This window comes from Pseudoxanthomonas mexicana, from assembly GCF_014397415.1.
Taxonomy (GTDB): Bacteria; Pseudomonadota; Gammaproteobacteria; order Xanthomonadales; family Xanthomonadaceae; genus Pseudoxanthomonas_A; species Pseudoxanthomonas_A mexicana.
In genome coordinates, this window is record NZ_CP060731.1 from 2,458,525 (window position 1) to 2,570,535 (window position 112,011).

General features: G+C 67.6%; 110 protein-coding genes (2 of these 110 cut by a window edge). 45 read left to right on the plus strand and 65 right to left on the minus strand.

The window, feature by feature from the left end; translation table 11 throughout:
• A protein-coding gene (locus tag IAE60_RS11555; RefSeq protein ID WP_187574742.1) for an alpha/beta hydrolase crosses the window boundary here: on the plus strand, nt 1–916 show its 3' portion. The gene continues 404 nt to the left of window position 1, outside the view; the window shows 916 of its 1,320 coding nt (coding positions 405–1,320); its start codon lies off the left edge, out of view; its stop codon occupies nt 914–916.
• 81 nt (nt 917–997) lie between these two features.
• Here the strand turns inward: IAE60_RS11555 and IAE60_RS11560 are convergent, their stop codons facing one another.
• Together IAE60_RS11560 and IAE60_RS11565 are read right to left on the minus strand one after the other, a co-directional pair.
• The gene (locus IAE60_RS11560) at nt 998–1,864 is read right to left on the minus strand and encodes an alpha/beta fold hydrolase (protein WP_187572357.1); all 867 of its coding nucleotides are present in this window, start codon (nt 1,862–1,864) and stop codon (nt 998–1,000) included.
• 185 nt (nt 1,865–2,049) lie between these two features.
• Nucleotides 2,050–2,892: a class I SAM-dependent methyltransferase gene (locus IAE60_RS11565; protein ID WP_187572358.1), complete on the minus strand. Its 843-nt coding sequence runs from the start codon at nt 2,890–2,892 to the stop codon at nt 2,050–2,052.
• 122 nt (nt 2,893–3,014) lie between these two features.
• Here IAE60_RS11565 and IAE60_RS11570 point away from each other — a divergent pair, with 122 nt between their 5' ends.
• Entirely contained in the window at nt 3,015–3,941 is a 927-nt protein-coding gene (locus IAE60_RS11570; protein WP_187572359.1) for a M14 family metallopeptidase, read from the plus strand.
• 95 nt (nt 3,942–4,036) lie between these two features.
• Nucleotides 4,037–4,303 (plus strand): DksA/TraR family C4-type zinc finger protein, encoded by a 267-nt coding sequence (locus IAE60_RS11575; RefSeq protein WP_187572360.1) that lies wholly within the window; start codon nt 4,037–4,039, stop codon nt 4,301–4,303.
• 76 nt (nt 4,304–4,379) lie between these two features.
• Here the strand turns inward: IAE60_RS11575 and IAE60_RS11580 are convergent, their stop codons facing one another.
• The gene (locus tag IAE60_RS11580; RefSeq protein ID WP_185895949.1) at nt 4,380–4,835 is read right to left on the minus strand and encodes a PA2169 family four-helix-bundle protein; all 456 of its coding nucleotides are present in this window, start codon (nt 4,833–4,835) and stop codon (nt 4,380–4,382) included.
• Between the two features lie 237 nt (nt 4,836–5,072).
• Between IAE60_RS11580 and IAE60_RS11585 the strand changes: the two genes are divergently transcribed.
• The 4 genes from IAE60_RS11585 to IAE60_RS11600 all read left to right on the plus strand — a co-directional run bounded on the left by IAE60_RS11585 (nt 5,073) and on the right by IAE60_RS11600 (nt 9,639).
• Complete coding sequence (locus tag IAE60_RS11585; protein ID WP_244966557.1) at nt 5,073–6,011, plus strand: HDOD domain-containing protein; 939 nt, start codon at nt 5,073–5,075, stop codon at nt 6,009–6,011.
• Between the two features lie 178 nt (nt 6,012–6,189).
• A complete protein-coding gene (locus tag IAE60_RS11590; RefSeq protein WP_244966558.1) occupies nt 6,190–8,313 on the plus strand; it encodes a M13 family metallopeptidase in 2,124 nt (707 codons plus the stop codon).
• Nucleotides 8,314–8,426: 113 nt separating this feature from the next.
• Entirely contained in the window at nt 8,427–9,020 is a 594-nt protein-coding gene (gene thpR / locus IAE60_RS11595) for an RNA 2',3'-cyclic phosphodiesterase (protein WP_187572362.1), read from the plus strand.
• Nucleotides 9,021–9,201: 181 nt separating this feature from the next.
• Nucleotides 9,202–9,639 (plus strand): hypothetical protein, encoded by a 438-nt coding sequence (locus tag IAE60_RS11600; RefSeq protein ID WP_187572363.1) that lies wholly within the window; start codon nt 9,202–9,204, stop codon nt 9,637–9,639.
• A 46-nt stretch (nt 9,640–9,685) separates the two neighbouring features.
• Here the strand turns inward: IAE60_RS11600 and IAE60_RS11605 are convergent, their stop codons facing one another.
• Complete coding sequence (locus tag IAE60_RS11605) at nt 9,686–9,841, minus strand: hypothetical protein (protein WP_187572364.1); 156 nt, start codon at nt 9,839–9,841, stop codon at nt 9,686–9,688.
• Here IAE60_RS11605 and trxC point away from each other — a divergent pair.
• The 5 genes from trxC (at nt 9,840) to IAE60_RS11630 (ending at nt 13,947) form a co-directional block, all read left to right on the plus strand.
• A complete protein-coding gene (gene trxC, locus IAE60_RS11610) occupies nt 9,840–10,280 on the plus strand; it encodes a thioredoxin TrxC (protein ID WP_187572365.1) in 441 nt (146 codons plus the stop codon). The two genes, IAE60_RS11605 and trxC, sit on opposite strands and share 2 nt — an antisense overlap.
• On the plus strand, nt 10,277–10,864 hold the full coding sequence (locus tag IAE60_RS11615) for a GNAT family N-acetyltransferase (protein ID WP_187572366.1): 588 nt from the start codon (nt 10,277–10,279) through the stop codon (nt 10,862–10,864). Before trxC ends, IAE60_RS11615 begins: the two co-directional genes overlap by 4 nt.
• A gap of 18 nt (nt 10,865–10,882) precedes the next feature.
• The gene (locus tag IAE60_RS11620; RefSeq protein ID WP_187572367.1) at nt 10,883–11,677 is read left to right on the plus strand and encodes an SAM-dependent methyltransferase; all 795 of its coding nucleotides are present in this window, start codon (nt 10,883–10,885) and stop codon (nt 11,675–11,677) included.
• Between the two features lie 122 nt (nt 11,678–11,799).
• Complete coding sequence (locus tag IAE60_RS11625) at nt 11,800–12,096, plus strand: hypothetical protein (protein WP_187572368.1); 297 nt, start codon at nt 11,800–11,802, stop codon at nt 12,094–12,096.
• A 45-nt stretch (nt 12,097–12,141) separates the two neighbouring features.
• Entirely contained in the window at nt 12,142–13,947 is a 1,806-nt protein-coding gene (locus IAE60_RS11630; RefSeq protein ID WP_187572369.1) for a sensor domain-containing diguanylate cyclase, read from the plus strand.
• A gap of 9 nt (nt 13,948–13,956) precedes the next feature.
• Here IAE60_RS11630 and IAE60_RS11635 read toward each other — a convergent pair whose 3' ends face one another.
• A complete protein-coding gene (locus IAE60_RS11635; RefSeq protein ID WP_187572370.1) occupies nt 13,957–15,045 on the minus strand; it encodes a diguanylate cyclase in 1,089 nt (362 codons plus the stop codon).
• 173 nt (nt 15,046–15,218) lie between these two features.
• Between IAE60_RS11635 and IAE60_RS11640 the strand changes: the two genes are divergently transcribed.
• On the plus strand, nt 15,219–15,881 hold the full coding sequence (locus IAE60_RS11640; RefSeq protein ID WP_187572371.1) for a DUF998 domain-containing protein: 663 nt from the start codon (nt 15,219–15,221) through the stop codon (nt 15,879–15,881).
• Between the two features lie 29 nt (nt 15,882–15,910).
• A complete protein-coding gene (locus tag IAE60_RS11645; protein ID WP_187572372.1) occupies nt 15,911–16,255 on the plus strand; it encodes a RidA family protein in 345 nt (114 codons plus the stop codon).
• 391 nt (nt 16,256–16,646) lie between these two features.
• On the opposite strand, the gene IAE60_RS11650 is transcribed toward IAE60_RS11645, so the two are convergent.
• Nucleotides 16,647–17,909, minus strand: a complete 1,263-nt coding sequence (locus IAE60_RS11650) for a TIGR03862 family flavoprotein (RefSeq protein WP_187572373.1) — start codon at nt 17,907–17,909, stop codon at nt 16,647–16,649.
• 97 nt (nt 17,910–18,006) lie between these two features.
• On the opposite strand from IAE60_RS11650, the gene IAE60_RS11655 reads away from it, so the two are divergent.
• Nucleotides 18,007–19,605, plus strand: coding sequence for a serine hydrolase (locus IAE60_RS11655; RefSeq protein WP_425504423.1), 1,599 nt, complete (start codon nt 18,007–18,009; stop codon nt 19,603–19,605).
• A gap of 145 nt (nt 19,606–19,750) precedes the next feature.
• On the opposite strand, the gene IAE60_RS11660 is transcribed toward IAE60_RS11655, so the two are convergent.
• The gene (locus IAE60_RS11660) at nt 19,751–20,185 is read right to left on the minus strand and encodes an FKBP-type peptidyl-prolyl cis-trans isomerase (protein ID WP_187572374.1); all 435 of its coding nucleotides are present in this window, start codon (nt 20,183–20,185) and stop codon (nt 19,751–19,753) included.
• 75 nt (nt 20,186–20,260) lie between these two features.
• On the opposite strand from IAE60_RS11660, the gene IAE60_RS11665 reads away from it, so the two are divergent.
• Complete coding sequence (locus IAE60_RS11665) at nt 20,261–20,623, plus strand: DUF6164 family protein (protein ID WP_187572375.1); 363 nt, start codon at nt 20,261–20,263, stop codon at nt 20,621–20,623.
• 43 nt (nt 20,624–20,666) lie between these two features.
• Here IAE60_RS11665 and IAE60_RS11670 read toward each other — a convergent pair whose 3' ends face one another.
• The gene (locus IAE60_RS11670; protein ID WP_187572376.1) at nt 20,667–21,119 is read right to left on the minus strand and encodes an SRPBCC family protein; all 453 of its coding nucleotides are present in this window, start codon (nt 21,117–21,119) and stop codon (nt 20,667–20,669) included.
• Complete coding sequence (locus IAE60_RS11675; protein WP_187572377.1) at nt 21,116–21,478, minus strand: ArsR/SmtB family transcription factor; 363 nt, start codon at nt 21,476–21,478, stop codon at nt 21,116–21,118. The genes IAE60_RS11670 and IAE60_RS11675 overlap by 4 nt, the downstream gene beginning before the upstream one ends.
• An 87-nt stretch (nt 21,479–21,565) precedes the next feature.
• Here IAE60_RS11675 and IAE60_RS11680 point away from each other — a divergent pair, with 87 nt between their 5' ends.
• The 4 genes from IAE60_RS11680 (at nt 21,566) to IAE60_RS11695 (ending at nt 25,809) form a co-directional block, all read left to right on the plus strand.
• Nucleotides 21,566–22,315, plus strand: coding sequence for a sulfurtransferase (locus IAE60_RS11680; protein ID WP_187572378.1), 750 nt, complete (start codon nt 21,566–21,568; stop codon nt 22,313–22,315).
• Nucleotides 22,316–22,320: 5 nt separating this feature from the next.
• Entirely contained in the window at nt 22,321–23,880 is a 1,560-nt protein-coding gene (locus tag IAE60_RS11685) for a protein adenylyltransferase SelO (protein WP_425504474.1), read from the plus strand.
• A gap of 192 nt (nt 23,881–24,072) precedes the next feature.
• Nucleotides 24,073–24,744 (plus strand): glutathione S-transferase family protein, encoded by a 672-nt coding sequence (locus tag IAE60_RS11690; protein ID WP_187572380.1) that lies wholly within the window; start codon nt 24,073–24,075, stop codon nt 24,742–24,744.
• An 84-nt stretch (nt 24,745–24,828) separates the two neighbouring features.
• Nucleotides 24,829–25,809 (plus strand): LLM class flavin-dependent oxidoreductase, encoded by a 981-nt coding sequence (locus IAE60_RS11695; protein ID WP_187572381.1) that lies wholly within the window; start codon nt 24,829–24,831, stop codon nt 25,807–25,809.
• Nucleotides 25,810–25,869: 60 nt separating this feature from the next.
• Here the strand turns inward: IAE60_RS11695 and IAE60_RS11700 are convergent, their stop codons facing one another.
• From IAE60_RS11700 to IAE60_RS11710, 3 genes are all read right to left on the minus strand, one after another.
• A complete protein-coding gene (locus tag IAE60_RS11700; protein WP_425504424.1) occupies nt 25,870–27,489 on the minus strand; it encodes a carboxylesterase/lipase family protein in 1,620 nt (539 codons plus the stop codon).
• Nucleotides 27,490–27,558: 69 nt separating this feature from the next.
• A complete protein-coding gene (locus IAE60_RS11705) occupies nt 27,559–28,740 on the minus strand; it encodes a BaiN/RdsA family NAD(P)/FAD-dependent oxidoreductase (RefSeq protein WP_187572382.1) in 1,182 nt (393 codons plus the stop codon).
• Between the two features lie 4 nt (nt 28,741–28,744).
• Nucleotides 28,745–29,302: a YaeQ family protein gene (locus IAE60_RS11710; RefSeq protein WP_187572383.1), complete on the minus strand. Its 558-nt coding sequence runs from the start codon at nt 29,300–29,302 to the stop codon at nt 28,745–28,747.
• Nucleotides 29,303–29,606: 304 nt separating this feature from the next.
• Here IAE60_RS11710 and IAE60_RS11715 point away from each other — a divergent pair, with 304 nt between their 5' ends.
• Nucleotides 29,607–29,816 carry a cold-shock protein gene (locus IAE60_RS11715; RefSeq protein ID WP_162110978.1) on the plus strand — a complete coding sequence of 70 codons (210 nt, stop codon included), beginning with the start codon at nt 29,607–29,609 and terminating at the stop codon, nt 29,814–29,816.
• Nucleotides 29,817–29,992: 176 nt separating this feature from the next.
• Here the strand turns inward: IAE60_RS11715 and dbpA are convergent, their stop codons facing one another.
• Genes dbpA through IAE60_RS11735 form a run of 4 tightly spaced genes read right to left on the minus strand, consistent with a single transcriptional unit; the run spans nt 29,993 to nt 33,410 of the window.
• Nucleotides 29,993–31,369 carry an ATP-dependent RNA helicase DbpA gene (dbpA, locus tag IAE60_RS11720; RefSeq protein WP_187572384.1) on the minus strand — a complete coding sequence of 459 codons (1,377 nt, stop codon included), beginning with the start codon at nt 31,367–31,369 and terminating at the stop codon, nt 29,993–29,995.
• A 40-nt stretch (nt 31,370–31,409) separates the two neighbouring features.
• On the minus strand, nt 31,410–31,844 hold the full coding sequence (locus tag IAE60_RS11725) for a barstar family protein (protein ID WP_187572385.1): 435 nt from the start codon (nt 31,842–31,844) through the stop codon (nt 31,410–31,412).
• Nucleotides 31,841–32,362 (minus strand): guanyl-specific ribonuclease, encoded by a 522-nt coding sequence (locus IAE60_RS19045; RefSeq protein WP_374501462.1) that lies wholly within the window; start codon nt 32,360–32,362, stop codon nt 31,841–31,843. The genes IAE60_RS11725 and IAE60_RS19045 overlap by 4 nt, the downstream gene beginning before the upstream one ends.
• Nucleotides 32,363–32,405: 43 nt before the next feature.
• Nucleotides 32,406–33,410, minus strand: a complete 1,005-nt coding sequence (locus tag IAE60_RS11735; RefSeq protein ID WP_187572387.1) for a YbaY family lipoprotein — start codon at nt 33,408–33,410, stop codon at nt 32,406–32,408.
• Between the two features lie 157 nt (nt 33,411–33,567).
• Between IAE60_RS11735 and IAE60_RS11740 the strand changes: the two genes are divergently transcribed.
• Complete coding sequence (locus IAE60_RS11740) at nt 33,568–34,320, plus strand: glutathione S-transferase family protein (protein WP_187572388.1); 753 nt, start codon at nt 33,568–33,570, stop codon at nt 34,318–34,320.
• Between the two features lie 37 nt (nt 34,321–34,357).
• On the opposite strand, the gene IAE60_RS11745 is transcribed toward IAE60_RS11740, so the two are convergent.
• Entirely contained in the window at nt 34,358–36,112 is a 1,755-nt protein-coding gene (locus tag IAE60_RS11745; RefSeq protein WP_187572389.1) for a M14 family metallopeptidase, read from the minus strand.
• A gap of 148 nt (nt 36,113–36,260) precedes the next feature.
• Between IAE60_RS11745 and IAE60_RS11750 the strand changes: the two genes are divergently transcribed.
• The 3 genes from IAE60_RS11750 (at nt 36,261) to IAE60_RS11760 (ending at nt 39,277) form a co-directional block, all read left to right on the plus strand.
• On the plus strand, nt 36,261–37,877 hold the full coding sequence (locus IAE60_RS11750) for a POT-type proton-dependent oligopeptide transporter (RefSeq protein WP_187572390.1): 1,617 nt from the start codon (nt 36,261–36,263) through the stop codon (nt 37,875–37,877).
• 9 nt (nt 37,878–37,886) lie between these two features.
• Nucleotides 37,887–38,501: a rhomboid family intramembrane serine protease gene (locus IAE60_RS11755; protein ID WP_187572391.1), complete on the plus strand. Its 615-nt coding sequence runs from the start codon at nt 37,887–37,889 to the stop codon at nt 38,499–38,501.
• 140 nt (nt 38,502–38,641) lie between these two features.
• Nucleotides 38,642–39,277 (plus strand): hypothetical protein, encoded by a 636-nt coding sequence (locus IAE60_RS11760; RefSeq protein WP_187572392.1) that lies wholly within the window; start codon nt 38,642–38,644, stop codon nt 39,275–39,277.
• Nucleotides 39,278–39,410: 133 nt separating this feature from the next.
• Here the strand turns inward: IAE60_RS11760 and IAE60_RS11765 are convergent, their stop codons facing one another.
• Nucleotides 39,411–39,614 carry a hypothetical protein gene (locus IAE60_RS11765; protein ID WP_162108790.1) on the minus strand — a complete coding sequence of 68 codons (204 nt, stop codon included), beginning with the start codon at nt 39,612–39,614 and terminating at the stop codon, nt 39,411–39,413.
• 196 nt (nt 39,615–39,810) lie between these two features.
• Between IAE60_RS11765 and IAE60_RS11770 the strand changes: the two genes are divergently transcribed.
• The 3 genes from IAE60_RS11770 to cfa all read left to right on the plus strand — a co-directional run bounded on the left by IAE60_RS11770 (nt 39,811) and on the right by cfa (nt 42,138).
• The gene (locus tag IAE60_RS11770; protein ID WP_187572393.1) at nt 39,811–40,104 is read left to right on the plus strand and encodes a GNAT family N-acetyltransferase; all 294 of its coding nucleotides are present in this window, start codon (nt 39,811–39,813) and stop codon (nt 40,102–40,104) included.
• 65 nt (nt 40,105–40,169) lie between these two features.
• The gene (locus tag IAE60_RS11775; protein WP_244966560.1) at nt 40,170–41,012 is read left to right on the plus strand and encodes a DUF3298 and DUF4163 domain-containing protein; all 843 of its coding nucleotides are present in this window, start codon (nt 40,170–40,172) and stop codon (nt 41,010–41,012) included.
• Nucleotides 41,013–41,046: 34 nt separating this feature from the next.
• On the plus strand, nt 41,047–42,138 hold the full coding sequence (gene cfa / locus IAE60_RS11780) for a cyclopropane fatty acyl phospholipid synthase (protein ID WP_425504425.1): 1,092 nt from the start codon (nt 41,047–41,049) through the stop codon (nt 42,136–42,138).
• 63 nt (nt 42,139–42,201) lie between these two features.
• Here the strand turns inward: cfa and pilH are convergent, their stop codons facing one another.
• The 12 genes from pilH to purB all read right to left on the minus strand — a co-directional run bounded on the left by pilH (nt 42,202) and on the right by purB (nt 55,783).
• On the minus strand, nt 42,202–42,594 hold the full coding sequence (gene pilH, locus IAE60_RS11785; protein ID WP_162108793.1) for a twitching motility response regulator PilH: 393 nt from the start codon (nt 42,592–42,594) through the stop codon (nt 42,202–42,204).
• A gap of 103 nt (nt 42,595–42,697) precedes the next feature.
• Nucleotides 42,698–43,693 carry a YhdH/YhfP family quinone oxidoreductase gene (locus IAE60_RS11790; protein WP_187572395.1) on the minus strand — a complete coding sequence of 332 codons (996 nt, stop codon included), beginning with the start codon at nt 43,691–43,693 and terminating at the stop codon, nt 42,698–42,700.
• Nucleotides 43,694–43,803: 110 nt separating this feature from the next.
• Entirely contained in the window at nt 43,804–44,097 is a 294-nt protein-coding gene (locus IAE60_RS11795) for a GIY-YIG nuclease family protein (RefSeq protein ID WP_187572396.1), read from the minus strand.
• Nucleotides 44,098–44,345: 248 nt separating this feature from the next.
• Entirely contained in the window at nt 44,346–44,939 is a 594-nt protein-coding gene (locus IAE60_RS11800) for an LOG family protein (protein ID WP_162108796.1), read from the minus strand.
• Nucleotides 44,940–45,036: 97 nt separating this feature from the next.
• Entirely contained in the window at nt 45,037–46,473 is a 1,437-nt protein-coding gene (gene lpdA, locus IAE60_RS11805; RefSeq protein WP_187572397.1) for a dihydrolipoyl dehydrogenase, read from the minus strand.
• A gap of 111 nt (nt 46,474–46,584) precedes the next feature.
• Nucleotides 46,585–47,808 carry a dihydrolipoyllysine-residue succinyltransferase gene (gene sucB, locus IAE60_RS11810; RefSeq protein ID WP_185895982.1) on the minus strand — a complete coding sequence of 408 codons (1,224 nt, stop codon included), beginning with the start codon at nt 47,806–47,808 and terminating at the stop codon, nt 46,585–46,587.
• A 48-nt stretch (nt 47,809–47,856) separates the two neighbouring features.
• Entirely contained in the window at nt 47,857–50,685 is a 2,829-nt protein-coding gene (locus IAE60_RS11815) for a 2-oxoglutarate dehydrogenase E1 component (RefSeq protein WP_338052646.1), read from the minus strand.
• 165 nt (nt 50,686–50,850) lie between these two features.
• The gene (locus IAE60_RS11820; protein ID WP_187572399.1) at nt 50,851–51,759 is read right to left on the minus strand and encodes a GNAT family N-acetyltransferase; all 909 of its coding nucleotides are present in this window, start codon (nt 51,757–51,759) and stop codon (nt 50,851–50,853) included.
• Nucleotides 51,756–53,003 carry a ribosomal protein uL16 3-hydroxylase gene (locus tag IAE60_RS11825; protein ID WP_187572400.1) on the minus strand — a complete coding sequence of 416 codons (1,248 nt, stop codon included), beginning with the start codon at nt 53,001–53,003 and terminating at the stop codon, nt 51,756–51,758. The genes IAE60_RS11820 and IAE60_RS11825 overlap by 4 nt, the downstream gene beginning before the upstream one ends.
• 85 nt (nt 53,004–53,088) lie before the next feature.
• Nucleotides 53,089–54,000, minus strand: coding sequence for an AIM family subclass B3 metallo-beta-lactamase (gene blaAIM / locus IAE60_RS11830; RefSeq protein WP_187572401.1), 912 nt, complete (start codon nt 53,998–54,000; stop codon nt 53,089–53,091).
• Nucleotides 53,997–54,395: a VOC family protein gene (locus IAE60_RS11835; protein WP_187572402.1), complete on the minus strand. Its 399-nt coding sequence runs from the start codon at nt 54,393–54,395 to the stop codon at nt 53,997–53,999. The genes blaAIM and IAE60_RS11835 overlap by 4 nt, the downstream gene beginning before the upstream one ends.
• Nucleotides 54,396–54,415: 20 nt before the next feature.
• On the minus strand, nt 54,416–55,783 hold the full coding sequence (purB, locus tag IAE60_RS11840) for an adenylosuccinate lyase (RefSeq protein WP_187572403.1): 1,368 nt from the start codon (nt 55,781–55,783) through the stop codon (nt 54,416–54,418).
• A 137-nt stretch (nt 55,784–55,920) separates the two neighbouring features.
• On the opposite strand from purB, the gene IAE60_RS11845 reads away from it, so the two are divergent.
• Nucleotides 55,921–57,342: a class II fumarate hydratase gene (locus tag IAE60_RS11845; RefSeq protein ID WP_187572404.1), complete on the plus strand. Its 1,422-nt coding sequence runs from the start codon at nt 55,921–55,923 to the stop codon at nt 57,340–57,342.
• Between the two features lie 42 nt (nt 57,343–57,384).
• Here the strand turns inward: IAE60_RS11845 and IAE60_RS11850 are convergent, their stop codons facing one another.
• From IAE60_RS11850 to IAE60_RS11885, 8 genes are all read right to left on the minus strand, one after another.
• Nucleotides 57,385–58,056 carry a YggN family protein gene (locus tag IAE60_RS11850; RefSeq protein WP_187572405.1) on the minus strand — a complete coding sequence of 224 codons (672 nt, stop codon included), beginning with the start codon at nt 58,054–58,056 and terminating at the stop codon, nt 57,385–57,387.
• Nucleotides 58,057–58,072: 16 nt separating this feature from the next.
• A complete protein-coding gene (locus tag IAE60_RS11855; protein WP_187572406.1) occupies nt 58,073–58,909 on the minus strand; it encodes a hypothetical protein in 837 nt (278 codons plus the stop codon).
• A 57-nt stretch (nt 58,910–58,966) separates the two neighbouring features.
• On the minus strand, nt 58,967–59,641 hold the full coding sequence (locus tag IAE60_RS11860; RefSeq protein ID WP_187572407.1) for a hypothetical protein: 675 nt from the start codon (nt 59,639–59,641) through the stop codon (nt 58,967–58,969).
• A 78-nt stretch (nt 59,642–59,719) separates the two neighbouring features.
• Nucleotides 59,720–60,382: a YggN family protein gene (locus IAE60_RS11865; RefSeq protein WP_187572408.1), complete on the minus strand. Its 663-nt coding sequence runs from the start codon at nt 60,380–60,382 to the stop codon at nt 59,720–59,722.
• Between the two features lie 58 nt (nt 60,383–60,440).
• Nucleotides 60,441–61,439: an ABC transporter permease gene (locus tag IAE60_RS11870; RefSeq protein WP_162108808.1), complete on the minus strand. Its 999-nt coding sequence runs from the start codon at nt 61,437–61,439 to the stop codon at nt 60,441–60,443.
• The gene (locus tag IAE60_RS11875) at nt 61,436–62,311 is read right to left on the minus strand and encodes an ABC transporter ATP-binding protein (RefSeq protein WP_162108809.1); all 876 of its coding nucleotides are present in this window, start codon (nt 62,309–62,311) and stop codon (nt 61,436–61,438) included. The genes IAE60_RS11870 and IAE60_RS11875 overlap by 4 nt, the downstream gene beginning before the upstream one ends.
• Nucleotides 62,311–62,673: a GntR family transcriptional regulator gene (locus IAE60_RS11880; protein WP_162108810.1), complete on the minus strand. Its 363-nt coding sequence runs from the start codon at nt 62,671–62,673 to the stop codon at nt 62,311–62,313. Before IAE60_RS11880 ends, IAE60_RS11875 begins: the two co-directional genes overlap by 1 nt.
• Before the next feature lie 3 nt (nt 62,674–62,676).
• On the minus strand, nt 62,677–62,937 hold the full coding sequence (locus IAE60_RS11885; protein ID WP_185895993.1) for a hypothetical protein: 261 nt from the start codon (nt 62,935–62,937) through the stop codon (nt 62,677–62,679).
• A gap of 134 nt (nt 62,938–63,071) precedes the next feature.
• Here IAE60_RS11885 and IAE60_RS11890 point away from each other — a divergent pair, with 134 nt between their 5' ends.
• From IAE60_RS11890 to IAE60_RS11915, 6 genes are all read left to right on the plus strand, one after another.
• Entirely contained in the window at nt 63,072–63,635 is a 564-nt protein-coding gene (locus tag IAE60_RS11890) for a glutathione peroxidase (protein ID WP_187572409.1), read from the plus strand.
• Between the two features lie 79 nt (nt 63,636–63,714).
• Nucleotides 63,715–64,650, plus strand: coding sequence for an FKBP-type peptidyl-prolyl cis-trans isomerase (locus IAE60_RS11895; protein ID WP_187572410.1), 936 nt, complete (start codon nt 63,715–63,717; stop codon nt 64,648–64,650).
• A 43-nt stretch (nt 64,651–64,693) separates the two neighbouring features.
• Nucleotides 64,694–66,046, plus strand: coding sequence for a UDP-glucose dehydrogenase family protein (locus IAE60_RS11900; protein ID WP_187572411.1), 1,353 nt, complete (start codon nt 64,694–64,696; stop codon nt 66,044–66,046).
• Nucleotides 66,036–66,272 carry a SlyX family protein gene (locus IAE60_RS11905; protein ID WP_162108815.1) on the plus strand — a complete coding sequence of 79 codons (237 nt, stop codon included), beginning with the start codon at nt 66,036–66,038 and terminating at the stop codon, nt 66,270–66,272. The genes IAE60_RS11900 and IAE60_RS11905 overlap by 11 nt, the downstream gene beginning before the upstream one ends.
• A 36-nt stretch (nt 66,273–66,308) precedes the next feature.
• On the plus strand, nt 66,309–66,938 hold the full coding sequence (locus IAE60_RS11910) for a DUF2058 domain-containing protein (protein WP_187572412.1): 630 nt from the start codon (nt 66,309–66,311) through the stop codon (nt 66,936–66,938).
• A gap of 17 nt (nt 66,939–66,955) precedes the next feature.
• A complete protein-coding gene (locus IAE60_RS11915) occupies nt 66,956–67,642 on the plus strand; it encodes an alpha/beta fold hydrolase (RefSeq protein WP_187572413.1) in 687 nt (228 codons plus the stop codon).
• A gap of 18 nt (nt 67,643–67,660) precedes the next feature.
• On the opposite strand, the gene IAE60_RS11920 is transcribed toward IAE60_RS11915, so the two are convergent.
• The 4 genes from IAE60_RS11920 to IAE60_RS11935 all read right to left on the minus strand — a co-directional run bounded on the left by IAE60_RS11920 (nt 67,661) and on the right by IAE60_RS11935 (nt 73,660).
• Nucleotides 67,661–68,845 (minus strand): MFS transporter, encoded by a 1,185-nt coding sequence (locus IAE60_RS11920; RefSeq protein ID WP_244966561.1) that lies wholly within the window; start codon nt 68,843–68,845, stop codon nt 67,661–67,663.
• A 119-nt stretch (nt 68,846–68,964) separates the two neighbouring features.
• The gene (gene metH / locus IAE60_RS11925; RefSeq protein WP_187572414.1) at nt 68,965–71,652 is read right to left on the minus strand and encodes a methionine synthase; all 2,688 of its coding nucleotides are present in this window, start codon (nt 71,650–71,652) and stop codon (nt 68,965–68,967) included.
• The gene (locus IAE60_RS11930) at nt 71,649–72,734 is read right to left on the minus strand and encodes a homocysteine S-methyltransferase family protein (RefSeq protein WP_187572415.1); all 1,086 of its coding nucleotides are present in this window, start codon (nt 72,732–72,734) and stop codon (nt 71,649–71,651) included. The genes metH and IAE60_RS11930 overlap by 4 nt, the downstream gene beginning before the upstream one ends.
• Complete coding sequence (locus IAE60_RS11935; protein ID WP_185896000.1) at nt 72,731–73,660, minus strand: ArsR/SmtB family transcription factor; 930 nt, start codon at nt 73,658–73,660, stop codon at nt 72,731–72,733. Before IAE60_RS11935 ends, IAE60_RS11930 begins: the two co-directional genes overlap by 4 nt.
• Nucleotides 73,661–73,789: 129 nt before the next feature.
• Between IAE60_RS11935 and IAE60_RS11940 the strand changes: the two genes are divergently transcribed.
• Both IAE60_RS11940 and IAE60_RS11945 read left to right on the plus strand, forming a co-directional pair.
• A complete protein-coding gene (locus tag IAE60_RS11940; protein ID WP_187572416.1) occupies nt 73,790–74,938 on the plus strand; it encodes an acyl-CoA dehydrogenase family protein in 1,149 nt (382 codons plus the stop codon).
• 170 nt (nt 74,939–75,108) lie between these two features.
• On the plus strand, nt 75,109–76,983 hold the full coding sequence (locus tag IAE60_RS11945) for a DUF885 domain-containing protein (protein ID WP_187572417.1): 1,875 nt from the start codon (nt 75,109–75,111) through the stop codon (nt 76,981–76,983).
• 60 nt (nt 76,984–77,043) lie between these two features.
• Here the strand turns inward: IAE60_RS11945 and IAE60_RS11950 are convergent, their stop codons facing one another.
• On the minus strand, nt 77,044–77,940 hold the full coding sequence (locus IAE60_RS11950; protein ID WP_187572418.1) for an SDR family oxidoreductase: 897 nt from the start codon (nt 77,938–77,940) through the stop codon (nt 77,044–77,046).
• A gap of 126 nt (nt 77,941–78,066) precedes the next feature.
• On the opposite strand from IAE60_RS11950, the gene IAE60_RS11955 reads away from it, so the two are divergent.
• Nucleotides 78,067–78,450, plus strand: coding sequence for a winged helix-turn-helix transcriptional regulator (locus IAE60_RS11955; protein WP_187572419.1), 384 nt, complete (start codon nt 78,067–78,069; stop codon nt 78,448–78,450).
• Nucleotides 78,451–78,507: 57 nt separating this feature from the next.
• Here IAE60_RS11955 and IAE60_RS11960 read toward each other — a convergent pair whose 3' ends face one another.
• From IAE60_RS11960 to IAE60_RS11980, 5 genes are all read right to left on the minus strand, one after another.
• The gene (locus tag IAE60_RS11960) at nt 78,508–81,681 is read right to left on the minus strand and encodes an efflux RND transporter permease subunit (protein ID WP_187572420.1); all 3,174 of its coding nucleotides are present in this window, start codon (nt 81,679–81,681) and stop codon (nt 78,508–78,510) included.
• A gap of 12 nt (nt 81,682–81,693) precedes the next feature.
• On the minus strand, nt 81,694–82,839 hold the full coding sequence (locus IAE60_RS11965; protein WP_222937119.1) for an efflux RND transporter periplasmic adaptor subunit: 1,146 nt from the start codon (nt 82,837–82,839) through the stop codon (nt 81,694–81,696).
• A gap of 326 nt (nt 82,840–83,165) precedes the next feature.
• The gene (locus tag IAE60_RS11970) at nt 83,166–86,330 is read right to left on the minus strand and encodes an efflux RND transporter permease subunit (protein ID WP_187572422.1); all 3,165 of its coding nucleotides are present in this window, start codon (nt 86,328–86,330) and stop codon (nt 83,166–83,168) included.
• 15 nt (nt 86,331–86,345) lie between these two features.
• The gene (locus tag IAE60_RS11975) at nt 86,346–87,527 is read right to left on the minus strand and encodes an efflux RND transporter periplasmic adaptor subunit (RefSeq protein ID WP_187572423.1); all 1,182 of its coding nucleotides are present in this window, start codon (nt 87,525–87,527) and stop codon (nt 86,346–86,348) included.
• Nucleotides 87,524–88,234 (minus strand): TetR/AcrR family transcriptional regulator, encoded by a 711-nt coding sequence (locus IAE60_RS11980; RefSeq protein WP_187572424.1) that lies wholly within the window; start codon nt 88,232–88,234, stop codon nt 87,524–87,526. Before IAE60_RS11980 ends, IAE60_RS11975 begins: the two co-directional genes overlap by 4 nt.
• 286 nt (nt 88,235–88,520) lie before the next feature.
• On the opposite strand from IAE60_RS11980, the gene IAE60_RS11985 reads away from it, so the two are divergent.
• The 5 genes from IAE60_RS11985 (at nt 88,521) to IAE60_RS12005 (ending at nt 97,044) form a co-directional block, all read left to right on the plus strand.
• On the plus strand, nt 88,521–93,590 hold the full coding sequence (locus IAE60_RS11985; protein ID WP_187572425.1) for an NAD-glutamate dehydrogenase: 5,070 nt from the start codon (nt 88,521–88,523) through the stop codon (nt 93,588–93,590).
• Nucleotides 93,591–93,748: 158 nt separating this feature from the next.
• On the plus strand, nt 93,749–94,516 hold the full coding sequence (locus IAE60_RS11990) for an NAD kinase (protein WP_162108832.1): 768 nt from the start codon (nt 93,749–93,751) through the stop codon (nt 94,514–94,516).
• Between the two features lie 119 nt (nt 94,517–94,635).
• Entirely contained in the window at nt 94,636–95,139 is a 504-nt protein-coding gene (locus IAE60_RS11995) for a hypothetical protein (protein ID WP_187572426.1), read from the plus strand.
• Nucleotides 95,140–95,178: 39 nt separating this feature from the next.
• Complete coding sequence (locus IAE60_RS12000) at nt 95,179–96,090, plus strand: 5'-nucleotidase (protein ID WP_185896013.1); 912 nt, start codon at nt 95,179–95,181, stop codon at nt 96,088–96,090.
• Between the two features lie 99 nt (nt 96,091–96,189).
• Nucleotides 96,190–97,044 carry a hypothetical protein gene (locus IAE60_RS12005; RefSeq protein ID WP_187572427.1) on the plus strand — a complete coding sequence of 285 codons (855 nt, stop codon included), beginning with the start codon at nt 96,190–96,192 and terminating at the stop codon, nt 97,042–97,044.
• Here IAE60_RS12005 and IAE60_RS12010 read toward each other — a convergent pair.
• The 17 genes from IAE60_RS12010 to asnS all read right to left on the minus strand — a co-directional run bounded on the left by IAE60_RS12010 (nt 96,937) and on the right by asnS (nt 111,362).
• The gene (locus IAE60_RS12010) at nt 96,937–97,479 is read right to left on the minus strand and encodes a DUF2939 domain-containing protein (protein ID WP_187572428.1); all 543 of its coding nucleotides are present in this window, start codon (nt 97,477–97,479) and stop codon (nt 96,937–96,939) included. The genes IAE60_RS12005 and IAE60_RS12010 overlap by 108 nt on opposite strands.
• 16 nt (nt 97,480–97,495) lie before the next feature.
• Complete coding sequence (locus IAE60_RS12015) at nt 97,496–98,182, minus strand: DUF2461 domain-containing protein (protein WP_187572429.1); 687 nt, start codon at nt 98,180–98,182, stop codon at nt 97,496–97,498.
• A gap of 57 nt (nt 98,183–98,239) precedes the next feature.
• Nucleotides 98,240–99,679, minus strand: coding sequence for an exodeoxyribonuclease I (sbcB, locus tag IAE60_RS12020; RefSeq protein WP_187572430.1), 1,440 nt, complete (start codon nt 99,677–99,679; stop codon nt 98,240–98,242).
• 99 nt (nt 99,680–99,778) lie between these two features.
• A complete protein-coding gene (locus IAE60_RS12025) occupies nt 99,779–101,149 on the minus strand; it encodes an FAD-dependent oxidoreductase (protein WP_187572431.1) in 1,371 nt (456 codons plus the stop codon).
• Between the two features lie 15 nt (nt 101,150–101,164).
• Nucleotides 101,165–102,439, minus strand: a complete 1,275-nt coding sequence (gene kynU, locus IAE60_RS12030) for a kynureninase (protein WP_187572432.1) — start codon at nt 102,437–102,439, stop codon at nt 101,165–101,167.
• Nucleotides 102,440–102,545: 106 nt separating this feature from the next.
• A complete protein-coding gene (locus tag IAE60_RS12035; protein ID WP_187572433.1) occupies nt 102,546–103,556 on the minus strand; it encodes an amidohydrolase family protein in 1,011 nt (336 codons plus the stop codon).
• A 79-nt stretch (nt 103,557–103,635) separates the two neighbouring features.
• Complete coding sequence (locus IAE60_RS12040) at nt 103,636–104,043, minus strand: hypothetical protein (RefSeq protein WP_185896021.1); 408 nt, start codon at nt 104,041–104,043, stop codon at nt 103,636–103,638.
• Nucleotides 104,027–104,668, minus strand: a complete 642-nt coding sequence (locus tag IAE60_RS12045) for a nucleotidyltransferase domain-containing protein (RefSeq protein ID WP_185896022.1) — start codon at nt 104,666–104,668, stop codon at nt 104,027–104,029. The genes IAE60_RS12040 and IAE60_RS12045 overlap by 17 nt, the downstream gene beginning before the upstream one ends.
• Before the next feature lie 44 nt (nt 104,669–104,712).
• Nucleotides 104,713–105,261, minus strand: coding sequence for a 3-hydroxyanthranilate 3,4-dioxygenase (locus IAE60_RS12050; protein WP_185896023.1), 549 nt, complete (start codon nt 105,259–105,261; stop codon nt 104,713–104,715).
• Nucleotide 105,262: 1 nt separating this feature from the next.
• The gene (locus tag IAE60_RS12055; RefSeq protein ID WP_187572434.1) at nt 105,263–105,658 is read right to left on the minus strand and encodes a RidA family protein; all 396 of its coding nucleotides are present in this window, start codon (nt 105,656–105,658) and stop codon (nt 105,263–105,265) included.
• Nucleotides 105,651–106,325, minus strand: coding sequence for a carbonate dehydratase (can, locus tag IAE60_RS12060; protein ID WP_162108846.1), 675 nt, complete (start codon nt 106,323–106,325; stop codon nt 105,651–105,653). The genes IAE60_RS12055 and can overlap by 8 nt, the downstream gene beginning before the upstream one ends.
• Before the next feature lie 15 nt (nt 106,326–106,340).
• On the minus strand, nt 106,341–107,762 hold the full coding sequence (locus IAE60_RS12065) for an aldehyde dehydrogenase (protein ID WP_187572435.1): 1,422 nt from the start codon (nt 107,760–107,762) through the stop codon (nt 106,341–106,343).
• Between the two features lie 42 nt (nt 107,763–107,804).
• Complete coding sequence (locus tag IAE60_RS12070; protein ID WP_187572436.1) at nt 107,805–108,593, minus strand: SDR family oxidoreductase; 789 nt, start codon at nt 108,591–108,593, stop codon at nt 107,805–107,807.
• Between the two features lie 106 nt (nt 108,594–108,699).
• The gene (locus tag IAE60_RS12075; protein ID WP_187572437.1) at nt 108,700–109,344 is read right to left on the minus strand and encodes an FMN-binding negative transcriptional regulator; all 645 of its coding nucleotides are present in this window, start codon (nt 109,342–109,344) and stop codon (nt 108,700–108,702) included.
• 7 nt (nt 109,345–109,351) lie between these two features.
• Entirely contained in the window at nt 109,352–109,660 is a 309-nt protein-coding gene (locus tag IAE60_RS12080; RefSeq protein WP_244966562.1) for a hypothetical protein, read from the minus strand.
• Entirely contained in the window at nt 109,657–109,962 is a 306-nt protein-coding gene (locus tag IAE60_RS12085; protein WP_162108851.1) for a hypothetical protein, read from the minus strand. Before IAE60_RS12085 ends, IAE60_RS12080 begins: the two co-directional genes overlap by 4 nt.
• Nucleotides 109,962–111,362 (minus strand): asparagine--tRNA ligase, encoded by a 1,401-nt coding sequence (gene asnS / locus IAE60_RS12090; RefSeq protein ID WP_187572439.1) that lies wholly within the window; start codon nt 111,360–111,362, stop codon nt 109,962–109,964. Before asnS ends, IAE60_RS12085 begins: the two co-directional genes overlap by 1 nt.
• A gap of 112 nt (nt 111,363–111,474) precedes the next feature.
• On the opposite strand from asnS, the gene IAE60_RS12095 reads away from it, so the two are divergent.
• Nucleotides 111,475–111,813, plus strand: coding sequence for a HesB/IscA family protein (locus IAE60_RS12095; RefSeq protein ID WP_162108853.1), 339 nt, complete (start codon nt 111,475–111,477; stop codon nt 111,811–111,813).
• Nucleotides 111,814–111,984: 171 nt separating this feature from the next.
• On the plus strand, nt 111,985–112,011 hold the 5' end (the start) of the coding sequence (gene rpsF / locus IAE60_RS12100; RefSeq protein WP_185896030.1) for a 30S ribosomal protein S6. The gene runs 402 nt beyond the window's last position; the window shows 27 of its 429 coding nt (coding positions 1–27); its start codon is at nt 111,985–111,987; the stop codon falls past the right edge of the window.

A 112,011-nucleotide genomic window follows, 5' to 3' on the forward strand; every position in this document is an offset into this window, starting at 1 on the left:
GGCCACGCCGGCGCGCCAGCTGGCCTACGGCACGGCACGCATCAGCATTCCGAAGTCGCACGTGGCCGGCGAGCTGGAATCCCCGCGCTGGTACCTGCTGGAATTCAAGGAAGATCCCAAGCAGCACGTCATCCTGCAGGACGTGGCACGGCTGGAGAAGTCGCCATTCTTCGCCCGCCTGTACGACCGCGTGGGCGCATCCCGTGGCCGCAACGCCTTCGTCTTCGTGCACGGCTACAACGTCAGCTTCCGCGATGCCGCCCGGCGCACGGCGCAGCTGGCGTACGACCTGCGCTTCGATGGCGCGCCGGTGTTCTACAGCTGGCCGTCGCAGGCGGCACTGGCGGGCTACTTCACCGATGAGCAGACGATCGCGCGCTCGGTGCCGATGATCGAAGGCTTCCTGGCCGACATGGCCGACCGTTCGGGCGCGCAGAACCTCTACATCATCGGCCACAGCATGGGCACGCGTGGGCTGACCCAGGCGTTGCGCAACCTGGTGGCGAAGCGGCCCGACCTGCGCGGCCGCTTCCGCGGCATCATCCTGGCCGCGCCGGACATCGACGCGAAGGTCTTCCGCACCGAGCTGGCCCCCGTCCTGCGCCAGGCCAGCGGACGCGTCACCCTCTACGCCTCCTCCGAGGACCTGGCGCTGAAGGCCTCCAGGCAGGTCAACCGCGGCCCGCGCGCCGGCGACACCAGCGAAGGCGTGGTGCTGGTGCCCGGTGTGGACACCATCGATGTCTCCGGCGTGGACCAGAGCGTGCTGGCGCATTCCTACTTCATGGAATCGGACAAGGTGATGGGCGACATCCGCGAGATGTTCCGCGCCAACCAGCCCGCCGCGCAGCGCAAACCGCTGCAGTCGGTGAAGCTGGGCGCGGGCATCTTCTGGAAGATCCTGCCGCCGCCGTGATGCGACGGCAGGATCCGGTGGCGGGCGGCGACGGATCCCGGCAGCGCGGGGCCGTCGGCATGCGATCGCAGGAGGTCGCACTCAAGGCGGCGCGTGTTCCCTGTAACGGGCTATGAGTCGCGCGATCTCGGCAGGCGCATCCTCCTGCAGGAAGTGTTTGCCCCGTACCTGGTGCCACGCTTCCAGTCCTAGCGCATCGCACAGATCGGGCGCGAATCGTGCCATGTCCAGGGCGGGATCCTGCGCGCCCCAGATCACCTGCGCGGGGAACGTCCTGCCGCGGAGAGCGGCGATGATTCTTCCCTCAAACTCGGGCGTTCGCTCGAATCCCCGCATGATCTTCCGGAAGGCAGCTCCGCCGTCCTGCCTGGTCAGCAGGTCGCCGTAAGCCCGCAGTTCCTGATTGCGCGGGCCGTCATGCACCCCCATCCTGCGCATGAAGGGAATGATCAGCGGTGTCCGGGTCGATGCGGTCCAGAGGGCGCCGACGACGGGATACACGAACAGCTGCATGACCCACGGCCGGCGGAACCGCGCCACCTTCACCAGCGAGTTCAGCACGGTGAGCGAACGGATTCTTTCCGGGATCTGCCGGATGACGTCGAACCCGATGGGGCCGCCGATGTCATGGACCACCAGATGGACTGAGTCCAGGCCGGCAGCGTCGACGGCCTTCAGGGTCCAGCGTGCCAGGCCGCTCCACGTGTAATCGAAATGCGCCGGCCGATCGGCGAGCCCCATGCCGGGGAAGTCGAATGCGATGCCTTCCATGCCACGTGTCGCCAGCTCGGGCAGCAGCTTGCGGTACACGAAGCTCGACGCGGGAACGCCGTGCAGGCAGACCACGGGTTCCCCTTTGCCTTCCCGCCAGATGCGACTGTTCGCGCCGTCGACCTCGAGGCGGGTGCCGAGCGCTTCCCACGCAGGAACGATGTCGTCGTGACGCATGATGACCCTTGCGGTGGACAGGCCCGGGCGCGTCGGCATCCGGTTGCCGTTTTTGCGCCAGGCGTCGCTCCGACTCTATCCGTCCCGCGCGGCCAGCGGAACCACGCGGGCGACCGACGCCATCCGCCCCAGGCCTACGGGCGCCACGCCGCGGTCAGCCGGCTTGAAGCCCGGTACGGAGGCCGTCAGCGCCGCAGGCCGACCACGCCATCCAGTGCCCGTTGCGCCTTGAATCCGGCCTTCTCGAGCCGCTTCGCCACTTCGCCCGGCACGTCACGCCCGCTGGTGAGTCTGTTGGGACTGCCGGTGTAATGGAACAGCCTGCCGCCACGGCGCAGCACGCGCGCCAGCTGGTCGTAGAACGCCTGCGAATACAGTTCCCCGGCGATGCCGAAGCGCGGCGGGTCGTGCAGCACGGCATCGATGGATGCATCCGGGACGTCCCTGATGGCATGCGACACATCGGCATGCGCCAGTTCAAGGCGACCACCGTGTTCGGGCGCATCCGGGTCCGGCGACCAAGGATTGAGGGTGCGTAGCCAGAGCACGTCCCCGTTCTTCTCGAACGAACGGATGCGCGTGGCGCCGGCCGCCAGACAGCAGGCGGCGAAGTAGCCGAGGCCACCGCAGGTATCGAGCACCACCTTGCCCCGCGGCTCCACCAGCGCGACCTTGCGCTGCGCATCGTCCAGCGGCGACTCCCTCGACGTCGGAAGCATCTTGATGCCGTCGATCTCGAACGTGGGCACGCCCCATTCGGTGGGCACCAGCTTGATCAGCGAGCCCGCATAGCGCGACACCGGCGCGAAGTCCTCACCATCCCACCAATACAGCGTCCGGTCCTTGAGCTTGCCCGGATACGGGTAGGCGATGCCGTGCCAGCGCCAGCCGTCGTCCTCCAGCAACGCCTCGCCCTGGGTGCGTCCGAGGTCGAGCGAGCCCGCCCAGCGCGCCTCGCCACGCTCGCGGGCGGCAAGCAGGACGAGGGCGGTGTCACGGGTGAGCAGGGGGCCGGCGTAGCGGGGCATAGACGTCGTGCGCAGGTAGCAGGTCCGCATTTTCGCCGCGATGGCCTGCGGATGACAGGGCAGCGGGCATCGCGGACCCCGCTGGTATAGTGCCGACCCCTTGTCCACACCTTGCCGTCGCCATGAACCTGCCAGCGCGCTTCCATCCCATCGGTACCCCGGGCCAGCCCTGGGGCGCGGCAGAAAAAGCCCAGTGGCGCGCGCAGCAGCGCGTGCGGCGCCGCTACGTGGACGATGTCGGCGTGGCGATCGATGCGTTGCGCGGGCGTTTCGACGTGCAGCAGTACGGCACGATCGACTACGGTCCCGGCGAAACCTACCCGCTGTACGCCGTCCGCAGCCGCGACTGGGACGACGGCCTGCCCACGATGCTGGTCACCGGCGGCGTGCATGGCTACGAGACCAGTGGCGTGCACGGTGCGCTGCAGTTCCTCGAGCAGCGCGCCGGAGCTTACGCGGGCAAGGCCAACCTGCTGGTGGTGCCGTGCGTCAGTCCGTGGGGCTACGAGCGCATCCATCGCTGGAATGCCGATGCGCTGGATCCCAACCGTTCGTTCCGCGCCGACAGTCCTGCGCAGGAATCGGCGGCGCTGATCGCCCTGGTCGCGCCCCTAAGGGAGCGGGTACTGATGCACATCGACCTGCATGAAACCACCGACAGCGACGAATCCGAGTTCCGGCCCGCGCTGGCCGCGCGCGACGGCAAGCCGTTCGAGCCGGGCGGGATCCCGGACGGGTTCTATCTGGTGGACGACAGCGAGCGCCGGCAGCCGGAGTTCCAGCGCGCGGTGATCGCCGCGGTCGCCGCCGTCACCCACATCGCGCCGGCCGATGCGCAGGGCGAGATCATCGGTTCGCCGGTGGTGGCCGAAGGCGTCATCGAGTATCCGGTGAGATCGCTCGGCCTGTGCACCGGCATCACCGACGCGCGCTACACCACCGTCACCGAGGTCTATCCCGACAGCCCGAAGGCCACGCCGCAACAGTGCAACGATGCCCAGGTGGCGGCGGTGGTGGCGGCGATCGACTACGCGCTGGCGAACGGTTGAAGCGGGGCGGTTGCGACCCCATCCTGCTTCATGAAAATCGGGGGTCGACGGCGGCGTAAGCTGGGCCGGCGACCAGGATCCATGAGGAGACGACCATGGCAACCGGATGGGCCGGCGATGGCGCCGTGCAGGACCAGATCGACGCGACCGTCAAGGACGGCATCGAACGTGCGCGCCGTGCATTGCCCAAGGGCCCCAGCCTGACCCGCTGCGAGGAATGCGAGAAGCCGATTCCCCCTGCGCGGCAGAAGGCGGTGCCAGGCGTGCGGCTGTGCGTGGCCTGTCAGGAGGCGGCGGACGCAGAGGGCCAGGGTGCCGCGACCTACAACCGCCGCGGCAGCAAGGACAGCCAGTTGCGCTGATGCGTGAGCGGCCGCCATGCGCAAAGCAGAAGCCCCGCCGATGCGGGGCTTCTGCGTTCTGCGGCCGTTGCAGGGATCAGCTGGCGCGCTTGAGCACCTGCTTGCGGTCGCGCATGACATTGTGGCATTCGCGCACGCTGGGCAGCAGCGCCTGAGCTTCGGCGCGCGCGGCGGCGGGGGTGTCCTCGTCGCCGATGGTCTCGTTGAAGGCCTTCAGCAGGCGGTCCTCGGACTCCTCCAGTTCGGCCACGTAGCCATAGGTGGTGTCGCCCAGTGCGGCGCGGACCTTGCCGTAGAACTGCTGCATGCTGCCCACCATCGTGCCGTGCTCGGCGGGCTTGCCGCCCGCGGATGCCACCACGGCGCTCAGGCGGGTGACGATGTCCTGCTTGACGCCGGCGATCCGCATGAACAGCGCCGACAGTTCGGCATCCTTCACCTTGCCTGCGGCTTCAGTATAGAAGTCGTGGCCGTCGCGTGCGATCTCGATCAGGTCGTTGAGGCTATGCTGGATCTTCTTCTGCGTGTTCATCAGAACTCCTTTGGGGGGATGTGTGGGACACGTCGCGGTGCCCGTGCAGGACACCGTGGCGCACGCGGCATCAACATCGCGTGACCGCGCGATGGAACCGTTCACCAACGTGCGCGCTTTGCGAAGCGGACGTAAGGGGGACGTGAGCACATTCCGTCGACGACCGTTCAAGGCGTTCAAGTCCGGCACCGGACGGCCGATAGAATGGCGTCGGACCGGAGAAGAATGGCGGCTGCCGTGCCACTGCTGAAGAAGATGACGGGCTGGTGGAGGCAGGTGCGGTCGACCGCGCCGTCTTCCGCCTCGCCGGCAAATGCGTATGAAGAGGGCCGGCTGCCGGAGAGTGGCGAGCGGAGCGAGATCCCGAAGGAATGGGCGGGCACCCTGCTCAGACTCGCCGGGGTGGAGAGCGTGCCCACGCTGGCGCCCCAGGAGGGTCTCCCCATCATCGGCGTGGCCAGGGCCGCGCTCGCGCGTTTCGCAGACGACCCGCAACGCCTGCCGCGACGACCGCAGATGTTGCCCCAGTTGCTGGGTGCCCTGAACGATCCGGACGCATCGGGCCGCGACATCGCCGGCATCATCGCGCGCGATCCGGCGCTGGCGGCGAACCTGCTGAAGCTGGCCAACAGCGCACTGTACCGTCGGCATGCCGCGGCGATCGAAAGCCTGGACCGTGCCGTGGCGGTGGTGGGTGTGGAAGGACTGCGCCATCTCGTGGCCGTGGCGCTGATGCAGCCCGTGATGCGGACGGAGAGCGGTGTGTTCGGACGCCTGCCGCACCTGATCTGGGACCACACGCAGCATACGGCGGTAATCGCGGCCGGCCTGGCGCGCGCCAGCGGCAGGGAGCAGGTGTTCGTCGCCCAGCTGGCGGCGTTGCAGCAGGGGTTGGGCGCCATCGTCGTGGTGCAGGCACTGCGCGATGCCTGCGCGGACGCCGGTGGTGCGCTGCCCGATGCGCCCTCGCTGCAGCGGCTGCTCCAGCGCTGGTCGCCCCGCATGGGCGGTGCCATCGCCCGTGCCTGGGGTCTGTCGGCGCCCGTGATCGAGGCGCTGGCGGGGCAACGCGACCAGGGTGCCGCGGCCATGGGGCCGCTGGCCCGGGTTCTGGCAACCGCGGCAGCGCAGGCCAGTGCCGAACTGGAGGGCGTGCCGCAGGCGGATGCCGCCTGAGCGGCGCCGTCGCCAGCGCGCATCGAGCGAAGGCGGGGGCGGGCGGATCACCCTGGCCGGGCGGGGCGAATGCTCCCGCCTGCCATTTCTTCCGGCACAGGGCCGATCCCGGTGGCGCGGATATCCTGTCGGGCACGCGCGCGCGCTGCGCGCGCGCGCCCGTCCACGGAGATCCGCCTTGAAGAAGACCCTGCTGTCCGTCGCCACCCTGCTGGCCCTGGCCGCCGCCGCCCCGCTGGCGGCCCACGAAGACCGCGCGTGCCTGGATGACGCCTGCACGCTGCAGTCGCTGTTCGCCGAAGCCGATGCCGGGGGCGCGGCGGCCGCCGGCACGACGATCGCCGCCAGGCGCTTCGGCAGCTGGGGCATCGATACGGCGGGCATGGACCGCCAGGCCAGGCCGGGCACGGACTTCTTCCGCTATGTCAGCGGCACCTGGGCGGATACCACCCAGATCCCGGCCGACCGTTCCAGCTACGGCGGCTTCGCCATCCTGCGCGACCTGTCCGAAGCGCGCCTGCGCGTGCTGGTGGAAGGCTATGCGCTGGGCGATCCGGCCACCGGTGGAGACGCGGCCAAGATCGCAGCGCTGTACCGGGGCTTCATGGACGAGGCGACGATCGATGCGCTGGGCGCCAAGCCGCTGCAACCCGTACTGGCCGACATCCGTGCGGCGACGGACAGGAACGCGCTGGCCAGGCTGATGGGACGACGCGGCAGCTTCTACGACACGTTCTTCAACCTGGGCGTCAGCGACGACCAGAAGGATCCGGACCGCTACACGCTGTACCTGAGCCAGGGTGGCCTGGGCCTGGGCGACCGCGAGATGTACCTGCGCGAGAACTTCGCGCCGCAGCGCGAGCGTTACCAGGCCTACATCGCGCAGATGCTGCAGCTCGCCGGCTGGGACAAGCCGCAGGAGAACGCGAAGGCGATCCTGGCGCTGGAAACCCACATCGCCGAGGCGCACTGGACGCGCGCCGAGAGCCGCAACCGCGACAAGACCTACAACCCGCTGGCGATGGCCGAGTTCGCGACGAAGTCCCCGAGGTTCCCGTGGGCGGACTTCTTCACGGCCGCCGGCGTCGAGGGCGCCGGCCGCGCCGTGGTCCGTCAGGACAGCGCCATCCCGAAGATCGCGGCGATCTTCGCCGACACCGACATCGCCACGCTGCAGGCCTGGCAGGCCTTCCACGCGACCGACAATGCGGCACCGCTGCTGTCGAAGGACTTCTCGGTGGCGCAGTACGAATTCCGCGACAAGTTCCTGTCCGGCCAGCCGCAGCAGCGCGAGCGCTGGAAGCGCGGCGTGGCCTTCGCCGAATCCGCGATGGGCGAGGCGATCGGCCGCGACTACGTGAAGCTGTACTTCCCGCCCGAGGCCAAGGCGAAGATGGATGCGCTGGTCGCCAACGTGAAGGCGGCCATGGGCGCGCGCCTGGACACGCTGGCCTGGATGAGCCCGGCCACCAAGGCCGAGGCGCACGCCAAGCTGGCCGGCTTCGGCCTGAAGATCGGCCACCCCGACACATACCGCGATTACAGCGCGCTGGTGGTGAAGAACGGCGACCTGTTCGGCAATGCGCAGCGTGCGGGCCAGTTCGAATGGGATTTCCGCCGCGCCCGCATCGGCCAGCCCGTGGACAAGGGCGAGTGGGGCATGACCCCGCAGACGGTCAACGCGTACTACAACTCGGTGAAGAACGAGATCGTATTCCCGGCCGCGATCCTGCAGCCGCCGTTCTTCGACCCGGATGCGGACCCGGCCGTCAATTACGGCGCCATCGGCGGCGTGATCGGCCACGAGATCATCCACGGTTTCGACGACCAGGGCCGCAAGTCCGACGGCCAGGGCGTGCTGCGCGACTGGTGGACGGCCGAGGACGCGGCCAAGTTCGAAGTACAGGCGGCCAAGCTGGGCGCGCAGTACGAGGCGTACGAGTTCCCGCAGCTGCCGGGCATGCGCATCAACGGCCGTGTGGCGATGGGCGAGAACATCGGCGACCTGGGTGGCCTGACCATCGCGCTGGAGGCCTACCACCGCTCGCTGGGCGGCAAGCCGGCGCCGGTGATCGACGGTTTTACCGGCGACCAGCGCTTCTTCATGGGCTGGGGCCAGGTATGGCGCACCCTGTGGCGCGACGATGCGCTGCGCCAGCAGCTGGTCAACGGCACGCATTCGCCGGGCCACATCCGCGCCTTCGCCCCGCTGCGCAACATCGATGCGTGGTACGACGCCTTCGATGTGAAGCCCGGCGACGCGCTGTACATCGCCCCGCAGGACCGCGTGCGGATCTGGTGATGCGGTGAGGGCAGAGAGACGGGACGCGCACGTCCCGCCCACCGCGGGTTGCACGGCATGGACATCGCGCCGATGATGCAGGCCATCGTCGTCGTCCCCACGCCGTTTGCGTCATGCCCGCCACACCCGCGTCATCCCAGCAAGGCGATCTGTTCGGCGGCCCGCAGCCGGGCCGGTTGCATCGCCTGTTCTTCGCGCTCGTGCCATCGCCCGGCGAATGCGAGGCGCTGCGGCACCGGGCCGAAGACCTCAAGGCGGACTATCCGCAGGCGCGCTGGGTGCGTCCGGAGCGCTACCACCTGACCCTGCATTTCCTCGGCGAAAGCGAGGGGCCGCGCGAGGACCTTGTGGCCTCGGCGCGTGAGGCCATGCGCGACTGGCAACCCGAGCCGCTGGGCATCACGCTTGACCACCTGCTGTGCCTGGGCAATCCGAAGAACCCGGCCCTGACGCTGGCGGCGCTGCATCCGTCGCCGGCAGTGGTGGCCTTCTGGCGCGGGTTGCAGCAACGGCTGCTGCGGGCGGGCTTCCGGCAACCGCTGGGCCGCAGCTTCGTGCCACACCTGACCCTGGCCTATGTCCCCCCGCGCACCGCGCCGGTGGACGTGACGCCGGTGGTGCTGCATCCGCAGGCCGTGCACCTGCTGCAGGGGATCGAGGGCGAGCCGGACTACCAGTGCCTGGGCGAGTGGTCGCTGGCGGATTAGCCCGGCGCGCAGGGCGGCGCGACGCGATGCGGGGTGCAACGGCGTAATACAGGGTCGCCCCCGGGATGCGTTCGTCGGCCGGGCGCCGGATTCCTCTGGTTGCATGGCCGGCGCAGGATGCCGCGCCGCGTTCAGCTGGGCACCCGGAATCATCCGGTGAGCACCCAACGAGGAATCCGACATGAAACGCTTGCCATTGCTGTGGGCGCTGCTGCTGTGCGCGCTGTGCCTCCCCCTGTCCGCGCAGGACCGCAGTTATACCGAAGGGCCGGTGATGGAGGTCACCGCGGTCAAGGTCATGGACGGCCAGTTCGACCACTACATGACGCACCTGCAGGGGCCGTACAAGCGTGTCATGGAGGCGCAGAAGGAGGCCGGCATCATCCTGGACTACGCGGTGTACTCCACGCAGGCGCGCCGGCCGGACGAGCCGGATCTCTACCTGACCGTCGTGTACCCGAACATGGCCGCCTTCGACGGCCTTCGCGACCGGTCCGAAGCGGTGTCCAGCAAGGTCACCGGACAGAGCACGACGCAGGCGAACGCGGCCTACGCCGATCGCGGCAAGATGCGGCAGATCCTGGGCAGCAACCTGATCCGGCAGTTGAAGCTGAAATAGTTCCGCGCGGGGCCGCGTCCAAGAGCGCGGCCCCGCGTCGGGCCGATCAGCGTTCGCCCGTGCGCAGCACGTCCAGCTTCGCCTGGTAGAGCTGCCGGGCTTCGCCCTGGCTCAGTTGCGCGCCCGCCGTGCGACGCGGTGGGGGGCGGCTGACGCGTCGCGCGGTGACGCGGCCGACGCGCGGGCGGTAGGATGCCGGCATGAGCGCCGAAGACCCCCTGATCGCCTGTCCGCACTGCGCCGCGATGAACCGGGTGCCGCGAGCGCGCCTGGCGGAAGCGCCGGCCTGCGGACGCTGTCACCACCCGTTGTTCACCGGCGTGCCGCTGGCCCTGGGCGAAGCGGATTTCGATCGCCACGCACTGCGCAGCACCTTGCCGCTGCTGGTGGATTTCTGGGCGCCCTGGTGCGGGCCCTGCCTGCAGATGGCGCCGCACTTCCAGCGCGCCGCAGGGTTGCTGGAACCGGCGATGCGGCTGGCCAAGGTGGATACCGAGGCCAGCCCTGGACTGGGCAACCGGTTCGGCATCCGCAGCATTCCGACCATGGTGCTGCTGCAGGGCGGCCGCGAGATCGCGCGCCAGAGCGGCGCGATGCCGGCGGAGGCGATCGTGCGCTGGGCGAGGGGGCAGGTGGGGTGAGTGGATGCATCGTCGCTGCCTCGCCACTGGGAGCGCCCCCGCTTGAAACCGCTCGATTCCGGCTTCGCCCCCTGGAGGCGCACGACGACGGGCTCTATATCGCGCTTTACACGGACGAGGAGGTCATGCGGCACGTCGGCGAGCCCATGGCAGCCGTAGCAGCGCGTAGCGCCTTTGACAAAGTGGTGGCGTTCAGTCAGCGCACGGACGGCCGGTATCAGGCCTGGGTGGTCGTGGATCGTTCGACGGGCGAGGAATGGGGTCTGCTTGCACTGGTCGCGCGGGAGGGAGGCTCCGAGATCGGTGCGTTGATCTGGCCGCAGTACCACAATGTGGGTGTCGCGACCGAGATCATCCGTCGGCTGATGGACTTCGCGTTCGCCGAGGGTGGGGTGGACACGGTGTTCACCCGCCATCGGGCGGTGAACGGGGGCGCGGAAGGTCTGATGCGGAAGTTGGATTTCCGGCGCATTCCTGCCGAGGGGAGCAAGGAGGGGGAAGTGCGCTGGGAGAGGACCCGCCAGCGCTGGCAATGCGCCCGGGGTCTGGAAACGAGGGCGCCCATGACTGCGCCATCCAAATAATCTGAAACAGGGGATGAGATGAAGAAGGGGAGTCTGGCCTGCGTGGGCACCGGCATGATGCTGGGCGCGCATATCGGGCCGCGCGCGCGCAGTCATATCGAAGAAGCCGACGTGGTGTTTGTGGCGGTATCCGATCCGCTGGTCGAGCTTTGGGTACAGGGCATGAACCAGGATGTGCGCAGCCTCCAGCCGTTCTATGCCGAGGGCAAGCCGCGGACCGAGACCTACCGCGAGATGGTGGCGGCCATGATGGAGGAGGTTCGGGCGGGACGCCGCGTCTGCGGCGCGTTCTATGGTCATCCTGGCGTGTTCGCCGTCGTGCCGCACCGGTCGGTGGCTCAGGCACGGGAAGAAGGATACGAGGCGGTCATGGAGGCCGCGGTATCCGCCGAGGATTGCCTGTATGCCGACCTTGGGATCGATCCTGGCACCTATGGCTGCCAACACTACGAGGCCAGCCAGTTCATGTTCTACAAGCGGCGGATCGATCCCTCGGCCTACCTCATTTTGTGGCAGATCGGGGTGGCGGGGGACAGGACCCTGGCCCGCTTCTCCGCCACGGGTGCCGAGCTCCGCGCCGTGCTGCTGGACCTGCTCCAGGAGCAGGGGTATGTATTATCCGACGAAGCCATCGCTTATGAGGCTGCCACCCTGCCGATCGCGGCTCCCCGGATGGAGCGGTTGGCGCTGGGGGACCTGCTGCAGGCCGAACTCCGTCTTGAAACGACCTTGGTCATACCGCCCGCGCGCCGGATGGAACCGAATCTGGCGGTTTCACGGCGACTATCCGGTCTGGGGCAATCCGGATGGTAGGTGCTTCAAACAGGTAGAGAACCCCCTCGAAAGCAGGTATTGTCTGGTCGCAGCCCGTTCCAGGGCGGCGCTGGCGCAAGGGGCCGCCCGTCGGAGGGCGGAAAAGCGCCGGGTCATCCATCTTGATCCAGGGGAATGAGTTCGTGTCGAATCTAATCCGTTTCATGGAGTCCCTTGGGGGCTCGCCGCATCTCGCGGGCGCGTCGGCCGACGACTTCGTCGCCGCGATGGACAAGTACCATGTCCCGGTAGCGGCCCGTCAGGCGCTGCTGGACCGTGACATCCGGGCCATCTGCGAGTTCGAGAAGGCCAGGGACGTGATGTTCTGCATGATCGCGACGCCGGATGGTGCAGAAGAACAGGATCTGCCGGAGCAGGACGATGTTCCCGAGCCCGGTGAGGAGCAACGCGAGGAGTAGTCGATCCTCGCTCGGTCGGGAGCGCGATGAGGTGGAGCTGACAGGATGAGTTCTAGCAAGCATCGGTACGGATTACTGGCCCTGGTCGCGTTCTTCTTGGCGGCGCCCGCGTACGCGGGCGCGTCATTCGACGCCTTGTTTGAAAAGGCGGATGCGATACGTACGTCGCAACCGAAAGAGTTCTTCAGAGTACTAAACGAACTTCAGGCCCTCGAGGAGAGGTCTTCGCCCGAGGAGCGGATGAAGATTCGCCTCATGCGAGCGCACGGCTATCTGCTTGAGGGAAAGCCAGACTCTGCGATACGCGATCTGGAAGAGGTGCGGGTAAGCGCCAAAGACGTGGAAATCAAGTATCGGGCCGCAGCGATGCTGGCCAACACGTATGCGGGCAATCGCAAGTTCGAGCAAGGCCTGAGTACGCTGAACGAGATGCTTCCTCTGGCACCGGAAGTGAAGGATCGCGCCGCCAGGCATCATGGCTTGCTGGCTGCCGGAATCCTCTACAACCGAGTGGGCGAGTTCAAGCTCGCGGGCGAGTACGCGAGCCAGGTCGCTGGAGACGGTCCCTCGGGCCGGAATCGTTGCATTGCTGAAAACCTGATCATCGAGTCGATGCAGGGTCAAGGTAAGGAGTTGGCGGAAGACCAGATATTTCGGGCCATCGAGCACTGCGAGAGAGAGAATGAATCTTTGCTCGCAGGATTCTCCCGCACGTTCCTGGCCCGGAAATGGCATGGCGAAGGCAAGACGGCCAGCGCCATCGCCTTGCTTGAGAAGCACCTCCCGGGTGTGGAGAAGACCGGTTATCCGGTGCTGGTGGCCGAGTATCTTTCCATGCTCGCCGAGTATCGCCTGAAGATGAGCGATATCCAGGGGGCGGAGAAACACGCGCGAGCTGCAGTCGCTCAGGGCGATTCGATCGCTGGTTCACTCCCGCTGGTCATGGCACATCGCGTGCTTTACGAAATCGCGAGCATCCAAGGTAATCCCGTTCGCGCATTGGAGCAGTACAAGAAATACGCCGAGGCCGACAAGGCGTATCTCAACGAGATCAAGACGCGCGAACTGGCCTACCAGTTGGTGCGTCAGCAGATCGTTCAGAAGAACCAGCAGATCAACCTGCTGGACCAGCAGAACCAGGTGCTGCAGCTCCAGCGCAAGGTGGATCAGCAGGCGGCGCAGAACAACCGGCTGATCGTCATGCTGCTGATCGTGCTGGTGGCCTCCATCGGCTACTGGGCATTCAAGATCAAGCGTGTGCAGCTGTCGCTGAAGAAGATGGCCGAGACCGACGCGCTGACCGGCATCTGCAACCGCCACCACTTCACCATCCGCGCCGAGCGCGCGCTGGCCGAATGCGCCCGCAACGGCGAACAGGCCGCGCTGATCATGTACGACCTGGACCACTTCAAGAACATCAACGACCGCTTCGGCCATGGCACCGGCGACTGGGCGTTGAAGGAAGTGGCCGAGGCCAGCAAGGGCTTCTGCCGCCGCATCGACGTGCTGGGCCGCTTGGGGGGCGAGGAGTTCGCCATCCTGATGTACGGCTGCGACCTGCGCGCCGCCGCCCGCGTGGCCGAGGATTGCCGCGTGAGGCTGGCCCAGATCGACACCCGCGAAACCGGCCACGTGTTCGCCATCACCGGCAGCTTCGGCGTGACTTCCAGCGTGCAGTCCGGCTACAGCCTGGCACGGCTGCTCTCCCATGCCGACCGGCAGCTCTACCGTGCCAAGCACTTGGGGCGGAACCGCGTGTGCGTGCACGAGAACGAGAGCGAAGCGGTGCGTGCCGCCAGCAACGTGCTGGAACTGCCCCAGCGGGAACGCAGCGAGCACCTCGGCGCGTAACGTTCGGCCTCAGGGCGTGTCGATGGCGGCCTCCAGGCCGTCGTGTACTGCCAGCCGGTTGCGACCCGCGCTCTTGGCCCGGTAAAGCGCGCGGTCGGCCGCTTCCATCCAGGCGCGCAACCCCTCCTGCGGCGCCATGGCCTGCGCCAGTCCAAGGCTTACCGTGGGTCGCAGTCCCGGCGCGCTCTGCACGCGCAGGGCCTCTACGCCCTCGCGTATGCGCCGCGCGACCGTGGCGGCCGCCTCCACGTCCGTGTGGCGCAGCACCACCGCGAACTCGTCGCCGCCCAGCCGGCCCGCATCGTCCTGCCCGCGGATGCTGTGGCGTATCACGTCCGCCGTGGCGCGCAGCACGTCGTCGCCGGCCGCATGGCCGTGGTGGTCGTTGATCGCCTTGAAATGGTCGATGTCGATCATCAGCAACGTAGCCGGATCGCCCGTCGCCGCGCACTGTTCCAGCAGCGCGGACGCGCGCTCCTGCCAGTGCCGCCGGCTGTCCAGGCCGGTCAGCGTGTCGCGCCGGCTCAGCTCGTCCAACTGGCGGTTCTGGCGCTTCACCTTGCGGACCAGCCGGTAGCTGGCCTGGCTGACCGCAATGGAGTGGATCAGCAGCATGGGCAGGCAGGCGATCATCACCGCCATGCTGGTGACCGGCTGCAGTTCGAAACCGGTGGCCAGCCCGGCCGCGATGCCGCCGGCCAGCATCAGCGGCAGCGACCAGTACCAGAGCCTGTCGATGCCTGTGCTGATCTTGTCCACCGTGGCCAGCGTCACCAGCATGACGCTGGGCAGAAGATTGAACGCCATCAGCGGCACCCACATCCCCGCGAGGATCGAATCCAGCAGCAGGTTGCGGATCTCGCCGCGGAAGGGCTCGCGGTGGCGCAGCGCAAGCCACAGCGCCAGTTGGGGCCACAGGATGGTGGTGAATAGCAGGAAGCCCCAGTGGCCGGCGCCGGCCTGGTTCTCCATCAGCACCATGCCGATGGGCAACGCCGCCAGGCCCATGCCCAGCATGCGCAACCGGTGGATCCGGCGCGGCAGGCGTTGGGCGTGGCGTGCCGGATCGGTCCCGGGCGGCGGTGTATCGGAAGGCATTGGCGCGAAGAGTCCCCTTGCTCATGGCGGCCATCCCCGGTACGCCGAGGGAAGCCGGAGTGTAGGTCAAAGCGTGACGGCAGGCACGTCGCGCAGGTCTGCCACCCCAGCGGCCGGTGCCCGTGATTCTTGAGTTCCGGGATAATCCGGACCCTCCCGCCACCGGCCCGCCCATGTCCGATACCGCTCCCCTGCACCCGGAACCCCTGCATGGCGGCGCTGCCGGGCTGGCGGCGCGCCTGGCGATCCTCGGGGCGCTGCTGTTCCTGGGCGTGGCGGGTGGCCTGCAACTCGTGCGCGATGACCTGGCCTGGCAGCAGGCGACCCTCAGCCAGTACCTGCGGGGTCCGTACGGGCTGCTGCTGCGCACGATGTACTGCCTGCTGGCCGTGGCCATCGTGGCGCTGGCGATGGGCCTGTACGTGCAACTGGCGCCGCGGGCCCGCAGTGCAGCGCCGGTTCTCCTGTTGTGCGCCGGTTCGCTCGCACTGGCGGGCGTGGCCATCGGGGACTCATGGCTGCCGCAGGTGGCGCCGGACTTCCACCTGATGTTCCATCATGTCTGCGCGATCACGGCTTTCCTGTGCGTGGTGAGCGGCATGGTAGTGCAGGCGTGGCGCTTCCGTCTGGATGCGGCGTGGCGCCGCCACTTTCCGTTGGCCGCCGCCTGGTCGGGCGCGTGCTTCGTGCTGCTGTGGGTGCATGCACTGTGGCCGCCGGCCGGGCGGGGATGGGTGCAGAAACTGCTGATCGCGCTGATCGTCGCGGCCATGCTGCTGGCGGGCGCCTGGCTGCACCAGGCCGCCCGTCGTGCGGACGGCGGGGCGGGGCGCTAAGCTTCGATGACACACCGGAGAACGACTTCATGATCCAGCGCTTCGACGTAGGCCCGCGGCTATCGGAAATGGCCGTCCACAATGGCGTGGTCTACCTGGCCGGCCAGGTGGCCGAGGACGCCACCCAGGGCATCGCCGGCCAGACCCAGCAGGTGCTGGCCGAGATCGACGCGCTGCTGGCGCGCGCCGGCAGTGACAAGGCGAAGATCCTGCGCGCGGAGATATTCCTGAAGGACCTGCAGGATTTCGAAGCGATGAACCGGGTGTGGGATGCGTGGGTGCCGGCAGGCCATGCGCCTCCGCGCGCGACCATGCAGGCGCATCTGGCGCGCCCGGGCTGGCTGATCGAGATCGTGGTGACGGCGGCTGTCTGATCCGTGGCCAGCCGCACGCCGGGTCCTTGGCGACGTCCCACGCCGAAGCGGGGAGATGGTGGTCTCAAACTTTCCCCAGCCCAAGTGGAAGAGGCCCGCGCACGTGCGCGGGCGGCGGGGCGACGCTATCCCAATCTGGTCGACAACATGCATGTCGCTGCCAAGGCGCGGCGCGAAGATCGGGTGGGAGACGTCGCGCTGGACGAGGCTGAATGACGATTCAGCGGCCTGAGATGCAGCATGCATATCAGGCCGTAAATGTCTGTAATAAAACTGCTTTAAAACGCTAACCTGACTTCAACAACGGCTCGCGTATCGTGCGCGCCACGTTCCGCAGCCGCTGCGGCACGCACTTCCCGGGGTGCGCGCCGCAGCCCCTGCGGACGACCAGTCAGGCGTTGCGTTGCGCCAGCCAGTCGACCACGCCCTGTGCGGCCTGGCGGCCGCTGGCGAAGCACGCTGTCAGCAGGTAGCCGCCGGTGGGGGCTTCCCAGTCGAGCATCTCGCCGGCGGCGAACACGCCGGGCAATCCGCGCAGCATCAGTCCCTGGTCCAGCGCTTCCAAGGGTATGCCACCCGCGCTGCTGATGGCTTCCTCGATGGGACGCGTGCGCTGCAGCCGGAACGGAAACCGCTTCAGGGTCGCGGCGATCTTCGCGGGATCGGCCAACGCTGCCTTGTCGAGCACTTCGTACAGGAGTGCCGCACGCACGCCGCTGACGCCGGCTTCCCGACGCAGGTGTTCGCTCAGGCTGCGGGAACCGCGTGGCTTGGCCAGCCGGCGCAGCAGATCGCTTTCCTCGCGACCCGGCAGCAGGTCCAACACCAGCGTGGCATGGCCGTCGCGTGCGATGGCATCGCGAAGCATAGGCGACAGTGCGTAGACCAGACTGCCTTCGATGCCGGTGGCGGTGATCACGCACTCGCCCTGGCGTTGATGCGGGTTGCCGTCGTCGTCGCGCCAGTGCGCGGTGACCGGCTTCAGAGGCTCGCCCGCGAAACGGCTGGCCAGGTGTTCGCTCCAGCCGATATCGAAACCGCAATTGGAGGGCTGGAGTGGTGCGATGTCGATGTCGCGCGCCCGCAGGACACCTACCCATGCGCCGTCCGAGCCCAGCTCCGGCCAGCTGCCGCCGCCCAGGGCCAGCACCACCGCGTCGGCCCGCACCGAGGCATCCCCCTGCGGCGTCGAAAAGCGCAACGCGCCGCCCTCGTCCCAGCCCAGCCAACGGTGCAGCACGTGGAAGCGCACGCCCTGTTCGCGCAGGCGTCGTACCCAGCCGCGCAGCAGGGGTGCAGCCTTGAGATCGATGGGAAACACGCGGCCGGACGTTCCGACGAAGGTCTCCACGCCGAGCCCCCGCGCCCAGGCGCGCAGCACATCGGCATTGAAGTGCCTAAGCCACGCGGCGATCTCGTGCGCGCGCTCGCCATAGCGCGTGACGAAGACATCGAACGGGTCCGAGTGGGTCAGGTTCATGCCGCCCTTGCCGGCGATCAGGAACTTCCGCCCCACCGAGCCCTTGGCGTCGTAGAGGTCGACCTGCAGGCCCGCCGCACGCAGGGTTTCAGCCGCCATCAGGCCCGCGGGTCCGCCGCCGATGACGGCGACGGTGGCTGCGGGAGCGGTGGTGTCGGGCTGCGGTTGAGGCATCCGCATAGTATGCCGTGCACCGATACGGACTTTCGTCGGGCGCACCGGCGAGGCCAGGTGCGGTATCGTCGCGCGCAGATTCGAACGGGGACTCCTGATGCATCCACTGTCGCCCGCGGCCATGCGCCGCGCCCTGCTGTTGTTGTGCCTGGTCGCGCCCGCGGCCCTTGCGAAGGAAGCCGCGCCACCGCCGGCACTGCAGGATCTCGACGCCTATGTCGAATCCGTGCGCGAGGCCTTCGATGTGCCCGGCATCGCGGTCGCCGTTGTGAAGGATGGCGAGGTGGTACTGGCGAAGGGATGGGGCGAGCGCGAGATGGGCAAGCCGGCGAAGGTGGATGCGCACACCCTGTTCGCCATCGCCTCCAACACCAAGGCATTCACGTCGGCCTCGCTGTCGATGCTGGCCGACGAGGGCAAGCTCGAACTGGAGGATCGCGTCATCGACCATCTGCCGTGGTTCCGCATGGCCGATCCCTACGTCACCCGCGAGATGCGCATCCGCGACCTGCTGGTCCACCGCAGCGGGCTGGGGCTGGGGGCGGGCGACCTGCTGTACTGGCCCACGACCACCTACAGCAACCGCGAAGTGGCCGAGCGCCTGCGCGATGTGCCGCTCAGCGGGGGCTTTCGTGAGAGCTACGCCTACGACAACATCCTGTACGGCGTGGCGCAGCTGGTGATCGAACAGGCCAGCGGGCAGACGTACGATCAGTTCCTGCGCACCCGCATCTTCCAGCCGCTGGGCATGCGCGAGACGCGCTACAACAGCGATGCGTTGAAGCCGGGCGACAATGTCGCAACCGGGCACGCCATGGCCGACTTCACCACCCTGCAGCCGGCGCCGCGGATGACATGGCGCAACGTCGCGGGCGCGGGCGGGATCTATTCCAGCGTCGGCGACATGGCGAAGTGGATGAACGCCCAGCTCGCCGGCGGCACCTACCGCGACGCGAGGGGGCGGGAGCAGGCCCTGTTCACGCCGGCCCGGCAGAAGGCGATGTGGTCGCTGGTCACGCCGATTCCGATTTCCGAACCGAAGGTGGAAGCGCTGAAGGCCGCCAAGCCCCATTTCCTCGGTTACGGCGAAGGCTGGATGGTCTCCGACTTCCAGGGCCGCAAGCTGGTGTGGCATACCGGCGGCTGGCCGGGCATGGTCTCACGGGTGACGCTGGTGCCGGAACAGAAGCTCGGCGTGGTGGTGCTGACCAACCAGGAAGTCGGCGCCGCCTTCCACGCGATCACCCTGAAAGTGCTGGATGCCTATCTGGCCAACAGCGGCACCGACTGGCTGGCGGCTTACAGGGCGCAGGTCGCCCAGGCCAAGGGTGATGCCGATGCGCACTGGCAGAAGCTGCAGGCCGCGCGCGATGCCACGTCGAAGCCGTCGCTGCCTTTGGCGAAGTACGCCGGCACGCTGCGCGACCCGTGGTATGGCGATGTCGTGGTGGCGCAGGAAGGCGATGGTCTGGTGCTGCGCTTCAGCCGTACGCCGGAACTGGTGGGCGACCTGCAACCCTGGCAGCACGACACCTTCGTGGTGCGCTGGCGCGAGCGCTGGCTCAACGCCGACGCGTTCCTGACCTTCTCCCTGAAGCCGGACGGCGGCATCCGCGAGGCGCGCATGGAAGCAATATCGCCGCTGACGGATTTCAGCTTCGACTTCCACGACCTGCGGCTGGCGCCGGTGGAGTAGTCCGTGCTTTGCGTAGGAGCGACGTGAGTCGCGACCGCGAGAAATAAAGGTAAGCAGACCTGCCACGTCGCGCACGAATTCCCGCCCCAGGTGGTCAAGCCGTGCGGTCGCGACTTACGTCGCTCCTACAGGGGAGTAGTGGCACTCACTCGTGCGGCTTAACGTCCAGCAGCTCCACGTCGAACACCAGCGAGGCGCCGGGCGGGATCACGCCGCCCGCGCCGTTGCTGCCATAGCCGAGGTCGGCCGGGATCAGCAGCGTGCGCTTGCCACCCACCTTCATGCCCGCCACGCCTTCGTCCCAGCCGCGGATCACCTGGCCGGCTCCCAGCAGGAAGGTGAAGGGCTGGCCGCGGTCGACCGAACTGTCGAACTTCATGCCGTGCTTGTCGGGCGCCTTCTCGTCGTACAGCCAGCCGGTGTAGTGCACGGTGACATCGCTGCCGCTGGTGGCGACGGTGCCCATGCCTGCGCGGGTATCGAGGCGCTGCAGTTCGGCGACGCTGCCACCGGGCGGCGGGCCGGGGGGCGTACAGGCGGCGAGCAGGGTCAGCGAGAGGGCGAGCAGCAGGGCGCGCATCGGTCGTCCGGATGGGAGGGGCGTGCAGGGTACCGCACGAGCGTGTGTGCGGCGCTGACCGGCTAGACTGTCGCGATGGCGAAACTCTTCCTCAACCTGCGCAACGTGCCAGCCGACGAGGCCGATGACGTGCGCGACCTGCTGCGGACGAACGCGATCGACTTCTATGAGACGCAGCCCAGCCCGTGGGGAATTTCCGCGGGTGGACTGTGGATCGAGGACGTCGACCAGCTGACGCGGGCCAAGACCCTGATGGCCGACTACCAGACGCGGCGCCGCGACCACGCACGGTCCGAGCGCGCCATCGCCGAGCGAGAGGGACGCGCCGAGACCTTCGCCGGCCTGCTGCGTGACCGGCCACTGTACGTCGTCGGCGTGCTGGCAGCGGTGCTCTTCATTCTCGCAGTGACGCTGGCATTGCCCTGGCTGCTGCTCTGAGCGCCAAGGCGTCGATCGTCCCACTGGGCGACCGGCGACAGTGTCAGAAGATCGCGTGGAGGGCGTCCAGCATGCGCGACCAGCCCTGTTGCGTGCGGTCGGCGTAGTCTGCCCAGGCGCTCGGCAGCGTGTGGGTGAGGCGGAGTTCGCAGCCGGCGTCGGTCGGGGAAATCACGATGTCCACGCGACTGCCATCCTGGTCGGCCTCGCCGGCGATGGTCCACGTGAAGGACAGCCGATGCGGCCGCTCGATGACCAGATACTCGCCGACATGGTCGATGCGCTCGCCATCGCGCTCGACCAGCATCGAGAAGTGGCCGCCGACCCGCGGGTCCACGTCCAGGCGCAGCAGCTTTTCCTCGCGCACGTCCGGTCCCATCATCCATTGGCCCAGCAGACGGGGCGTCAGCCAGGCGTCGAACACACGTTCGGCGGGTACGGCGAAGCGGCGGTGCACGGTGACATCGATCGTACAGGCGACGGGAGGGGGCGTCATGATGGGTCCTCGGTCGGGAAGGAAGGTGAGGGCGCGGCCGCCTGCAGGACCGCATCGAGCACGTCCAGGCGGGCGGTCCAGAACTGCGCGTAATGCCGCAGCCAGGCCTCGCCTTCGGCCAGCGCCTGCGGCTGCAGGTGGCACAGGTGGGTGCGGCCGCGGATCTGTCGCGTGACCAGGCCGGCGCGCTCAAGCACCTTGATGTGTTTCGAGGCCGCGGCCAGCGAGATGCAGAAGGGCGCGGCCAGTTCACCCACGCTGCGCGGCTGGCCTCCCAGGCTGCGGAGCATGCGGCGCCGCGTGCCGTCCGCCAGTGCGTGGAAGAGGGCGTCGAGCCGGTCAGTATCTTGTTCAACCATACGGTTGAATATCTCCGCCGGCTCAGTGATTGTCAACCAATTGGTTGAATGAAGTGGGTATCGAGCGACGAACGGTAAAATCCCTGCATGGTCACCAACATCGCCGCCTACCACTTCACGCCCATCGAAGCGCCCGCCGATTTCGCGGCCACTCTGCATGCACGTGCTGAAGCGCTGTCGCTGCGCGGCTCGGTGCTGGTGGCGGGCGAGGGGCTGAACCTGTTCCTGGCCGGCGATGCCGGCGCGATCGCATCCTTCCTCGCCCCGCTGCGTGAAGACGCGCGCTTCGCCGGCCTGCGGGTGAAATACAGCACCAGTCGCGAGGTCCCGTTCGCGCGCCTCAAGGTCAAGGTGAAGCCGGAAATCATCAGCTTCCGTCGTCCCGGCACCACGCCGGAACACGCGCGGGCTCCCGCCGTCGAACCCACCACGCTGGCCCGCTGGCTGGAACAGGGGCACGACGATGCCGGCCGTCGTGTGGTGATGCTGGATACCCGCAACCAGCAGGAGGTTGCCTACGGCACCTTCGCCGGTGCGCTGACGCTGCCGATCGACAAGTTCACCGACCTGCCGGCGGCACTGGAACCGCACCGCCAGGCGCTCAAGGACGCCACGGTGGTCAGCTTCTGCACCGGCGGCATCCGCTGCGAGAAGGCCGCGTTGTGGATGCAGGCCGACGGCATGGACAACGTGCTGCAGTTGGACGACGGCATCCTCGGCTATTTCGAGCAGGTCGGCGGCTTCGGCTACGAAGGCGCCTGCTTCGTGTTCGACGAACGTGTGGCGCTGCGTTCGGACCTGACGCCACTGGTGGACCAGGCCGCGGACGCCGCATGAGCGGCCTGGACGCCCTGCGTTTCGACAACCGCTTCGTCCGCGAACTGCCGGGAGATCCGGAGCAGGACCATCGGCGTCGGGAGGTTCGTGGCGCCTTGTGGTCGCCGACCGCGCCCACGCCCGTCGCTGCGCCGACGCTGCTGGCGCATTCGCGTGAAGTCGCGGCGCTGCTCGGCCTCGACGACGCCGATGTCGCGTCTCCCGCCTTCGCACAGGTGTTCGGCGGCAACGCACTGCTGGCCGGCATGCAGCCGTACGCGGGCAACTACGGTGGCCACCAGTTCGGCAACTGGGCCGGACAACTCGGCGACGGCCGCGCCATCACGCTGGGCGAGGCGATCAATGCGCAGGGCGAACGCTGGGAGCTGCAGCTGAAGGGGGCCGGCCCGACGCCGTACTCGCGCACCGCAGATGGGCGCGCGGTGCTGCGCTCCTCGATCCGCGAGTTCCTGTGCAGCGAGGCGATGCACCATCTGGGCGTACCGACCACGCGGGCCCTGAGTCTGGTGGGTACCGGCGAGCCGGTCGTGCGCGACATGTTCTACGACGGCCATCCGAAACCCGAACCGGGCGCGATCGTGTGCCGCGTGGCACCGTCGTTCCTGCGCTTCGGCCACTACCAGTTGCCGGCCTCGCGCGGCGACACGGACCTTCTGCGCACGCTGGTGGACTTCACGATCCGGCGCGATTTTCCGCACCTGTCGGGGGAGGGCGAGGCGCTGTATGCCGCGTGGTTCGCCGAGGTCTGCGAACGCACGGCGATGATGGTGGCGCACTGGATGCGCGTGGGTTTCGTGCATGGCGTGATGAACACCGACAACATGTCGGTGCTCGGCCTGACCATCGACTACGGCCCCTACGGATGGATCGACGACTACGACCCGGACTGGACGCCTAACACCACCGACGCCCAGGGTCGTCGCTATCGCTTCGGCTGGCAACCGCGGGTGGCGGGATGGAACCTGAGCCGCTTCGCGCAGGCCCTGTCGCCGCTGTTCGACGGAGTGGAGGCGCTGCAGGAAGGATTGCAGCGCTTCGCTGACGCTTACGCGCGGGCCGATCGCGACAATATCGCACGCAAGCTGGGGCTGTCCGACTGCCGGGATGAGGACATGGAACGGATGGACACGTTGCAGCAGCTGCTGGCACAGGGTGAGATCGACATGACGCTGTTCTTCCGTGCGCTGATCGACGCGGATCCGATGGACGCGTCGCTGTCGGCCTTCGACGACGCCTTCTACGACCCGGCCAAGCGCGAGGCCGTTGCGCCTGCGCTGCGCGACTGGCTGGCCGCGTACGCCCGCCGTCGCGACGAGGACGCGCTCGATGCCGCTGTGCGCCGCGAACGCATGCGCCTGGCCAATCCCCGCTACGTGCTGCGCAACTATCTGGCCCAGCAGGCCATCGATGCCGCCGAGGCCGGCGACCTGTCCGGCGTCCATGAACTGCTGGACGTCATGCGCTGGCCGTACGACGACCAGCCGGGTCGCGCGCGTTTCGCGCAACGGCGTCCCGACTGGGCGCGGCAACGGGCAGGGTGCTCGATGCTGTCGTGCAGTTCGTGAGTCGCATCGTTTCCCTGTAGGAGCGACGTCAGTCGCGACCGCACGGCCCACACTCGCGGGAGCGGACACTTGGCAGCGAGCCCTCGCGTCTGCAGCGGAGTCACGCACGGCTGCTGCATCCGGTCGCGACTGACGTCGCTCCTACAGGGATGAGAGCCGCGGTAGCATGGCCCATCCCCGCGGAGTAACGGCATGATCACCGTCCACCATCTCAACAACTCCCGTTCCCAGCGCGTGCTCTGGCTGCTCGAGGAACTGGGCCTGGACTACACCGTGGTGCGCTACCAGCGCGACGCCAAGACCATGCTCGCGCCGCCGGAGCTGAAGAAGATCCACCCGCTGGGCAAGTCCCCGGTGGTGGTGGATGGCGAACACGTCCTGGCCGAATCCGGTGCGATCCTCGAATATCTGGTCGAGCGTTATGACACCGCGCGCCGGTTCGCGCCTTCGCCCGGCACGGCCGAACACCTGCGTTACCGCTACTGGCTGCATTACGCCGAAGGCTCGGCGATGCCGCCGATGCTGCTCAGCCTGGTGTTCTCCCGCCTGAAGAAGGCGCCGATGCCGTTCTTCGCCCACCCCATCGCGCGTGGCATCGCCGACAAGGCGATGCGGACCTTCGTCGGTCCGCAGGTACAGCTGCACCTGGGCTACATGGAAAGCGAACTAGGCAAGGCGCCGTGGTTCGCCGGCGAGCAGTTCAGCGCCGCCGACATCCAGATGAGCTTCCCGGTCGAAGCCGCGGCGGTACGCGCCGGACTGGACACCTATCCCAACCTGGCCGGATTCCTGCAGCGCATCCATGCACGGCCGGCCTATCAGCGTGCGCTGGAGCAGGGCGGGCCGTTCGACCTGCTGGGCTAGGCGGGATGCAGCATCCCATGCCACCGGGTGGAACCGGATCGCCTGCGTCCCCATGACGATGGCATCGTCATTGCCGGTGTCCCCATGATCCCTTACTCGCTCCTCGACCTCGCGCCTGTCTGCGAGGGCAGCGATACCACCCAGGCGTTCGTGCACATGCGCGATCTGGCGCAGCATGCCGAGCGCTGGGGGTATACCCGCTACTGGCTGGCCGAACACCACAACATGCCGGGCATCGCCAGCGCCGCGACGGCGGTGCTGATCGGGCACGTCGCTGGTGCGACGTCCACGATCCGCGTGGGTGCCGGCGGCATCATGTTGCCGAACCACTCACCGCTGCAGGTAGCCGAGCAGTTCGGCACGCTGGCGTCGCTGTATCCGGGCCGCATCGATCTGGGCTTGGGCCGTGCGCCAGGCACCGACCAGGCGACGGCGCGTGCGTTGCGGCGCTATTTCGACAGCGCCGAGCAGTTTCCGCAGGACGTGCAGGAGGTGCTGCGCTATTTCGAGCCGGTGCAGGAGGGCCAGGCGGTGCGTGCTGTGCCCGGTGCAGGTCTCGACGTGCCCGTGTGGCTGTTGGGCTCGAGCCTGTTCGGCGCGCAGCTGGCCGCCGCCCTGGGGCTGCCGTACGCGTTCGCTTCCCATTTCGCGCCCGATGCGATGGACCAGGCGCTGCTGCTGTACCACCGCGATTTCCGCCCGTCGAAGCGGCTGGCCAGGCCGCATGCGATGCTGGCCCTGAATGTCGTGGCGGCCGAGACCGACGAGGAGGCACGCTACCTGTTCACCACCCAGCAGCAGGCGTTCGTCAACCTGAGGCGCGGCCGGGCCGGCCTGGTGCCGCCGCCGATCGATGACATCGAAGCGTTCTGGGAGCCGCACGAGAAGGCCGGCGTGGCCCAGGCACTGGCCTGCGCCGTCGTCGGCAGCCGCGATACGGTACGCAAGGGCATCGCCGACTTCATCCAGCGCCACCGTCCGGACGAACTGATGCTGACGGCCAACATCTTCGATCACGACAAGCGCCTGCGCTCGTTCCAGATCGCTGCGGAGGTCATGGCGTAGCGTGCGCCGCGCGCGCGACCGGCGGCCGGGCCATCCTTGCGGTCGCGCGCTCGGCGCACGCTACATCGTGCCGCGCTGGACGAAGGGCACGCGCTGATAGAGCTTGCGTTCGCCGCCACGCGGGTCGTCCTGCATCCTGGGCGTGTCGTCGAGCACCATCGTCTGCCGCCGAGGCAACGTGTACGGCGCCCAGTCGGGAAGGCCTGCGTGGTTGGGGTCGCCATGGCGGGCGAGGGCGATCAAGGCTTCGCTCATGCGCGCGGCCATCGCACGTGCCCGTGCGTCATCGCCGGTCTTCGACCCCTTGGCCGCCACGTTGTCGAACACCAGCGGGATGTCGAGCGTGTGGAACGCGCGCAGGCGTCCGCCTTCGGCCGGCGAACGCCAGTCCAACTGGTAGACCCAGGCGGGCGCTCCCTGCTTCGCACGTTCCTCGGCCTCGATGATGGCGCCGCGCCAGGAGCGGCCCGCGGTGGTGGCGGCGAAGAACACCTCGGACGGCGTGTAGTCGGGATACAGCCGTCGGTACTCGGCGATCACCACCTCCGGCGACAGGTCGACGTACTGCTGCTCGCGCAGCTTTTGCGGCAGCTGGTCCCAGGTCAGTGCGAAGTTCGCTTCGTCGTTGCCCAGGAATGCGCGCGTCTCGTCGCGCGTGTTGCCGATGACCATCGGGATGCGTGCCGACTGTGCGGGTGCATCCGGATAGAACGGATGCCGCGGCAGGTTGTGCGTGTCCAGAACGGGCCCGAAGTATAGTGAGGTGTCCTCCACGCGCGACGGATCGCGCACACGCGTCGCCTCCAGCAGGCGCGCCATCGGCATTGCCAGCAGCGCGGCGGTGTCGCGCGGGCCCAGCCCCAGTTCGGCGAGAAACAGCGCAGTGCGCTGCGCGGCGGCGCGCGGGCCGGCCGCGGTGACCTGCTGGCCGCTCATCGTCATCGCCCTGTGGAACAGGCCATTGGCCTCCGGCATGGCCATGAGCGTGGCGATCTTGGCACCCCCGCCGGACTGGCCGAACACGGTGACGTTGCCCGCGTCGCCGCCGAACTCGTGCGCATGCTCGCGCACCCAGCGCAGGGCGTCGATCAGGTCCAGCTGGCCGATGTTTCCGGCGTCGCGCAGGCGTTCGTCGCCGCTCTCGCCGAGATACAGGTAGCCGAACGCGTTGAGCCGGTGGTTGACGGTGACCACGACGACATCGCCGCGGCGGCACAGGTTCACGCCGTCGTAGAGGGCATGCGAACCGGAGCCGTTGTTGTAGCCGCCGCCGTGGATGTAGAACAGGACCGGACGCTTGCCGCCGTCGCGCAGGGCAGGCGTATAGACGTTGAGGAACAGGCAGTCCTCGCTGACGGACTGTCCGTCGGCATCGCCGCGCTGGGGGGCCGAGGCGCCGAAACGGGTGGCATCGCGCGTGCCGGTCCAGGCGGCTTCACGCACCGCTCGCTGGAAGCGCCGGCGGGCGGTGTCGCCGCCGTAGGGGACACCACGGAACACGTGGATGCCGCGTTCCACGAGCCCGGCGATGCGCCCGCTGCGCGTGGTCGCGAGCGGCGGTCCGGAAGCCGCTCGGGCAGCGTACAGGCCGGGGCCGACCATGCCCGCCATCGTGACGGTGCCGGCAAGCAGGCGCAGGAAATCGCGGCGCGGGGAGGGAGAAGGCGGTTGCAGCGGCACGGAACACCTGTGATGACACCGGTTTCCAAAGGCTAGCAAAGGCGGCCCTGCCAGGAACGCCGCACTGCGTCAGACCGCTGTGCCCGCCGCGTGACCCGAAGCCCAGGCCCACTGGAAGTTGTAGCCGCCCAGCCAGCCGGTGACGTCGAGGACTTCGCCGACGAAGAACAGGCCGGGCACGTGCCTGGACATCATCGTGCTGCTGGATACGCCGTCGGTGTCCACGCCTCCGAGCGTCACCTCCGCCGTCCGGTAGCCTTCGGTGCCGCTGGCGACCAGGGGCCAGTCGGCGAGCAACGCGGCGGCCTCCTTCAGCTGGGGCGCATTGAACTGCTTCATCGGCCGGTTGGGCAGCCAGACCTCGCACAGGCGCTGGGCGAAACGGCGCGGCAGCGCGTCGGACAGGACCGTCTTCAGTTCGGCGTCGGGTCGCTGCCTCTGCTGGGCTTCCAGCCAGTCCAGCGCATCGCGGTCGGGCAGCAGGTCCAGTCGCAGGTCGTCGCCCGGCTGCCAGTACGACGAGATCTGCAGGATCGACGGCCCGCTCACGCCGCGATGGGTCAGCAGCATGAAGTTGCGGAAGCGCACCTTGCCGCAGCGCGCTTCCACCGGGAACGACACGCCGCTCAGGTCGGCCAGCCGCTCCTGGTGCTTGCCGCTCAAGGTCAGGGGCACCAGACCGGCGCGGGTCGGCAGCACGTCGTGGCCGAACTGGCGCGCCAGTTCGTAGCCGAAGCCGGTGGCGCCCATGCTGGGGATCGACAGGCCGCCGGTGGCGACCACCAGCGAGGGCGCCGCGAAGCGGCCCAGGCTGGTGTCCAGCCGGAACACGCCGTCGGCCTGTTCGGCCTGGTGCACGCTGCAGCCGGTCTCGATGCGCACGCCGGCGGCCAGGCACTCGTCGACCAGCATCTTCACGATCAGCTTGGACGAGACATCGCAGAACAGCTGGCCGAGTTCCTTCTCGTGGTAGGCGATGCGGTGGCGCTCGACCATGTCGATGAAGTCGCCGGGCGTGTAGCGCGCCAGCGCCGATTTGCAGAAATGCGGATTGGCCGACAGGAAGTTGGCCGGCGTGGTGCCGGTGTTGGTGAAGTTGCAGCGTCCGCCGCCCGACATCAGGATCTTCTTGCCGACCTTGTTGGCGTGCTCGACGACCAGCACGCGCAGGCCACGCTGGCCGGCCGTGAGTGCAGCCATGAGACCCGCCGCGCCGCCGCCGATCACCAGGACGTCGTGGGTGGGGGCCATGCGCTCAGGCGGCCCGTGCGAGTCCTGTCTGGCGGATCGCGGGAATGACGCTGACGACGCGGTCGTCGGTCATCCACTGCATCTCGCCGTCCTGGACCATCACGTTGAAGCGCATGCTGCGGACCATCAGCGCCGTCAGGGCGTCGACCGCCTCGGGTGCGATGTCGAGCACGGTCAGGTTGCGATGGCGCGCCAGCAGCGCCGCGTTCCTGTCCCACCAGAGATCGGCCGCGCGGCCGCCGTAGTTGACCACCACGACCTCGCGGGCGCGCCCGCAGGCCTTGCGGACCCGCGATTCGTCCGGCTGGCCCAGGTCGATCCACTGTTCGATCAGGCCGGTGTAGTCCTTGCGCCAGAGGTCGGGTTCTTCCTCATTGCTCAGGCCCTTGCCGAACTCCAGCCGGTCCTCGGCCATCAGCGCAAAGGCGAGCAGGCGCACCATCAGCCGCTCATCGGTCTCGGAGGGATGCTGGGCCAGCGTCAGGCCGTGGCTGCCGTAGTAGTGGCGGTCCATGTCGCTGATCTGCAGTTCGGCTTTGACGACAGTGGACTTGAGGGCCATGGCGGGGGTTCTGCGAAAGGGGCGCCATCATACGCCGGGAGCACCGGCCGGCCGGTCGAAGGCGTTTTTGCCGCAGGCCGGGGAGACCCCTGTTCAGCTCCCAGGAGGCCGGGATTCGCTTTTACGCGAAAACCCCGGTAGAGTGCGCCCCACTGTGCTTGCCAGGGTCACCGTGAATCGTGAGCCTGATGCGGTAGATACATCTGCTACATCTTCCCGCTTTACCAACGCCTGCAAACCCAGTCCCGATCCGGTCCATGCCGGAATCGTGGTCCTTTCATCCATGTTTCAGGAGTTAGTAAAGATGTCTGATCGTCAGACCGGTACCGTCAAGTGGTTCAACGACGCCAAGGGCTTCGGCTTCATCACCCCGCAGAGCGGCCCCGACCTGTTCGTGCACTTCCGCTCGATCCAGGGCAATGGCTTCAAGTCGCTGAAGGAAGGCCAGGCGGTCTCCTTCGTCGCCGTGCAGGGCCAGAAGGGCATGCAGGCCGACCAGGTGCAGGCGCTGTAATCCAGCCCTGAACCCTTGGTTCAAGAAAACGCCGGTGCGCAAGCGCCGGCGTTTTTGTTTGTGGGCTTCTTTCTGCCTGTCGTGGGAGCGACGTAAGTCGCGATCACCGGCGCCGGAAGCCTGATTGGCGCTTCATCGCGACTCACGTCGCTCCCACGCACACGAGGGCGTGGATGTCACAGCTTCCGCACCCGGAAGCTGCGCCCCTTGATCCTGCCGGCGTTGAGCCGCGCCAGTGCCGCGCCGGCCTTGTCCCGCGCGACGGCCACGTAGGTCCGCGTGGCGAAGACGTTGATCTTGCCGATCGCGGACGCGGACAGGCCGGCCTCGCCGGTCAGGGCGCCGAGCACGTCGCCGGGGCGCAGCTTGTCGGTCTTGCCCGCGTCGATGCGCAGCGTGGTCATGGTGGCCGGTGGCGCGGTGTGGGCCTTGGGCGCTGACGGGACGTTGCGGTCCCAGAGCAGCGGCGCGCCCAGGCGTTCCTCGATCACCGCGGCCCGCGGCAGCTCGCGCGGTGTGCACAGGCTGATCGCCACGCCTTCGCGACCGGCACGGCCGGTGCGGCCGATCCGGTGCACGTAGGTGTCGGCGTCGCTGGGCATGTCGTAGTTGACGACCAGCGCCAGATCCTCGATGTCCAGTCCGCGCGCCGCCACATCGCTGGCCACCAGCACGTTGCAGCTGCGGTTGGCGAAACGCACCAGCACCTCGTCGCGGTCCCGCTGCTCCATGTCGCCGTGCAGGGCAAGCGCGGAGAAGCCGAAGTGCTGCAACGAGCCGGCCACTTCGTCCACGTCCTTGCGCATGTTGCAGAACACCACGCACGACTCCACGCCGCGCTGGGCCAGCAGGCCCGCCAGCGCCGTCTGCTTGCGCTCCGGCTCGACGCGTACGAAGCGCTGCTCGATGACAGCCTGTTCCTGCGGCGCGTCCACCGTGACTTCAAGCGGCTCGCGCAGGGTATTGCGGGCGATGTCGCGGATGGCGTCGGTGAAGGTGGCCGAGAACAGCAGGCTCTGGCGGTCCTTCGGCGTCTTGCCGGTGATCTCGCGGATGGGCTCCTCGAAGCCCATGTCCAGCATGCGGTCGGCCTCGTCGAGCACCAGCGTGCGCACGCTGCCCAGGTGCAGCACCTTCTTGCGCAGCAGTTCCTGAATGCGGCCCGGCGTGCCGACCACCACGTGAGGATCGTGCGCTTCCAGCGAACGGATCTGCGGCTCCAGCGGCAGGCCGCCGCACAGCGTCAGGACTTTGAGGTTGGGCAGGCCCACCGCCAGCCTGCGCAGCTGCTGCGCCACCTGGTCGGCCAGTTCGCGCGTGGGGCACAGCACCAGCGCCTGGGTACGTACGGAGGCCACGTCCAGCCGGTGCAACAGGCCCAGGCCGAACGCGGCGGTCTTGCCGCTGCCGGTCGGTGCCTGCGCAATGACGTCGCGGCCGTCGAGGATGGCGGGCAGGCTCTGCGCCTGGATGGGGGTCGGTTGCGTGTAGCCGAGCGCGTCGACGCCCTGCTGCAGGCCGGGCGCCAGCGGGAGATGTTTGAAATCGAGCATGCGGCATTTTCGCAGATCGGCGCGACCGCCGCCCGTCGCCCTACTGCAGGTCGGGGAACTCCTCGTCCGGCAGGGCGATGAAGGCCCAGAACGGCACCTCGTCCGCCGCCCACGCCTGCGAGGCTTCGTCCAGGATGTCGAGCAGGGTGTCGAAGTCGGTCTCGTTGCGCTCGCGCAGAGCGTGGGCTTCCTCGAACAGCAGCACGTAGCCCGACGCGGGCAGCCAGGACAGATCGCGCAGGCTGTCCGACAAGGCGTCCCAGTTGCGCCCGGAGGTGTCCGGGAAGTCCAGCACCGTGGCGATGCGCAGCAGCAAGGCCGCCTTGCCGTCGCAGCCGGACAGGTCGATGCGCCGTGCCAGCAGACCGGCATCGCGGCCAACGGCGGCCAGCGGGCCCAGATCGTCCTCGGTGACGAAGAACACGCCCGCGCGTGCGGGGTCGGCCAGGCCGGGGTCGAAGCCGGAATCGCTCATGGCGTGGTGTCCTGGCTCATTTCGAACCGGCGGAAGCTCTCGTAGTGGTCGTCGGTGTAGTAGTACTCGCGCGGCGGATCGCCGCCGGTGACGATGCGGCGCGCGCCGCGATGCGCCAGTCCGGGCGTGTCCACCGTGTACTCGCGGTAGTAGCCGCGACCCTGACGAGGCAGGCGACCCTCGCGGTTCTGGAAGACGGCGCCGTCCTGCCGGTGCGGGAAGGGGCCGCCGCGCGCGATCAGCGCCAGCGTCGCACGCGCTTCGGGCGGGAGGAAGGCGGGCAGGGCGCGGGTGGCGGGTGCGCTTGTAGGCGGCGTGGGCACGTCCCCGGCAAGGCCACCGGGACGTGTGTTCTCGACCGGCGGCAGCGAGAGTGTTTCCTTGATGCGCTGCGGATCACCGCCTTCGTGCGTGGCGACGGCTGCCGTCGTATCGGGCGCATCATCGCGCTGCGACCACCACCAGGCGCCGGCACCGACCAACAGCAGCGCCACGAAGGCGATCAGGGGGAGACGCAGGCCAGCGGACTGACGGCGGCGGGAACGTCGGCTCATGCAGCCCTCATTCGGTCAGGAAGCGGCCGCAGCCACGGTAGGTCCGGCCACCCACGGTCAGGGTCGCCGACGCCGGGTAGCGGATGTCGCTCATGCCGTCGTTGCAGACTTCCCGCTTGGTGGTCAGCGAAACGGCGAGGCCTTCGGCGGTGCTGCCGACGTAACCCTCTTCGGTCCTGCTCGCCTGCACCACGTCGATCCTGCGTTCGCCATAGTCCAGCTCGGCCAGCAGGCGCGGCGTTGGGCCGGCCCCGATCTCCACGGTCCAGCCGGGCTCGGTACCCAGTCCACGGAACACGCTGCCACGTGCCCTGGCTGCATCCCAAGGGGAGCCCTGGCTTGCCTGACGGCAGGTGACGGCGGCTCGGCCGGCGAGGGTCAGCGTCGCCTCATCCCCTTTGCTCCAGAACGCGTTGCCGGCGGCGTCGGCATAGCGTGCGCCCGAGGCGGCAGGTGCTTGCGCCAGGTGCAGGGTATTGCCGTCGATCTCCAGCATCATGCCGCGTGCCGGCGTATCGAAGCGTGCGCCGACGCGCTGATCCCCGCATTGCCACGGGGTCGACGTGGCAGCGGCCGGTTCACCGGTGACACGGACCATGCGGAATTCGACGGGGGCAGCCGCACCGGGTGTCACGGGCACCTGCGTGTCGATGACGAACCACAGGCGCCCCTGCGCGTCGCGCACACCGGCGTGCAGTCCGTACATGCCGTTTGGTCGCAATTTCGACGGATCGTAGGGCAGGGCAAAGGCGAAAGGAGGCCCCTTGAGATCGCGGAAGTCGGCACTGGCGATCACGGCGGCAGGCGTGTCGGCCAACTGCAGGTCCACCAGTTGTACGCTCAGGACCGCGCCAGGCGGGGGCGCGATGCGCTCGAGATAGGAAGCCCGGCCCTGGATCTGCGCGGCCGGTCGCGGCGTCGATGTCCCGTCGGCGGGCGGTGGCGCGGTGATCGGCGACTGGCATGCCGCCAGCCCGAGCAGGCAGGCCGAGGTCAGCAGGGGACGTAGCATCGCGCAGGCTCCTAGGGTGCGGTGGAGGCGGCCAGCTTAACGGCGTTTCCTGTAATGAAGCGTCAACACGCGCCTGGCGGTGAGTCGGTCGCGCGTGCCGGGTTGACCAGGCCGCATGGACTGCGCACCCTGCATGCGACTTCGACGGAGCAGGGACATGGCGGAGACGCTGACGGTCATCGGCAACTACCTCTCGCCGTACGTGCGCAAGGTGCTGGTCTGCCTTGAGCTGAAGGGCATTCCCTACCGCATCGATCCCATCGCGCCGTTCGTGGGCAACGAGGACTTCAGCAGGCTCAGTCCGCTCCGCCGCATCCCGGTGCTGATCGAGGGCGACCTGGTGCTCAACGACTCCACCGTCATCTGCGAATATCTGCAGGACCGCTTCCCTGCGCCATCGCTGTACCCCGCGGATCCGGTGGACCGCGCGAAGGCACGCTGGCTGGAGGAGTATGCGGATTCCTATCTCGGCGACGTGGTGATCTGGCGGATGTTCTTCCAGAAAGGCGTGCGCCGCTTCCTGTTCAACCAGGGTACGGACGAAGAAGTGGTGCGCAGGGCGCGCGAGGAGGAGCTGCCGGTCGCGCTGGACTATCTGGAGCCGCGATTGCCCGGGAACGGCTGGATCTTCGGCGAGCTGTCCATCGCCGACATCAGTATCGCCAGCTTCTTCCGCAATGCGACGTTCGTGAGGTACCAGGTCGATCCGCTGCGATGGCCGCGGACGGCGGCGTTCGTGGCGCGTGCGCTGGCGTTGCCGGCATTCGCCAGGCTGGCGACATTCGAGGACCGCACGTTGCGCACGCCGCTGCCGGAACAGCGCGCCGTGCTTGCGCAGATGGGCGCGCCGCTGACCGAAACGACGTACGGCGATGCGGCGCCGCGCTACGGGGTGATGCGGTTGGGGTGAAGCAGTCCCTGCCGTTCTGCATGAAGCAGGTCGGCCTTTACGGCGCAGCATCCACTCGCAGCACCGGGTACAGCTGGTAGCGCTCGTCCCACGAGGGATGGCGGCGGTAGAAGAACTCCAGGCGTGCGGCAGGACTCTGCGCGAACGCCGTGTCTTCGCGCAGTCGGCGCTCGAACTCGGCTTTCACCGCGGGGTCGCGCAGCATCTCGCGTGCAACGGCTTCAGCCACGTAGTCCTCCATGTACTCCTTGCGTTCGAAGGCGTTGTTGAACCGCCCCCACGCCAGCAGCGAGTCCGGCGCCTTGGGCTCCAGCAGGGCCATCACCAAGCGCGCCCTGGGCTGGGCGATGGGGACGAACAGTGCGCCCGCGGGCGTGGCGCGGGATTCGCGCGTCCAGTCGCCCTCGACCGTGAGGCGCTGGTGGGTTTCCACCGACGCGCTCCCGAAGCTGCTTTTCGTCGCACGGAACACCTGTGCGTCGCCCTGCCACGCTTTGCCCAGCAGGCGGTACTCCACGCCATGCATCTTCAGGACGGCCGCCATCCAGGAGGCCTCAGCGGCGGGCACCAGGTAGCCCGCGCCGGGCGCTTCGATCACGATGCCCGGACGGATATCGTCCTTCAGCGGCACCTTCCATACCTGCGGCGTGGTCTCGTCGTAACGCGTCATCAGGGCGCCGGACACGTCCGACGTCGTGCGCGTGTAGGCATAGCCACGGAACTCCACGGTGCGCGCGGCAGGTGCCGCGACGTAGGTCAGCGGTTCCTGCCGGCCGCCCAGGCTGGCCGCGGCGATATCCGCCTGCTTCGCTGTGGTCAGCCATGACACCCCATCACGGGCGACGTGCTCCAGCACGGACACCACCGTGTTACGGGTGATGCGCACGCGCACCGGATACTCCTTCCATGAGTGCGTCTCCACCAGCATCGCGATGCGGTTGCGCAGCAGGAAGTAGCCATGCGAGAAGCGCGGCGGCGGCACGCCGTCCTCGAAGCCCGAGGTGGGATCGTCCTGCACCACGAAGGAGGGGTAGTAGGGCAGGGGCAGAGATCCCTGCTTCGCCAGATCGTCGATGACGCCCGTGCGCAATGCCAGGCCGGCCGTGCGCAGCCCGGCATCGCCGGCATGCACGGGCTCGACCTGGATCGAGATGTCGTGTTCGAACTGAGCGCCGTTGGTGGCGTGCAGGTCCACGGTCACCAGCGGGTCCCAGCGCTGCACCAGCTGCAGCATCGCCTGCATCTCGGGCGTGTCGGCCTTCAGGTAGTCGCGGTTGAGGTTGTAGTTCTGCGCGGTGGTGCGCCAGCCCATTTCCTTCGGCCCGCGCTGGTTGGGACGGTTCCAGGCGCCGAACCGCTCGTGGCCGTCCACGTTGAAGACGGGTACGAACACCCAGACCAGCTTGTCCAGTGCACCGTTGGCCGCCCGGCCTTCCAGTACCTCGCGCAGCGCGAGGAAGCCGGCATCCTTTCCGTCGATCTCACCGGCGTGGATGCCGCCCTGGATCAACACTACCGGCAGGCCGCGCCGCTGCGCCTGCTCCGGCGTCAAGGCGCCGCTGGTGGAGGCGACCAGGGCCTTCATCGGGCGGCCTTCGGGCGTGGTCCCGAACGTGGTGCAGCGCACGGCTTTCGGATACTGGCGTGCGAAGGCGTCGCACAGCGCGGTGACTTCCTCGTAGCGTCCGGTCTCGCTGAACCCGGATCGTTCGGCCACGGTGGTCAATGCAGACTGGGCATTCGCCGCCGATGCCAGGGCCAGCAGGAAGGAGGCGCAGAGCGGACGCAGCATGGGGAATTCCTGAACAGGGCAGGGGCGCATGATGCCCGGCAATCGCGGTCAGTCCCAGTCCCCGTTCGCCAGCGCGAGGAGTTCCGGCGGTTCGACCCTGCGCGGGCGGATACGGTAACCTTCCGGGACTTTTTCGCCGGAAGATCGGATGAGCACGACCGCAGAAGCCAGCCAGGGCCGCATGCCCCGCCAGATCCCCTACATCATCGGCAATGAGGCCTGCGAGCGGTTCAGCTTCTACGGGATGCGCAACATCCTGGTGCCGTTCCTGATCAGTTCGGTGCTGCTGGCCTATCTGCCGGACCAGGCCGCGCGCGAGGGTGCCGCCAAGGATCTTTTCCACAGCTTCGTCATCGGCGTGTACTTCTTCCCGCTGCTGGGTGGCTGGCTGTCGGACCGTTACTTTGGCAAGTACAACACCGTCCTGTGGTTCTCGCTGATCTACTGCGCCGGCCATGCGTGTCTGGCGCTGTTCGAGAGCAACGCGACAGGGTTCTACACGGGCCTGTTCCTGATCGCGCTGGGCTCGGGTGGCATCAAGCCGCTGGTGGTGACGTTCTGCGGCGACCAGTTCGACCAGAGCAACAAGAGCAAGGCGAAGGTGGTCTTCGATGCCTTCTACTGGATCATCAACTTCGGGTCGTTCTTCGCGTCGCTGCTGATGCCGCTGGTGCTGCGCAGCTGGGGTCCGGCATGGGCGTTCGGTATCCCGGGCATCCTGATGTTTATCGCGACCTTCATCTTTTGGCTAGGTCGCCACAAGTACGTCAACGTACCGCCGTCGCGCGGCAACGATCCGGACGCATTCCTCAACATCGTGCGAAGTGCGCTGATGGGCAAGGGTTTCGGGCCTGGCACGCTGGTCGCTGCCGTGGGCATGGTGGGTGCGGCGGCGATGCTGCTGCTGTGGGCGCTCAAGTTCGCGGGGGTGACGATCTGGCCCGAAGCGTGGGGCTTCGTCATCACCGCGTGCCTTGCGCTGGGCGCGATCATCGCCGGCGTCGGCTTCGGCGCCTCGCTGCAACTGGAACGCGCGCGTGGCCTGCATCCGGATGCCGCCATCGAAGGCGTGCGTTCGGTGCTGCGCATCCTGATCGTGTTCGCGCTGGTCACGCCGTTCTGGTCGCTGTTCGACCAGAAGGCGTCCACGTGGGTGATCCAGGGCAAGGCGATGGTGATCCCCCACGATCTGTGGTGGTGGCCCAGCTGGCTGGTGAAGGACGCCACCCAGATGCAGGCGTTGAATCCGCTGATGGTCATGTTGCTGATTCCCTTCAACAACCTGGTGCTGTACCCGGCGCTGCGGAAGATGGGCTTCAACGTCACCGCCCTGCGCCGGATGGGCTGGGGCATCGCCATCTCCGCGCTCTCCTGGATCGTGGCCGGCGTGCTGCAGCTGCAGATGGACGAAGGCCAGCAGGTGTCGCTGGCCTGGCAGACGCTGCCCTATCTGCTGCTGACCTTCGGTGAGGTGCTGGTGTCGGCGACGGCGCTGGAGTTTGCCTACAGTCAGGCGCCCATGGCGATGAAGGGCGTGATCATGGCCTTCTGGTACCTGACCAGCACCTTCGGCGGCCTGTGGGTGCTGCTGACCAATGCCAGCGTCCGCGACCCGGCCGTGATCGGCTGGATCCAGGCGCAGGGATGGACGGAGAACGCGTTCCTGATGTTCTTCTTCGCCGGCTTCGCCTTCGTCGCGGCGCTGGCGTTCGCGCTGTACGCCAGGACCTACCCGATGCAGGACAACTACCGCACCGCGGCCTGAGGAACACGCATGAGCGCGCCCATCACCCTGCTGCTGATCGCGGCCACCTGCGTGGTCAGCCTGGTCGCCTTCCGCACGCCATCGCTGCTGATGCGGCTGATCCTGTGGCCACCGGCGATCGACCGCCACCGCCAGTACGACCGGCTGGTGACGTACGGCTTCATCCACGCCGATTTCTGGCACCTGTTCTTCAACATGTTCACGCTGTTCTTCTTCGGCCGCCAGATCGAGGGCTGGATGGCGGCGCAGAAAGGGCCGTGGGTGTTCCCGCTGTTCTATTTCTCGGCGCTGGTGGTGTCCATCCTGCCCACTTATCTGAAGCACCAGAAGGATCCCAACTACCGCAGCCTGGGCGCGTCCGGTGCCGTGTCCGCGGTGCTGTTCGCCTTCATCCTGCTCGCGCCCTGGGCCACGATCGGCGTGTTCTTCATCCCGATGCCGGCCATCGTGTTCGCCGTGCTGTACATCGCCTACAGCATCTGGATGGACAAGCGCGGCGGAGACAACATCAACCACGGCGCACACCTGGCCGGCGCGGCTTACGGCGTGCTGTTCCTGGTGGTGATGGATGCCGGCGTGATCGGCCACTTCCTGGAAGAACTGTCGCACCCCTCGTTCGGTTAAGCGGTCCTTGTGGTTTCGCTCACCTGCGCTGAAGGTGGGCCGTGCTATCCCGACACCATGTCCCGTCCCAGGAGCAGCGCATGGCAACGGCACGCAAGGCGGTCCGCAGTCCCCAGGGCAAGAAGGCCGCCAGCAAGGCGGTGAAGAAGACCACGAAGAACGCCGTCCGCAAGACGGCGGCGACGACCTCCAAGGGCACGCCGAAGGCGGCCGGTACCGCGGCCAGGAAAGCCGTGAAGAAGGCGACGGCCGGCAAGGTCGCGAAGAAGACAGCCGCGAAGAAAACAGCCACGAAGAAGACGGCTGCGAAGACGACGACGAGGAAGACCACCGCCTCGCGAGATGATGCGCTGAAAGCCACGGGCACCCGCGTCGCCGGCAAGACTGCCCGCAAGGCGGCGAAGAAGGCGACAGGCAGCGCCTCCCGGGCGCCGGTCGCGAAAGCGAAGAAGAAAACGGCGAGCAAGGCCTCGTCCCCGGCCCGCAAGACCGCAGCGCGCAAGCGCGCAACGAAGAAGATCACGCCTGCGCGGGCGCTGGCGAATGCGCGCGCGTTGCTGGAACAGAAGCAGGAGCAAGACCGGCAGCCCGCGCCCTGGCAGCAACTCGACGACCACGATCACGGGGCTGTGCAGGGCGCTGGCTTCGCATCACCGGAAGCGGCAGGCAAGGCATTGGAATTGCACGCGGCCGAGAGCCGGATGAAGGCGATCCAGGGCAGTCTGGGTACGCAGGACCGGCGCAACCAGGGCAAGCGCGATCATCGGGGCGAATAGGGGCCTACCTTGGAGGACGCCCATGGACCCTCCGGCGTGGCCAGCGAGGGACGGGACTCCGGCGCGGCAGTCGCGCCCGAAGGCGGACCCCTGCGCCGCGCCGGAGCACCCGATGAAGACGGTGTCTAGCGGCTCAGTCCACCAGCGAGTGCACGGCGTGCACGCTGCCGACTTCGGCGCTGGAGTAGGTGGACATCAGGCGCTCGTATACGGCGTTGTTCAGGCGCTCGAACTCCCAGTCGCTGGTATGGCCCGTGACGGTGAGCTGGTACAGGCCTTCCAGCAGGGTGAAATCGCTGGCGCTGGCGACGTCGGGCAGTGCTTCGATCAGGCTCATGGTGGAACTCCCAAGTGAAGTCTATGAGCCTGCAGACGCAGCAATCGTGCCAACCTGTATTTCGCGAAACCCATCACGTTTCAGGTCCGCGAAGAATCCCTTCACAAGCATGAATGTGACGCTCAGCGTCAGTTTTGCCCGGTCCACCCTGGGCATTGGGTCACAATGCCCATGAGCCCCCTGCCACGGAGATCCCATGACCCACGACGCGCTCACCCCGGATGTGCATCACGACCCTGACGCCCGCCGCCTGCACACCCGGGTGGAAGGGCATGAGGCCGAACTGCGGTATTCGCTGCGCGGCGGCCGGATGGTCATCGACCACACCGGTGTGCCCGATGCGATCGGCGGCCGGGGCATCGCCGGCATTCTGGTGAAGGCCGCGCTGGACCTGGCGCGTGCGCGGGGCTGGCGGGTGGTGCCGGCGTGCTCGTACTCCGCCGCCTACGTCCAGCGGCATCCGGAGTACGCCGATCTGATCGAGGGCTGACCCCGCTGGAGGACGCCGGTGGCGCGCCCTAGAATGACGGCCATCACACGCGGAAGGAGCCCGAAGTGTCCCCCAGCAAGTCCCCCCCCATCCTGCGGACCGCCTGCCTGGCCCTGCTGGTCGCCAGCGCGCTGGCGGCATGCAAGCGCGAATCCGCCCCCGGCGCGCCGCCGGCGCAGGCCCCCGCCGCATCGTCACCCGCGGCCGATGCGCCGGCCGCTCCGGTAGCCCTGAAGGACGTCATCGAAACGACCGACCGCTACGTGGTGGGCATCAGTTTTCCGGCTTCGGCCAATCGCTACCCCGGCCTGGCGAAGGCGCTGTCCGACTACGCCGCCGCCGAGCGGGCCGAGTTGATGCAGGCGGTCGAAGCCTTCGGCAACGACAAGCCCAGCGCACCGTACGAGCTGTCGCTGGCCTTCGAGCAGGTGGTGGACACGCCGCAGATCGTCGCCATCGCCGCCGATGGCAGCCGCTACACCGGGGGCGCGCATGGCCAACCGCTGATCGCACGGTTCGTGTGGCTGCCGCAGCAGGACGCACGCCTGACGTCGGCTGCGCTGGTGCCCGACGCCAAGGGGTGGCAGGCCATCAGCGATTACGTGCGCGAGCAGCTGCATACGGCCGTGGTGACGCGGGCGGACGAGGACGAACTGCCCGCGGCCGATCGGGCGGCGCTGATCAAGAGCACGTTCCGGATGATCGACGAGGGCACCAAGCCTGAAGCGGGCAACTTCAGCGAGTTCGTGCCCGTGCTGGACACCGCAGGCCGCATCAGCGCGCTGCGCTTCGTGTTCCCGCCTTACCAGGTGGGCCCTTACGCGGATGGCACGCAGACCGTCGACGTGCCAGCGGCCATCCTGCTGCCCCACATCGCGCCGGAGTACGCGGGGCTGTTCGCCCGCTGAGTCCGCCATGCCGCACGTCCGCTTCGAGCACAGGATGCGATCCCTGTTGGCCGAAGCGGATGTGCGGATCGGTGGCGACCGGCCGTGGGACTTCCAGGTCCGCGATCCTCGCGTGTACGCACGCGTGCTCGGTCAGGGCTCGCTGGGTCTGGGCGAGAGCTACATGGACGGATGGTGGGACGCCGAGGCGCTGGACGGCCTGCTGACCCGCCTGCTCGATGCGCATCTGGACGAGCGGGTGCATGGGGCCGGCGAACTGTTCGATGCGCTCCGCGCCCGCCTGACCAATCTGCAGTCGCGCCGTCGCAGTGGCGAGGTGGGGCGGCGCCATTACGACCTGGGCAACGACCTGTATGCGGCCATGCTGGGTCGCCGTCTGGTGTACAGCTGCGCCTATTGGCGGAATGCGCAGGATCTGGATGCCGCACAGGAAGCCAAGCTGGACCTGGTGTGCAGGAAGCTGGGGCTGGCCCCGGGCATGCGGGTGGTCGACGTGGGATGCGGCTGGGGCGAAGCGCTGAAGTTCGCCGCCGAACGCTACGGGATCAGTGGGGTCGGTGTGACGATCTCGGTCGAGCAGGCGGACTATGCGCGTCGCCTGTGCGCCGGGCTGCCCATCGAGATCCGCCTGCAGGACTACCGCGACCTGGACGAGCGGTTCGACGCCGCGTTCTCGCTGGGCATGTTCGAACACGTGGGGGTGAAGAACTACCCGACCTTCTTCGATGTGGTCCGCCGCTGCCTGCCGGCCGATGGCCTGTTCCTGCTGCACACCATCGGCACGAACCGCTCGGTGCAGCGGACCGATCCCTGGATCGCGCGCTACATCTTCCCCAACTCGATGCTGCCGTCTGCGGCGCAGATCGCCCATGCGCTGGAAGGGCGGTTCGTGCTGGAGGATTGGCACGGCTTCGGTGCCGACTACGACCGCACGCTGCAGGCCTGGCGCCACAACGTGGAGGCCGCCTGGGACCGCCTGGATGCGCGCTACGACGCGCGCTTCCGCCGCATGTGGCGATTCTATCTGGGCGCATCGATGGCCACGTTCCGTAGCCGTCGTTCGCAGCTGTGGCAATTGGTGCTGTCGCCGCGCGGTGTGCGGGGCGGCTACGTTGCGCCGCGCTGAAGGGCCCTAAACGGAAAGGGCAGGCCGGGGCCTGCTCTTCGTGCGTGCTGCGCGGCCTTCCCGTCAGGCTGCGGGCGGCGAGGGCAGTTCGCGGGCGTTGAAGATGCGTTCGATCACTTCGGCCAGCTCGTCTTCCGAGAACGGCTTGGTCAGGTAGGCCTTGGCGCCCTGGCGCAGGCCCCACATGCGATCGGTGTCCTGGTCCTTGGTGGTCACCAGGATCACCGGGATGTGCTTGGTGGTGGCCTCGCGGCTCAAGGTGCGGGTGGCCTGGAAGCCGTTGAGGTTGGGCATCACCACGTCCATCAGGACCATGTCCGGCAGCTCGCGCTTGGCGACTTCCACGCCCGCGGCGCCGTCCTCGGCGGTGATGGATTCGTGCCCCAGTTTCTCGACGATGCGCTGGATGCCCAGCAACTGCGAGGGTGAATCGTCGACGATCAAAATCTTTGCCATGGAGTTCCCCAGTTGTCCCCGGCGTCGATTGTAGAACGTGTTCGGGACAAGACAAATGGCAAAGGCGGTCAGGCGGTGACGCCCGTCGTGCCGCGACTGCCGTTCATCCCATTCGCACGAGCGTGCGACCGAAGGAGCCGCCGGCAAGCATGGTCCGGAACACCTCCGGCAGGCCCTCCAACGTGGTTTCCCGGGTGCAGATGGTGTCCAGGTGCGCGGGCTTCCAGTCGCTGGCCAGCCGTTGCCACACCGTGTCGCGGATGTCGCGGGCGGTGCCGGCGGACGCCACGCCCAGAAGGGAGACGCCGCGGATGATGAAGGGCATCACCGTGGTCGCCAGGTCGGCGCTGGCGGCCAGTCCGGCGGTGGCTACGTTGCCGTAAGGGACGGTCTGCGCCAGCAGGCTGGCCAGCATGGGGCCGCCGACGTTGTCCAGGCCGCCGCCGAAACGGGCGGTTTCCATTGGCCGGGTGGTGGCCAGCGCGTCGCGCGGCAGGACCTTACGCGCGCCGATGGCGGTCAGATAGCCGGCATTCTCCGTTTTGCCGCTGATGGCATGCACCTCGAACCCGGCCTTGCTGAAGATGTCCACCGCCAGCGACCCCACGCCACCGGTCGCCCCGGTGACCGCCAGTGGCCCGAGGTCCGGGGTCTGCCGGTTCTCGCACATGCGGAACAGGGCCAGCGCCGCGGTGAAGCCGGCCGTGCCCAGGATCATGCTCTCACGCAGGGTGAGGCCGGAAGGGAGCGGGATGACCCACCTGGCCTCCAGCCGCGCGTACTCCGCGTACCCGCCGTCACGGGTCTCGCTCAGGCCGCAGCCCGTGACGAGCACGGCGTCGCCTTCCTTGAAGGCGGGATCGGTGGAAGCCACCACATGCCCTGCGACATCGATGCCACCCACCAGCGGGAACCGACGCAGGATCTTGCCTTCGCCCGTGCCGGCCAGCGCGTCCTTGTAGTTGACCGACGAGTAGGCGGTCTTGATGACGACTTCGCCGGGGTTCAATGCGTCCAAGGCGATGGACTCGATACCGCTGCGGTAGCCGGCGGCGTCGTTGTGGATGCGGAAGGCGGTGAAGGGGGTGGACAGGGTCATGCATGTGCTCCGTCATCCCGGCGAAAGCCGGGACCCAGTGACTTGGATTTTGCGGTCTTCACGGCACAAAAGCCAAAACATCGATGCCGACATTGGTAAGGCAGGCAGGTTCATGCGATTTCGCCATACAGATCATGCCAGTAGGGGTTCGTGTCCTCGATAAGCTCGATTTTCCAGCTTCGCTTCCACTGCTTCAGCGCCTTCTCCCGTGCGATGGCGGATTCCATCGTCTCGTGCGCCTCGTACCAGACCAACGTGTGGATGCCATAGCGGCGAGTGAAGCCGGATACCTGATCGTTCCTGTGTTGCCAGATGCGTGCGGAAAGGTTGGAGGTGACGCCAATGTAGAGCGTTCCATTGCGCTGGCTCGCCAGGATGTAGACGCATGGTGTGCGTTCTCGCATGGGGCATTCCTTGCCTGGATGAGGTCAAGGCCATCCTCCTCTTGGATGCGGTTCACCTTCAAGCCAAGTCGCTGGGTCCCGGCTTTCGCCGGGATGACGATGTCATTCATTCGCGGGTGGATGAGCCTCGCTGGTGCAGACCCGTGACGGCTACACCGTGCAGTACAGCGCACCGACCGTCCATCCCGGCGAAAGCCGGGACCCAGTGACTTCAGGTTCCGGCTGAACGCGAACCGGCACAGTGAGTGTCAGCGCAACGACTTCCGCCGCTTCTCATCCATCCACTTGTCCGCCTGGGCCGGGGTGTAGGCGCGCATCCAGGCGACCATGGCATCGAGGTCGTCGCCATGCCACAGGTCGTTGCGTTGTTCCGGGTGCAGGAAGCGTTCTTCGACCATGCGGTCGATCATGCCCATCAGCGGCGTGTAGAAGCCTTCCACGTCGAGGAAGGCGCAGGGCTTGTCGCCGATGCCGAGCTGGCGCCAGGTCAGCATCTCGAACATCTCGTCCAGCGTGCCGAAGCCGCCGGGCAGGGCGACGAAGGCGTCTGACAGGTCGAACATGCGCTTCTTGCGCTCGTGCATGTTGGCGACGACTTCCAGCCTGGTCACGCCCTTGTGCGCGACTTCCCAATTGACCAGTTGCTCGGGAATCACGCCGACCACCTCGCCGCCTGCGGCGAGCACCGCATCGGCGACGATGCCCATCAGTCCGACGTTGCCGCCGCCATAGACGAGTTGCAGGCCTTCCTTCGCGATGCGGTCGCCAAGGGCGATCGCGCGTTCGGTGTAGGCGGGCTTGCTGCCGGCGTTGGAGCCGCAGTAGACGCAGATGCTCTTCATGGTCGGGGTCCTGTGTTGCCTGTTGTCTGAAACGCAAAACGCCAGGCTTGGCCTGGCGCATGCGGATCACGGCGGCGGCCTCGCCGCCGTGCGGGCCTCAATTGGCCTTGTGGATCGCGCGCTTGTGCACGGCCATCGCGGCGTCGTGCACCGCTTCCGACAGCGACGGGTGCGCATGGCAGATGCGGGCCAAGTCGTCGGCGGAGCCCTTGAACTCCATGGTGAGCACGCCCTCGTGCACCAGCTCCGACACGTTGGCGCCGACCAGGTGCATGCCCAGCACGCGATCGGTTTCGGCGTCGGCGATGACCTTCACGAAGCCTGCGGGCTCGGCCATCGCCACGGCACGGCCCACCGCGGCGAACGGGAAGGAGCCCGCCTTGTAGGCCACGCCTTCGGCCTTGAGCTGCTGCTCGGTCTTGCCGACCCAGGCGATCTCGGGCGAGGTGTAGATGACCCACGGAATGGTGTCGAAGTTGACGTGTCCCGGCAGGCCGGCGATCAGCTCGGCGACCGCGATGCCTTCCTCAAAGCCCTTGTGCGCCAGCATCGGCCCACGCACGCAGTCGCCGATCGCCCACACGCCGTCGACGCCGGTGTGGCAATGCGCGTCCACTTCCACTTGGCCGCGTTCGTTGAGCTTGACGCCGGTGCCATCGGCCAGCAGGCCCTTGCTCGCGGCGCGGCGGCCCACGGCGACCAGCAGCTTGTCCACGGTCAGCGTCTTCTCGCCTTCGGCGTCGCTGTAGGTGACCACGACTTCCTTCTTCTTGCCCTTGCCCGTGACTTCGGTCTTCGACACCTTGGCGCCAAGGCGGATGTCGAGGCCCTGCTTCTTGAACTCGCGCGCGGCGACCTTCGACACTTCACTGTCGGCGACGGCAAGGAAATCGGGTAGGGCTTCGAGGATGGTGACCTCGGCGCCGAGGCGCTTCCATACGCTGCCCAGCTCCAGCCCGATCACGCCTGCGCCGATCACCGCCAGGCGCTTGGGAACCTCGGTGAAGTCCAGTGCGCCCACGTTGTCGACGATGTATTCGTTGTCGAACTTGGCGAACGGCAACTCGATGGAGTCCGAACCGGCGGCAAGGATGACGTTAGTGCCCTTCAGTTCGACGTCGCTGCCGTCATGCTGCTTCACCTTGACGAGGTTGCCCGGCTGCAACTGTCCGAAGCCGTAGTACGCGGTCACCTTGTTGGCCTTGAACAGCTGCGCGATGCCGCCGGTGAACTGCTTCACGATCGCGTCCTTGCGGCCGACCATGGTGCCGACATCGATCTTCGCGTCCTTGACGCTGATGCCGTGCTGTTCGAACTGGTGGGTCAGGTTGTGGTACTGGTGCGAGGAATCCAGCAGCGCCTTGGACGGGATGCAGCCGACGCGCAGGCAGGTGCCGCCGAGCGCGGGCTTGCCGTCCTTGCCCAGCGCGGCATCGATGCACGCGACCTTCATGCCCAGCTGCGCGGCGCGGATGGCGGCGTGGTAGCCGGCCGGACCGGCACCGATGACGACGACGTCGAATTGTTCAGCCATTTCAGTGTCCTTTGCCTTGTGCGTCCGTCAGCGGACGGTGGCAGTGTCTCGTGGAAGGAAATGGGGCCCCGCAGGGCCCCTTTCCAGCTCCCCGGGGGGAGCCGCAGCGGATTACATACCGAGAAGCATGCGGTGCGGGTTTTCCAGCTGGTTCTTGATGTCCACCAGGAACAGCACCGCGTCCTTGCCGTCGATGATGCGGTGGTCGTAGGACAGCGCGATGTACATCATCGGCGCGGCGACGACCTGGCCGTTCTCGACGATGGCGCGGTCCTTGATGGCGTGCATGCCCAGGATGGCGCTCTGCGGCGGGTTGACGATGGGCGTGGACATCAGCGAACCGAAGGTGCCGCCGTTGGTGATGGTGAAGGTGCCGCCCTGCAGGTCTTCCAGGCCCAGCTTGCCGTCGCGCGCCTTCTTGGCGTATTCGGCGATGCCCTTCTCGATGTCGCCGAAGCCCATGCGCTCGACGTTGCGCAGCACCGGCGTCACCAGGCCCTTGTCCGTGGACACGGCGATCGAGATGTCGGCATAGCCGTGATAGATGATGTCGTTGCCGTCGACCGAGGCGTTGATGATCGGATGGCGCTGCAGCGCGTTGGCCGCGGCCTTGGCGAAGAAGCTCATGAAGCCCAGCTTGATGCCGTTGGCCTTCACGAAGTCGTCCTGCAACTCCTTGCGCATTTCCATGACCTTGGCCAGGTTGACCTCGTTGAACGAGGTCAGCATGGCGATGGAGTTCTTGGACTGCATCAGGCGCTCGGCGATGCGGGTGCGGATGCGGGTCATCGGGACGCGCTCTTCCGGACGCGCGCCGCCGGACACGCCGGCGGTCTTGCCGCTGGCGTAGTTGACCAAGTCTTCCTTGGTCACGGCGCCGCGGCGACCGGTGCCTTCCACGGCGGCCGGATCGATGCCCTGGGTGATGGCAGTGAAGCGGGCGCCCGGGGGCAGCGCGTCGGCGCCGGCCGGTGCGGGCTTGGTGCTGGCCGGGGCGGCCGCGTCGGCCTTGGCGGCGTCGGCCTTCGGCTGCACTTCCTGGGCGCCGGCGGCCGGCTTCTTTTCCTCTGCGGCGGGGGCGGGTGCCGCGGCGGCCGCGCCTTCCTCGATGATCGCCAGCAGCTGCTGGCTGGTCACCGTGTCGCCTTCCTTGAACTTGATCTCCTTCAGCACGCCGTCGACGGGCGAGGGCACTTCCAGCACGACCTTGTCGGTTTCCAGGTCCATCAGGTTCTCGTCGCGCTTGACCGCGTCGCCCACCTTCTTGTGCCAGGCGGCGATGGTGGCGTCGGAGACGGACTCGGGAAGAACCGGAACTTTGACTTCAGTGGCCATGGGATGGGGCGTCCTGGTGTTGTTGTTGTTCGTTGGAAAAGGGCGGGCTTATTCGGCGACGTGGTCGGCGCCGAGCTTGTTGACCAGCGCGTCGGCGACCAGTTTCAGCTGCTCCTCCACGTGCTCGGCGAAATGGCCGGCGGCGGGCGAGGGCGAGCGCGGACGGCCCGCGTAGTGCAGCGTCTGCTTGTCGGCCAGGCAGGCCTGCAGGTGATGCTTGATCTGGTACCACGCGCCCTGGTTCTGCGGCTCTTCCTGGCACCACACGACCTCGGTGGCCTTGCCGTAGCGCTTCAGTTCGGCGGTCAGCTGCTCGCGCGGGAACGGGTAGAGCTGCTCGACGCGCAGGAGGGCCACGTCGTCCTGGCCGCGCTTCTGCGCGTCTTCCAGCAGGTCGTAGTAGACCTTGCCCGAGCACGCGACGACCCGCTTGACCTTCTTCGCATCGGCGGTGGCGTCGGGAATCAGGTGCTGGAACTCGCCATTGGCCAGTTCATCCAGCGTGGACACCGCCAGCTTGTGGCGCAGCAGCGACTTCGGCGTCATCACCACCAGCGGCTTGCGGGTGGTCATGCGCATCTGGCGACGGAGCATGTGGTAGGCCTGCGCCGGCGTGGTCGGCACGCAGACCAGCATGTTCTCCAGCGCGCACAGCTGCAGGAAACGCTCCAGGCGCGCCGAGCTGTGCTCCGGACCCTGGCCTTCGTAGCCATGCGGCAGCAGCAGGGTCAGGCCGCTGATGCGGCCCCACTTGGCTTCGCCGGCGGCGATGAACTGGTCGATCACCACCTGCGCGCCATTGGCGAAATCGCCGAACTGCGCTTCCCAGATGCACAGGGTGTTGGGATCGGTAGTGGAGAAGCCGTACTCGAACGCCATCACCGCCTCCTCGCTGAGCAGCGAGTCGATGACGGTGGCCTGCTCGGGCTGCTCCACCAACTGGCGCAACGGCAGGTAGTAGCTGTCGGTCTTCTGGTCGTGCAGGATCGCGTGACGGTGGAAGAACGTGCCGCGCCCGGCGTCCTGGCCCACCAGGCGCAGGCCGTGGCCTTCGGCCAGCAGGGTGGCGTAGGCCAGGTTCTCGGCGAACCCCCAGTCTGCCGGCAGCTCGCCGGCGGCCATCTTCACGCGGTCTTCGTAGATCTTGGCCACGCGCGGGTGCAGCGCGACGCCTGCCGGGATGGTGGTGATGATCTTGGCCAGCGAATCCAGCGCCTTGCGCTTGACCTTCGTGTCGACGGGGTCGCTGAGCTTGCCGGACACATAGCGCGACCAGTCGATCGCCAGCTCGTCGCTCTTCTGCTTGGCCAGTTCGGTCGTGTAGTCGCCCGAGTCAAGCTTGTTGCGGAATGCGTCGGCCAGCGCCTTGCCGCCGTCGGCGGGAATCACGCCCGCCTCTTCCAGCCTGGCGGCGTACATCTCGCGCGCGGTGGCGTGCTTGCGGATGGTCTGGTACATGACCGGCTGGGTCGCGGCCGGCTCGTCGGCTTCGTTGTGGCCGTGGCGGCGGTAGCACACCAGGTCGATCACCACATCCTTCTTGAACTGCTGGCGGAAGTCGTAGGCCAGCTGCGCCACGAAGACCACCGCTTCCGGATCGTCGCCGTTCACGTGGAAGACCGGCGCGCCGACCATCTTGGCCACGTCGGTGCAGTACAGCGTGGAACGCGCGTCTTCCTTGTTGCTGGTGGTGAAGCCGATCTGGTTGTTGATGACGATGTGCAGCGTGCCGCCCACGGCGAAACCGCGCGCCTGCGACATCTGGAACAGTTCCATCACCACGCCCTGGCCCGCGAACGCGGCGTCGCCGTGCATGATGATCGGCAGCACGGCCTGGCGCGCGGCGTCGTTGCGGCGCTCCTGGCGCGAGCGGGCGCTGCCGGCCACCACGGGGTCGACGATTTCCAAGTGCGACGGATTGAAGGCCAGCGCCAGGTGCACCGGACCGCCCGGGGTGGCGATGTCGGCCGAGAAGCCCATGTGGTACTTCACGTCGCCGGCGTGCGCCAGGCTGTTGTCGTGCTCGAACTTGCCCTCGAACTCGTCGAACAGCTTGCGCGGGTTCTTGCCCAGCGTGTTGACCAGCACGTTCAGGCGGCCACGGTGGGCCATGCCGATCACGATGTCCTTCACGCCGCCCTCGCCGGCGCGACGGATGGTCGTGTCCAGCAGCGGAATGAGCGCGTCGCCGCCTTCCAGCGAGAAGCGCTTCTGGCCCACGTACTTGGTGTGCAGGTAACGCTCCAGGCCCTCGGCGGCCGTCAGGCGCTCGAGGGTGCGGCGCTTGGCCTCGTCCGACAGGCCGAACTGGCCGCCCGCGGTTTCAAGGCGCTGGTACAGCCACTGGCGCTGCTCGACCTCGGGGATGTGCATGAACTCCACGCCGATCGGGCCGGTGTAGGTGGCCTTCAGGCGGGCCAGCAGATCGCGCAGCTTCATGCGCGAATGACCACCGACGTTGCCGGTGCTGAACTCGCTGTCGAGATCGCGTTCGGACAGGTTGTGGAACGCCAGGTCCAGGTCGGGCGGATTGACCGGCGGGGTCAGGCCCAGCGGATCGAGCTGTGCGCCCAGGTGGCCACGTGAGCGGTAGGCGGTGATCAGACGGCCGATGTTGCGCTCGCGTTCGTCGCCGCCGCCGGTCACGACATGGCCGTTGTTGGCGGCCTGGCGCGCGGCGTCGGTGATCTGCTGGATGACCACCGAGTGGGGGACGTCCCCGGCCTCGCGACCCTTGAAGCCGTCGAAGTAGGCCTTCCACTTGGGACCCACGCTGTCCGGGGCGACGAGGTACTGCTCGTACAGGTCTTCGACGTAGGAGGCGTTGCCGCCATTGAGCTGCGAGGATTGCGCGAACTGCTTCAGGAGATTGTCCACGATGGCGATGGCGTGCTGTGGGGTAGTCGAGGGGCGCTTGCGGTCCATGTCGCGCAATGTCTCGGCGACATGGACGAAAACCGGGAAATTATACCCCCATGCCGGGAAGGGGGCGTAACCGGATTGGACTAAAGGCGCAGGCTGCCCGCGCCGCGGGACCCGCGATCAGAGGCCGAGCGCGCGGTATTCGGAGACCGGACGCGCGCGTTCCCACATCTGGGTGAACTCCTCGCGCAGCTGCCGTGCACGCCCGGCATGTTCCTGGCCGGCTTCGCCATCGAAGCGGTGGCCCAGCGGCCGGTAGTAGTAGCCATGGTCGTCGTTGGCGACGAAGGCGGCGGCATAGGGCAGGTCCACCGGGTCCTGCACTTCGCGGAAGCCGAAGACGCTGGGCAGGCGCTGGGCCAGGCCGATCAGCGGGGCCAACGCGTGCTGGGGCGCGGCCGCGTCCTGCAACAGGATCTGGACCTGCACGCCGGTTCGGTGCGTGGCGAACCGGCGCAGCGCCTCCATCACCGGCGGGGCATCCCACAGGCCAGGATCGAGGGCGCGGCTGTAGATCGCCAGTGCGCGGCGGGCCTGCACGATGATGGCGGTGGTGATGGCGACGGCTTCTGCCCGGTGGGCGATGGTGGCCGTGGCGCCCAGCACCCGGCGCATGCCCTGGTGCTCGATACCGGCTTCGAAGAAACGCTCGCCCTCGGGCAGGAACCCTTGGCGGGCATAGAACCCTTCGGCTCCCACCTGTGCGTGCAGGGACACCGCCGGCCACTGGCGTCGGCGGGCCTCGGCCAGCAGCGCGAGCAGCAAGGCCTCGCCCACGCCCCGACCGCGCCAGGCCGACAGCACGGCCATGCGGCCGATCCGGTGGTCGGGGGTGAGCCGGGCGGTGCCGATGGGCTGGCCTTCGGCGTTGCGGGCGATCACGTGATGGCACAGCGGGTCCAGCGCATCCCGTTCGAGGTCGCGCGGAACGCCCTGTTCCTCCACGAACACCGCTTCGCGGACCCGGCGGAGATCGTCCTGTGCGGCGGTGTAGTCGACCGCCTCGACGCGATAGTCGGCCGTGCTCACGACTGCGTGTCCCCGGCGCCTGGCTCGTCATCGTCGAGGGCGAGCTGGTAGTGGCCCTGCGCGGCGAGCGCCATGACGGCATCGCGGCCGGCGTCGCTGAGCGATGCGTAGGCCTCGCCATCAATCGACTCGGCGGCTGCGAGCAGGCGGGCATCCTTCACCGGCATCACATGGTCCACGCCACTGCAGAACAGCGTGGCCTGCGTGCGGCGGCGGCGCCAGGCGAACCGGGAAAAAGGGTGCCGGAGCAGGCGGGCGCCCTGCTGCAGGTCCCATTCCAGTTCGATGCGTGACGGCGCCTCGGGGCCCGGCATCACGTCGCCGGACGCCCGGTAGGTGGTGATGAAGCGGCCGAACCAGTCGCCCAGCCGGTCCGGGTCGTTCATCCGCAGGGCATTCAGCGCCTCCACCACGCGTTCCATGGCGCGGGCGTCGATCTCGTAATGGTCCTGGGGCGCGGTCAGGTCCTCGTCGTGGTAGCGCACGGCCTCGTCCGCATCGGCGACGAGGGTGTCCAGGTAGTCGGCGATCAGTTCCGCCGACGACGGTGCGCGCATGCCCACCGAGAAAGTCAGGCACGGGTTCTCCGCCACGCCATGGTGCGGGACCAACGGCGGCAGGTACAGCATGTCGCCGGGCGACAGCACCCATTCGTGGGTCGGGGCGAACCGCTGCAGCAGCTTGATCGCCACGTCCTCCTGGAAGGCTAGGTCCGGCGCCGGCTTCCCGAGCGCCACGCTGGCGTCGATCATCCAGCGGCGCTCGCCCTGTGCCTGCAGCAGGAACACGTCGTAGTGGTCCACGTGGGCGCCCACCGAGCCGCCGGTGGCCGCGAAGCTGATCATGATGTCGTCCACCCGCCAGCGCGGCAGGAAACGGAACTGCGCCAGCAGTTCGCGTACATCGGCATCCCACTTGTCCACGTCCTGCACCAGCAGGGTCCAGTCGTGGTCGGGCAGGCCGGGGAAATCCTCTTCCTGGAACGGGCCGGTGCGCACGTCCCAGGCCCCGGTGGCGCGATCCAGGCTGATCATCCGCGCCAGCACGCCCTCTTCGCAGGCCAGGCCGGCCAGGTCTTCCGGCTGCACGGGCGTTTCGAAGCCGGGAAAGGCGTTCCTGATCAGCAGTGGCCGCTTGTGCCAGTAGTCGCGCAGGAAGCGCTCGGCCGGCATGCCCAGCGGATGTTCGCGCGTGGCGACGATCTCGAAGGGCAGGGCGGCGGTGCGGGACGGGTTCTTCTTCATGGTGTGGGATCCGCGCAGCGTCACGCCGCGCATGGGAAAGGGAGGCCAGCGTGGCGGGGTACGCCGCGCGGGGCATTGATGCGCATCAAGGCCGCGCGCCGCCGGCGGGGGAGGTGGCGGCTTCCTCGGCCAGGCGCTTCTCCAGCCGCTGCATCGCGCCCTGCGCGTAGCGGCGGCAGGCACTGGTGTCCATCAGCGGCGCGGCGGCCCTCGGGCCGATCCGGTTCCACAGGCCGCTCGCCGAGGGATGCGGCGTGACCAGGATCTCGCAGTCGAGCCCTGCGATCCGTGCGAGGGTGTCGCGGAATGCCGCCAGGTAGCCGGGATGCGCGGCGTCGTCGCTGTAGCGGAACACGTCGTCCGAGATCGCCGTCAGGCTGTCGGCGTAGACCATCTGGCGACAGTCGTCGCCTTCGCAGGAGCGCCAGGTCCAACTGGTGCCTCCCGGGGTGTGGCCAGGCGAGGCGACCGCCGTCAGGGCCAGCGGACCGACGCTCACCACGCCGTCGTCGGCCAGGGCGACGATGTTGGCGACCGGCGCGATGGGTTCGGCCACCTCGAACTGCGGGTCGGTGCGGTCCGGCAGGCCGCGCTTCAACGTGTCGACCGCGGGCGCGCGCGCATACACCGGTGCGCCCGTGGCCTTCTGCAGTTCGGCGAGGCTGCCGGCATGGTCGAAATGCTCGTGCGAGAACACGATGGCCCGTACGTCCTCCGGCCTGAAACCGAGTGCGCGGATGTTGGCCAGGATCTGCGGGCCCGCCTGCGGCGTGGCGGCATCGACCAGGATATGGCCCGCGTCGGAAGTGACCAGCAGCGCACTGATGCCGCAGGTGCCGACGTACCAGGTGTTGCCATACACCTTCAGGGGCGTTGCCGGATCGTTCCAGCCCGCATCGTCGGCGCAGCCCCTGGAGGCAGGCGCATCGGAGGCGAGGGCTGTGGATGAGAGGGCGAGGGCGACTACGCTGCCCAGCAGGGTGAAGCGACGTTTCATGTGGCGATCTCGTCGTAGCCGCGATTGACGAACTGCAGCAGGCACCAGCCATGGCCCCAGGGATCGGCCAGGCGGACGATGCGGCCCCAGTCCGTGTCGCGAATGTCGGTTTCCTGCACCAGGCCAGCCTGCAGGGCACGGTCGAGGGCAGGTTCAAGGTGATCCACCACCACGTCCAGGTGCACCGGCGTCCAGTGGCGGATGTAATCGCGGCGCGCATCGGCGGCGGCGGTGGAGCCGGCCGCGTTCTGCAGCAGGTAGATCGGTGCCTGCGCCCCCAGCAGTTCGACGCCACCTTCACCGAAACGGCGCCCGGCGGTCAGCCCGAAGGCACGCGTATACAGCGCCTGGGCGGCCGGCAGGTCGGGTACGTCGATGTTGATCAGCAGATGCATCGCCGTACCCGCCTCCGAGGTCAGATGCCGCGTGCGAGACGCTCGGCCAGGCCGGTATAGCTGCCCGGCGTCATGTCCCGCAGGCGCTGCTTGGCGTCCGCCGGCAGGTCCAGCGATTCGATGAAGGCGCGCATCGAATCCGCCGTGATGCCCTGGCCGCGCGTCAGCGCCTTCAGCTGTTCGTACGGGTTGGGCAGGCCGTGACGGCGCATCACGGTCTGCACGGCCTCAGCCAGTACTTCCCAGGCGGCGTCGAGGTCGGCGTCCAGGCGCTGCGGGTTCACTTCCAGCTTGCCCAGGCCCTTGGCCAGGGAATCCAGCGCCACCTGGGTGTGGCCGAACGCCGTGCCGAGTGCACGCAGCACGGTGGAGTCGGTGAGATCGCGCTGCCACCGGCTGATCGGCAGCTTGGCGCTGAAGTGTTCGAGCAACGCGTTGGCGATGCCGAAGTTGCCCTCGGCGTTCTCGAAGTCGATCGGGTTGACCTTGTGCGGCATGGTGGAGCTGCCGACTTCGCCTTCCTTGAGCTTTTGCTTGAAGTAGCCCAGCGAGATGTAGCCCCAGATGTCGCGGGCCAGGTCGATGAGGATGGTGTTCGCGCGGCGCGCGGCATCGCCGATCTCGGCCACGTTGTCGTGCGGCTCGATCTGGGTGGTGTACGGGTTGAACACCAGGCCCAGGCCTTCGACGAAGCGCTGGGCGAAGGCCGGCCAGTCGACGTCCGGGTAGCTGGCCACGTGGGCGTTGTAGTTGCCGACCGCGCCATTGATCTTGCCGGTCAGCTCCACCGCGGCGATCTGAGCGCGCTGGCGCTCCAGGCGGGCCACGACGTTGGCGATCTCCTTGCCCAGCGTGGTCGGCGAGGCGGTCTGGCCGTGCGTGCGCGACAGCATGGGTTGCGCGGCCTGCGCGTGGGCCAGTGCGCGCAGAGTGGATGCGACGCCGTCCAGCGAAGGCAGCAGCACCTCGCGGCGCGCCTGTTCCAGCATCAGGCCGTAGGACAGGTTGTTGATGTCCTCGCTGGTGCAGGCGAAATGGACGAACTCCAGCGCGGGCGCGAGCTCGGCGTCGTCCTTCAGCTGCTCCTTGATGAAGTACTCCACTGCCTTGACGTCATGGTTGGTGGTGCGCTCGATCTCCTTGACGCGGGCGGCGTGGGCCACGCTGAAGCCGTCGGCCAGCGCCCGCAAGCGCGCTTTCGCCCCTTCGGAGAAGGCGGCCAGTTCGGTGATGCCCGGCTCCGCGGCCAGCGCCAGCAGCCACTCGACTTCCACCTTCACGCGGGCGCGGATCAGGCCGTACTCCGAGAAGATGGGGCGCAGCGCGTCGACCTTGCCGGCATAGCGGCCGTCGAGCGGAGAGAGGGCGAGCAGGGACGAATCCGACATGGGCGGGGCAGGGGGCTGGAAGGGAGCGTTCCATTTTACCCCGGGAAGGCACCCCACCGGCCTGGCGTATCCTGTCGCTCCGCCAGCCACCGGCCTTCGCCGGCGCGCAAGCCGTGAAATCCTTCAAGGAGACGGTGATGACCAGCAAGAAGACGGCGGGCCGCACCCGCGTCGAGCACGACAGCATGGGCGAACTGCAGGTGCCCGCGGAAGCCCTGTGGGGCGCGCAGACACAGCGGGCCGTGCAGAACTTCCCGATCTCCGGACGGCCGATGCCGCGTGGCTTCATCCGCGCCCTGGGCCTGGTGAAAGCGGCGGCGGCCGAAGTCAATGCAGGCCTGGGCCTGCTGCCCAAGGGCGTCGCCAAGGCCGTGCAGACGGCCGCGAACGAGGTCGCGCGCGGTGAGCACGACGCGCATTTCCCGATCGATGTCTACCAGACCGGCTCCGGCACGTCGTCCAACATGAACGCCAACGAGGTCATCGCCACCCTCGCTTCTCGCGCAGGGAAAGCGCAGGTGCACCCGAACGACCACGTCAACCTCGGCCAGAGCTCCAACGACGTCATCCCGACGGCGATTCGGGTGGCGGCCCAACTTGCCGCGGTCGAAGACCTGCTGCCGGCCATCGGGCACCTGCGCAAGACCGTCGATGCGAAGGGCCGGGCGCTGGGCAAGGTGGTGAAGACCGGCCGGACCCATCTGATGGATGCCATGCCGCTGACCTTCGGTCAGGAGTTCTCGGCGTGGTCGGCGCAGCTGGCATCGGCACAGGCGCGCATCGAGGACACGCTCAAGCGGGTGCGCCGGCTGCCGCTGGGCGGTACCGCTATCGGCACCGGCATCAATGCCGATCCCCGCTTCGGCGCGCGCGTCGCGAAGGCGCTGTCCGCCGCCACCGGCACGCGCTTCGAAAGCGCCGCCAACAAGTTCGAGGGGCTGGCCGCGCAGGACGATGCCGTGGAACTGTCCGGCCAGCTCAGTGCGCTGGCCGTCGCCCTGACCAAGATCGCCAACGACCTGCGCTGGATGAACTCCGGACCGCTGGCGGGGCTGGGCGAGGTCGAACTGCCCGCGTTGCAGCCCGGCAGTTCGATCATGCCGGGCAAGGTGAACCCGGTGATTCCCGAAGCCACCGTGATGGTCTGTGCGCAGGTGATGGGCTACCACACCGCGGTGACGGTGGCGGGGCAGACCGGCAATTTCCAGCTCAACGTCACCCTGCCGCTGATCGCACACAACCTGCTGGACGCGATGCAGCTGCTGTCGAACGTGTCACGGCTGCTGGCCGACGACTGCATCGCCGGCCTGAGGGTGCGCGAAGCGCGGGTGAAGGAAGCGCTGGACCGCAACCCGATCCTGGTCACCGCGCTCAACCCGGTGATCGGTTACGAAAAGGGCGCCGCCATCGCCAAGCAGGCCTACAAGCAGAACCGGCCGGTGCTGGAGGTCGCGCGCGAGATCACGGGGCTGCCGGACAAGACGCTCAAACCGCTGCTGGATCCTGCCGTGCTCGCCAAGGGCGGCATCCACGGCAAGGCGGGCGGCGGGGGCGGCTGAGAGTCCGTCTGCCGCGATGCCGCGGCAGACGTGTCGGCCGGATCAGGGCTTGGCGGGCTCGGCAGCGGCGGCGTCGGCTTCCGCCGCCGCATTCGTTGCATCGCTGTTGTCGCCCTTGACCGCGCGGCCGATGGCCCGGCCGATGTCCTTGCCGGCTTCATGGTTTTCGGTGTGGCTGGTGCGGCAGTCTTCCGCATCGCCTTCGTCCATCGACGCGTAGGGCTGGAAGGCCGGCAGCGCGGCAGCGAGGTCCTGCTGTGCCTTGTAAAGCCCAGGCAGACGGTCGCAGATCTTCATCGCTTCAGCCTCCACCTTCTTGGCCTCGGCTTCGATCTGCTTGTCGATCTGGTCCGGATTGCCGCTGAAGACGCCCTTCACCGCAGCGCCCACCGCCTTGCCGGCGAGCTTGGCCCCTTCCTTGCCGGTGGCGATGCCGGCGTCGGCGATGCCGCCCAGCTCGCGGTGATAGGCGACCAACAGCGTCCGCTGCGTATCGCTCACTTCCACCTTCTTGCCGCCGACGATGAAGTCGCCCTTTGCCGAAATTTCAGCCTGTGGATGACCGGTCGCGTTCAGGGTGAGGTTCTGGCCCCACAGCGCGCGCGAGACGGCGACGTCGTCTCCTTCCCCGGCGTCGGGCGCCTTGTCCTTGCCCGAACAGGCGGACAGCAGCACGAGGGACAGTGCAAGAGCGAGCGGTGCGAATCGGGTCATGGTCTTTCCTGGAATTTCAGTGATGTTTCGGGATATCGAGGGTGCCGGTGACGCCTTCGTGGTCGACATCACCACTTCCGAGCGAGCGGACGGTCAGTGCGCCGGCGACATTGCGCGCTTCCACGCCGCCGGAGCCAACCGAGCCGACCACCACATCGCCGGTGATGTCGCGCAGCTCGGCGCCACCGGAACCGATCGAGTCTATCTCGGCACCGCCACCGCGCGACAGGCTGAAGCTGCCCGAGCCGATGCTGCCGACGCGGGTGCGACCGTGCACGCTGTCGGCCTCCACGTCGCCCGAACCGATCGAGACGACCTTGAGGCTGCCGGCGCCGTGGATGTCGATATCCCCCGAGCCCACCGAGACGGCGGCCAGCCCGCGGATATCGCGCCCCACGGCGTGGCCCGATCCCACGTCGGCGCTGAACACGGGGGCGCCCGTGACCTTGGCCTCACCCGACCCGATTTTCACCTGCACGGGCAGATGGTCCGGCAGGGTCGCCGTCAGGTTCATGTAGGCGTAGTTGCTGCCGAAGGAGATGCCGCTGAAGCTGCCCTCCTGGTACAGGCGCACGATCAGTTTGTCGCCGGCGCGGCGCTGTTCGATCTTCAGCCGCGCCAACCGGTCGGCATGGCTGCTGCAGGCGCGGCCGCTCATCGCGGCGGGGGCCCCTGCGCGCGATTCCACCGTCAGGTCGTGGGGCCCGACCTCGAATACCACGGCCTTGGCATCGCCGGTGTCCAGTACGAGCTGGCGGGGAGATTCGTGCTTGCAGTACCGGTCGGAGGCCGACGCGGGCGCCGACAGCGCCAGCGCGGCGAGCAGGGAGGAAGCGATCAGGACGGTACGCATTCTGAGTCTCCGGGAGTGATCGTGTCGGATGGGGCCGCGACTGCCGGCGAACGCGCGCTATCGGCTCGCGAACTCGCGGCGCATCTCGTTCTCGCAGTCCTCGACATCGTCCGCCTCCAGCGTGGCGTAAGGACGGAACGCGGGAAGCGTGGCGGACAGGCGTTGCCGGCGGTCCCGCAGCGCCGGCAGGCTCAGGCAGATCTGCCGCACGCCGGGTTCGACGGTCTCGCGGACGGTCTTCTCGATGCGCCGCTCCAGGCTGCCGGTCATCGCGCCGAACATCAGACTGAAGAGGCCGCGGTCCACCGCATCCAGCGCCGCCTGGGCACTGCGCTCGCCGATGTCGATGCCGGCCTTGGCGATGGCGATGACCTCGCCACGGTAGAGCAGCAGTTCCTGGCGCTGGTGGCGGTCGATGGCGACCGGTCTGCCTTCGATGAGGAAATCACCCAGCGGAGTGATTTCCGCCTGGGGCAACGCGCGATCCGCATGGGAGGCGCGCGCATCCGACATGCCGAAGCGAAGACTGTCGCCCAGTTGCAGGTTGCCGGTGTCGAGTTCGCGACGGGCAGCGGCGAGCTCGGTACGGACTTCACTGCGGGCATCGGCGAGGTCGGCGCTGATCTCGTTGTCGATGCGGGTATCCCCGGCGTTCGCCGTCTGTACCGCGAGCGGAAGAAGGCTGGCCAGGAACATCGTCATCAGCATGCGTGGTTTACGCGTGGAGTGCATGGCGTGTCCTCTTCGTCGTCTGGATCGATGTCGGTGGCGTTGATACGCGGGCTAACGCGCGGGTTGGGGCGGGAAACCTCAGAAGGTCCAGTTGCCGTCGCCATTGGCGTCGCCGCAGTCGTCCACATCGGCCTGGTCCATCGTGGCGTAGGGCGCGAACTCGGGCAGGGCGGCGGAAAGCGCCTGCTGTGCCGACAACAGGCCGGGCAGGCGCGTGCACAGCTGCGCGACCATGGGCTGGATCTTGGCCTTGGCCTGCTCGCCGACCTGCTTGCCAATCTGGTCGCCGTCCTGGCCCGCCAGGACTCCTTTCAGCGCGGAGGCGGCTGCGTCGATGCCGACACGGGCCCCCTCCATCCCGATCGCCATGCCATCGCCGACCACGCCGAGCAGTTCGCCGCGGTAGGCCAGCACCAGCGCCTTCTGTTCCGGGGTGGTCGCGACGGCCTTGCCTTCGATCAGCAGGTCACCGGCCGGCGTGATCTCGGCCTTGGGCAGGTGCTGTTTCTCGTTGCGGTTGAGCGAAATGTTCTCGCGGGCCAGGCGGTCGCGTGCGGTGGCGATCTCTTCGCGGGCCTTGTCCATTTCCTGGCTGGCCTCGCCCAGTCCCTTGGCGGCTTCGTCCATCGCCTTGGCCACCACGCCCGTGGGGGCCTGGTTCTTGTCGGTCGGCTGGCACGCCGCCAGGGCGATCATGCCGAGCACGATGAGGGGGCGCGTCCGTGAAAGAGAAAGGTGCATGTCCGGTTCCTGAAAGGGGCGGGCCCGGGTGGGCCCGCCTGGAAAGGCTGACTGGCGATTATTCGCTTTCGCGCCAGCGACGCAGATGGATCGCGCCGACGATCAGGGCCACGCCGATGGCGGCGCCGATCCACAGGTCCGCGGTGGCGAAAGCGTGCCAGCTGCGGGTCAGGTCGATGGCGTTGGCCAGTTCGTCCGGCGTGTTGATCTCGGTGTGCGGGTTGGCGGCGCCGCCTTCCAGCGTCGGGAACCACGCGCCCGGCACCACGCTCAGCAGACCGCGGTAGACCACCGTGTACCAGACCAGGTCGTGACGGATATCCAGGCCCGGCAGGATGTCGGTCATGCTGACGATCACGCAGGCCAGCACCGGCACCAGCACCGCCCACAGGAACGGCTTGCTGCGCGCCCAGGCCGAGCAGAACATCAACCAGCCGACCGCAGGCAGCGACCACATCATGTACACGGGCAGCGAGCTGATCACGCCGCCGATCACACGCAACGGGTGGGAGTGGGTGAACATCGCGCCACCGGCCGGCAGGCCGTTGACGGTGATGGTCAGGGCAGAGATCAGCCACATCGCCACGCCGATCAGGATGCCGATACCGATGGCCAGCAGCGGTGCCAGGACCAGCGCCCAGGCCAGCTTGGACAGCACCATGTGGGTGTCGGAGACCGGCAGCGACTTCCAGAACAGCACGCTGCGGTCGCGGCGGTCGTCGTAGAGGGTGCCCAGGGCGTAGAAGAACACCACGAAGGCCAGTACCACGCAGGCCAGGATCACACCGCCCAGCAGCATGCCGTCACCGATGCCGCCGACGATCTGGTGCGCCTTCTCCGGTGCATCGTCGATGACGAAACCGCCACCGTCCATCGACCGCCGTGCGGCGATGCTGCCGATCACGGCCAGGATCAGGTTCAGTACCAGGAAGATGCCGCCGGTGATCACCGGCGCCCAGAAGAAGCCTCCGCGGTTCTCCCAGAACTCGCGCTTGATCAGCCATTTGAACGCGCCCGGCTTGGAGGGCTTGCCCAACGTCGAAGTCACGGCGTTCATGCGTAGGTTCCTTTCATGATGGCGACGAACAGGTCGGCCAGGCCAGGGGTACGGGTTTCGCCCAGCGGGGCGAGTTGCGCCTGCGGCACGCCGTCGAACAGCAGGACGGTCTTGCCGAAGGGCAGGGCGCGCTCGTCGATGGGTTTCAGGGCGCGGGCCTGCTCGACCGCCTCGCCGCTGACGAGCACTTCGGTGTAACGCTCGGCCACTTCGTCCATCTGCGCGGTCAGCGCGATCCTGCCGTCGCGGATGAACATCACGTCGGTGAGGATGTGTTCGATCTCCTCGACCTGGTGGGTGGTGACGATGATGGTCTTCTGTTCGTCGAAGTAGTCCTCCAGCAGGCGCTGGTAGAACTGCTTGCGGTACAGGATGTCCAGGCCCAGCGTGGGCTCGTCCAGCACCAGCAGCTTGGCGTCGATGGCCATCACCAGCGCCAGGTGCAGCTGCACGATCATGCCCTTGGACATCTCGCGCACGCGCAGGTTGGGCTTGAGCTGGGTATTGGCCAGGAAACGCTCGCACTTGGCGCGGTCGAAGCGCGGGTGCACGCCGTCCACGAAGTCGATGGCTTCCTTGACCTTCATCCAGCGCGGCAGCACGGCCACGTCGGCGATGAAGCACACGTCCTTCATCAACTCGTCGCGATCCTTGCGCGGATCCAGGCCCAGTACCTTCAGCTGGCCTTCGAACGGAATCAGGCCCAGGATGGCCTTCAACGCGGTGGTCTTGCCCGCGCCGTTGGGACCGATCAGGCCGATGATCTTGCCGGCCTCGATCTGGAAGCTGGTGTCGTTCAGCGCAAGCTTGTTCTTGTAGGCCTTGCGCAGGCCGTGGGCCGACACCACGGCATTGGCGATTGCGGCGTTCATCACTTGTTCCCCTTGGATTGCAGCAGATCTTCGATGGACAGGCCCAGGCGCTCGATGCGCTCGGCGACGGCCGGCCATTCTTCGGTCAGGAACCGCTCGCGCTCGCTGCCGCGCAGCTTCTTGGACGCTTCGTCGGTGACGAACATGCCCAGGCCGCGGCGCTTCTCCACCAGGGCCTCGTCGGCCAGTTCCTGGTAGGCGCGCGATACGGTGATCGGATTCAGCTGGTACTCCGCCGCCACCTGGCGCACGGAGGGCAGGGCGTCACCCGGCTTCAGGATCCCGTCCAGCATCATGGCGATCACGCGATCCTTCAGCTGGCGGTAGATGGGGGCGCCGTCGCTCCATTGGATGGATGTCATGGCTCAGCTCCTCGGACGCAGCGATTGGCCAAAGGAGAAGTAGGGCATGGCCAGCGAGGCCCGGGCCCGACGCTTGTGTTGCCGTGCCTGCGGGTTGCCGTCATCGCCGGCGACCTCGGCGGCATCGGATTCCAGCGCGCCGACCAGCGCGGTGGATTCCACGTCGGCCGTGCGCGCACCGGTGACGGTCGCCAGCACGCCGATGGCCAGCAGCAGGCCGCCGACGGCCAGGCTGGGCAGTGTGTGGGTCAGTTTCTGGTTCATGGCATCCCCCCCTGAGTTGGGTGAGTGGTGTTGTATTCAACTATAACACCAAAACACAGGCCGTCAACTGGGTTGCGGGGTTTTGTCACCCAACTGAAGGCATACTTGTCATGTTCGTACTAGTGGAGTGGCTCATGGCATCTAAGTTGTTGAAATCAATAGCTTTTGTTGCGCTTCTGGGCGCCGCGTCAGCGGCCTTGGCGGCGGGTTTGCTGGATGTCAGCTATCGGCCGCTGACCGGCAAGACGCCCGTGAACCTGAAGGAACGCTATGCCGGCCAGGTACTGCTGGTGGTCAATACGGCCAGCAAATGCGGTTACACGCCGCAGTACGAGGGCCTGGAGGCCCTGCACCAGCGGTACACGCCCAAGGGGTTCGCCGTGCTCGGCTTTCCCTCCAATGACTTCAGGGGCCAGGAACCCGGCACCGAAAAGGAGATCCAGGAATTCTGCACGCTGACCTACGGCGTGAAGTTCCCCATGTTCGAGAAGGTCTCCGTGGTCGGCGAAAACGCCACGCCGCTGTACAAGGCAATGACGCAGGCGACCGGCACGGCGCCGGGATGGAATTTCCACAAGTACCTGATTTCGCGCGACGGGCGCGTGGTCGCCCAGTTCCCCAGCAAGACCAAGCCTGACGATCCGGCGCTGGTGGCCGCGATCGAGCGCGAGCTTGCGGCTCCGCGTGCGGCGCGCTGACGCTGCCGTGCAGGGCGACAGGCGTGCCACAATAGGCGTTTGGCGCCATCTTCCCGGCGCGGGCTCCAGGAGTGAAAGGATGAAGCGGTCGGTCCGCGGCGTAGCCGCGTTGTTGGGAATCTCGTTTTCTATGCTGGGAGGCAGCGTGGCTGCACAGGAAAAAACCGCGCTGGTGACCGAGCGCGACAAGGTCAGCTACGCCATCGGCGTGGACGTCGGCAATTCGCTGCAGCCGGTGGGTCCGTTCATGGACACCGCGGCGTTCGAGCGGGCGATCGTCAACACGTTCGCGGGCAAGCCGGCGCTGATTTCCGAACAGGAAGCGCAGGCCACCGACCAGCTGCTGCGCGTGAACCTGGCGGTGGCCGACGGCCAGCCTATCCCCGGCATGCCGCCGGGCAGCGCCCCGCCGCCGGTGGACAAGACCAAGGTGGGCCTGTTCCTGGGTACGTACGTCGTCGGCCCCTCGCTGATGCCGTTCAAGGACGAGATCGATCCGGCCGTGCTTGCGCAGGCGGTGCGCGCCGTGGCCGGCAAGACCGGCACGCCGCTGCTGACCGTGGAACAGGCGCAGACGGAGATGAAGGCCTACATGACCAAGCGCCAGGCCGGCCTTGCCCAGCGCAACCGCGAAGAGGGCGCCAAGTTCCTCGCCGGGAACAAGACCAAGCCGGGCGTGATCACCACGCCGTCCGGCCTGCAGTACATGGTGCTGCGGCAGGGCAATGGCCAGCGGCCCATGCCGACCAGCCGCGTGCGCGTCAACTACGAAGGAAAGCTGTTGAACGGCGAGGTGTTCGACAGTTCCTACGCCCGTGGCGAGCCGGCGGAATTCCCGCTCAACGGCGTGATCGCCGGTTGGACCGAAGGCGTGTCGCTGATGCCGGTCGGGGCCAAGTACCGTTTCTGGATCCCGTCCAACCTGGCCTACGGCGAGGGCGGCGCGCCGGGCGGCAAGATCGGACCGGACGCCACGCTGACGTTCGACGTGGAACTGATGGGCATCCTGCAATAAGCCCCTGATCCAATAACGGTTCCCAAGGGCAGGAAGTCAGCAGATGCGCGTCGCAATTTTCGGCACGGGTTATGTGGGTCTGGTGACGGGCACCTGCCTGGCGGAGGTCGGTCACGACGTGATCTGCGTCGATATCGACCCGGCCAAGGTGGACGGGCTCAACCAGGGCATCGTGCCGATCTACGAGCCTGGCCTGTCGCCCATGGTCAAGGCCAACCACGCCGCGGGGCGCCTGCGTTTCACCACCGATGCCGCGTCGGCCATCGCCCACGGCGACGTGCTGTTCATCGCGGTGGGGACGCCGCCCGATGAGGATGGCAGCGCCGACCTGCAGTACGTGCTGGCGGTGGCACGGACGATTGGCCGCCACATCGGGCGCCCGTGCACGGTGGTGAACAAGTCCACCGTCCCGGTGGGAACGGCCGACAAGGTGCGTGCCGCGATCGAGGTCGAACTGGCCGCGCGCGGCGCGGATGTCGCCTTCGACGTGGTTTCCAACCCCGAGTTTCTGAAGGAAGGCGATGCGGTCAACGACTGCATGCGTCCGGATCGTATCGTGATCGGAGCGGCGCACCCGCAGGCGGTCGAGCGGCTGCGGCGCCTGTACGCGCCGTTCAACCGCAACCACGAACGCATCGTGGTCATGGACGTGCGTTCGGCCGAACTGACCAAGTACGCGGCCAACGCGATGCTGGCCACCAAGATCAGTTTCATGAACGAGATCGCCAACATCGCCGAACGCGTGGGGGCGGATGTGGAGCACGTGCGCCAGGGGATCGGTTCCGACCCGCGCATCGGCTGGCACTTCATCTACCCGGGCGCCGGCTACGGCGGCTCCTGCTTCCCGAAGGATGTCCAGGCGCTGGCGCGCACCGCGCAGCAGCACGGCTACGTGCCCGAGCTCCTGCAGGCGGTAGAAGGCGTCAATGATCGCCAGAAGGGCCATCTTTTCGAACTGCTGCAACGCCACTACGACCGCGGCGAGGACGAAGGCGTGCGCGGCAAGACCTTCGCGGTGTGGGGGCTGGCGTTCAAGCCCAATACCGACGACATGCGCGAAGCCAGCAGCCGTAGGCTGCTGTCCGAGCTGTGGGAGGCCGGTGCGCGTGTCCGCGCCTACGATCCCGAAGCCCACGAGGAGGCGTCGCGCATCTTCGGTGAACGCGACGACCTGGTGCTGTGCCGGGATGCGTACGCCGCGCTGGAAGGCGCCGACGCGCTGTTCGTGGTGACCGAGTGGAAACAGTTCCGCAGCCCGGACTTCGTCCGCCTGCGCGATGCGCTGGGCGACGCGGTGATCTTCGATGGCCGCAACCTCTACGACCCGGTCGAGGTGGAGGCCGCGGGCATTGCGTATTACGGGATCGGGCGCGGGAGGTCCGTGCATGCAGGCTGAGCCGACACGACAGGGCGATGCACTGGAACGCCGACTGGTGGAACTGGAAACCCGTCTTGCGTTCCAGGAGCACTCGCTGAATGAACTCAGCGAGGCCCTGGCCGACGCGCGCGCGGAGAACCAGCGTACGGCGCTGCTCCTGCGTCACATGGTGGAAGAGCTGGGCAAGGTGCGTACCTCGCTGTTCGAGGACCCGGCCAGCGAGCCGCCGCCGCCCCATTATTGATACGCTGCCGCCACGGCACGTCCCCACGAACGACTCATGAGCGATTCCCTTCGAGACCAGTTGCTGGGCCTGGGCTTCAAGCCGGCGCCCAAGCCCGAACGCAAACCGGAAGCACGCAAGCCAGACGCACGCAGGCCCGGCCCGCGGCCGCCCGGCAAGGGCGCTGCGCCGCCGCCGCGCACCGGCCCGGGCGGCAAGCCGCGGCCGTCGCAGGGACAGTCGCGCAAGCCGCGTTCGCAGGAAGAGATCGATCTGGCGAAGGCATACGCCATCCGCGCCCAGCGCGAGAAGGACGAGCGGATCGAAGCCGAGCGCGTGAAGCAGGAGGAGGCCCGCCTGCGTCGCGAGGCGAAGGCCAAGCTCGAGGCCTTCCTGAAGGACAAGGCGCTGAACGATGCCGAGGCCGACATCGCCCGGCATTTCCCCTACGGCGGCAAGATCAAGCGCATCTACGTCAACGCCGAGCAGCTGAAGGCGCTCAATGCCGGCGAGCTGGGCGTGGTGCAGCAGAATGGACGCTACCTGCTGGTGACATCCGACGTGCTGGCCGAAGCCGAAGCGATCTTCGCGGCGGCCGTGGCGCTGAAGGTCGACCCGAACGCGACCGCCGAGGAAGACCCCTACGCGGATCCGAAATACCAGGTGCCCGACGACCTGGTGTGGTGACCCGGGCGGGTGACGGCATGCGCCTGTGCCTGTTGCCGGGGCTGGATGGCACCGGTCGTCTGTATGCGCCGCTGATTCAGGCATTTGGCGATGCGGTCGAGGTCGAGCCCTGGACGTACGACAGCGGCCATTTCCACAGCTATGCCGCGCTGGCCGATGCGTTCGAGTCCACAATGCGGCGCCATGCGGATGTCGTGCTGGTGGCCGAGTCCTTCGCCGGACCGCTGGCGGTCATGCTCGCGCACCGGCACCCTGCGAGGGTAAGGGCCGTCGTGCTGGCGGCCAGCTTCGTGCACAACCCGCTTCCGGTCAGCGCCCTGTTGGCCAACGTGCTGCAGCGGATGCCGGCCATCACGCCACCGGTATTCGCGCTTGAGCGACTGCTGGCCGGTGAGGGTATGCCGTCGGACCTGCGAAAAGAACTGGACCTTATCCTCGACGCGATACCGGTGGATGTGCTGCGGCGTCGCGCGCTGGCTGCCCTGCGGGTGGACGTACGTGATGAGCTCGCGGGCCTGACCATGCCGCTGCTCTATCTGCAGGCCGGGCACGACCGGTTGATCCGGCCCCGTGCGGGACGCGACATCGCACGTCTGGCGCGCAACGCACGACGGGAGACGATCGCGGCCCCCCACTTCCTGTTTCAACTCGCTCCCGTAGAAGCCGCAGCGGCGATCCGGCGCTTCCTCAGTCAGCTGCGCTGAATCGACCGGTCAGTTGCATCAGGCGGTGCGAGAAGGCGCCGGACGCACCAGCCACCGCCACACGATGACGGCGGCAAGCAGGGCGGTGGCCGACGACGCCACGAAGGCGGTCTCGCCGCCGAAGCGCCACAGCTGTCCCGCCAGCAATGCGCCGCACACCCCGCCGACGCCTGACGACAATCCATAGAACACGCCCTGGCCATGGCCGTTGAGGCGACCCGGGAAGAATCGCACCAGCAACTGCATGGCGGCCGCGAAGAACGCGCCGAAGTTCAGTGCATGGGTCAGCTGGGCCAACACCATCAGCGGTGTGTTGTCGGGAAACAGCGCCGTCATCAGCCAGCGGACGGATGCGCTGAGCAGGGCGAACATCAGCACGCGCGCAGCATCCCAGCGACGGAAGATGCGGCTGGAGAGGAAGAACACGGCGATCTCGGCCAGCACGCCCACGGTCCACAGTACGCCCTGCGTTGCGGTGCTGTAGCCGTGTTCGGAAAGGTAGATCGAGAAGAACGTGTAGAACGGACCGAACGACACCTGGGTCAGGAATGCGGCGACGAAGAACGCGATGACGTGGGGCTGGCGCAGGCGTGCGCGGAAGCCTTCGTCCGCTGCCGTCCGCGAGGCGTCCGGGTCGTGCGCGTACCGGTTGATCAGCGCCGACCCCAGCACGGCCGCCAGCACCGGCAGCATCAGCCAGGGCAGGGCGCCGATGCCGAGCCGTCTTGCATCGATCAGCCAGCCGAACGAGGCCACGACCACGATGAAGCCGATCGACCCCCATACGCGGATCAGGCCGTAGCGATCGCTGCGCGCCGCCAGGTGCGACATGGTGATCGACTCGAACTGCGGCATTACGGCGTTATAGGCGAAGCAGAACGCCGTCATCACGACGAACAGGCCCACGTAGTTCAAGGGCAGCAGGAACAGCGCAAAGCTGCCCACGGCCAGCGCGCACCCCAGGTGCAGCCAGCGGATCGGCTGCGGCGAGCGGGCGGCCAGCGTCGTCCACAACGAGGGCGAGACGATGCGCGTGGCGTACCACAGGCTCATCAGCACGCTGATGGCGGTGACGCCCAGCCCGCGCGATTCCAGGTACAGGCTCCAGTACGGCGTGAACGCGCCCAGCACGGCGTAGTAGAAGAAATAGAAGCTGGACAGCCGCGCGGCGGGATAGTCCGACATGCCGGTCGTCGCGTTCATGGTGCCCGGTCCGCGGACGCCGCTGCGGACGTCATCCGGATGGGGCAGCAGGGGAGGGGCGACGGCATGGCGGGACGACCACGGAGAAGGTGGCGCATTCTAGCCGGGCGCGCGCCGCCTCATTCCGGATCGTAGTCCAGGTTCGAGGCCAGCCAGCGCTCCACCTGCGCGATTTCCACGCCCTTGCGCCGGGCATAGTCCGCCACCTGTTCCTTCGACACCCGCCCCACCACGAAATACTGGCTCTGCGGATGGCTGAAGTAATAGCCGGACACGGCCGCGGTCGGCAGCATCGCGAAGCTCTCGGTCAACGACATGCCGGCATGGCTGCCCGCATCCAGCAGGCGGAACAGCGTGGCTTTCTCGCTGTGCTCCGGGCAGGCCGGATAACCGGGTGCCGGGCGGATGCCGATGTACTTCTCCGCGATCAGTGCTTCGTTGTCGAGCGTTTCGTCGGCGACGTAGCCCCAGAACTCGGTGCGCACGCGCTGGTGCAGGCGTTCGGCCAGCGCCTCGGCCAGGCGGTCGGCCAGGGCCTTGAGCAGGATGGCGTTGTAGTCGTCGTGGTCGGCCTCGAAGCGGGCCACGTGCGCGTCGATGCCGATGCCGGCGGTGACGGCGAACATGCCGATCCAGTCCTGCCGCCCGGAGTCTTTCGGGGCAATGAAGTCGGCCAGGCAGAAGTCCGGGCGTTCGACCGGCTTGTCGACCTGCTGGCGCAGGAAGTGCAGGCGCTCGCTGCGTCCGTCGACCGTCAGTTCGACATCGTCGCCGATGCTGTTGGCCGGCCACAGGCCGAACACCGCCTTCGCCGTCAGCCATCGCTCGTCGACGATCTTCGCCAGCATCGCCCTCGCATCCCGGTACAGTTCGCTGGCCTGCGCGCCGACCACGTCGTCGGTCAGGATCGCCGGATACTTGCCGAACAGTTCCCAGGCATTGAAGAACGGCGTCCAGTCGATGCAGTCCACCAGTTCGTCGAGCGGGTAGTCGTCGAACACGTGCAGCCCGGGCTGGCGGGGCGCGGGCGGCGTGTAGTCGGCCCAGCCGCCATCGAACTTCTGTCCGCGTGCCTTCTCCAGCGATACCAGGCGCTTGGCGTCGCCGCGGTTCTTGTGGCGTTCGCGGATCTCGGCGTAGTCGGCGTCGTTGGCGGCCACGAAGGCGGCACGCATGTCGCGCGAGATCAGCGACTGCGCCACGCCGACCGCGCGCGAGGCATCCTTCACCCAGACGGTGGGAGCCTGGTAATGCGGATCGATCTTCAGCGCCGTGTGCGCGCGTGAAGTGGTCGCGCCGCCGATCAGCAGCGGCGTGTCAAAGCCCTGGCGCTGCATTTCGCGCGCCACGTGGGTCATCTCCTCCAGCGACGGCGTGATCAGGCCGGACAGGCCGATCAGGTCGGCGTTCTCGGCTTTCGCGGTGTCGAGGATCTTCTGCGTGGGCACCATGACGCCCAGGTCCACCACATCGAAGTTGTTGCAGGCCAGCACTACGCCGACGATGTTCTTGCCGATGTCGTGCACGTCGCCCTTGACGGTGGCCATGACGATCTTGCCGTTGGACTTGCCGACATCGCCGGTGCGCAGCTTCTCGGCCTCGATGAAGGGCAGCAGGTAGGCGACGGCCTTCTTCATCACGCGCGCGGACTTCACTACCTGCGGCAGGAACATCTTGCCGGCGCCGAACAGGTCGCCGACCACGTTCATGCCGTCCATCAGCGGACCTTCGATGACGTCCAGCGGACGCGCGGCCTGGCGGCGCGCTTCCTCGGTGTCCTCGTCGACGAAGGCGTCGATGCCGTGTACCAGTGCGTGCGCCAGGCGCTCGCGCACCGGCTTCTCGCGCCAGGCCAGGTTCTCGACCGGCGCCTCGCCCTTCCTGCCCTTGTAGCGGTCGGCGATCTCCAGCAGCCGTTCGGTCGCGTCCTTGCGGCGGTTGAGGATCACATCTTCCACCCGCTCGCGCAGCTCCGCGTCCAGATCGTCGTAGACGGGCAGGCCGCCGGCATTGACGATGCCCATGTCCATCCCGGCCTGGATGGCGTGGTACAGGAACACCGAGTGGATGGCCGCGCGGACCGGTTCGTTGCCACGGAACGAGAACGACACGTTCGAGACGCCGCCCGACACGTGGCAGTGCGGCAGCGTCCGCTTGATGATGCGCGTGGCTTCGATGAAGTCCACGGCGTAGTTGTCGTGCTCCTCGATGCCGGTGGCGACCGCGAAGATGTTCGGATCGAAGATGATGTCTTCCGGCGGGAAGCCCACCTCTTCGGTCAGGATGCGGTAGGCACGCGTGCAGATCTCGACCTTGCGCGCGCAGGTGTCCGCCTGGCCGGTCTCGTCGAAGGCCATGACCACGGCGGCCGCGCCGTAGCGCAGCACCTTGCGGGCATGCTCGACGAAGGCTTCTTCGCCCTCCTTCAGCGAGATCGAGTTGACCACGCCCTTGCCCTGCAAGCATTTCAGGCCGGCCTCGATCACGCTCCACTTGGAGGAGTCCACCATCACCGGGATGCGCGCGATGTCGGGCTCGGAGGCGATCAGGTTGAGAAAGCGGACCATCGCCTTCTCGGAATCGATCAGGCCCTCGTCCATGTTCACGTCGAGGATCTGGGCGCCGTTGGCGACCTGCTGTCGCGCGACCTCGACGGCTTCCTCGTAGCGTTCTTCCTTGATCAGCTTGCGGAACTGCGCACTGCCGGTGACGTTGGTGCGCTCGCCCACGTTGACGAACAGCAGGTCGGGGGTGATGACCAGCGGTTCCAGGCCCGACAGCCGCGTATGGCGTGCGGCCGCGCTCATGCGGCCTGCTCCAGGCTGGCGGGCAGCCGCCGCGGCGGCAGACCGGCGACGGCCTCGGCGATGGCCCGGATGTGGGCGGGCGTGGTGCCGCAGCAGCCTCCGACCAGGTTGAGCAGGCCGGACTGGGCGAACTCCTTCAGCGTGGCCGCCATTTCCTCCGGCGTCTCGTCGTACTCGCCGAAAGCGTTGGGCAGGCCGGCGTTGGGATGCGCGCTGACATAGGCATCGGCCACCGTAGCGAGCGTCTCCACGTGCTCGCGCAGGTCCCGGGCGCCCAGCGCGCAGTTGAGCCCCACCGACAGGGGGCGGCCGTGCGCCACGGACGTGTAGAACGCCTCGGCGGTCTGGCCCGACAGCGTGCGTCCCGACGCATCGGTGATGGTGCCGGAAATCATCACCGGCAGGCGCCCGCCACGCGCCTCGAACACTTCTTCGATGGCGTACAGGGCCGCCTTCGCGTTGAGCGTGTCGAAGATCGTCTCGACCATCAGGGTGTCCGCCCCGCCGTCGATCAGGCCTTCGATGGCCTCGCGGTAGGTGCCGCGCAGTTCGTCGAAACTGGTGTTGCGGAAGCCAGGATCGTTGACGTCCGGGCTGATCGACGCGGTGCGGCTGGTGGGGCCCAGCACGCCGATCACGAAGCGCGGCTTGTCGGGCGTCGTGGCCTCGATGGCGTCACAGCACGCCCGTGCGACCTGCGCACCGGCCTTGTTCAGCTCGTACACCAGGTGTTCGAGGTGGTAGTCGGCCTGGCTGATAGACGTTGCGTTGAACGTGTTGGTCTCCACCAGGTCCGCGCCCGCCTCGAGGTAGGCGGTATGCACGCCGGCGATCACTTCCGGCTTGGTGAGCAGCAGCAGGTCGTTGTTGCCCTTGAGGTCGTGATCGCAGCCGGCGCCGTGTTCATGCGCGTGCTGCGCATCGCAGCCGGTGGCGAAGCGTTCGCCGCGGTAGTCGGCTTCCTGCAGGCCGTGGCGCTGGATCATCGTGCCCATGGCGCCGTCGATGACCAGGATGCGTTCTTCCAGGGCCTGGAGCAGCAGTCCGGCGCGGGCAGGGTGCAGCCAGGGGAGGGTCTTCATGGCTTCACCGCGGTCAACGAAAGCACTTCGAAATGGGGCGGACGGCGCTCCCGGGTGACGGTCTCGGCATTGGCGATCTCCAGCCCGGCCTTCTCGGCGAACTTGCGCAATTCCTTTTCCGAGAAACCCAGGTTGACGTGGCCGTAGGCTTCCACGACCGAGCGGTGCTCATGCCTGGCCAGGCTGCTGAGCAGCAGGCGGCCCCCTCTGCGCAGCACGCGCGCGGCTTCCGCCACGGCCTGTGCCGGCTTGGTGGAATAGGTGAGCGCATGCATCAGGACCACCAGATCGAAACTGGCGTCCTTGAACGGCAAGGCATGCATGTCCCCCTCGCGGACTTCCACGTTGGGGAAACGGCGCAGCCGCTCGCCGGCGGCCGCGACGACGCGGGCGCTGGTGTCGATGCAGATGTACCGCTTGGCGTGCGGCGACAGAAGTTCGGCCAGCACGCCGTCGCCGGAGGCGATGTCCAGCACGTCGCCCGTCTCCAGCAAGGGCAGCGCGGTGCGCGCCAGCGCTTCCCAGGTGCGCCCGGGGGAGTAGTGGCGCTCCATGTCGCCGGCGACGCTGTCGGCCCAGTTCTGGTCGGCGGCACGATTGGCCAGCACGCCGGCCACGCGTTCGGCGTCCTGGCGCAGCAGCGGATCGTCGCTGCCGTCGCGCAGGCTGCGCCAGAGTTCGCGCTGGACCGTGTCTAGGTTGTCCTCGTCGAAGCGGTAGTAGGCCGAAACCCCCGCGCGGCGATCGCGCACCAGGCCGGCTTCCTTCAGCTTGGCCAGATGGGTGGATACGCGCGGCTGTGCCAGCTGGGTGATGGCGGACAGTTCGGCCACCGTCAGCTCCTCGCGGGCCAGCAGGGCCAGCAGGCGGACGCGGGTGGCGTCGGCGAACACCTTCAGCCGGGTCGACCAGGCTTCCAGATCCATGAATATCTTCCTATCGCGATATAGAGATATTTTGACGGCCTGCCCCGGGCCGGGTCAACCCACGGCATACGGCCACGCATGGTCGCGGGTTACAATTGGTATTCAATGTTTGTCTGTCGAGGGGTAGCCGTGGATTTCGCGTTTAACGAAGAACAGTTGATGATCCAGGACGTCGCGCGCCGGATCGCCCAGGAGAAGATCGGCCCCAGCGCCGAACACCACGACAGGACCGGCGAGTTCCCGCTCGAGAACATCCGCCTGCTCGGCGAGAACGGCCTGATGGGCATCGAAGTCCCCGCCGAATATGGCGGCGCGGGCATGGATCCGATCGCCTACGTGCTGGCCATGATCGAGATCGCGGCGGGCGATGCCGCGCACTCGACCATCATGTCGGTCAACAACTCCCTGTTCTGCAACGGCATCCTGACCTTCGGTACCGAGGAGCAGAAGCAGAAGTACGTGCGCGCCATCGCCGAGGGCCGCGAGATCGGCGCGTTCGCGCTGACCGAACCGCAGTCGGGCTCCGACGCCACCGCGATGCGTTGCCGCGCCGTGAAGCACGCCGACGGCAGCTTCGTCGTCAACGGCAAGAAGAGCTGGATCACCTCCGGCCCGGTGGCCAAGTACATCGTGCTGTTCGCGATGAGCGAACCCGATAAGGGCGCGCGCGGCATCACCGCGTTCATGATCGATACCGAGAAGGCCGGCTTCCACCGCGGCAAGACCGAGCCGAAGCTCGGCATCCGCGCATCGGCGACGTGCGAGATCGAGTTCACCGACTACGTGGTGGGCCCGGAAGACGTGCTGGGCAAGGAAGGCGAGGGCTTCAAGATCGCCATGGGCGTGCTGGATGCCGGCCGTATCGGCATCGCCAGCCAGGCCATCGGCATCGCGCGGGCCGCCTACGAGGCCACGATCGCCTACGTGAAGGAGCGCAAGGCGTTCGGCGCGCCGATCGGCACGTTCCAGATGACCCAGGCGAAGATCGCCGACATGAAGTGCAAGCTGGACGCCGCCACGCTGCTGACGCTGCGTGCGGCGTGGGTGAAGGGCCAGGGTCAGCGCTTCAGCAACGAAGCGGCCATCGCCAAGCTCACCGCCTCCGAGGCGGCCATGTGGATCACCCATCAGGCGCTGCAGATCCACGGCGGCATGGGCTACTCGAAGGAAATGCCGATCGAGCGCTACTTCCGCGATGCCAAGATCACCGAGATCTACGAGGGCACCAGCGAGATCCAGCGCCTGGTGATCGCCCGCAACGAGACCGGCCTGCGCTGAGGTCTGCCCGCATCCGCCGAAGAAGGACGCCGCCCCGCAGGGCGGCGTTCTTCGTTCGGTGGCACGGGTACGCACGACCCCCGTCTTTGGTCATGGGACCACGGGGCCGACCGTCCGCTAGAGTGGCCCGATGCGGGGGTGCGTCCCCCGTTTTCCTCCTGGAGACCCCGATGCGCAAAACCCTGATCGTCTGTGTCCTCACCCTGGCGCTCGCCGCCTGCGACAAGGGCAATGCCCCGGCGGCCGGCGCTGCCGACACCGCGGCCCCGGTGGCGTCCGCCGCCGACATCGCCGCCGAGAGCAAGCGGCTGAACGAGTGGTTCGACAAGAAGTACGAGGAACAGTTGAAGTTCAGCCCGATCCAGCTGACCTTCCAGGGCCGCAAGGACCTGTACGACCAGGTCGACGACATGTCCGAGCAGGCCCAGCGCGACCAGGTCGCCTGGCAGAAGGCCAGCGTCGAAGAGATGGAGAAGACCTTCGATTACGCCAAGCTCGACGACGAAGCCAAGCTGTCCTACGACCTGTGGAAGCTGCAGTACGAGAACGCGCGCGACGGCCTGCCGTTCATGGTGGACGGCTACGCCTTCGACCAGATGAACGGCGCGCAGGGCTTCTGGCCCACGTTCCTGATCAGCTTCCACAAGGTGGAGGAGGAATCCGACTACACCGCCTACATCGCACGCCTGAACGCCACCAGTCGCGCATTCGACCAGTTGCTGGAACGTGCGCGCGCCTCGGCCGCGCAGGGGATCCGTCCGCCCAAGTTCGCCTACGAGGGCGTCATCGATCAGGCGAAGAAGGTCATCACCGGCGCCCCCTTCTCTGCGGGCAAGGACGCGGCGATCTGGGCCGACGCCCAGGCCAAGGCGGACGCGCTGGTGAAGGCGGGCAAGATCGACGCCGCCCGCGCCACCGCGCTGAAGGATGAGGCGCGCAAGGCGCTGCTCGAGCAGTTCAAGCCTGCCTACGATCGCGTGATCGCATGGAGCGAGGAGGAGCTGCCGAAGGCGGCGGTCAACGCAAGCGGCGTGGGCAGCACGCATCCGAACGGCAAGGCCTACTACGAGTACCAGCTGCGCCAGATGACCACCACCGGCATGACGGCCGAGGAGATCCATGCGCTGGGCCTGAAGGAAGTGGAGCGCATCAAGGGCGAGATGACGGCACTGAAGGACAAGGTGGGCTTCAAGGGCGACCTGGATGCCTTCTTCGCCTTCATCGACAGCGACAAGCAGTTCAAGTACCCCAACACCGATGCGGGCCGCCAGGCCTATATCGACGATGCCACGCGCGCCATCGACAACATCAAGAAGGTGCTGCCGGAGTACTTCGGCCTGCTGCCGAAAGCGGACCTGGTGGTGAAGCGCGTGGAGGCGTTCCGCGAACAGGACGGCGCCGCGCAGCACTATTACCCCGGCACGCCGGACGGTTCGCGCCCGGGCATCTACTACGCCCACCTGTCCGACATGAATGCGATGCCGAAGCCCGAGCTGGAAGTCATCGCCTACCACGAGGGTCTGCCGGGCCACCACATGCAGATCTCCATCGCGCAGGAGCTGACGGGCGTGCCGAAGTTCCGCACCCAGTACAACACCACGGCCTACGCCGAGGGCTGGGGCCTGTACGCGGAATGGCTGGCCAAGGAAATGCCGGGCACCTACCAGGATCCGTATTCGGAATTCGGCCGCCTGAGTTCGGAGATGTGGCGTGCCATCCGCCTGGTGGTGGATACGGGCCTGCATGCCAAGGGCTGGACCGAGCAGCAGGCGGTGGAGTACTTCGACGCCAACAGCGCGGTGCCGCGTGCCGCGATCGAGTCGGAGGTGATGCGTTACCTGACGAATCCTGGCCAGGCCACCGGCTACAAGGTGGGCATGATCAAGATCCAGGAACTGCGCCGGAAGGCGGAAGCCGAGCTGGGCGGGAAGTTCGACATCAAGGGCTTCCACGACACCGTGCTGGGCGGCGGCGCACTGCCGCTCATCCTGCTGGAGCGGCGCGTGGACCAGTGGATCGCGAAGGAGAAGGCCAAGCAGGCCTGATCCGTTTTCCGTGCAACCAGACACGAACCCCGGCTTCGGCCGGGGTTCCTGTTTCTGCGGTCAGTGCGCCTTGTTGAGGAGGGCGAGGTTCGAAGGAAGCCATGCATCGAAAGTCGACGGCGCACGGCCGGTCAGCGTGGCGAAATCATCCGTCACCTCGGCCAGGTCGCCCGCGGCCGTGGCCACATCGAACGAGGTGAAGACGTCCGCCAACACGGGCGGGAAGCCATGCGCGCGCAGTCCCTCTGCGAGTTGCTCCGCGGTGACGTCGACGACGGTCAGCGGCCTGCCCGTGGCGGCACTGACTTTCGCGGCAATCTCGCGTGCGTTCAGCGCCTGGGTGCCGGTCAGCGTGAGGGTGCGGTTCCCGTTGCTGTCGGAGGCAAGCGCGACGGCGGCAGCAAGGGCCAGGTCATCGCGAGCGATGTAGGACACGCCGCCTTCGCCGGCGGCGGTGACCCATTCGCCCGATGCGAGCGCGGACGGGAGTGCGTAGGCCAGGTTCTCCGCATACCAGGCGTTGCGCAGGAGCGTCCGCCCCAGGCCCGACGCCGCCAGTGCCTGCTCGGTGCCCAGATGGTCCGGCGCAAACGACACGTGCGAGATGTCCGGCGAGGGCAGCGAGGTGTAGACGACATGCTTCACCCGGGCCTCCACCGCCGCCTGCACGGCGGCGCGATGCTGCACCAGGCGCTTGCCCGGCTCCAGCAGGGTATCGGTGCTGACCAGCAGCAGGCGGTCGGCGCCGCGGAACGCCTCGGCCAGCGTGTCGGGCCGGTCGAAGTCGGCAGCGCGCACGGTCACGCCCTGGGCGGCGAGATCGGCCAGCGCCTCGGGCTTGCGGCTGGTGGCGATGACGCGGGCCGGGTCGATATTCAGGGTGTCCAGCAGGTGGCGCACGACGGCGCGACCGAGATGACCGGACGCGCCGGTGACGAGCAGGGTGGGGGCGGACATGGAAACTCCTTGGCTTGGTAACGAAAAGGACATTGGTTACCCTATGGTAGTAAAGGCGTCTGAGCCCACAAGCAGGGCGTTGGAAGTAACCCGGTTACTGCGCGGTAACCGATCCCGGAGTCCTTCATGACCCTGCACCGCCAATCGCTGATCCTCGTCGAAAATTGCCCGATCCGGGACGTGCTGGACCGCCTCGGCGACCGCTGGACCGTGCTGGTGCTGCATGAACTCGCGACCGGAACACTGCGCTTCTCCGAGATCCGCAAGCGGGTGGCGGACATATCGCCACGCATGCTCGCGCAGACGTTGCGTCACCTCGAGCAGGACGGCCTGGTCCGCCGTGAAGTGTTCCCGACGGTACCGCCACGCGTGGACTACGCGCTGACACCGCTGGGCGAGTCCTTCTTCGAGCGCGTGGAAATGCTGGCCCAGTGGGCAGCCGATCACCACGACGAGGTCCGCGCCGCACGCAAGGCCTACGTGGCGCCGGTGGCGAACGCGCCGAAGTAGGCGCAAAAAAAGCCCCGGCATGCCGGGGCTTTCTCATTGCATCGACCGCACGACGGGTCAGTGTCCGGGCGCGGTTTCGCCCTCCACGGACGGCGCCGTCTCGTCGGCATCCTTGCGGTCGTGCGCATGGTCACGCGCCAGGTACAGGTAGAACGCCGGCAGCACGAACAGGGTGAACATCGTGCCGATGGTCATGCCCGAGGCGATCACCACGCCCATCGAGAAGCGCGAGGCGGCGCCCGGGCCGCTGGCGATCAGCAGCGGGATCATCGCGAACACCAGCGCCGCGGTGGTCATCAGCACCGGGCGCAGGCGGATGGCCGCCGCCTCCTCGATGGCCTCGCGCTTGGACAGGCCACGCTCGACCTGCAGCTTGTTGGCGAACTCCACGATCAGGATGCCGTGTTTGGAGATCACGCCGACCAGCGTCACCAGGCCTACCTGGGTATAGATGTTGATGCTCATGCCGGGGAACGCTTCGATCTGCATGAATCCCAGGATGCCGCTGAGCAGCGCCAGCACGTTGAGCGTCAATAGCGCGCCGCAGATCGCCATCGGCACTGTCAGCAGCATGATCAGCGCATCGCGGAAACTCTCGAACTGCGCCGACAGCACCAGGAAGATGACGATCAGCGCCAGTGCCAGCGTCACCAGCATCGCCGCGCCTTCCTGCTTGAACTGGCGCGACTCGCCGGCGTAATCCACCGAGTAACCCTGCGGCAATACCTCCTTTGCCGCCTGGTCGAGGATGGCCAGCGCCTCGCCCTTGCTCACGCCGGGGCGCGGGGCGAAGGTGATCGACACCGCGTTCAGCTGCTGGAAGCGCTTGAGCGATTGCGGCTGCGCGCTTTCCTTCAGGGTCACGATAGTCGACAGCGGGATCAGCTCACCGTCGCGGGTGCGGGTGTAATAGTTCTCCAGGTCGCTGGCATTGAGGCGGTCGCTGCGCTGCACCTGCGGGATCACCAGGTACGAGCGGTTCTGCATCGCGAAGCGGTTGGTGTAGCCGCCGGACAGCATGGCCGCCATGTCGGCCGCCAGCGTACGCATGTCGATCCCCAGGCTGGCCGCCTTGTCGCGGTCGATGTTGACCTCGATGCGCGGCTTGTCGATCTTCAGGTCCTTGTCCAGGAAGATGAAGCGCTTGCTCTCCATCGCCTTCATCAGGATCTGGTCGGCCAGTTCGGCCAGCTGGCTCAGCTCGCCCACGCCGCCGATGACGAACTCGCCGCCACCGCCGTCGCCGCCGGCGCTCGGCAACGAGGGGGGCACCAGCGCGAAGATGTTCAGGCCGCTGACCTGGCTCATCTTCGGCTGTAGCTCCTGCTGGAGCACCGCGTTCGTGGAACGGTCGCGCTCGCTCCACGGCTTCAGCACGAAGCCGGCCATCGCCATCGGGCTGGCGCCACCGCCGCTGCCGCCGAAGCCACCGTTGAACAGGAAATAGTCCTGCACCTCGGGCACGCCCTTGGCGATCTGGGTGACCTCCTCGGTGTAGCGCTCCACATAGTCCAGGGTGGAGTAGGGGTCCGCGCTGGCGACCGAGAAGATGAAGCCCTCGTCCTCCAGCGGCGCGGGCTCCTTCGGCGCGGTGATGTACAGGAACACGCACGAGACCAGTACCAGCAGGCCGAACACGCCGACCACCGACTTCGTTTCCAGGGTGCCGTGCAGGCGCCGCTGGTAGCCGGCGTTGAGCTTGTCGAAACGCGTGTCCAGCCACTTCTCCAGCTTGCCCTTGCCCCCCTCGCTGTGGGGCTTGAGCATCTTGGCGCACATCATCGGGCTGAGCGTCAGCGCGATCACGCCGGACAACAGCACCGAGCCGGCCAGGGTGAAGGCGAACTCGGTGAACAGCACGCCGGTCAGGCCGCCCTGGAAGCCGATCGGCAGGTACACCGCGACCAGCGTGGTGGTCATCGCCACGACCGGCCAGGCCAGTTCCCGTGCGCCCTTGATCGCCGCGTCGTGGGGCGACATTCCCTCCTCGATATGCCGGTGGATGTTCTCCAGCACGATGATGGCGTCGTCCACGACGATGCCGATCGCCAGCACCATCGCCAGCAGGGTCAGCAGGTTGATGGTGAAGCCCATCAGCAGCATCAGGAACAGCGAGCCGACCAACGACAGCGGCACGGTCACCGCCGGGATCAGCACGCTGCGCAGCGATCCCAGGAACAGGAAGATCACCACGATCACGATGACCACCGCTTCCACGATGGTGCTGACCACCTCGTCGATGGCGTCCTGGATCTGCTCGGTGCTGTCGTAGGGGATCGTCGCCTTGATGCCTTCCGGCAGCTGCGGGACGATCTCGTTGTCCCACAGCGTGCGCACGTTCTTGATGACGTCCAGTGAGTTCGCGTCCGGGGACACGAAGATGCCCATGAACGTCGCGGCCTCGCCGTTGATGCGCACCGACGTGCCGTAGCTTTCGGAACCCAGCTGCACGTCGGCCACATCGCCGAGCCGCACGATGGCGCCGTTCTGTTCGCGGATGATCAGCTGGCGGAACTCGTCGGCGTTGCGCAGGTCGGTACGGGCCGTCATGTCGATGGCGACCATCTGGCCTTTCGTGGAACCCACCGCCGCCAGCACGTTGTTCGACGACAGGGCGTTGGACACATCGCTGGCCGTCACCTGCAGGGCGGTCATGCGGTCGGGCTTCAGCCAGATGCGCATGGCGAACGTGCCCGCCCCCAGGATGTCGGCACGCTGCACGCCCGACACGGTGACCAGCTTGGGCTGGACCACGCGGGTCAGGTAGTCGGTGATCTGGTTGTTGTCCAGCGTCTCGCTGGCGAAGGACACGTACATGGCCGCGATCTGCTGGCCCTGCTGCAGGTCGATCACCGGGTCTTCCGACTCCGGCGGCAGCTGGCCGCGCATCTTGTTGACCTTCGCGGCGATCTGGGTGAGTGCCTCGTTCGGGTCCTGGTCCAGGCGGATGTAAGCCTGGATCTGGCTGACGCCGGCCGAACTGGTCGAACTGAGGTACTCGATGCCTTCCGCGCTGGCGACTTCCCGCTCCAGCGGCGTGGTGATGAAGCCCTGGATCAGGTCCGCGTCGGCGCCGTAGTACACGGTGCTGATGTTGACCACGGCGTTGCGCAGTTCGGGGTACTGGCGCACGTTCAATTCGGTGAACGAGCGCAGGCCGAACAGCAGGATGAACAGGCTGACGACGATCGCCAGAACCGGTTTGTTGATGAAGATGTCGGTGAATTTCATGCCGGCGCTCCGTCAGCGGTTCTCGGGCTTCGGCTGTGCCTCGCTGACCGGCTGCACCTTGTTGTTGACCACCACCTCGGCATCGTTGCGCAGCTTCAGCAGGCCGCTGGTGGCGACGCGTTCGCCCGGCTTGAGGCCTTCGGTGACGGCGATCAGGTCACCACGGGTGGCGCCGGTCTTCACGAAGCGCTGGCGCACCACCAGCTTCTTGCCCGTCAGGGGCTTGCCCTGCATGTCCTTCTCGCCTTCGGCACGCTGCACTTCCTGGATCACGTACACCGCATTGCCGTAGGGGTTGAAGCTGATGGCGGTCTGCGGCACCACCACCACCTTGCGGCTGTCGCCGGTGTCGAAACCGACGTGCGCGAACGCGCCGGGGCGCAGGTTGTACTCGGGGTTGTCGAGCGTGGCCTGGACCTTGAAGTTGCGGGTGGCGGCATCGACCTGCGGCTCCACCGCGGTGACCTTGCCTTCGAAGACCTGGCCCGGCAGCGCATCGACCGTGGCGCGGATGACGGTACCCGGCAACACCTGGCCGACCTGGCGCTCGGGCAGGGTGAAGTCCAGGTAGATCGGGTCCAGCGCCTGCAGGCTCACGATGGGATCGCCCGGGTTGATGAACTGGCCCAGGTTGACCTGGCGGATGCCGAGCACGCCGTCGAACGGCGCGCGGATGGTCTTCTGCGCGATCAGCGCACGCTGCGCCTCCACCTGGGCCAGCGAAGTCGCCGCCACCGTGGCGCGCTCCTCGGCTTCGGCCTGCGAGACCAGCTTGTCGCGCGCGAGCGCCTGCCAGCGGTCGCGCTGGACCGCGGCCAGCTTGGCCGAGGCTTCCAGCGACTTCAGCACGGCCAGTTCATTGGCGGTGTTGAGCTGGGCCAGCACTGTCCCGGCCTTGACCGGCTTGCCCACGTCGATGGACAGGCTGCGCACCACGCCCCCGGCTTCGGTGGTGACGTCGGTGCCGTTGACGGCCACGAACGTGCCCACGGCCTGCTGCGCGTCGACCCATTCCTCTTCCTTCGCGGTCCAGTCGGTCACCGTGGAGGCGGGTTGGGGCATGTTGTCGAAGAAGTCGTTCATGCCCTTGCCCATGATGGCCTTTACGGCGAATACGCCGCCAAAGATCACCACCACGCCCACGAGCATCAGGATCATGCGCTTGGTCGTGGAGGGCGTTTTCCGTGCGTTGGGGTCTTTCCGTGTCATCGGGGAGGTCTTCGGCAGTCAGGGGAGGTCGTCGGGGCGACGAACGGGCGGGGGCCGGTTCGACAGCATGAAGCGCCGGATTATCACGATTTGAGACGCCGGCTAGAAGTGCGGATGGTTTACCCGGCCCGCGCCGCCTTCAGTTCATGTAAGGCGAGGGCGCCCCGTACGACACGCGGACAACGGGTCATCGCGGTCAAACGTCAGGCTAGGCTGTCCTGGATGCAAAAAAAGCCCCGGCAGCGCCGGGGCTCTTTCATGGGCCGGGGCCGGCATCAGCGGGAAGCCGGCTTGCCCTGTTCCTCCAGGTATTCCTTCGACGGCTCGTCCATCCGGTCGCCCAGCATCCGCCGGACCGATACGAAGAAGACCGGGATCAGCAGCAGGCCGAGGAATGTGGCGAAGAACATGCCGCCGATGACGCCGGTGCCGATGGCATGGCGGGCATTGGCGCCCGCACCGGTCGAGATGGCCATCGGCAGCACGCCCATGATGAAGGCGAACGAGGTCATGAGGATGGGACGGAAGCGCAGGTGCGACGCCGAGATCACCGCCTCGCGCAGCGTCTTGCCCTGCTTGCGCTCCATGACCGCGAACTCGACGATCAGGATGGCGTTCTTGGCCGCCAGGCCGATGATGGTGATCAGGCCGATCTTGAAGAACAGGTCGTTCGACAGGCCACGCAGCATGGTGAACAGCACCGCGCCCAACGCGCCCAGCGGCACCACCAGCAATACGGCCACCGGGATGGACCAGCTCTCGTATAGCGCCGCGAGGCACAGGAACACCACGACGATCGACAGCACCATCAGCAGCGTGGCGCTGTTGCCGGCCAGGATCTCCTGGTACGACATGCCGCTCCAGTCGTAGCCGAAGCCCTGCGGCAGCTGGTCGGTCACGATGTTCTCCATCGTCGTCATCGCCTGGCCGGACGAACTGCCCGGCGCCGCCGAACCATTGATGTTCACCGCGGAGTAGCCGTTGTAGCGGGACAGCGAGGGCGGCACCGACGCCCACGATGACTGCACCACGTTGGACAACGGGATCATGGCGCGGCCACCGCTGGCATCGGTCTGCTGGTTGCTGGGCGAGTAGATCCTCGCCAGCGATTCGGCACCGGTGCGGTACGGCGCGTCGGCGCGCATGTTCACCCGCTTGATGCGGCCTTCGTAGAAGAAGTCGTTGACGTATACCGGCGCCAGCATCAGCTGGATGCCGTTGTAGATGTCGCTCAACGACATGCCCATCGCCTGCGCCTGCACGCGGTCCACGTGCAGTTGCAGCTGCGGGGCATTCTCCAGCGTGTTCGGGCGCACCGCCATCAGGCTCGGGTCCTGCGCGGCCGCGCCCAGCAACTGGTTGCGCGCCGCCATCAGGGCCTGCTCGCCCAGTCCGGCACGGTCCTGCAGCCACATGTCGAAGCCGCCGAACTGGCCCAGGCCCTGGATCGTCGGCAGGTTCACCACGAAGATCTGCGCGCCCTTGATGCCGTAGAAGCGCTGGTTGGCCTGCTGGATGAACTCCGGCACGGTGATATCGCGCTCGTCCCAGGGCTTGAGCCGGATGAACGCCATGCCGACGTTCTCGCCGCGACCGAGGAAGCTGAAGCCGGCCACTTCCATGACGCCGTCGAACCCGTCCATCTGCTGCAGTGTACCTCGGACCTGGTTGAACACCTGCTTGGTCTTCTGCAGCGAATTGCCTGGCGGCAGCTGGACGATGGCAAGTGCGTAGCCCTGGTCCTCTTCGGGCACGAAGCTGCTGGGCAACCGGGTGAACAGGAAGCCCGCCAGCACCGTCAGCAGTGCGAAAACGATCATCCAGCGCGGCGCATGCTTGATCGCCGCGCCGATGTGGCCCACGTAGGTCTTTTCGAGCTTGCCGTAGTACTTCTCGAACGTGCGGAAGATGACGTTCTTCTTCTCGTGGCTGTCGTGCTCGTGCTGCTTGAGGAAGGTCGCGCACAGCGCCGGGGTGAAGCCCAGCGCCAGGAACGCGGAGAACGCCATCGAAATGGCGATGGTCAACGCGAACTGCTTGTAGATCTCGCCGGATGCACCACCCTGCAGCGCCGAAGGGATGAACACCGCCGCCAGCACCACGGTGATCGCGATCACGGCGCCGGTGATCTGGCCCATCGCCTTGATCGTCGCCTCGCGCGGCGGCAGCTTTTCCTCGGCCATGATGCGTTCGACGTTCTCGATCACCACGATGGCGTCGTCGACCACGATGCCGATCGCCAGCACCAGCGCGAACATCGTCAGCTGGTTGATGGTGAAACCGATGACGCTCAGGCCCCAGAACGTGCCCAGCAGGGCGACCGGGATGACGAGGGTGGGGATGATGGTGGCGCGGAAGTTCTGCAGGAACACCAGCATCACCAGGAACACCAGGATCACCGCCTCTATCAGGGTCTTGACCACTTCCTCGATAGAGATCTTCACGAACGTGGTGGTGTCGTACGGCGAGAACCAGGTGACGCCCGGCGGGAAGCTGGGCTGCAGCTCGTCCATCTTGGCGCGTACGGCCTCGGCCACGTTCAGCGCGTTGGCGCCCGGCAGCAGCTGGATGGCGAACGCGCCGACCGGCTTGCCGTTGAACTGGGTGTCGAAGCCGAAGTTCTGCGCGCCGAACTCGACCCGGGCGACATCCTTCAGGCGGACCGTCGAGCCGTCGTTGTTGGCGCGCAGGATGATCTGCTCGAACTGCTCCGGCGAGGTGAAGCGGCCTTCGGCCGACACCGTCGCCGTGAACGCCTGGCCTTCGGGCGCGGGATCGGAACCGATCGAACCGGCGGCGAACTGCACGTTCTGCGCGCGCACGGCGGTCAGCACGTCCGTGGCCGACAGGTTGAAGCCCTGCAGCTTGCCCGGGTCCAGCCACAGGTTCATGGCGTACTCGGACCCGAAGTGCTGGGTGCTGCCGACGCCAGGCACGCGCGCGATCTGGTCCAGCACGCGCGAGGCGACGATGTCGTTCAGGCGGTTGCGGTCGATGCTGGCGTTCTCGGACTGCAGGCCCACCACCATCAGGAAGCCGGCGTTGGCCTTGGCCACCACCACGCCCTGGGCGGTGACTTCGCTGGGAAGGCGCGGGGTCGCCAGCGACACCTTGTTCTGCACCTGCACCTGGGCGATATCCGCGTCGGTTCCGGTCTGGAAGGTCAGGGTGATCGAGGCCTGGCCCGACGAACTGGAGCTGGAACTGAAGTACAGCAGGTTGTCGATGCCGGTGAGCTGCTGCTCGATGACCTGGGTGACCGATCGCTCGGTGGTTTCGGCGCTGGCGCCAGGATAGGTCGCGCTGACCGTGACCTGCGGCGGCGCGATCGAGGGATAGGATTCGACGCCCAGATTGAGGATCGAGATCACGCCGGCCAGCGAGATCAGGATCGACACGACCCAGGCGAAGATCGGATGGTTGATGAAGAACTTGGGCATGGGGGAGGGTCCTTCTTACTCGGCCTTGCCTTGCGTGGGCGCAGGTTTGGCCTGGGCCGCCTTCGCGGCGGCGGCCTGCTCGGCGGTCACGCCCTTGGCCGGCGCGCCTTCCTTGACCTTCTGCAGGCCCTCGACGATGACCTGGTCGCCAGCGGCAAGGCCTTCGGTGACCAGCCAGTCGGCCCCGAGCGCCTGCTGCGTGACGACGTTCTTGCGCACCACGTTGCCGTCCTTGCCGACCACCATCGCGTAGGCGCTGACGGTATCGCGCTGGATCGCACCCTGCGGGATCAGGAACGCGCCCTTCTGCTCGCCCAGCGTGGCGCGCAGGGTGACGAACGTGCCCGGCAGCAGGGTACGGTCCGCATTCGGGACGGTGGCGCGCAACGAGACGCTGCCCGTCGCGGGGTCGACGACGGTGTCGGAGAAGTCCAGTGTGCCGGTCCGGTCCAGTGCCCGCCCGTTCGGCAGCACGATCTGCACCGTGCGCTGGCCCGCGCTGGCCAGTTCGACCTTGCCTTCGCCCTGGGCCTGCTGGATCGCCTGCAGCTCGCTGGAGCTCATCGAGAAGTTGGCGTACAGCGGATCGATCTGGTCGATCGTGGTCAGCAGCGTGGCGTCGCCCTGGCCGACCAGCGCGCCTTCGGTGACCTGCTGCTTGCCCGCGCGGCCGGCGATCGGCGCGGTGACGCTGGCATAGCCCAGGTTGATGCGGGCGGTCTCCACGTTGGCGCGCGCCTGCTGCACGGCGGCGGCGGCGCTGCGTTCGGCGGCCTCGGCGTTGTCGAGGTCGGACTTGGAAACGAACTTCTGCGGCGCGAGCTGGCGGGCGCGGTCCGCGGCGACCTTGGCGTTGGCATAGGTGGCCTGCGCCGAGGCCAGGTTCGCCTGTGCCGCGCTGAGCGACGCCTGCAGTGGCGCGGGGTCGATCAGGAACAGCACCTGGCCTTCCTTCACGTCGCTGCCTTCCTGGTACACGCGCTTCTGCACCACGCCGGCCACCCGGGCGCGCACGTCGGAGCTGCGGTAGGGCGACAGGCGGCCTACCAGGTCACGCTGCAGCGGCACGTCCTTTGGCGTGGCGGTCATCACCACGACCTCCGGCGGCGGCATCTGCGGCTGTTCGGGCTTGCTGCAGGCAGCCAGGACCGCCAGCAGGGCGCTGGCCAGGGCGAGGGAACGGATGGGGGACGTCATGGGGAAGCTCCGTTTCTTTTTCTTGGAGACATGGGGAGGGGGTGCAGCGGGTGGATCCGGCGACCCGGCACCGGTCTTGGCGAGCTGGCGTGCTCGTCGTCGCGCGGCGCGAACGCACGCAGGAAGGTGTCCACCGCGAACGTGGACCACCGTTGACGCGCCAGGCGGCCGGCGCGATGGGGCACGCCGAAGCGCTGTCGCTCGAAATCCGTTCCCACGATCATGCTGAGCAGCAGCTCCGCGGCGTAGTGAGGATCGTCATGCCTGAGCCGGCCCTGGTCCATCGCGTGCTGCAGCCAGGTGGCCAGGCGCCGCAGGAGAGTATCGCAGGCGTCGCGGTACAGGTCGCGCGCTTCCTGCGGAAATTGGTGCGCTTCGGCGGCCAGCAGCTGACTGGCGGCGACCACGGAAGGATCGGACAGGTGGCGCAGGTGCTCTTCCGCGAAAGCCAGCAAGGCTTCGCGCGGCGCCTCGGGCGTGGGGGACAACCGTGCGGTGGCCAGCTCCTGGTGCTCGGCGATCACGCTGCGCAACAGTTCCTGCTTGCTGCCGAAATGCGCATACAGGGTCTGCTTGGAGCAACCGGCGCGCGCCGCGACCGCCTCCATGCTGATGCGGAAGCCCTGTTTGGCCATGAGTTCGCGCACGGCTTGGTGGACACGGCTGCGACGTCGATCGAGCGCGGAGAGGGGGGAGGAAGGGCGCATGCGGATTGGACTATACCGTCCAGTTTAGAAATTTAACAGCCTTGATTCCGCGCCATTTCCGTGCACAGCGCGGGCCACACGCGCGTCGAAGCATCAAGGCGACAGCGGCTTCCGCCATGCGCCACCGCATGGTGTCCGCAGGCGCGCGCATCCTGCCGTCCATGCGCGGGCAAACAAATCCGGCCAAGGTTTGCAAGCATTGCTTATGTGGCCGCGCAACAAGTCTTGTCATGGTGTCGGGGGATACAATGACCATTCGACTACCACTTGTTGAGCCACTCTCTGCATGAACGCTGCACGCAGCCCGAAGAAAGCCTCGAAACAGACGTCCAAACCGGAAGCCTCCAAGGCCACCCAAGCGGTGACCCCGAAGGCGACGCCCACCAAGAAGGTGGCCGCCCGACCGGTGCAGGCGGCGAAGGCCGCGAAGGGCAAGGCAGGGGTGGCCACGACGGCGGAGGCGTTCACGCTGGCTCCCATCCTGGACGCGATCCGCAAGCGCATTTCCGGCGCCAGCGCCCAGGCGGAAGCGCGTACCTTCGCCGAAGCCTTCTACAAGCGCATGGAGGAGGACGAGTACCCGCACCACGGCGCCGAGGGCTGGGCCGCCATCGCCACGGACATGCTGGCGTTCGCGCGCCTCCGCAAGCCGGGCGCGGCGAACGTGCGCGTGTTCAACGCCACGCAGAAATCGCACGGCTGGGATTCGCCGCACACGGTGCTGCAGATCGTCAACGACGACATGCCCTTCCTCGTCGATTCGGTGAGCATGGCGCTGGCCGAGATGGGCGTGGGTGTGCACGTGCTAGGGCATCCGCTGGTGCGCTTCACCCGCGACCGGGCCGGCAAGGTCACTGCCGTGGGCGAGGGCAAGCACGAGTCGCTGATGCTGCTCGAGATCGACCGCCTGCCGCCGGAGGAGATGGCGCAGGTCGAGAAGCGCATCCGCAGCGTGCTGGACGAAGTGCGTGCCATCGTGCGCGACTGGTCGGCCATGCGCGAGAAGATGCTGGCCCTGGCCGACGACATGGCCACCCGCCGCATGCCGGCCGATGACGAAGGGCGTCGCGAGGCGCAGGAGTTCCTGCGCTGGGCCGCCGCCGATCACTTCACGTTCTTCGGCTACCGCGAGTACCGCGTGGAAAAGGGCACGGGAATCCTGGCGGCCGTCGAGGACAGCGGCCTGGGCCTGCTGCGTGAGGGCGACACCACGCCGCCGCGCAACATCAAGACGCTGGCCGCGCACTACCTGCCGCAGGGCGGCTCGGTGGACGCGCTGATCCTCACCAAGACCAACCGCCGTTCCACCGTGCACCGCCCGGGCAACATGGACTACATCGGCGTGCTCGAGTTCGACGCCAAGGGCAACCCCATCGCCGAGCAGCGTTTCATCGGCCTGTACACCTCCAGCGCCTACAACCGCCGCCCGTGGGAGATCCCGCTGGTGCGCGAGCGCCACGAATACGTGATGCAGAAGTCCGGGCTGTCGCCCAGCGGCCACAGCGGCAAGGCCCTGCGCCACATCCTGGAAACGCTCCCGCGCGAGGAGCTGTTCCAGTCCAGCGATGAGGAGCTCTACCGCACGGCGATGGGCATCCTGGGCCTGCAGGAGCGCGTGCGCAGCAAGCTTTTCCTGCGCCGCGACCGCTACGGCCGTTTCTATTCGGCGCTGGTCTACATCCCGCGCGAGCGCTTCAATACCGACGTGCGCCTGCGCATCGAGTCGCTGCTGAAGGACGCCATGCGGGGCGAGTATGTCGACAGCAGCGTGCTGTTGGGCGAATCGCCGCTGGCGCAGCTGCACATCACCATCCGTCCGAAGGCGGGCGAGCAGGTCGAGGTCGACACATCGGCGCTGGAAGGCGACATCGCCCACCTGCTGCGCAACTGGCAGGACGACCTGCGCGAAACCCTGATCGCCCGTCACGGCGAATCCAAGGGCCTGCTGCTGGCCGGCGGTTATGGCCGTGCGCTGCCGGCGGGCTATATCGAAGTCGTGTCGCCGGAAGGCGCCGCGCGCGACGTCGAGCACCTGGCCGCGCTGACCGGCAAGGACGACCTGCGCCTGAGCCTGCACGAATCACGCCGCAAGCGTCCGGGGCAGGGGCGCCTGCGCCTGAACCTGTACCGGCAGGAAACGGACATCCCCCTGTCCGACGCGCTGCCGCTGATGGAGAACATGGGCCTGCGCGTGATCTCCGAGCATCCGTTCCGCCTGGAAACCGCACAGGGTGCGCGCTACATCCAGGAGTTCGAGGTCGAGCCGGTCAACGGCGCATTCGATGTCGAGCGCCTGGCGCCTGCGTTCGAGGAGGCCTTCGCGCGCATCTGGCGCGGCGACGCGGAGAACGACGGCTTCAACAAGCTGGTGCTGGCCGCCGGGCTGGCCTGGCGCCAGGTCGCGCTGCTGCGCGGCTACTGCAAGTACCTGCTGCAGACCGGCGTGCCGTTCTCGCAGAGCTACGTGGAAGAAACGCTCAACCGCTATCCGCTGCTGGCCCGCCTGCTGGTGGAGCTGTTCGAGGCCCGTTTCGATCCGGCGACCGGCAGCGAGAGCAAGGCCCAGATCAAGGAAGGCCAGGACCGCTTCGCCGAGCAGCTGAAGGCGCTGGCGGGCGACGACGAGGCGGCCGCCAAGACGCTGGCGGCCCTGGTCGAAGCCCGTGGCGGCAAGCGCGAGCAGCAGATCGAAGCCGCGCACAGGGCGCTGCTGAAGCTGATGGACCGGGTGTCCAGCCTGGACGACGACCGCATCCTGCGCGGTTTCATGGGCGCGATCGAAGCCACGCTGCGCACCAGCTTCTACCAGCGCGGCAAGGACGGCCAGCCGGCCCACACGATCAGTTTCAAGTTCGATTCGGCCAAGGTGCCGGACCTGCCCAAGCCGCGTCCGTACCGCGAGATCTTCGTGTACGGCCCGCGCGTGGAAGGCGTGCACCTGCGCTTTGGTCCGGTGGCCCGTGGCGGCCTGCGCTGGTCCGATCGACGCGAGGATTTCCGCACCGAGGTGCTGGGCCTGGTGAAGGCCCAGATGGTGAAGAACACCGTCATCGTCCCGGTCGGTGCGAAGGGCGGCTTCTTCGTCAAGCGTCCGCCGGTGGGCGGCGACCGCGATGCGGTGATGGCTGAAGGCATCGCCTGCTACAAGCTGTTCATCCAGGGTCTGCTGGACATCACCGACAACATCGTGGGCAACAGGATCGTGCCGCCCGTGGACGTGGTGCGCCACGACCAGGACGACCCGTACCTGGTGGTCGCGGCCGACAAGGGCACGGCCACGTTCTCCGACATCGCCAACGGCCTGGCCCTTGCGCACGGCTTCTGGATGGGCGACGCCTTCGCGTCCGGCGGGTCGGTGGGCTACGACCACAAGGGCATGGGCATCACCGCCCGCGGAGCCTGGGAATCGGTCAAGCGCCACTTCCGCGCGCTCGGCCGCGATTCGCAGACGCAGGACTTCACCTGCGTGGGCATCGGCGACATGTCCGGCGACGTGTTCGGCAACGGTATGCTGCTGTCGGAGCACATCCGCCTGGTCGCGGCGTTCGATCACCGCCATATCTTCCTGGATCCAAACCCGGATGCGGCCAGGTCGTTCAAGGAACGCGCCCGCATGTTCAAGGTGCCGCGCTCCAGCTGGGCGGACTACGACGCCAAGCTGATCTCCAAGGGCGGCGGCATCCATCCGCGCAGCGCCAAGTCCATCGACATCACGCCGGAAGTGCGGGCCGCGCTCGGCATCGCCGACGGCGTGAAGTCCATGACGCCCAACGAGCTGATGAGCGCCATCCTGAAGGCGCCGGTGGATCTGCTGTGGAACGGCGGCATCGGCACGTACGTGAAGGCCAGCAACGAGACGCACGCCGACGTCGGCGACCGCGCCAACAACGGCCTGCGCGTCGACGGCCGCGACCTGCGCTGCAAGGTGGTGGGCGAGGGCGGCAACCTGGGCCTGACCCAGCTGGGCCGCATCGAGGCCGCGCAGCACGGCGTGCTGCTCAATACCGACTTCATCGACAACTCAGCCGGCGTGGACACCTCCGACCATGAGGTGAACATCAAGATCCTGCTCAACGGCGTGGTGCAGGCGAAGAAGCTGTCGATGGACGCCCGCAACAAGCTGCTGGCGGACATGACCGGCGAAGTGGCCGACCTGGTGCTGTGGGACAACTACCGCCAGAACCAGGCCATCAGCCTGATGGAGCGCATGAGCGTGTCGCGCCTGGGTTCCAAGCAGCACTTCATCCAGACCCTGGAATCGCAGGGCCTGCTGGACCGCCAGATCGAGTTCCTGCCATCCGACGCCGAGCTGGCCGAGCGCAAGGCGCGCGGGCAGGGGCTGACGCGGCCGGAGCTGTCGGTGCTGCTGTCGTACTCCAAGCTGGTCGCGTTCCAGCAGCTGCTGGAATCCGATATCCCCGAGGATCCGTACCTGTCCAAGGAGCTGCAGCGCTACTTCCCGCAGCCGCTGCAGAAGAAGTACGCCACGGAGATGGAGAAGCACCGCCTGAAGCGCGAGATCATCGCCACGGCGGTCACCAACACCACCATCAACCGGATGGGCGCCACGTTCCTGCTGCGCATGCAGGAAGACACGGGCCGTTCGCCGGCGGAAGTGGCCAAGGCGTTCACCATCACCCGCGAGACGCTGGATGCGCGGGCGCTGTGGAACCAGATCGACGCGCTGGACGGCAAGGTGCCGGAGTCGGTGCAGATCGACGCTTTGCAGGTCATCTGGCAGGTGCAGCGCAACTTCACCCGCTGGCTGCTGACCCGGCAGGGTCCGATCCCCGCTATCGCCACGGCGGTGGAGCGCTACCACGATGGCTTCAACGAGATCCGCGCGGCCGATGGCGTGCTGCCCGACTCGCTGCGCCCGGCGTACAACGCCAGCCTGCAGGCGTGGAAGGACAAGGGCCTGCCTGCTGGGCTGGCCGGCCAGATCGCGGCGCTGCCGTATCTGGAGCCGTCCTGCGACATCATCGAGCTGGCGCGTGCGCGCAAGCTCAAGCCGGTCGAGGTATCGAAGGTCCACTACCGCCTGGGCGAGGCGCTGCACCTGCCCTGGCTGCAGGACCAGATCGAGGCCCTGAAGGTGGATGGCCGCTGGCATGCGGTGGCGCGAGGCGTCTTGCGCGACGAACTGGCCGCCCACCAGCGCACCCTGACCAACCAGGTGCTGTCGCTGCCGGGCGGCAACGCCGACGCGAAGGTCAGGGCTTGGCTGGGCCGCGACGATGCGGGCTTGCGCTTCACGCTGAACATGCTCGACGAGCTGGCGGCGCAGAAGACGCTGGACTACCCGACCGCATCGGTGGCGGTGCAGCGCCTGGGGCAGCTGGCCTCGCAGGGCTGAGCATCGCCTGCATGTGTCGACAAGGCGGCCTTCGGGCCGCCTTTTTTTTGTGGCCGCCCTTCATGGCAGCCACCCGGTGGGCCCACGCGACGCGTCGTCAGAAAGCGCTCCCGACGTTTTTTTATGTACGCTGTGCAGGCCCGACGATGGAGCCACGGATGACCACACCCCGCATCGCCTTCCTCGCCAGCCCCACGCCGGAGGCGCAGCAGGCATTGGCCGTGCTGCAGGCCGAGCATGGCGCGCATGCGCCCGACCAGGCCGATGTCCTGTGCGCGCTCGGTGGCGATGGTTTCATGCTGCAGACGCTGCACCGGCATGGCGCGCTGGGCAGGCCGGTGTTCGGGATGAAGTTGGGTACCGTCGGTTTCCTGATGAACCAGTACCGGCCCGACGGACTGATCGAGCGTATCGCCGCGGCGGAACCTGCCAAGCTGCGCCCGCTGGAAATGACGGCAATGACCGAATCCGGTACATCGATCTCGTCGCTCGCGTACAACGAGGTGTCGCTGCTGCGCCAGACCCGCCAGGCCGCGCACATCCGTATCGACCTCAACGGTGAGACGCGGCTGGACGAACTGATCTGCGATGGCGTGCTGACCGCCACGCCAGCCGGCAGTACCGCATACAACTTCTCCGCCCATGGGCCGATCCTTCCACTCGGGTCGAACACCATCGCGCTGACGCCGATCGCGCCGTTCCGTCCGCGCCGCTGGCGGGGCGCCATCCTCAAGGCCGACACCGAAGTCCGCTTCCGTGTGCTCGACCCCTACAAGCGGCCGGTCAGTGCCACCGCCGATTCGCACGAGGTGCGTGATGTGGTGGAAGTGACCATCCGCGAATCCCGCGACCGCATGGTCACCCTGCTGTTCGATCGCGAACACAACCTCGAAGAGCGCATCCTCAGCGAGCAATTCATGACCTGAGTCGCAATGTCTCCGGGACAGCGCGATTCCGCCGCACTGCGGCTTGCCGCCCTTTGCCGGCGCATGTTATCCAGCGCCGCGTAGCGGTTCGGTTCGCATCCACCCGGGGAGGGGTTCCGATGCAGTTGACATGCACGTTGGCGATCTTCGCCTGTCTGATTGTGGCCGATGCAGCGGCCTGCAACCTGTCCACCGGCACCGCGCCGTTCGCCATCGCCGCCGCTCCGTCGGCGGAGGCGGAGGCGGAGGCGGGCGTTGCCCTGCGCGCGCCGGCGCTGGAGATGGTCAGCCTGACACGCGGCATCAATGGCCGGGCATCCTGTGACGCCAGCGGTCTGCTGACATTGAGCGTGGAGTGGCCGCGGGGCACGGACTACAAACTGCGTGAGCTGGGCTTCGAGTTCCGCGTGGTAGGGGGCGAGGACAGGCTGTCCATCTTCCCGAAGGCCCCGGTGACCGGCCGCGTGGACGGGCGGCGAAGCGAGTTCGTCTTCCTCTGGCAGGACGGGCCACCGGCGCAGCAGCAGCCGATCGACCTGGTGGTGGAAATGCGTGCGGTCACGCCGGACAACCGGCGCGGACCGCCGGCCCAGTTGCGCATCGCGGCGCCGCCGGGGAGCTAGCGTCTCACGCGGTGCGCGCGGATGACGGATACTGTGCGCATGGCCGACAACACTCCCCGCCTGCTTACCGTCGCCGTCACCTCGCGTGCGCTGTTCGACCTGGAAGAGAGCCACGCCCTGTACGAGCGCGAGGGCGTGCAGGCCTACAGCGACTACCAGCGCACGCACGAGGACGACGTGCTGGCGCCCGGCATCGCCTTCCCGGTGGTACGCAAACTGCTGGCACTGAACGCCGGCGCGCCGCCCGATACGCCGCGAGTGGAGGTGATACTGCTGTCGCGCAACTCGGCCGACACCGGGCTGCGCATCTTCAATTCCATCCAGCACTACGGCCTGGGCATCGTGCGCGCCACGTTCACGGCCGGCGAACCCACCTGGCCCTACGTGAAGCCGTTCGGCACCGATCTGTTCCTGTCGGCGAACCCCGAATCCGTGCGCCGCTCGCTGGAACACGGGATCGCGGCGGCGACGATCCTGCCGGCCAGTGCGCCCCAGCAGCAACGCCACGAGCACCAGCTGCGCATCGCCTTCGACGGCGACGCGGTGATCTTCGGCGACGAGAGCGAACGCATCTCGCGCGAGCAGGGCGTCGAAGCCTTCGGCAAGCATGAGCAGGCGCGTGCGCGCGAGCCGTTGTCCGGTGGCCCCTTCCGCAACTTCCTGTCGGCGCTGCACCAGCTGCAGCAGGTGTTCCCGGCCGATGAACGTTCGCCGATCCGCACGGCGCTGGTCACCGCGCGCTCGGCGCCAGCCCACGAGCGGGTCATCCGCACGCTCCGCGAGTGGGGTGTGCGCCTGGACGAAGCGCTGTTCCTGGGCGGCCGCCACAAGGGGCCGTTCCTGGAAGCCTTCGGGGCGGACATCTTCTTCGACGACTCGCAGCACAACATAGACAGTGCGCGCCATCACGTCGCCGCTGGCCACGTACCGCATGGGATTGCCAATCCGTGATGCCTATCCCGATGCGCCTGTCCGGGCGCGGGGGGGTGCCTCGATAGGTATAGGCGAAGGCCACTCCGCAGCCGCGCGGAGTCTCGGGGAGAATGCGTCGTGTGCCTGGAAGAACGCGAAGGCCGCCTGCATCTGCTGCACCGGCGGAGGGAATGGGGCAGCCAACGGATCCTGGAAGAGAAGGTCTACGACCTGGAACTGCCTGCCGCCCGGAGCCGCGTATTGAAGCAGGGCGGTGAAGGGCCGGATTTCTGGGCGTACGTGGACGATGGGCGAAGACTGCACTACGTCAGCTACTGGCTGCCCAACAAGATCCGGTTGATGCGCGTGCCGCGTGAGGCACTTGCTGCATTCGAGGTGCTGTCACCGCATTACGCGCGTGTCGGCACTCGGCTTTACTGCAGGGGAGCCTGGGTGCCTGAGGCCGACGCGGACCGGTTCCAACTGATACCCGAAACCCGCTTCGCCCACGATGGCGAACGCGTCTACGCCTTCACGATCACCGAAGGGCTGGACGTGCTGGAAGTCGCCGACGGGCCGCCGTACTTTCTGCCGCGCTGCGAGCATTTCGCCGACCAGCGCGACTTCTACTGGCAAAGCAGTTGGACCCGCCGGATCGAACGCGTCAGCGGTGCAACGCCGGTTGATGCCTACGAAAAGAAGATCAGTCTGCTGGCGGTGCTCTGGCACGACACCGAGCCCCGGGACGAGGCCGAGGCACTCGCACGTGATGCCTTGCTTGACGACGTGCACACGATCGCCGATCTGTTCCGCTTGGCGCTGCCGGATGCGCGAGCCGCGTGGGCACGGGCTCCGCAAGCGACTGGCAGCCCTTCATGGGGCGGATCAGAGGGGCAGGCGGATATCGGTCAGACGCCAGCGCAGCCCCTGGCGCGTGATCACGAAGACGATCGGGTCGCCATCCCCGTCCTGCACCGTGGCGGTAAAGCGTGACAGGGACTCGTAGTGGTGCTCGGCGTGCTTCAGGGGCTCGGCCGGCACGGCGGGCGCATAGGTGTCGCCGCCGACCGTCTCGCCGACTGCGCGCTTCCAGGTCGCCCGCCCCTGCAACAGGGCGGCGATACCCATCGGCGTGACCAGCGTATCCACCCCCCGGCCGAGGACCTGGTTGGCCAGGGACAGCGCGGCTGCGCCGAACAGGCTGGACGAGACGTCCGGCCCGGCCTGGCGCGCGAGATAGTCCTCCACCTGTACGCGCAGGTTGACGCGCAGTGCGGGAAAATCCACGTGCCGCTCCAGCCTGGCGGTGTCCTGCTCGGCCAGTGCGGTGCGGATGCCGTGGAGGGCCAGGTAAGGACCGGCCGCGACGTAGCTGGCCAGGGCGACGATCGCGGCGAGCAGCAGGCCGATCACGAGGGGCTTCTTCATGGGCGGGGCCTCCGGTTCAGAACTCCAGGTCCAGTGCGGCGCACAGGTAGTCCACGAACGGCCCCAGTGCCTTGAGGTCGCCCGCCACGGTCTGCCGCAGGCGCGGCCCGGTCATCGTGGCATCGTCGAGCGAGCGCCAGAACACGAAGTTGCGGTGTTTCAGGTCCTCGATGAACGCGAAGTCGGTGGGAAATCCGCGCGGCGGCCGCACCAGCTTCTCGCTTTCCTCGAACTCGAAGCGCCGACGGAAGGACGCATCGTGCGCGGCTTTCTTCCAGCTTCCCGGATTGTCCAGGATGAACTGCCTCACCCGGCGCTGCGTGTCGGGCTCCGGATGCCACAGGCCGGCACCGACGAAGCACTCCCCCGGCTGCAGGTGCAGGTAGAACGACGGCGCGGGCACCTGTTTGTGGCGCTCGTGGAACAGGCGTGCGCCCTGCCACGACTTGTACGGCGATTTGTCGTTGGAGAAACGGGCGTCGCGATAGATGCGGAACAGCGAGCCGCCGACGGTCTTCGGGTCCGAGCGGAAGTGCAGGCTGACCGCGGCAAGGTCGGGCTGCAGGTCGGTCAGCAGGCGCAGGAATGGCTGGCGTACATGGTCTTCGTACTGCGCCTTGTGGGCGTTGAACCAGGTCTTGTCGTTGTGGCGGGCCAGTCCGCGCAGGAACTTGAAGCTGGCATCCGAGAAGTAGGTGGCCATGTGCCGATTGTAGTCAGGCCGGCGTCAAATGACCGACAGGATTGTCCTCGATGCGCGCTAGAGGCCCGCTTCCAACTCCTGGCGCCACTGCTGCAGCTTGTCCAGCTGGGCCAGCCGCCCGGCATCGCCCCCGTGGCTGGCGCGCAAGGCCGACAGTTCGGCATCGAAGCTCTCGAAGCTGTACTCCGACAGGTTGCTGCCCGCTGCAAGGCGGTCGCGACGGTAGGCATCCCAACGTTCCCGCTCTTCCGGCGCGAGCGTACCGGGCCAGTTGCGTGCCCGGTAGCGGAACAGCAATTCCGGCAGGCGCGCATCGCGGAACCCGAAATCGCGCTGGCCGAGCAGGGCAGGCGGCGTGGTGCGCACGTCGGTGAAGCGCCGCTTGTCCGCATCGCCCAGGAAGCCGTCGTACAACGAGGCGTCCACGTCGCCGGGTGTGCTGATGCGTTCGCCCGCGAACACCTGGCGCACCTTCTCCGCCAGGGCGGGGCCGGCCTGGCGCAGCGTCGCGGCGTGGCGCTCGCAGCGCGCCGGATCGATGCCCAGGCGGTCCATGTCGGCCGGCCGCAGGTGCGACCACGCCACCAGGGCGGGGGATCGGTTCAGGTGCACTTCCTTCAGCGGCACGCGCTGTTCACCCTCCGGCAGGTCGGCCGCCGGGGTATACAGCCGGTCGGCGATGTCGGCGGGCGCCATCGCCAGCAGCGGTGCCGGGTCGCTGTCCAGGTCGAACACGACCACGCGGTTGTCGATCCGCGGATGACGCGCCAGCGGCAACACCGGCGCCGCGCACAGCCTGCTGGCGGGGTAGCGCTGTGAAACATGCAGCACCGGCAGCATCGCGGTGGTATCCAGCAGGCGCGCGGCAAAGCGCTTGTCGCGCAGCTGCAGCGCGTAGTCCCACAGGCGCGGCTGCGCCTGGCGCATCAGCCGGGCCAGGCCGATGGTGGCGAACACGTCCGACAGCGCTTCGTGGGCATCGCCGTCGCGGACCCGGTTGGCCAGCGCCAGGTGCTCGAGCCTGAACGACGTGGCGCCATCCTCCCGCCGCGGCCAGACGATCCCGTCGGGCCGCAGCGCATGCATCAGCCGCATCACGTCCAGCAGGTCCCAGCGCGAGTTGCCGCCCCGCCACTCGCGCTCGTAGGGTTCGTGGAAGTTGCGGAACAGCCCGTGGCGGATGAATTCGTCGTCGAAGCGCAGGCTGTTGTAGCCGAGGGTGCAGGTCTCGGGGCGCCCCATCTCGTCGGCGATGCGCGCAAAGGCCTCGGCTTCGTTCACGCCTTCGTGCAGCGCCCGCTGAGGCGTGATGCCGGTGATCAGGGTGGCGATGGGCGAGGGCAGCAGGTCGTCCGCCGGCTGCACGAAGAAGCTGAGCGGCTCCTCCATCACGTCCAGCGCCGGCGTGGTGCGCACCGCGGCGAACTGGGCGATGCGACTGCGCCGCGGATCGGCGCCGAAGGTCTCCAGGTCGTAGAACAGGAAGCTTCCAGCCATCGCGGGCCTGCCTTCAGCGGTTCGTGGACATGGTGTGCTGCGCGACCCGCATGGAAATCGCTGCAAGAACGGCATGCCTGCCGAGGGCGATGCCTGTGCTCATCCCGGAATGTCCTCCAGCGGGGGCAGGGTGGCCACGACATCCGCGTCCACCGCGGTCCAGTCCAGCCCCTCCAGCGTCGCGCGCCCTTGCGTGTGGCGAACCAGCAGGTCGCGCTGCAGCTCGCTGCGGTGCCTGGCCAGGGAATACGGAATGCGCATGAAACTGACCATCGTGTAATGGGGGACGAAGCGGCCGGGGTGGCGCAGCTGCAGGGCCAGTTCCAGTTCGCGCTGCAGCAGGAAGCCCTGGTCGTCCACCTTGTCGCGCATCTCGACGTAGTTCTCCAGCGCCATCTGCTGGATGGCCAGCGCATCGGGCTTGCGCTCGGCTTCGAACGCAGCGAAAGCGGTGGCCAGGTCGTCGGTGGCCTGAAGGTGGCGTGCCAGGGCCACGCAGTCCTCGAACGCACAGTTCATGCCCTGGCCGTGGAACGGCACCATCGCGTGGGCCGCGTCCCCCAGCAGCACGGCCTGGCCGCTGAGATGCCACCGGTCCAGATACAGCGTGGCGAGCAGTCCGACCGGGTTGGCTTCCCAATCCTGTTCCAACTCGGGGATCAGCGGCACGGCGTCGGGAAAGTCGCGCAGGAACAGCGCCTTCGCCTCCGCCCCGGTGCGCACGCTGGTGAAGCTGGGGTCGCCCTCGTTCGGCAGGAACAGGGTGACGGTGAAGGTGCGTTCGTCGTTGGGCAGGGCGATGCACATGTAATGGCCGCGCGGCCAGATGTGCAGCGCATGGGGCTCCATGATGAAACCGCCATCCGCGGCGGGCGGAATTTCCAGTTCCTTGTAGGCGTGGTCGAGGAACTCGGTCCGCTCGCCCAGGTCCTCGCGTGCCTGCATCGCCGCACGCAGCGAGGAGCCGGCGCCATCGGCACCGACCAGCGCGGAGAAGGTGCATTCGATGCGACGGCCATCTCGGTCATCGACGAAGCACGCGACATGGGCGTCGAAATCGACGCCTTCCAGCCGGTGGTGGAAATGCAGGCGTGCGCCGGCCTGTTCGGCCAGATCGAGCAGCGTGATGTTCAGGTCGCCCCGATGGATGGACCAGATCACCTCGGAATCGTCGCGCCCGTAGCGTTGCAGCTGCTGGCGGCCGTCCAGCGCGTGGACCATGCGTCCGCGCATCATCACGGCCTGGCGCATCACGGCGGTATCGGCATCGGCCATGCGCAGCGCATGGCGGCCACGTTCGGCCAGGGCCAGGTTGATGGAGCGGCCGCCCTCGTAGCCCTTCACGCGCGGGTCGCCGCGCTTCTCATGCACGTCGACACGCCAGCCCGCACGCGCCATCAGCGTGGCCAGCAGGGCGCCGGCCAGGCCGGCCCCGATGATAGTGATGTGTCGCCGAGCATCAGTGCCCACGCTGTTGCCTCCGGGTCAGAACCCCCGCCACGTCTCGACTTCCTCGACGAAGCGGTGGACATCCATGTAGCGGTTGTACAGCGGGGCAGGGGAAATGCGGATCACGTCCGGCTCGCGCCAGTCGCCGACCACGCCCACGGACATCAGGTACTCGAACAGCTCGCGCCCGCGGTCGCGCCCGCCCGCGACGCGCAGCGACAACTGCGCGCCGCGCTGCGCCGGATCGGCGGGTGTGACGATCTGCAGCACATCGGCCAGGTGTGCCCGGATCAGGGCCTCCAGCAGGCCGGTCAGCTTCAGCGACTTGGTGCGCACCGCCTCCATGCCGCCGGCCTTGTCGAACAGCTCCAGTGAAGCGCGCAGGGGGGCCAGTCCCAGGATCGGCGGATTGCTCAGCTGCCACCCTTCGGCGCCCGGCGTGGGCACGAACTCGGGCCCCATGCGGAAACGGGTGTTCTTTTCATGGCCCCACCAACCCGCGAAACGCGGACGGTCCGTCTCCGCGTGCCGCGCATGCACGAAGCAGCCGGCGACGGCGCCCGGTCCGGAGTTGAGGTACTTGTAGTGGCACCACACCGCGAAATCCACCCCGCTGTCGTGCAGCCGCAACGGCAGGTTGCCCACCGCGTGCGCCAGGTCGACGCCGACCACGGCACCCTGCGCATGGCCGAGCCGCGCGATCTCCGCCAGGTCGAACGCCTGGCCGGTGCGGTACTGGATGCCGGGCCACAGCACCAGCGCCAGGCGCGGGCCGTGTTCGGCGATGGCACGCTCGATGGCGGCCATCGAGAACGTGCCGTCCTGTTGGTCCGGCTCCACTTCGATCAGGTCCGTCGCAGGATCGAAGCCGTGGAAGCGGATCTGGGACTCCATCGCATGCCGGTCGGAGGGAAACGCCCCGGCTTCCATCAGGATGGCCGGCCGCTCCGTGGTAGGCCGGTAGAAGCTCACCATCATCAGGTGCAGGTTGGCGGTCAGCGTGTTCATCGCGACCACTTCCAACGGCTGCGCGCCGACCAGTCGCGCCAGGGGTTCGCGTACCAGTTCGTGGTAGGTCATCCATTGCGCGCTGCCGTTGAAGTGGCCCTCGACCGCCTCGTTCGCCCACTTGTCCAGCACTTCGTTGATGTAGCCCCGGGCACCCTTGGGTTGCAGGCCCAGCGAGTTGCCGCAGAAATAGACCTGGTCGTTGTGCTTGTGGCGCGGAATCAGGAAATCGTTGCGGAGCGGCCGCAGCGGGTCGGCGGCGTCGAGCGCGATGATGTGGGTACGGGACAGCGGGTCGGTCATGGAGGCGTGGATGGACTGAGGTTGTCGTTGTGGGAGCGACGTGAGTCGCGATGAGGCTCTACTCTGGAACTGCGATCGCGACTTACGTCGCTCCCACAAGGGCTGGTCAAAGGAACCTCGACGCCGGCTGGCCCAGCCATTCCAGCGCCGTACCGTGATAGAGGCGTGCCTGCTGCGTGTCGTCGAGCCCGAGGGCCGCGATGCCCGCCCCGGGCTCCTGTTCGCCCAGCGGGAACGGATAGTCGGTGCCCAGCATCACCCGCTCGTGGCCGACGGTGTCCAGCAGGTAGCGCAGCGCGCGCGGATCGGCGACCCAGGAGTCGAAGTACACGCGGCCCAGGTAGTCGCGCGGGTTGCGGGGGTTGTCGGTGGCCACCAGGTCCGGGCGCATGTTGAAGCCATGCTCGATGCGGCCAATGGTGTACGGGAAGCTGCCGCCTCCGTGGGCGAAGCAGACCTTCAACTCGGGCAGGCGCTCCAGTACGCCGCCGAAGATCAGGCAGCAGGCCGCGCGCGACTGCTCCGCCGGCATGCCGACCAGCCACGGCAACCAGTACTTGGGCATCGACGCCGCGCCCATCATGTCCCAGGGATGCACCAGGATGGCCGCCCCCAGCTCGCTCGCCGCCTGGAAGAACTCGAACAACTCCGGCGCATCCAGGTTCCAGTCGTTGACATGGCTGCCGATCTGCACGCCCTGCAGGCCCAGCTGGTCCATGCAGCGCTCCAGCTCCTGCACGGCCAGGCGCGGCGACTGCAGCGGCACCGTGCCGATGCCGGCGTAGTGGCGCGGATAGTCGCGGCAGGCCGCGGCGGTGTGGTCATTGAGCGCCTGGTGCAGTTCCAGTGCGTGATGCGGCTTGGCCCAATAGCTGAACATCACCGGCACGGTGCTGATGACCTGCACCTGCACGCCGAAGCGGGCGTAATCGGCGATGCGCTCTTCCGGGTCCCAGGTCTTGGGCCAGATTTCGCGGAAGAACTTGCCGTCCTTGTAGATGCGGTGGCGGCCGTCGTCGCCGTGGTGGATCACCGGAAAGCGCACGTCCCCGTACTTGGCGGCCAGGTCGGGCCAGTCGCGGGGCAGGAAATGCGCATGGGTGTCGATCTTCAGCATCGTGGGATTGTAGGGGTGACGTGCCCGGAATTCGCGCTGCAGTGCCGAACGCGACCCGTCACGGAAAGGGCGTTCGCCGTCATCGTTCCAGCGCGTCGGACACGCGCTCGCAGGCGGCGATCAGATCGTTGACCAGGCGTCGGTCGACGTCCACGTGGCCCTCGTACTCGGCCAGGTTGCGCAGGTCGTGCGCCTTGGCCAGGACGCGCCACACCTCAGGGCCCAGGCCCAGGGTATGCGGCAGCACCTGGAAGACGATGTAGCGGTGGCGGGCGCGGAATCCCGCGCGGCGTAGCGCCGCCAGGCTCATCGCGTGCGCGGCGTTGTACGCCAGGTCGAAGCGGCTCTCCAGCGACAGCGCCTCGTTGTGGGCGTCGGCCAGGCGCGCGAGTCCCGAGCGGAGCAGGCCGGCGGTTTCCTTCTTGTCGGGCGGCTCCGGGCTGAGCGGGCCGCTGTGGGCGGCCAGCTTCTCAAGCGGCGAGGTCATCTTCGCCTCCGATCAACCATTGCCGCGGCTGTTGCAGTACGCGGCCGACGAAGCTGTTGCCGGCATCCAGGCGGCTGCGCAGTTCGTCGCGCGCGTATACGGTGGGATTGATCGGCCGGCCCAGCCGTTCGGCGACGGGATGCAGTGCCAGCATGATCTCGGCGTAAGCCAGGTCGTCCGCAATCACCATCAGGTCGATGTCGCTGCGGGCGGTGTCGCTGCCCTTGGCGATCGAACCGTACAGGAACGCGGCATGGATGCGGTCGGACAGCGGTGCCAGCGCTTCGCGCAACGGCTCGGCCAGGCCGAAGGTCTTGCGGACGATGGAGACGAGTTCGTCGTGGATCGGGGCGTCGGGGTTGGCGCGATAGCGCTTCTGGTTGCCGACATGCTCGACGGTCAGCAGGCCGCTGCCGGCAAGACGGGCCAGCTCGCGCTGGACGGCGCCGCTGCCGGCGCCCGTGGCCTGGATGAGCTCATTGACCGCATAGCTGCGCCCTGACTCGCCGAACAGGCAGGCCAGGACGCGTTGCTGGGTGGTGGTGAACAGCGCCCCGGACAGGCTGGCGGCGGCGTAACGCGCCGCGGCCTCGCTGACCTTCCCGGGACGGAGGGAGTCGTTCATGCCCATATCGGGCACGATAATGCCCAGATTGGGCAAGTGCAAGCTCAGGTGATGTCGGCCTGCGAATCCGCCTGCATCTCGTAACGGCTCGGCCGGGGGTTCAGATGGCCGCAGGCCTTGCAGGTGCGCAGGTCGTCGTTGCGGTAGAACGCTTCGAACACGCGGAAGAAGTCCTGTTCGATGTCGTTGAGGTGGAAGTACTCCTCGTACACCTTGTGGTTGCAGCGCTCGCAGAACCACAGCAGGCCATCGTCCTCGTGCGGCAGGCGTTTGCGTTCGATCACCAGTCCGACCGAGCCCGGCATCCGCTGCGGCGAATGCGGCACGCGCGGGGGCAGCAGGAAGATTTCCCCGGCGCGGAGCGGGATGTCGCGCGGGGCGCCATCCTCCTGGATGCGCAGCACCATCTCGCCCTCCAACTGGTAGAACCACTCCGGGCCTTCTTCGTAATGGTAGTCCGTGCGCTGGTTGGGGCCGCCCACCACCATCACGATGAAATCCCCGTCGTAGATGCACTTGTTGCCGACGGGCGGCTTCAGCAGATGCCGGTGTTCCTCTATCCAGGCCTGCAGGTTGAGCGGGTTCGGCAGCATGTCAGCGGCGCTCCGGCACGTGCGCGACGCACTTGAGTTCGATGGAGATGGGCGTGGGCAGTGCCGTGATGCCCAGCGTGGTACGGCACGGGGCCACCGCGGGATCGGGGAAATGGTCGGCCCAGACCCGGTTGTATCCGGGGAAGTCGCCCGCCATGTCGGTCAGGTACACCGTCACGTCCACCAGGCTTCCCCAGCAGGCACCGCTGGCTTCCAGCACGGCCCGGACATTGGCGAACACCGCGCGGGTCTGCGCCTCGATGCCGTTAGGAATCGCGTTCGTGGCGGCATCGCGCGGACCGATCCCCGAGAGGAACAGCAGGTCGCCGACCCGCCGCGCATGCGGGTAGTGGCCGACCGGCCTGGGCGCGGCGGCGACCTGCACGCCCTCATTCATCGCGTTTGCCCTTGGGCGGCACCGAGGCGAGGGCACGCTGGTAGGCCGGCTGCAGTTCGTCCTGCGCGGCCACATCCATGCCCAGCTCGCGCACGCGCCCATCGAACAGGCTGTAGACCCAGCCATGGACCGCCAGCGGCTGTCCACGCGCCCACGCATCCTGCACGACAGTGGTCTGGCAGACGTTGAAGACCTGTTCGATCACGTTCAGCTCGCACAGGCGCGCGTGCCGCAGGGATTCGGTATCGACCTGCCCCAGCAGGTCCGCGTGCTTCATCGCCACATCGGCCACATGGCGCAGCCAGTTGTCGGCCAGGCCCACGCGCAGGCCGGTCATGGCCGCATGCACGCCGCCGCAGCCGTAATGGCCGACCAGCAGGATGTGTTCGACCTTCAGGATGTCGACGGCGAACTGGATCACCGACAGCGCGTTGAGGTCGCCGTGCGACATCACGTTGGCGATGTTGCGATGGACGAAGACCTCGCCGGGGTCCAGCCCGAGGATCTGGTTGGCCGGCACGCGCGAATCGGAGCAGCCGATCCACAGGTAGCGGGGGGACTGCTGCTGCGACAGCCGCTTGAAGAAGCCCGGGTCTTCCTGCTTGATGCGGTCGGCCCAGTCGCGGTTGTTCTGCAGCAGTTTCTCGAGTTCGGAAAGTTCGCTCATTCGTTCGGTTCTTCCTCAGCGCAATGCGATGCAGACGTTCTTGGGTTCGGTGAAGAACCGCATGGCCTCCAGGCCGCCCTCGCGGCCCAGGCCGGACGCGCCCATGCCGCCGAACGGCGTGCGCAGGTCGCGGGTCATCCAGGTGTTGATCCAGACGATGCCGGCGCGCAGCTGCGCGGCCAGGCGATGGGCGCGGTCCAGGTCGCGCGTCCAGACGGTCGCCGCCAGTCCATAGTCGCCGGCATTGGCCAGCGACAGCGCGTGCGCCTCGTCCTCGAAGGGCTGCAGCGTCACCACCGGTCCGAAGATCTCCTCGCGGTTGGTGGCGGCCTGCGGGCCCAACCCTTCGATCACCGTGGGCGCGATGAACCAGCCGGGCCGGTCCAGCGCGTGCCCGCCGGTCAGCACGCGCCCGCCTTCGACGCGGGCACGGGCGATGCAGCCGAGCACCTTCTCGAAGTGCGCCTGCGACACCATCGCGCCCAGCCGGGTGGCCGGCTCGTCCAGCGGCCCGGCCTGCAGCGCGCTGGCGCGATCGATCAGGGCTTCGCGGAATTCGTCATGGATCGCCTGCTGCACCAGCAGACGCGAGCCGCACAGGCAGATCTGGCCGGCGTTCTGGAAGGCGGAGCGCAGCAGGGTGTCCAGGTGTGCGCGCCAGTCGCTGTTGGCGAACACCAGCGTGGCGTTCTTGCCGCCCAGTTCCAGCGAGACCTTCTTCAGCTGCGGCCCGGCCAGTCCGGCGATGCGCCGGCCCACCGCGGTGCTGCCGGTGAACGACACGGCCTTGACGGCCGGATGCAGCACCAGCGGTTCGCCCACGGCCGGCCCGCTGCCGTGCACGATGTTCAGTACGCCACGCGGCAGGCCGATCTCGGCCGCCAGCGCGCCCAGCATCGTCGCAGTGGCGGGTGTGATCTCGGACGGTTTGGCCACCACGGTGTTGCCGGCGGCCAGCGCGGGCGCGATCTTCCAGGTGAACAGGTAGAGCGGCAGGTTCCACGGCGATATCGCGGCCACCACGCCCAGTGGTGCGCGCAGCGTGTAATTGAGCCCGGCCTCGCCGTGGTGCGATTCGCTAGCGAACTGCGTGGCCGCATGCGCGAAGAAGCGCAGGTTGGCGACCGCCCTGGGAATCTCGATGTCGCGCGCCAGCGCCAGCGGCTTGCCGGCATCGCGCGACTCCGCCGCCGCGAAAAGCGCCAGCCTGGCCTCCAGCGCGTCGGCCAGCCGCTCCAGCCAGCGGGCGCGGGCGCTGGGCGCCAGTGCGGCCCACGACGGAAAGGCCGCTTGCGCGGCCTCGACGGCCTCCAGCACCTCGGTCTCGCCGCCATCGGCGACCTCGGCGTAGACCTCGGCCGACGCCGGCTCGAAGACGGGACGCCAGGCGCCTGCGGGGCGCGGTTCGCCATCGATGAAGTGGCTGTAGCGTTCCATGCCCACTAGCTTAACCCGGCTGGCAAGCCCCTTCTGGTGGGGTCAGATGGACTGCATGCGGCCGCCGTCGACGGCCAGGCTGACCCCGTTGACATAGCCTGCGGCGGGCGTGGCGAGGAAGGCGATCGCCGCCGCCACCTCATGGGCCTCCGCGAAGCGGCCTGCGGGCACCGAGGCCAGCATCGCCGCGCTGACGGCGGCTTCGTCCTTGCCGGTGGCCTGCACGCGGTCGCGCAGGATCTGCTCCAGGCGCCCGGTGCGCGTGTAACCGGGCAGCACGTTGTTGACGGTGATGCCGTAGGCCCCCAGTTCCTTCGATAGCGTCTTGGCCCAGCTGGCGACGGCGCCACGGATCGTGTTGGAGACGCCGAGGTTGGCGATGGGTTCCTTCACCGAAGTGGAGACCACGTTGATGATGCGGCCCCAGCCGGCGGCTCGCATGCCGGGTACCGTCAACTGCGCAAGCAACTGGTTGGCGAGCAGGTGGCGGTGGAAGGCGGCCAGGTAGTCGTCGGCAACGGCGTCGATGGCGCGTCCGCCGGGTGGGCCGCCGGTATTGTTGACAAGGATGTGGATCGGGCGGGCCGCGGCGAGTGCCGACACCTTGGCCTGCACGGGCGCGGCGTCGGCGACATCGACGGCGATGCCGTCATGGTGCTGTTCGCCGGGGGTACGGGGCAGGGCAGCCATCACCTCCGCCAGTACATCGGCGCGACGCGCCAGCAGCGTGACGCTGGCGCCCAGCAGCGCCAGTTCATGGGCGGCGGCGCGGCCGATGCCCTCGGAGGCGCCGCAGACGAGGGCATGCCGGCCGGTGAGGTTGAGGTCCATGCGAAGGTCCAGGACGGAACTGAAGCGAGTGTAGCCTTGTGGGAGCGACGTGAGTCGCGATGATCTCCCTCCCTCCAGGCGCGGGGCCGGGATACCGCTTCGCGACTTACGCCGCGCCCATGTCGTCTGCCCGAGGGACCAGGCGCTCGCGCATGAGGTCGGCGACCGCTACGTTGTCTTCGCCGCCGAGCCGGTGCAGCGCGGCGGCGGCCCCCTCGACATTGGCGACCGGATGGTTCTGGCTGAGCTTGAACTTCAGCTCGACGCGGTCGACCGTGAAGCGGAAGCCGATGATCCCGCGCAGCTGACGGACATGATCGTCGCGGTCGTGTTCGAAGCGCCAGTCGTTGCCGACGCGGGCCTCGTTCGCCTGGCTCAGGCGATCCACGATCGAAGCCAGTCGATCGGTGTCCTCGGTACTCTCCAGCGTGCCGTGCAGATGGGCGACGGCATAGTTCCAGGTCGGCACACGGGCCGCCTCTTCCTTGTCCGCGTACCAGCCCGGCGACAGGTAAGCGTGCGGACCATGCACGATCACCAGTGCGGGCCCCGCGTGGCGCGCCTGCGGATTCGGCCGGGCCCAATGCCCTTCGATCACGATCCGGTCGCCGTCGCGCGCATACAGCACGGGCAGATGGCTGACAAAAGGCAGTCCATCGGCCACGGTGACCAGGGTGACAAAGGCGTCGCGCTCGATGAGCCGGTCGAGTCCGGTCAGGTCGGTTTCTGCAAACGCGCGCGGCGTGTACATCGTCGGGTCAGGCGCGGGCGCCGAGCGACTGCACCATCAGCGGCACCAGCGCGGCATCGTCGTCGCCCTGCGGCGGCTGCACGCCGGCCAGCGAGAAGCCGCGTGCCAGGGCGTCGTCCTCGTCCAGGCCGTCGAAGGCGACGAATTCGGCATCGAACAACGCGGCGCGGGCGCTGTCCTCGCTGTCGTAGGGCAGCGTATTGCCGTCGCTGTCCAGTACTTCGGCGGTACCGGCTTCCAGTAGGCGCAGGCGCGCCCAGATCAGCGTGCGGCCGAGCGAAGCCAGGTACCAGTCCTCACGGAGAAACGGGGTCATGCGAAGGCCTCCGCCCATAGCGCCAACAGGCCCGCCATCGCCAGCCCGAAGAAGATCACGCACAGCGAGATGCGTGCCGGTGTCGCCAGCCCTGACAACGAGGTATCCGGGATGCGGCGGTAGTCCCCCGACAGCAGCCAGCGCAGGGCGACAGGCTTGAGGAATGCGCCTTCGCCCCATTGTGCGCCCAGGGCGGCATGGCGGTCGCGGACGTGCACCAGCGTCAATGGCCAGAAGATGACGAAGGCGCAGAAGCCCGCGATGGCCACGCCGACGAAGCAGAGCGCGAAGAACAGGAGCATCAGAACTCCGCGTTGCCGGGCGCGCGCGGGTAGGCGATCGCGTCGCGGATGTTGGACAGTCCGCAGACGTAGACCACCAGCCGTTCGAAGCCCAGGCCGAAGCCGGCGTGCGGCACGCCGCCGTAGCGGCGGAAGTCGCGGTACCACTGGTAGTGCGCCGGGTCCAGGCCGAACTGGGCCATGCGTGCATCCAGCACGTCCAGGCGCTCCTCGCGCTGGCTGCCGCCGATGATCTCGCCGATGCCCGGTGCCAGCACGTCCATCGCGGCGACGGTGCGGCCGTCATCGTTCAGGCGCATGTAGAAGGCCTTGATGTGTTCGGGGTAGTTCATCACCACCACCGGACGGCCCACGTGCTCTTCGGTCAGCCAGCGCTCGTGCTCGGTCTGCAGGTCCAGGCCCCATTCGACCGGGAAGTCGAACTTCTTGCCCGACTTCTGCAGCAGGTCGATCGCGTCGGTGTAGTCGATCCGCTCGAACGGCGCGTTGATGAACGACTCCAGCCGGGTGATCGCGTCCTTCTGCATGCGCTCGGCGATGAAGGCCATGTCGTCCGCGCGCTCCGACAGCACCGTGCGGAACAGGTACTTCAGGAAGTCCTCGGCCAGGTCGGCGTCGGCCGTCAGGTCGGCGAACGCGATCTCGGGTTCGATCATCCAGAACTCGGCCAGGTGGCGCGTGGTGTTGCTGTTCTCCGCGCGGAAGGTCGGGCCGAAGGTATAGACCTTGCTGAGGCTGAGGCAGTAGGCCTCCACGTTCAGCTGGCCGGACACGGTCAGGAAGGTCTCCTTGCCGAAGAAGTCGCGCGAGAAGTCCACCTCGCCCTTGCCGTTGCGCGGCAGGTTGGCTAGGTCCAGCGTGGAGACGCGGAACATCTGGCCGGCGCCCTCGGCGTCGGAGGTCGTGATGATCGGCGTGCTGATCCAGTAGAAGCCGCGCTCGTGGAAGAACCGGTGCACCGCCTGCGCCAGGCAGTGGCGGATGCGGGTGACCGCGCCGAACAGGTTGGTGCGCGGACGCAGGTGGGCGAACTCGCGCAGGTACTCCAGCGAGTGCTGCTTGGGCTGCATGGGGTAGGTGAGCGGGTCCTCGACCCAGCCGACCACCTCGATCGACGACGCCTGGATCTCGAAACTCTGGCCCTGGCCCTGGGAGGCCACCAGCGTGCCGGTGGCGATGACCGAACACCCGGTGGTCAGGTGCTTGATCTCGGATTCGTAGTTGGGCAGCGAATCGGGTGCCACCACCTGGATCGGCGCGAAGCACGAGCCGTCGCTGACGTTGACGAAGGACAGGCCCGCCTTGGAATCGCGCCGCGTGCGCACCCAGCCGCGCACCGTGACCTCGCCGCCGGCCGGGAGCTTGCCCGCCAGCGCATGTTCGACGCTCACCACCGTCATGGCTTGAATCCTTCGGTAACAGACATATTTATGGAACGCGGAGTTTAGCAAGAGCCGCAAGGCCGACGGTGCGCCCGCGGCTATAATTCCCAGCGTCGCACAGGAGCAGCTCATGGCCATCACCCTTACCCCCGTCGCCCTTGAACGTGTGCAGCGTTTCGTCGCGCAGACGCCGGGCGCCCTGGGCTTGCGATTCGGCGTGACCCGTACCGGCTGCTCCGGTTGGGGCCACGTGGCCGACCTGGCGCGCGACGAGCGCGCGGGCGACACGGTGTTCGAGTTCGACGGAGTGAAGATCTACGTGGACGCGACCAGCCTGCCGCTGGTCGATGGCACGGAGATCGATTTCGCCAAGCAGGGCCTGTCCGAGACCTTCACCTTCCGCAACCCCAACGCGGCCGCCGAATGCGGTTGCGGCGAGAGCTTCACCACCTCGGCGGACGCCGCCTGAGCGATGTCCAGGGGCAGGACTTGCCCCTAAGTGACTGACCTGCCATACTTTCCTGCTTCCGACCGCTGACAGGCGGCCGGGTCCTTGCCCCACCGCGTCCGTTCCGGGCGTCCGGGGGGCTGTTCCGCCCGCGGGATATCCCGCCGGGCCCACATCCGAAAGGTAAAAACGATGCGTCACTATGAAGTCGTGTTCCTG

Bases quoted from the DNA above. Each gene is read 5' to 3' on its own strand.
- IAE60_RS11560 (WP_187572357.1), bottom strand. From the start codon at position 1,864: ATGCGTCACGACGACATCGTTCCTGCGTGGGAAGCGCTCGGCACCCGC.
- IAE60_RS11565 (WP_187572358.1), bottom strand. From the start codon at position 2,892: ATGCCCCGCTACGCCGGCCCCCTGCTCACCCGTGACACCGCCCTCGTC.
- IAE60_RS11570 (WP_187572359.1), top strand. From the start codon at position 3,015: ATGAACCTGCCAGCGCGCTTCCATCCCATCGGTACCCCGGGCCAGCCC.
- IAE60_RS11575 (WP_187572360.1), top strand. From the start codon at position 4,037: ATGGCAACCGGATGGGCCGGCGATGGCGCCGTGCAGGACCAGATCGAC.
- IAE60_RS11580 (WP_185895949.1), bottom strand. From the start codon at position 4,835: ATGAACACGCAGAAGAAGATCCAGCATAGCCTCAACGACCTGATCGAG.
- thpR (WP_187572362.1), top strand. From the start codon at position 8,427: ATGCCCGCCACACCCGCGTCATCCCAGCAAGGCGATCTGTTCGGCGGC.
- IAE60_RS11600 (WP_187572363.1), top strand. From the start codon at position 9,202: ATGAAACGCTTGCCATTGCTGTGGGCGCTGCTGCTGTGCGCGCTGTGC.
- trxC (WP_187572365.1), top strand. From the start codon at position 9,840: ATGAGCGCCGAAGACCCCCTGATCGCCTGTCCGCACTGCGCCGCGATG.
- IAE60_RS11605 (WP_187572364.1), bottom strand. From the start codon at position 9,841: ATGCCGGCATCCTACCGCCCGCGCGTCGGCCGCGTCACCGCGCGACGC.
- IAE60_RS11620 (WP_187572367.1), top strand. From the start codon at position 10,883: ATGAAGAAGGGGAGTCTGGCCTGCGTGGGCACCGGCATGATGCTGGGC.
- IAE60_RS11630 (WP_187572369.1), top strand. From the start codon at position 12,142: ATGAGTTCTAGCAAGCATCGGTACGGATTACTGGCCCTGGTCGCGTTC.
- IAE60_RS11635 (WP_187572370.1), bottom strand. From the start codon at position 15,045: ATGCCTTCCGATACACCGCCGCCCGGGACCGATCCGGCACGCCACGCC.
- IAE60_RS11640 (WP_187572371.1), top strand. From the start codon at position 15,219: ATGTCCGATACCGCTCCCCTGCACCCGGAACCCCTGCATGGCGGCGCT.
- IAE60_RS11645 (WP_187572372.1), top strand. From the start codon at position 15,911: ATGATCCAGCGCTTCGACGTAGGCCCGCGGCTATCGGAAATGGCCGTC.
- IAE60_RS11650 (WP_187572373.1), bottom strand. From the start codon at position 17,909: ATGCCTCAACCGCAGCCCGACACCACCGCTCCCGCAGCCACCGTCGCC.
- IAE60_RS11655 (WP_425504423.1), top strand. From the start codon at position 18,007: ATGCATCCACTGTCGCCCGCGGCCATGCGCCGCGCCCTGCTGTTGTTG.
- IAE60_RS11660 (WP_187572374.1), bottom strand. From the start codon at position 20,185: ATGCGCGCCCTGCTGCTCGCCCTCTCGCTGACCCTGCTCGCCGCCTGT.
- IAE60_RS11665 (WP_187572375.1), top strand. From the start codon at position 20,261: ATGGCGAAACTCTTCCTCAACCTGCGCAACGTGCCAGCCGACGAGGCC.
- IAE60_RS11670 (WP_187572376.1), bottom strand. From the start codon at position 21,119: ATGACGCCCCCTCCCGTCGCCTGTACGATCGATGTCACCGTGCACCGC.
- IAE60_RS11675 (WP_187572377.1), bottom strand. From the start codon at position 21,478: ATGGTTGAACAAGATACTGACCGGCTCGACGCCCTCTTCCACGCACTG.
- IAE60_RS11680 (WP_187572378.1), top strand. From the start codon at position 21,566: ATGGTCACCAACATCGCCGCCTACCACTTCACGCCCATCGAAGCGCCC.
- IAE60_RS11690 (WP_187572380.1), top strand. From the start codon at position 24,073: ATGATCACCGTCCACCATCTCAACAACTCCCGTTCCCAGCGCGTGCTC.
- IAE60_RS11695 (WP_187572381.1), top strand. From the start codon at position 24,829: ATGATCCCTTACTCGCTCCTCGACCTCGCGCCTGTCTGCGAGGGCAGC.
- IAE60_RS11705 (WP_187572382.1), bottom strand. From the start codon at position 28,740: ATGGCCCCCACCCACGACGTCCTGGTGATCGGCGGCGGCGCGGCGGGT.
- IAE60_RS11710 (WP_187572383.1), bottom strand. From the start codon at position 29,302: ATGGCCCTCAAGTCCACTGTCGTCAAAGCCGAACTGCAGATCAGCGAC.
- IAE60_RS11715 (WP_162110978.1), top strand. From the start codon at position 29,607: ATGTCTGATCGTCAGACCGGTACCGTCAAGTGGTTCAACGACGCCAAG.
- dbpA (WP_187572384.1), bottom strand. From the start codon at position 31,369: ATGCTCGATTTCAAACATCTCCCGCTGGCGCCCGGCCTGCAGCAGGGC.
- IAE60_RS11725 (WP_187572385.1), bottom strand. From the start codon at position 31,844: ATGAGCGATTCCGGCTTCGACCCCGGCCTGGCCGACCCCGCACGCGCG.
- IAE60_RS11735 (WP_187572387.1), bottom strand. From the start codon at position 33,410: ATGCTACGTCCCCTGCTGACCTCGGCCTGCCTGCTCGGGCTGGCGGCA.
- IAE60_RS11740 (WP_187572388.1), top strand. From the start codon at position 33,568: ATGGCGGAGACGCTGACGGTCATCGGCAACTACCTCTCGCCGTACGTG.
- IAE60_RS11745 (WP_187572389.1), bottom strand. From the start codon at position 36,112: ATGCTGCGTCCGCTCTGCGCCTCCTTCCTGCTGGCCCTGGCATCGGCG.
- IAE60_RS11750 (WP_187572390.1), top strand. From the start codon at position 36,261: ATGAGCACGACCGCAGAAGCCAGCCAGGGCCGCATGCCCCGCCAGATC.
- IAE60_RS11755 (WP_187572391.1), top strand. From the start codon at position 37,887: ATGAGCGCGCCCATCACCCTGCTGCTGATCGCGGCCACCTGCGTGGTC.
- IAE60_RS11765 (WP_162108790.1), bottom strand. From the start codon at position 39,614: ATGAGCCTGATCGAAGCACTGCCCGACGTCGCCAGCGCCAGCGATTTC.
- IAE60_RS11770 (WP_187572393.1), top strand. From the start codon at position 39,811: ATGACCCACGACGCGCTCACCCCGGATGTGCATCACGACCCTGACGCC.
- cfa (WP_425504425.1), top strand. From the start codon at position 41,047: ATGCGATCCCTGTTGGCCGAAGCGGATGTGCGGATCGGTGGCGACCGG.
- pilH (WP_162108793.1), bottom strand. From the start codon at position 42,594: ATGGCAAAGATTTTGATCGTCGACGATTCACCCTCGCAGTTGCTGGGC.
- IAE60_RS11790 (WP_187572395.1), bottom strand. From the start codon at position 43,693: ATGACCCTGTCCACCCCCTTCACCGCCTTCCGCATCCACAACGACGCC.
- IAE60_RS11795 (WP_187572396.1), bottom strand. From the start codon at position 44,097: ATGCGAGAACGCACACCATGCGTCTACATCCTGGCGAGCCAGCGCAAT.
- IAE60_RS11800 (WP_162108796.1), bottom strand. From the start codon at position 44,939: ATGAAGAGCATCTGCGTCTACTGCGGCTCCAACGCCGGCAGCAAGCCC.
- lpdA (WP_187572397.1), bottom strand. From the start codon at position 46,473: ATGGCTGAACAATTCGACGTCGTCGTCATCGGTGCCGGTCCGGCCGGC.
- sucB (WP_185895982.1), bottom strand. From the start codon at position 47,808: ATGGCCACTGAAGTCAAAGTTCCGGTTCTTCCCGAGTCCGTCTCCGAC.
- IAE60_RS11825 (WP_187572400.1), bottom strand. From the start codon at position 53,003: ATGAAGAAGAACCCGTCCCGCACCGCCGCCCTGCCCTTCGAGATCGTC.
- blaAIM (WP_187572401.1), bottom strand. From the start codon at position 54,000: ATGAAACGTCGCTTCACCCTGCTGGGCAGCGTAGTCGCCCTCGCCCTC.
- IAE60_RS11835 (WP_187572402.1), bottom strand. From the start codon at position 54,395: ATGCATCTGCTGATCAACATCGACGTACCCGACCTGCCGGCCGCCCAG.
- purB (WP_187572403.1), bottom strand. From the start codon at position 55,783: ATGTCGGATTCGTCCCTGCTCGCCCTCTCTCCGCTCGACGGCCGCTAT.
- IAE60_RS11845 (WP_187572404.1), top strand. From the start codon at position 55,921: ATGACCAGCAAGAAGACGGCGGGCCGCACCCGCGTCGAGCACGACAGC.
- IAE60_RS11850 (WP_187572405.1), bottom strand. From the start codon at position 58,056: ATGACCCGATTCGCACCGCTCGCTCTTGCACTGTCCCTCGTGCTGCTG.
- IAE60_RS11855 (WP_187572406.1), bottom strand. From the start codon at position 58,909: ATGCGTACCGTCCTGATCGCTTCCTCCCTGCTCGCCGCGCTGGCGCTG.
- IAE60_RS11860 (WP_187572407.1), bottom strand. From the start codon at position 59,641: ATGCACTCCACGCGTAAACCACGCATGCTGATGACGATGTTCCTGGCC.
- IAE60_RS11865 (WP_187572408.1), bottom strand. From the start codon at position 60,382: ATGCACCTTTCTCTTTCACGGACGCGCCCCCTCATCGTGCTCGGCATG.
- IAE60_RS11870 (WP_162108808.1), bottom strand. From the start codon at position 61,439: ATGAACGCCGTGACTTCGACGTTGGGCAAGCCCTCCAAGCCGGGCGCG.
- IAE60_RS11875 (WP_162108809.1), bottom strand. From the start codon at position 62,311: ATGAACGCCGCAATCGCCAATGCCGTGGTGTCGGCCCACGGCCTGCGC.
- IAE60_RS11880 (WP_162108810.1), bottom strand. From the start codon at position 62,673: ATGACATCCATCCAATGGAGCGACGGCGCCCCCATCTACCGCCAGCTG.
- IAE60_RS11885 (WP_185895993.1), bottom strand. From the start codon at position 62,937: ATGAACCAGAAACTGACCCACACACTGCCCAGCCTGGCCGTCGGCGGC.
- IAE60_RS11890 (WP_187572409.1), top strand. From the start codon at position 63,072: ATGGCATCTAAGTTGTTGAAATCAATAGCTTTTGTTGCGCTTCTGGGC.
- IAE60_RS11895 (WP_187572410.1), top strand. From the start codon at position 63,715: ATGAAGCGGTCGGTCCGCGGCGTAGCCGCGTTGTTGGGAATCTCGTTT.
- IAE60_RS11900 (WP_187572411.1), top strand. From the start codon at position 64,694: ATGCGCGTCGCAATTTTCGGCACGGGTTATGTGGGTCTGGTGACGGGC.
- IAE60_RS11905 (WP_162108815.1), top strand. From the start codon at position 66,036: ATGCAGGCTGAGCCGACACGACAGGGCGATGCACTGGAACGCCGACTG.
- IAE60_RS11910 (WP_187572412.1), top strand. From the start codon at position 66,309: ATGAGCGATTCCCTTCGAGACCAGTTGCTGGGCCTGGGCTTCAAGCCG.
- IAE60_RS11915 (WP_187572413.1), top strand. From the start codon at position 66,956: ATGCGCCTGTGCCTGTTGCCGGGGCTGGATGGCACCGGTCGTCTGTAT.
- IAE60_RS11920 (WP_244966561.1), bottom strand. From the start codon at position 68,845: ATGAACGCGACGACCGGCATGTCGGACTATCCCGCCGCGCGGCTGTCC.
- metH (WP_187572414.1), bottom strand. From the start codon at position 71,652: ATGAGCGCGGCCGCACGCCATACGCGGCTGTCGGGCCTGGAACCGCTG.
- IAE60_RS11930 (WP_187572415.1), bottom strand. From the start codon at position 72,734: ATGAAGACCCTCCCCTGGCTGCACCCTGCCCGCGCCGGACTGCTGCTC.
- IAE60_RS11935 (WP_185896000.1), bottom strand. From the start codon at position 73,660: ATGGATCTGGAAGCCTGGTCGACCCGGCTGAAGGTGTTCGCCGACGCC.
- IAE60_RS11945 (WP_187572417.1), top strand. From the start codon at position 75,109: ATGCGCAAAACCCTGATCGTCTGTGTCCTCACCCTGGCGCTCGCCGCC.
- IAE60_RS11950 (WP_187572418.1), bottom strand. From the start codon at position 77,940: ATGTCCGCCCCCACCCTGCTCGTCACCGGCGCGTCCGGTCATCTCGGT.
- IAE60_RS11955 (WP_187572419.1), top strand. From the start codon at position 78,067: ATGACCCTGCACCGCCAATCGCTGATCCTCGTCGAAAATTGCCCGATC.
- IAE60_RS11960 (WP_187572420.1), bottom strand. From the start codon at position 81,681: ATGAAATTCACCGACATCTTCATCAACAAACCGGTTCTGGCGATCGTC.
- IAE60_RS11965 (WP_222937119.1), bottom strand. From the start codon at position 82,839: ATGATCCTGATGCTCGTGGGCGTGGTGGTGATCTTTGGCGGCGTATTC.
- IAE60_RS11970 (WP_187572422.1), bottom strand. From the start codon at position 86,330: ATGCCCAAGTTCTTCATCAACCATCCGATCTTCGCCTGGGTCGTGTCG.
- IAE60_RS11975 (WP_187572423.1), bottom strand. From the start codon at position 87,527: ATGACGTCCCCCATCCGTTCCCTCGCCCTGGCCAGCGCCCTGCTGGCG.
- IAE60_RS11980 (WP_187572424.1), bottom strand. From the start codon at position 88,234: ATGCGCCCTTCCTCCCCCCTCTCCGCGCTCGATCGACGTCGCAGCCGT.
- IAE60_RS11985 (WP_187572425.1), top strand. From the start codon at position 88,521: ATGAACGCTGCACGCAGCCCGAAGAAAGCCTCGAAACAGACGTCCAAA.
- IAE60_RS11990 (WP_162108832.1), top strand. From the start codon at position 93,749: ATGACCACACCCCGCATCGCCTTCCTCGCCAGCCCCACGCCGGAGGCG.
- IAE60_RS11995 (WP_187572426.1), top strand. From the start codon at position 94,636: ATGCAGTTGACATGCACGTTGGCGATCTTCGCCTGTCTGATTGTGGCC.
- IAE60_RS12000 (WP_185896013.1), top strand. From the start codon at position 95,179: ATGGCCGACAACACTCCCCGCCTGCTTACCGTCGCCGTCACCTCGCGT.
- IAE60_RS12010 (WP_187572428.1), bottom strand. From the start codon at position 97,479: ATGAAGAAGCCCCTCGTGATCGGCCTGCTGCTCGCCGCGATCGTCGCC.
- IAE60_RS12015 (WP_187572429.1), bottom strand. From the start codon at position 98,182: ATGGCCACCTACTTCTCGGATGCCAGCTTCAAGTTCCTGCGCGGACTG.
- sbcB (WP_187572430.1), bottom strand. From the start codon at position 99,679: ATGGCTGGAAGCTTCCTGTTCTACGACCTGGAGACCTTCGGCGCCGAT.
- kynU (WP_187572432.1), bottom strand. From the start codon at position 102,439: ATGACCGACCCGCTGTCCCGTACCCACATCATCGCGCTCGACGCCGCC.
- IAE60_RS12035 (WP_187572433.1), bottom strand. From the start codon at position 103,556: ATGCTGAAGATCGACACCCATGCGCATTTCCTGCCCCGCGACTGGCCC.
- IAE60_RS12040 (WP_185896021.1), bottom strand. From the start codon at position 104,043: ATGACCTCGCCGCTTGAGAAGCTGGCCGCCCACAGCGGCCCGCTCAGC.
- IAE60_RS12045 (WP_185896022.1), bottom strand. From the start codon at position 104,668: ATGAACGACTCCCTCCGTCCCGGGAAGGTCAGCGAGGCCGCGGCGCGT.
- IAE60_RS12050 (WP_185896023.1), bottom strand. From the start codon at position 105,261: ATGCTGCCGAACCCGCTCAACCTGCAGGCCTGGATAGAGGAACACCGG.
- IAE60_RS12055 (WP_187572434.1), bottom strand. From the start codon at position 105,658: ATGAATGAGGGCGTGCAGGTCGCCGCCGCGCCCAGGCCGGTCGGCCAC.
- can (WP_162108846.1), bottom strand. From the start codon at position 106,325: ATGAGCGAACTTTCCGAACTCGAGAAACTGCTGCAGAACAACCGCGAC.
- IAE60_RS12065 (WP_187572435.1), bottom strand. From the start codon at position 107,762: ATGGAACGCTACAGCCACTTCATCGATGGCGAACCGCGCCCCGCAGGC.
- IAE60_RS12070 (WP_187572436.1), bottom strand. From the start codon at position 108,593: ATGGACCTCAACCTCACCGGCCGGCATGCCCTCGTCTGCGGCGCCTCC.
- IAE60_RS12075 (WP_187572437.1), bottom strand. From the start codon at position 109,344: ATGTACACGCCGCGCGCGTTTGCAGAAACCGACCTGACCGGACTCGAC.
- IAE60_RS12080 (WP_244966562.1), bottom strand. From the start codon at position 109,660: ATGACCCCGTTTCTCCGTGAGGACTGGTACCTGGCTTCGCTCGGCCGC.
- IAE60_RS12085 (WP_162108851.1), bottom strand. From the start codon at position 109,962: ATGCTCCTGTTCTTCGCGCTCTGCTTCGTCGGCGTGGCCATCGCGGGC.
- asnS (WP_187572439.1), bottom strand. From the start codon at position 111,362: ATGACGGTGGTGAGCGTCGAACATGCGCTGGCGGGCAAGCTCCCGGCC.
- IAE60_RS12095 (WP_162108853.1), top strand. From the start codon at position 111,475: ATGGCCATCACCCTTACCCCCGTCGCCCTTGAACGTGTGCAGCGTTTC.